This is a genomic window from Gordonia sp. SL306, from assembly GCF_026625785.1.
Lineage (GTDB): Bacteria > Actinomycetota > Actinomycetes > Mycobacteriales > Mycobacteriaceae > Gordonia.
On sequence record NZ_CP113063.1, the window covers coordinates 2810675 to 2926017 of the forward strand.

Genomic DNA, 115343 nt, shown 5'->3' on the forward strand with positions numbered 1-115343 from the left:
GTACGTCTACTCCGCGGCCATGCACCGCAACATCCCGGTCCGCATCGTCGACGGTGGCGGTGGCGGCCCGAAGCCCACGCTGTACGTCCTCGACGGTCTGCGCGCCCCGAACAACACCAGCGGCTGGCTGCAGAACACCGACGTCGACCGTTTCATGGTCGGCAAGGGCACCAACGTCGCGATCCCGTTCGGCGGCGGCGGCAGCTTCTACACCGACTGGGAGCGCACCGATCCCAAGCTGGGCCTCAACCGGTGGGAGACCTTCCTGACCCGCGAGCTGCCCGCATACATGCAGCGTCGCCACAACAGTGACAACCGCCGCAACGGCATCGCCGGTCTGTCGATGTCGGGCACCTCGGCGCTGAACCTCGCGTCGCGCCACCCCGGTTTCTACCGCGCGGTCGCCTCCTACAGTGGCTACCCGACGGTCACCCTGCCGGGCTTCAACCAGGGCATCCAGGCGTCGGTCGCCGAGATGGGCGGCAACCCGATCAACATGTGGGGCATCTGGCCGGCCGGTCAGTGGGCCGCCAACGACCCGTTCCTGAGCGCCAACAACCTCGCAGGCAAGCACGTCTACGTGTCGTCGGGCACCGGGGTCGGCAGCAAGTACGACTCCTCGGTCAATCCGGCCAGCGCCAACTTCAACCCGGTCAAGTTCGCGCAGATGGTGCCGCTCGAGGTCGCCGCGTCGACCAGCAGCCAGCTCTACATCGGCCGTCTGGCCGTGGTCCCCGGCGTCAAGCTGACCACGCACATCACCCCGGACGGCGTCCACTGGTGGGACTACTGGGAGAGCGACTTCAAGCAGTCGTGGGCCAGCACCTTCCGCCCGGCGTTCTTCTGATCGCTGCGGACTGAATTCCGACCGACGCGGCCGGTGACCTGAGGGTCACCGGCCGCGTTTGTTGTCGTGCCGATCGTGCGCACTTTCGTACCGACCGTGCCCAGAACCCCGTCGATCGTGCGCACTTTCTCGTTGACCGTGCGCAATGGGGGTCCACGCCCGGCGAACCGTGCACGATCGGCGGGAATCTGCGCACGCTCGGCGAGGTTTTGCGCACGATCGGCGAGGGGCGAGGGGCGAGGGGCGAGGGGCGAGGGGCGAGGGGCGAGGGCGAGACGGGGCAGAGCGGGGCAGGGCGGGCGACGATGGCGGAGGCGCCTGCCGAACGAACAAGGCTCCCACCACGTGCTCGTAACGAGCGTGTGGTGGGAGCCTTGTGCGGAACTACGGCGGGTTACTCGCCCGGCGGACGACGGAAGTGCTGGGTGTCGTCGTCGTCCGACGGGCCGAACTCGTCGGTGGGCCGGAACGTCTGCGTCGCGGAGTCGTCGTCCGCCGGGGGCGGTGTGAACGTCTGCGTCGCAGTGTCGTCGTCGGGATTCTCGGCAGGCGTGTCCACTCGGGGGATCTGCTCGGTGGGCCGGTCCCATGGGTCGAGGGAACCGGCTGCGCCCGCCCCGGCCGCGGCGGCGCCCGCCGCCGGGACCGTCGGATCGACCTCATGTCGTCCCGCACCGGTGTTAGCCGTGGTGTCGGGTTCGTCCCATGCGGCCGTGTCGTCGGCGGGCGGGGTGTCGTCGCCGTCCCGATCGCGGCGCGCACGCCACATCAGGAAGCCCCACAGGGCCAGCAGCAACACACCGACGATGCCGAGGATCAGCGGCAGCCAGAAGCCGCCGAGGGTCAACAGCCCCTTGTAGTGGTCGGCCTTCTCGGCCTGGTTCTTGACCGTCTGATCGGACCACTTGAATCGCGCCTTGAGCACGTCCATCCGGAAGTCCCGCACCGGCGCCGGGGTGTCGGAGCTCTGGTCGGGCGACCGGAAGTACTGATGCTGATCCTCGAGACCGTCGATGATGGTGCCGGTCTCCGGCTCGACGAACACGTGCCGGGTCGCGGTGGCGTAGCGGTGCATCGTGATCTTGTCGTTCGGCTTCACGCCGCGTCCGCTGATGCCCCACCAGCTCGCGGGCATGGTCAGCATCGTGCCCAGCGCCGCCTCACCCTGTGCGTTGGGCAGGCCCGAGACGTCGGTCTCCGGCACGTCGCCGACGAACTCGTAGGTCGTGACCCCGTTGATGTCCTTCTCGCCCTTGAAGTTGACCGGGATGTCCTGACGGGTGTTCGTGTCGTAGTAGAGATACGCGCGCTTGCCGACGTCGAAGCCGAACTTGTACTGGAAGCCCTTGCGATCGGGGAGGTCGACCGAGACGTCCTTCGGGTTCACCCCTTCGGGAGCGGCCTCGAGTTGCAGCGAGCTGACGGTCCCGTTCGGCACCGACGACTTGCGATTCACCGACACCCGGTCGATGTTCGCGGTGAGCAGGCCGTCGTCGCACTTGCGCTCGCCGTCGGCGGCGGCCATCGACGGATCGGTTTCGTTGCCCGCGGCATCGCGGACCCGGTCGATCTGGACGGTCTGCGCCGACTGCAGGGTCGCCTGGCGCTTGTCCGAGGGGTCGACGATGACCGAGCGGCGCTGCTGGGTGAGATGGGCGTCCAGCACGCGTGCCTTGCGTTCACTCACCGAGCAGCGATCGAAGACCTGGGCGGGGAACCGGTCACCGCTGGATCCGTCCTCGGGCACCGTGGTGGCGACCGACGTGATGTCCAGGTCGAGTGGCACCACGCGCAGCTGCGGTACGAGGAACAGCGGTATGGCTATGGCAGCGGCGATGCATGCGGCGCCGAGGAACGCCGGCAGCGCCAGCCAAAGTCGTCTCATTCTCTCCACTCCTGTACTCCGGACTCAACGTCACAACAGTAGCGGCGCCGTGCCGTCACCCGACGGAGGTCTCGGACATTCCTGGCAACGACCGTGCCATACGCCTCCCCCGAGCCGTCCGACGGTCAGCCCGACTGGCTGCGATCAGCTCGCCTGTCCCGTTCGGCCTCTTTCATGATCCCGGCCATGTATGCGTAGATCTCTTTGTCGGACATGGCTTTCCAGCGGGGTGCGAGCAGTTTCATGTATTTCTCGACGTAAAGGAGCTGTTTGCCGACGAGAACGAGTTCGCGCGGCAGTCGGGCGTCGTGTGCCTTGGCGACCGCGGCCAGCTGACGTCCGAGATCCCCGTACGACATCGACCCGAGATCGGTCGACGAGAGCGGCAACGCGACCCGTTTGATGTCCTCGGCGCCCTTGGCCGTCGACGACGTCGGATTGTGGACGGCTCCCAGCAGGAAGATCGCGCGACCGGCCGATTCGTAGTCGCCGCGCACGATGAGGTCGACGACGAGCTGCCGGAGAATCCGTCTCGTCCGTTTGGTGAACCGTCCGACGATGCCGAAGTCGAGTAGGACAAGCGTGCCGTTCGCGTCGACGAGCACGTTCCCTGCGTGGAGATCGCCGTGGAAGAGCCCACCGTGGAACGCCGATTCGAGGAGGGAGAGCAGCAGATTGCGGCACAGCGCGACACCGTCATGGCCCGCGCCGCGGACGGCCTCGGCGTCGTCGATGCGGATCGCGTAGACCCGTTCCATCGTGAGCACTCGCGAGGTGGTGAACTCGTCGTGGACCTCCGGAACCCGGACGCGGCTGCCGTACGGGCCGTCTCGCAGGCACTCGTACCACTCCCGCATCGTGTCCGCCTCGTTGCGGAAGTCGAGTTCCGCCGACAGTCCGTCGGCGAAGTCCTCGACGACGTGCCGGGCGCTCAGCATCCGGCCGTACTCGGAGATCTCCGCGAGCCCCGCGAATCGCTCGAGCAGGGCGACGTCGGGTGCGAGACGCTCGGTGATTCCCGGGCGCTGGATCTTGACCACGACCTCTTCGCCGCTGTGCAGAGTCGCGGTATGGACCTGGGCGATCGAGGCCGACGCGATCGGCTCGACGTCGAAGGCCGCGAAGACCTCCTCGGGGCCGCGGCCGAACTCCTCGATGAACAGTCGCCGGATGTCCGCGGGGTCGGCGGGACGAACCCGGTCGAGCAGCGATTCGAACTCGGCCGAGAGCGTGTCGCTGAACACCCCGGGGCTCGATGCGATGAGCTGGCCGAGTTTGACGTAGGTGGGGCCGAGATGTTCGAACGTGGTCCGGATCTCATGGGCGACGCGCTGCGCGGTCGGGCGGCGACCGTGGACGGCGTCGCCGAGAGTGTGGAACACGAAGCGCCCGACGCCCGCCGCCGTGTGGGCGGTCGCCGTGCCGAATCGGGTGATCTCGGCGATCGGCGACACCGTGGGCAGCTGTCTGCGTAGGTCGTCGTCTGCGGAGTTCTGCATCGTCACCATCGGCAAGTGTAACGACGGAGCGTGCCCGGCACCGGGGGCGTGGCGCCTCAGGCGGCGGTCATCGACGTCCGGCGGCTGTCGATCCACCTGGTCAGGAGCCCGTTCCGCGGTGCGAAGAAATAGATCAAGGTGAACATCACACCCTGCGTCACCACCACCATTCCGCCCGGGGAGACGTCGGCACCGTAGCTGATGTAGATGCCCACGAGGGTGGCCGCGACGGCGATCGCCGGGGCGATCAGCAGCATGTGACCGAACCTGTCGGTGAGCAGGTGCGCCGAGGCTCCGGGGATGATCAGCATCGCGACGACGAGGATGACGCCGACGATCTGGAGCGCCAGCACACAGGTGAGGGCGAGCAGACCGAGCAGCAGGACGCCGAGCCATCGTCGGGACAGCCCGATCGCGTGTGCGTGGACGGGATCGAAGGCGTAGAGCGTCAGATCCCGCCGCTTGACCACCAGCACCGTCGCGACCACCGCGGCGAGGATCAGCAACTGCCACCGGTCCGCGCCCGAGACGCCGAGGACGTTCCCGAACAGGATGTGGTTCAGATCGGTCTGACTCGGCGTTGCCGAGACGAGTACCAGCCCGAGCGCGAACAGGGTGGTGAACACGATGCCGATCGCGGCGTCCTCCTTCACCCGACTCGTGTCGCGGACGGTCCCGATCAATGCGACCGCGAGGAATCCGAAGATCACCGCGCCGATCGCGAACGGCACCCCGACGATGTACGACAGCACCACGCCGGGCAGCACCGCGTGCGAGACTGCGTCGCCCATGAGCGACCAGCCGATCAGGACGATCCAGCAGCTGATCAGTGCGCACACCGCGGCCGCGACCCCGCTCGCGAGGAATGCGTCGCGCATGAAGGACAGGGTCCAGGGTTCGACCAGGAAGTCGATCATCGTGTCACCCCGGAACCGTCGTGGCTCGGATCACGTTGCGGTGCCGACGACTCGCTGCGATGTTGACCCAGGACGTCGACGCCGAAGGCGAGTGCGAGTTGCTCGGGGCGCAAGGCCTCCTCGGGAGTGTCGTGCACCAGTACACGTTGCATCAGCAGGACGGCTTCGGTGGCGAACGAGGGCAGGGTCGACAGGTCATGGGTGGAGATCAGGATCGTCGCACCGCGAGTGGATTCCGCCACGAGGAGATCCACAATCGTTCGCTCCGAACGTTTGTCGACCCCGGCGAATGGCTCGTCGAGCAGGAGGATGTCCGCACCCTGGGCGATTCCCCGCGCGACGAACGCGCGTTTGCGTTGTCCGCCTGAGAGTTTGCCGATCTGCCGGTCGGCGAGTTCGGTGAGTCCCACGCGTTCGAGCGCGTCGTCGACGGCGGCCCGATCGCGTGCGGAGGCCCGACGGAACAGGTTCTGTCGTCCGTACCGGCCGGTCATCGCGACTTCGCGTACCGAGATGGGGAAGTCCCAGTCGACGTCCTCGGACTGCGGAACATAGGAGACGAGTCCTTGGGCCCGTGCACGATTCGGGGTCCCGCCGGCGATCGTCACGCTTCCCGACGACGGGCGCACGAGCCCCATGATCGACTTGAACAGCGTCGACTTGCCGGAGCCGTTCATCCCGATCAATCCGCAGATCCGGCCTGGTCGAAGTGTCAGCGAGACCTTGTCGAGGGCGAGGACGCTTCCGTACCGGACGGTGAGGTCGGTGAGTTCGATGGCGGGCGGTCGCGACTCGTCCTGTGGTACGCCCTTGCGGGATGCGACGTCCCGAGATGGGCGGTGTTCAGGGAACGACATGATCGGCGTCCTTTCCGGTGAGGCCGGCGATGATGGTCGTCAGGTCGTGCCGGAGCAGATCGAGGTAGGTGGGGACCGGACCGTCGGGCTCGGACAGCGAGTCGACGTAGAGCGTCCCGCCGAGTCGGGCGTCGGTGGACCGCGCAACCTGCTGCATGGGCGCGTTGTTCACGGTCGATTCGCAGAAGACCGCTGGTACGTGGCGGTCCCGGACGAAGTCGACGGTGCGCCGCATCTGTTGTGGGGTGGCCTCCTGTTCGGAGTTCACCGGCCAGATGTAGTGCTCGGTGAGTCCGGTGTCACGCGCGAGGTAGCTGAACGCGCCCTCGCAGGTGACCAGCGCTCTCTCGTTGTCGGGCAGGGCATCGATGGCGGTCACCAGCCGAGCCCGCTCGTCGTCGAGGCGGGCGTCATAGCGTTCGGCGTTGGCACGATAGGCATCGGCGTGCCCGGGATCGATCCGGGCCAGCCCGCGAGCGATGTTGTCGGCGTAGGTCTTTGCCTCGAGCGGGGACATCCAGGCATGCGGGTTGGGTTTACCGGTGGCGGGAGAACCGCCCGGGTCCGCCCTGATCGGCAGTGGCGCGATGCCGTCGGAGGCGACGATCCGCGGCACGTCGATGTCGGAGAGGAATCGCTCGAACCAGTCGTCGAGGTGGAGGCCGTTCACCACCACGAGGGATGCGTCAGAGGCTTTGTGTAGATCACCGGGCGTGGGTTCGTACCCGTGGATCTCGGCGCCGAACTTGGTCAGGGAGCTGACGTCGGCGTGGTCGCCCGCGACGTTGCGCGCGATGTCCGCGAGGACGGTGAACGTGGCCAGGACCTGCGGGCGGTCCGGGACATCACGGGTTTCGCAGGCCGAGCACACGACGGCGACCACGACAAGGGTCGCGACGGTGATCCGGCGGGCCGCTGACATGGACCAACTCTAATTTCGGCTACCCGAACTTGCAAGTTAGTCGAACCTGATAGGGTGCCCGCAATCTGACATACGTGCCGAGTCCCGCCGGTGACCTGGTGGTCTCGCACGAGACGTATGCGCACATGAATATTCCTGAATGTGATCTATTCGCTCGGTATCCCACGGACCGGCGCTTCTCCGGAACACTGGACGGGGTGCGGGGCGACCCGCAGCGGAGTCACGGGCCCAGGAGTCCGATCCGCGAATCCGACGTCGAACCGAGGGAGCTTCCATGCCCACCACCGTCAACGCCTACATCGCGACCGCCGCCGACCAGCCGCTCGGCCCCACCACCATCGAACGCCGTGACCTCGGCGCGAACGATGTCGCGATCGACATCGCCTACGCCGGCATCTGCCACAGCGACATCCACACCGCGCGCAGCGAGTGGGGTCGTACCGCGTTCCCGGTGGTCCCCGGCCACGAGATCGCCGGGACCGTCTCGGCTGTCGGCTCCGACGTCACCCGCCATCGCGTGGGGGACCGCGTCGGGGTCGGCTGTTTCGTGGACTCGTGCCGCGAATGCGAGCCCTGCCGCCGCGGCGAGGAGCAGTACTGCGAACGCGGGATGACCGGCACCTACAACGCCGTCGGCCGCGACGGCGAGCCCACTCACGGTGGCTACAGCACCGGGATCGTTGTCGACGAGAACTATGTGTGCGGCATTCCCGAGGGCATCGACCTCGACGTCGCCGCGCCTCTGCTGTGCGCCGGCATCACGCTCTACTCGCCGTTGCGTCACTGGCAGGCCGGCCCCGGCAAGAAGGTCGCGATCATCGGACTCGGCGGGCTGGGTCACGTCGGCGTCAAGATCGCGCACGCGATGGGCGCCGAGGTCACCGTGCTCTCGCAGTCGCTCAAGAAGATGGAGGACGGCCTGCGCCTCGGTGCCGACCACTACTACGCCACCAGTGACCCGGACACCTTCGAGAATCTGCGCAACGAGTTCGACCTGATCATCAACACCGTGTCGGCCAACCTGGACATCAAGCAGTACCTCGGACTGCTGGCCATCAACGGCACGCTCGTGGAGCTCGGCCTCCCCGAACACCCCATCGAGGTGCCGGCCTTCGCGGTCACGGCCAACCGGCGCAGCTTTGCCGGGTCGATGATCGGCGGCATCGCCGAGACCCAGGAGATGCTGGAGTTCTGCGCCGAGCACGGCATCGGGGCGGAGATCGAGGTGATCGGTGCCGACAAGATCAATGAGGCCTACGAGCGGGTGGTCGCGAGCGATGTGCGCTACCGCTTCGTGATCGACACGGCGACTCTCTGATCCCTGTCCGGCCGTCGCGGACGGCGACCGGACCGATCGAAAAGCGCCCCAGAAATCCGCCCACCGGGCTCCCGTCGTGCACCCATCTGCGACGGAGCTTCTGGTGAGGGCGGTTTCATGGGGCGCTTTTGTGTTGCCGTGCCCCGTGCTCATCAGTTGAACCCTCCTTGACGGATACCCCCCAGGGGTATAAAACGGGCATATGGACCACAACCTCGACCACAGCGCGGTCGGGGTCGCCGAGGGCGACTCCGACCTGCACGCTCATCACATGGATTCCCACGAGAGCCATTCCGGGGGTGGAGCCCATGGCGCGCATGGCGGTCATGGCGACCACGTCGCGATGTTCCGGCGACTCTTCCTGGTCATGACGGTGCTCGCGGTTCCGGTGGTGATCGCGAGTCCGATGTTCGCCGACCTGATCGGCTACGAGTTGCCGTCGTGGGGGTGGCTGAACTGGGTGTCGCCGATCCTCGGCACTATCATGTTCGTCTGGGGCGGACGCCCGTTCCTCACCGGTGCCGTGAGCGAACTACGTTCGCGGACACCGGGAATGATGACTCTGATCGCGCTGGCCATCAGTGTGGCTTTCGTGGCGTCGTGGGGGGCCACACTCGATCTGCTGCACCACGAACTCGATTTCTGGTGGGAACTCGCCTTGCTGATCGTGATCATGCTGCTCGGTCACTGGATCGAGATGCGGTCGATATCGCAGACGACCTCGGCGCTGCAATCCCTCGCCGCCCTGCTGCCCGACGAGGCCGAACGCCTCGACGGCGACGTGGTGCAGACGGTGTCGCCCGCCGAGCTGAGGATCGACGACCTGGTCATCGTGCGGCCCGGCGGGCGCATCCCCGCCGACGGTGAGATCGTCTCGGGCACAGCGGAAGTCGACGAGTCGATGATCACCGGCGAATCGAACCTGGTGAGCCGCACGGTCGGTGATCGGGTGGTTGCGGGCACGGTCAGCGCCGACACCGCCATCCGGGTCCGGGTGGGTGCGGTCGGTGACGACACCGCGTTGGCAGGTATCCAGCGTCTGGTGTCCGATGCGCAGAACTCGTCGAGCCGCGCGCAGCGACTGGCCGATCGCGCCGCCGGCTGGTTGTTCTGGTTCGCGTTGGCGGCGGCCCTGATCACGGCGATCGTGTGGACCGCCGTCGGGCAGTCCGACAACGCGGTGATCCGCACCATCACCGTCCTCGTCATCGCCTGCCCGCACGCGCTCGGGCTCGCCATCCCGCTGGTGGTCGCGATCGCGACCGAGCGCGCGGCCACGATGGGTGTGCTGGTGACCGACCGGATCGCGCTGGAGACCTTGCGGCAGGCCGATGTGGTGCTGTTCGACAAGACCGGCACCCTCACCAAGGGGGAGCCGGCGGTGGTCGACGTCGTCGGCGCGGCAGGCCGGTCGGCCGGCCGCATCCTGGCCGTGGCGGCCGCCGCGGAAGCCGACAGCGAGCACCCGCTGGCGACTGCGATCGTCCGGGCCGCCATCGACCGTGGCGTCACCATCCCTGCGGCACAGGACTTCTCGTCGAGTCCCGCCGTCGGGGTGCGGGCCGAGGTCGACGGGCGTGAGATCGCCGTCGGGGGCCCGCGGCTCCTCGACGAGCGCGGGCTGTCGGCGCCGGACGGCTCGGCGGGACTGGCCGGCCGCGGAAACACCGTGCTCTACGTCGTCGACGACGGAGTCGTCATCGGTGCGGTCGCCCTGGGCGACGCGATCCGCCCGGAATCGGCGGACGCGATCCGCGCCCTCGCCGATCGTGGCGTGACCTCCGTGATGGCCACCGGGGACGCGCACGACGTGGCCACGCGGGTGGCGGCCGAACTCGGTATCGACCGTGTCTACGCGGGCGTCCGTCCCGAGGACAAGGAGTCCATCGTTGCTGACCTGCAGGCCGAGGGGAACACCGTGGTGATGGTCGGTGACGGCGTCAACGATGCTCCGGCCCTCGCGCGTGCAGATGTCGGTGTCGCGATCGGTGACGGCACCGATGTCGCGATCGGGTCGGCCGGGGTGGTGCTGGCCGGCGACGATCCGCGGACCGTGGTCTCGGCGATGGTCCTGTCCGGGCAGGCGTACCGCAAGATGCGGCAGAACCTCTGGTGGGCGGCCGGCTACAACCTGCTCGCCGTCCCGCTCGCGGCCGGTGTGCTGGCGCCGGTCGGCTTCGTGTTGCCGATGGCCGTCGGCGCGATCCTGATGTCGGTCTCGACCGTGGTCGTCGCGCTCAACGCGCAACTGCTCCGTCGGGCGGATCTGTCGGTGCACTGACGGCGGGTCCCCTCGGTGCACGGGGAGGCGTATGGTTTTCGACTGGGAATCGAAAACAGGTCGGCGTGGTTGATCCTCACATCGACGTTCCCCCGCGGGAGGTGCGAGATGGCACAGAACGAGATGAGCCGTGACCAGCGCGACGAGACGCGTGCCGACTTCGTCGTGGTCGGCGCCGGGGTGGCCGGACTGACCGCCGCCCTGCGGGCAGCCGAGGCGGGATTGCGCGTGGTGATTTTGACCAAGGGGCCCGCATGGCATCCCGATCGGGCCGAACAGGCGACCTCGACTTTCTATGCGCAGGGTGGGATCGCCGTCGTCGAGCCCGGTGATCCGACGGACTCGGTCGACCTCCATCTCGCGGACACGCTTGGTGCCGGGGCGGGCCTGACGGATTCGCGGATCGCCCGACCCATCCTCGACGACGGATGGTCTGCGGTGTCCGGTCTGATCAGCTGGGGTGCCGAGTTCGATCGGGGGCCCGGGGGAGACCTGCTGCGAACCCGTGAAGGTGGCCACTCGGTGCGCCGCATCATCCACGCCGGCGGCGACGCGACGGGTGCCCACGTTCAGCGCGCGCTGGTGGGCAGGCTGCGGGCCGCCTCCCGATCCCTGGCCATCAGCAGCCACGACGACGCGGTCGCCACTGCGATCCTGCGTGCCGACGGTCAGACGGTCGGTGTCGCCTACCGGCAGCGGGGGCGCGAACGTGTCGTCCATGCGCCGACCGTCCTGCTCGCCACCGGTGGCAGCGGTCACCTCTATGCCGCCACCACCAATCCGTCCGGCGCGACCGCCGACGGCATCGCTCTCGCGTTGCGGGCCGGGGCCGTCGTCGCGGACATGGAGTTCATCCAGTTCCATCCGACCATGCTGTTCGTCGAGGGTGCGCGTGGTCGGCGCACGCTGATCAGCGAGGCCGTGCGTGGTGAGGGCGGCCGTCTGGTGGACGTCGATGGCGACCCGGTGACCGCCGGGGTGCATCCGATGGGTGATCTCGCGCCGCGCGACGTGGTCGCCGATGCCGTCGAGGCGAGGATCGCCGATTCCGGGCACCCGTGCGTGTACCTCGACGTCCGGTCGATCGCCGACTTCCCGAAGCGATTCCCCACGGTGACCGCGGGCGTCGCCGACGCCGGACTCGACGTGGCCGCGGGGCTGATCCCCGTGGTGCCGGGTGCGCACTATCAGTGCGGCGGCGTGCTCACCGACGTCGACGGCCGGACGGCCGTGCCCGGTCTGCTGGCCGCGGGTGAGGTCGCCCGGACCGGGCTGCACGGCGGAAACCGGCTGGCGTCGAACAGCTTGCTGGAGGGACTGGTCATGGGCCGCCGAGCCGCCGCGGTGGCCGTCGGCCGTCGAGGCAGACGGGTCGGTGAGGGCGCCGACGTGATGCCGGCGATGCACCCGACGATGCCACGGAAAGAGCTGCAGGACAGTATGTCCCGATCCGTCGCGCTGCGCCGGGACGCCGACGGCCTTGCCCGGATCGCCACGGCGCTGAGCCGAATCCCGGACCGCGCCGCGGTCACCGACGCCGACATCGAAGACGCCGCGCTGACGCTGACCGCCAAGGTCGTCGTGGAGGCGGCGCGAGCGCGCACGGAATCGCGCGGCGCGCACACGCGGATCGACCATCCGTACACCGACCCGCAGGCGCGGACACGGTGTTTCGGTTGGCTCGATGGTGAGCTCACCGAGTGCGACGGCAGCGAGACCATCACCGACATCCACGCGTTGGTGCCCTGACCCGTCGGCGCGCCCGGGCGCGGTAACGTCGGCGACCATGACCGCGCCCGGACGAGTCATCGTCGACCTCGGCCACATCCGTCTGCATGCCCTCACCTGGGGTGAGCCCGGCGCGCCGCTCGCCATCTGCCTGCACGGTTTCCCGGATTCCGCGTGGACGTGGCGACACCTCGCTCCCGAGCTCGCAGCGGCCGGCTATCGGGTGGTCGCACCGTTCACCCGCGGGTACTCCCCGTCGGAGATCCCGGCCGACGGCGACTACCACGTGGCGGCCCTCGCCCACGACGTCCTCGCGCTGCACCGCGAGCTCGACGGCGACGATCGGGCGGTCCTGATCGGACACGACTGGGGCGCGCTCACCGCACACGCGATCCTCGCCCGCGACGACCACCCGTTCCGGCGCGTCGTCGCGGTCGTGGTGCCGCCGATCGCCGCCATGCGGCAGGCGGGGACGTCGGTGCGTGCGCGGTTGCGTCTCATCCCACAACAGATGGCGATGAGCTGGTACATCGGTTTCAACCAGATCCCGTTCCTCCCGGAGCGGGTTCTCGGGTGGCTCATCCCGACCCTCTGGCGGCGGTGGGGGCCGTCCCCGGACGTCGACGACATCGACAACGCCCTGGCCACGGTGCCGAACCGCGCACACGGATCCGCGGTCCTCGGGTATTACCGGGCCATGCTGCGACCTCGTGTCGACGCCCGGTATGCCGACCACGCCTCGGATTGGCTGCGGCCACCCCGGACACCGCTGCTCTACCTGCACGGCGCGCTGGACGGGTGCATGCAGGTGGATTTCACCGACGGATTGGCCGAGTTGCTGCCGACGGGCAGTGAGGTCGCCCGGATCGATCACGCGGGCCACTTCGTCCATCTGGATCAGCGCGATCGGGTACATCGCCGCGTCGTCGGCTTCCTCGGTTCGTGAACCGGGGTCGGTGCCCCGGGGCACACCGGTCGTCGGGCCCGGCGCACAATCGACCCCATGTCGCGTCCCGTGGTCCAGCCCGATCCGATCTCGTTCACCGGCGTCGACGGGATCACGCTGCGAGCCGATGAGTGGCAGCCGGCCGACGGTGAGGTCGGCCCGACGATCGTGCTCCTGCACGGTGGCGGGCAGACCAGACACTCGTGGAAGCAGACGGGTCAGTTCCTGGCGGCTGCCGGCACTCATGTGGTGTCGCTAGACACGCGAGGTCACGGCGCCAGCGACTGGTCGCCGAGCGGTAGGTACAGCCTGGAACTGTTCACCGACGACGTCGTCGCGGTGGTCGAGCAGATCGGAACGCCGGTGACGCTCGTCGGTGCCAGCATGGGCGGGCTCAGCAGCATCGGCGCGGCTGCCGAACTCGGCTCCGAGAAAGCACGCGGTCTGGTGCTCGTCGACGTGGTCCCGCGTTTCGACCAGGCCGGGAGCGCCCGGATTCGCGACTTCATGACCGCCAACGTCGGCGGATTCGACACACTCGAGGACGCGGCCGACGCCATCGCCGCATATCTCCCGCACCGGCCCAAGACCTTCCACCCGGAGGGCCTCAAACGCAATCTGCGTGCAGGTGAGGACGGTCGTTGGTACTGGCACTGGGACCCGGCGTTCGTGACGTCGAAACCGGGCGACGACCGATTCGTGCGGGCCGAGCATCTGGAGGAGCAGCTCGCGTCGCTGACGGTCCCGATCCTGCTGATCCGCGGCAAGCTCTCCGACGTCGTCCCCGAGGACGCGGTCGCCGGGTTCCGTGAGGTGGTCCCGGCCGCCGAGGTGATCGAACTCGCGGACGCCGCCCACACCGCCGCCGCCGACGACAACGACGCCTTCACCCAGGTCGTCCTCGACTTCATCGGTGCACACCGTTAAGTGGTGCCCGCCGACCACCGCCACGACCACCGCCACGAGCACCGGCTCGACATCCGGCGCGGCGACATGGGCCGCGTCTATGGCGGGGACGGTCGGTTCCTTCGTAGACTGGCCGCCGGGGAAGCGTCGGGAGCGCACGGACCGTTGGCCGACAGTCGTCTCGTATGCGGCACGGTCACAAGCGGGGGCAGGTTGTCTTGATCGATTGCACATGCGCGTGAAGCGCGAAGGAGAGGCCGGATGAACGGCGAGGGTTGCTGGTCGACGGTCGTATGCACGCCCGCAGAGCGTGCCGCGCTGGGGCTGACGGGGCAGTCGGAGTGGTTGCTGCACTGCCGGCTCGCGGCGGGGCATCAGGGCAATCATGCGACCGACGCGAGCATCCGTCCGCGGGCCGACCGCCGACTGTGGCTCGAATGGAACGACTTCGACGATCACGCGCAGTCGCTCATCGAACGCAACCCGTGTTCGGTGCGGTCGCCGCAGGGTGCCGCGTGTCTGTACTTCGAGAGTCACGGCGGCGCGCATTTCTTCGCGCCGTCCAATGGTCACGCGCCGACCGCGGTTCGCGGACCCCAGCCTGCGACGGGACAGGCCCCGGCGCAGGGCCCCGGGCAGTCCGGCGAGATCCCTCGGCCGATGCCCAGGCCAGGGCCTCCTGCATCGCGTCCACCCGCGCATCCCGGGCAGGTCCCGCAGCAGCCCGACCGCATGCGGATGACGACCGACACCCACATCCCGGTCGTCCGGACGGCGACTCCGGAATCGGCAAACCAGGAATCGGCCGCCCAGGGATCACCGTCGCAGGACGCGGCCCGAACGGGCGGACGTCCGGCCTCGCGGCCCGCTGCCCCGGTGTCCGGCGCCCACGCGAACGCGGGTGGTAGGCACGACGGATATCGGCCGGGACGCCGCTCCACGGATGCCGAGCCGCCTGCCCCCTCGGGACCTCGACCGGGGAGTCGTCACCGGATGCCGGATGCCACCGACTCCGGCACCCCACAACCGCCGCGATCACCTGCCGGTCCGCCGCCTGCCGGTCCGCCGCCCAACCCGACTCCGCCGCCCGCATCGCCACCCCCACATACGCCGAAGCCTGAGCAGAAGACCGAGCAGGAGTCTCAGCCGACCGACTCGTCGGCGACCTCGGACCATGCTGCCGGCATGCGGGCAACGTCATCGACCCCCGCGCCGGGTCGGGGTGACGCCGATCTCGCCGCAGCGCTGAGTGAGGTCGCGGCAGCCCTGGAGAACCTGGCCGCAGCAGTGCGCGCATCGCGGAACGCATAGAACGCGCCGTCCCTGGTGACGGGACGGTGCCGACCGACCCACTGGGTACCCTATGGGGGTACCGGTATGCGTTTCGGACTGGTATACCTGTAGGGGGTATTGGTAACCGGCCGACGTCGAGAGGGATTGCGCCGATGGAGCATGCACAGCACGGGTACATCGGCCGCAAGGACGACTACCTGCGGAGACTTCGCCGCATCGAGGGGCAGGCCCGGGGGTTGCAGCGAATGGTCGACGAGGAGGCCTACTGCATCGACATCCTGACCCAGGTCTCCGCGATGACCAAGGCTCTGCAGGCGGTCGGACTCGGCCTGCTCGAGGAGCACATGAATCACTGTGTCGTGAATGCGGCACAGGAGAGCGACGCCGCCGGCCAGGAGAAGGTCGACGAGGCGATGCAGGCGATCACGCGCCTGGTCCGGTCCTGACCGGGCCGCCACGACGCCGGCCACCACAACCGCGGCCATCACGACCGCAAGGAGGAACTCTTCATGACCACCAGCACCTTTACCGTCAGCGGAATGACCTGCGGACACTGCGTGTCATCCGTTCGCGAGGAGATCGGTGAGATCTCCGGGGTCGACCGTGTCGAGGTGTCCCTCGACACCGGCGCCGTCGAGGTCATCAGCGATCGTGTGCTGGACCGGGGCGAGGTCGCGGCCGCGGTCTCCGAGGCCGGTTATCGACTCACATGACCACCGGAACCCGGATCGTCGGCTTCCTGATCGCGATGGCGGCGGTCTTCGCCGTGGCGTTCGGGGTCGGACGAGTGGCCGATCCGTGGGGTGGTGGCGCCCCCGCGGATCCTCCGGGCGTCCACCAGCAACACACGGAGTAGCGAGATGTCCAGCACCATCGAGCGGATCGATCTCGACATCGACGGCATGACCTGCGCGTCGTGTGCGAATCGCATCGAGCGCAAACTGAACAAACTCGACGGCGTCAGCGCGACGGTCAACTATGCGACCGAGCAGGCGCACGTCGAGTTCCCGTCCACCCTCGACTCCACGGATCTCGTGACGGTTATCCGCGGCGCCGGATACGACGCGACCCCGGTTCCTGCCCTCGGGGATCAGCCGGACGCCACTGACGACGCGCAGCGGGACGGTCCCGAGGACCGCGACCTCCACGGATTGCGGCAGCGGCTCATCGTGTCGGCGGTGCTCACGGTCCCCGTCGTCGTGCTCGCGATGGTGCCGGCGTGGCAGTTCACCTACTGGCAATGGCTCTCGCTCACCCTCGCCGCTCCGGTCGTGGTGTGGGGTGCGTATCCCTTCCACCGTGCGGCATGGATCAATCTGCGCCACGGCACCACCACGATGGACACCCTGGTGTCGATGGGCACGCTGGCGGCGTTCGCATGGTCGGTCTACGCGCTGTTCCTCGGGACCGCCGGGGAGCCGGGGATGCGGCACGGGTTCGACCTCATCGCCTCCCGCGGCGACGGCGCGGGGAACATCTACCTCGAGGCGGCGGCGGGCGTCACCACATTCCTGTTGGCGGGCAGGTACTTCGAGAAGCGGGCCAAGCGTCGCGCCGGGGATGCGCTACGCGCTCTACTCGACCTCGGGGCCAAGGACGTCGCCGTCGTGGTGGGCGGAGTGGAGCGACGAATCCCGTTGTCGGAGTTGTCGGTCGGCGACGAGTTCCTCGTCCGGCCGGGTGAGAAGATCGCCACCGACGGAGTGGTGGTCCAGGGGGCTTCGGCGGTCGATGCGTCGATGATCACGGGTGAATCCGTACCGGTGGAGGTCACCGAGGGCGACGACGTGACCGGCGCCACCGTGAACACCAGCGGCCGACTCTTGGTGCGCGCGAGCCGGATCGGCGCGGACACCGCCCTCGCGCAGATGGCGAGGATGGTGGCCGACGCACAGGCGGGCAAGGCGGACGCGCAGCGTCTGGCCGACCGGATCTCGTCGTTCTTCGTGCCGGCTGTGATCGCGATTGCCGTTGCGACACTGGGATTCTGGCTCGGAGTGGACAGTGTGGCGGGCGGGCCCGGCGGCGTCACGTTCGCGTTCACCGCCGCGGTTGCGGTTCTCATCATCGCTTGTCCGTGCGCACTCGGTCTGGCCACGCCCACGGCTCTGATGGTCGGGACCGGCCGGGGTGCGCAACTCGGGGTGCTGCTCAAGGGGCCCGAAGTACTCGAGACCACCCGACGCGTCGACACCATCGTGCTCGACAAGACCGGCACCGTGACCACGGGCGAGATGACCCTGGAATCCGTCACCGTGGTCGACGGGGATGCCGGCGAACAGCTCGACGAGGATCGGGTGCTGATCACGGCGGCCGCCGTCGAGGCGGGCTCGGAGCATCCGATCGGCGCCGCCATCGTCGCGGGGGCCGCGCAGCGGTCGTCGGCGTCGCTGCCGCCGGTGAGCGGATTCCGGGCGTCCGAGGGTTCCGGTGTCGCCGGACTCGTCGACGGTGTCCGCGTCGAGGTCACGAATCCGCGCCGCCAGGAAGATGCATTGCCCGAACGGCTTTCCCGTGCTGTCGATGGTGCGCACCGGGCGGGTGCCACCGCTGTCGTGGTGTCGTTCGACGGCCGGGCGGTCGGTGTCGTCGTCGTCGGGGACCGGATCAAGCCGTCGTCGGCCGCGGCCATCGCCGAACTCCGGCGGATGGGCCTGACCCCGGTACTCCTCACCGGCGACAATGCGGGTGCTGCCGAGCATGTCGCACGGGCGGTCGGTATCGATCGTGTGATCGCCGAGGTGTCGCCTGCCGATAAGCTGTCGGCGATCAAAGACCTTCAGTCGCAGGGGCATTCGGTCGCGATGGCCGGAGATGGCATCAACGACGCCGGGGCGCTCGCGCAAGCCGACCTCGGACTCGCGATGGGGACCGGAACGGACGTGGCCATTCACGCGAGCGACCTGACCGTCGTCAGTGGCGACCTCTGGGCCGTCGTCGACGCGATCCGTCTTGCCCGGCGCACACTGGCCACCATCAAGGGCAATCTCTTCTGGGCGTTCGCGTACAACGTGGCCGCGATCCCGGTGGCCGCGGCCGGGCTGCTCAATCCGATGCTCGCCGGCGCGGCGATGGCACTGTCGTCCGTGTTCGTGGTGGCGAACAGCCTCCGACTGCGACGCTTCCGTCCGCATCCCCGCTGACCCTCGCCGACGGCAACCGCCTTCCCTTCGACAGCAACCGCCATCCCGTCGACGGCAACCGCCATCCCGCCGACGGCAACCGCCATCCCGTCGATCGGGCGCACATCTGCGCCGATCGTGCACAGAATCCCGCCGAGTGTGCGTTGCCGACCACCCGGCTGGCCTATGTGTGCACGATCGGCGGGATTCTGTGCACGATCGACGGGATTCTGTGCACGATGGGCGGAGAGCTGTGCACGATCGACGGGATGCTGTGCTCGATCGCTGGTTGGGTAGCGCGATCGAGAAACGAAACCCGGGGGAGAACTAGAACAGGTTCTAGTCCATCGTCTACTCTGTGCCCATGGCAGGTTCTGAGATCCCCGACACGATCGCACTGGACTCGGTGGAGTCCTTCTCCGACGACGTCGACGTGCTGGTCATCGGGTGTGGTGTCGCGGGCGGGAGCGCGGCCGTGGAAGCGGCGGCGGCCGGGGCCAAGGTGCTGGTTCTCGAACGTGCGGCGGCGGCCGGCGGTACGAGCTGTATGGCGGGCGGACATTTCTACCTGGGCGGCGGCACTGCTGTGCAGCAGGCCACCGGGCACGACGACAGCCCGGAGGAGATGGAGAAGTACATCACCGCGGTGTCCCGTGAGCCCGAGCCGGACAAGATCCACGCCTACTGCTTCGACAGCGTCGAACACTTCAACTGGCTCGAGGGCCTCGGGTTCAGTTTCGAGCGCAGCTTCTACCCGGAGAAGGCCGTCATCCAGCCGCAGACACAAGGGCTGATGTTCACCGGCAACGAGAAGGTGTGGCCCTTCAAGAACATCGCGACGCCGGCCCCGCGTGGGCACAAGGTGCCCGTACCCGGCGACACCGGCGGTGCGTCGATGGTCGTCGACCTCCTGGTCAAACGTCTCGCCGAGCTCGGCGCCGAGATCCGCTACGAGACCGGCGCACGACAACTGGTGGTCGACGAGTCGGGCAGCGTGGTCGGTGCGACGTGGAAACGTCCCGGCGAGGAGGGTGTGATCCGGGCGCGGTCGGTCGTCATCGCCGCGGGTGGCTTCGTGATGAACGAGGAGATGGTGGCGCGCTACGTGCCGCACGTCGCCGAGAAGCCGTTCACGCTGGGCAGCACCTACGACGACGGGCTGGGCATCCGGCTCGGCGAATCGGTCGGTGCGGCGCTCAAGCACATGGACCAGGCGTTCGTCACCGCGCCGATCTACCCGCCGAGCATCCTGCTCACCGGCATCGTCGTGAACAAGAACGGCGACCGCTTCGTCGCCGAGGACTCTTATCACTCGCGGACCTCGGGATTCGTGATGGATCAACCGGATTCGGCCGCATTCCTGATCGTCGACGAAGCGCACATGAAGCGCCCCGAGGTCCCGCTGATCAACCTCGTCGACGGTTGGGAGACGGTCGCCGAGATGGAATCCGACCTCGGCATCCCGGAGGGCAGACTCCAGAAGACCCTCGCCGACTACAACGCGAACGCGGTGAAGGGCGAGGACCCGGACTTCCACAAGTCGGCGGAATTCCTGGCACCCCAGGACCAGGGGCCGTGGGGGGCCTTCGATCTCAGTCTCGGCAAGGCGATGTACTCGTGCTTCACCATCGGCGGGATGGCGACGTCGGTCGACGCCGAGGTGCTCGACGGCGAGGGCGCGCCGATCGCCGGGCTCTACGCCGCGGGCGCCTGCGCGGCCAATCTCGCTCAGGACGGCAAGGGCTACGCGAGCGGAACGCAGCTGGGGGAGGGCTCGTATTTCGGCCGGCGCGCCGGTCGGCACGCGGCTCGCCGTTCGGAGGTTGTGACCGAAGGATGACGTCCCGGTCCGAGCGGGGCCATTCGTGCGCATCGTGAGGTATCAAGGGGTGTGACCACCACCGCTCGTTCATCCGCCCACTTCTGGGCGGCCGCTCTGGCCGGCATCGTCGCGGTCGGCGCGGGGCTCGGTATCGGCGAACTCTTCGCGGTCATGGTGGCTCCGGGCGCCTCGCCCTATTTCGCCGTCGGTTCCGCGGTCGTCGACCACACGCCGGACGGGATCCGTGAGTGGGCGATCGGTACCTTCGGGACGTCCGACAAGCTCGCGCTCTTCGTCGGCATGGGCGTGATCATCGCCGCGATCGCCGCGGGTTGCGGTGTCGCCGAACGACTCCGACCGCCCGCGGGCACCGTTGTCGTCGCCGTCTTCGGCGTGGTCGGGGTCATCGCCGCGCTGGCCCGTCCGGACTCACGATGGACATTCGCGATCCCGTCGGTCGTCGCAGGGCTCGTGGCGGTGATCGTCCTGCGGATCCTGGTGGGCATGCTGCGCAAGGCCGAGGACGCGGAGGCTCATACGACCGTGGCCGACGTCGGCGAACAATCACCGGGCGGCGTGGGCCGTCGGTTCCTGTTGACCGCCGGCGGGATCGCCGTCCTGGCCGTGGCCGCCGGAGTCGCGGGTAGGCGGGTCCTCGCCGACACCACGCGCACCGTCGTCGACCGCACCAAGGTGCTGCTGCCCGTGCCGCGGTCGGCGGCACCGCCCGTACCCGCCGCGGCCGATCTGGGGATCCCCGGCGCGACCTCCTTCGTCACCACGAACGACGATTTCTACCGGATCGACACGGCCCTTCAGGTTCCCAGTCTCACCACCGGGGATTGGTCGCTACGGATTCACGGCATGGTCGACAACGAGATCCGGATCGGGTGGGATGAGCTGCTGACAATGCCGATGACCGAACGGATCGTCACCCTGACCTGCGTGTCCAACGTCATCGGTGGTGACCTGATCGGCAATGCGCGTTGGCTCGGAGTGCCGATGAAGACCCTTCTCGACCGGGCCGGAGTGCAGCCCGGCGTCGACATGCTGTTGTCGACGAGTGCCGACGGGTGGACCTGCGGTACGCCGGTGTCGGTGGCCACCGACGGACGAGATGCGTTGCTGGCCATCGGGATGAACGGGGCTCCGCTGCCCGTCGAGCACGGATACCCGGTCCGCCAGGTGATCCCCGGCCTCTACGGCTATGTGTCCGCGACCAAATGGGTCGTCGACTGGGAGCTCACCCGATTCTCCGACGCCAAGGCGTACTGGACCACCCGCGGGTGGTCGGCCCTCGGCCCGATCAAACTCGCATCCCGGATCGACCGACCGGACTCCCGGTCGGAACACGCGCGCGGCGAGGTGGTGATCGCCGGAACCGCGTGGGCGCAGCACACCGGAGTCGCATCGGTTGATGTGCGCATCGACGACGGAGCCTGGCAGCCCGCGCAACTCGCCGAGGAATACTCGGTGGACACCTGGCGGCAGTGGCGGTTCACCTGGAACGCGACGCCGGGTGACCACACCGTGACCTGCCGCGCCACCGACAAGAACGGTCGCGCGCAGGTCGAGACGTACGCGTCGCCGGTCCCGGACGGCGCCACCGGACTCGACTCGCGGACCTACACGATCACCTGATCGGACGAGTCCGCCCGGATGAAGAATCCGCGCAATTGCCCGAGTGGACCACATCCGGTCGGTCATGCCCGATACACTCTGCACACTTTGTGTCGTAGCGAGTGGTTCGAGGGCGAGTGGGTGTAGGGCGAGTGCGTCGGGTTCTGTTGTCGCTGACGGTGTTTCTGTCGGTCGGGCTGTTTCTCCAGCCGGGTTTCCAGCCCGGGTCGGCACATGCCCTGGGGATCGGGGGCATCCAGTTCCCCGACATCGATCCGCCGGTCTCCATCGGCGATCAGGATCTGACCCGCACGAAGCCGGATTGGTTGCCGCCCAGCCTCGGGGAGAATGCCTCGGTGATCTTGGTACCCGGGACCACCGACTACGACGGTTCCGATCAGATGGCCCGAACGGACGGCATCGGCTTTTATGATTCGCCCGAGGGCGACCATTACGCGCCGGACATCACCACCGTCGATTACCCGGCGGCGTTCGGCCTCAAGGTCTTCGGTCTCCAGATCGACCTCGCGGGCGTCGGGACGTTCAACGACTCGGTCGACGCCGGGACCGCCACCGGCGTCGCGGATGCCTATGCGGCCTGGCAGAAGCAAGACCGACAGGGCACGGTGATCGTCAACGGCTACTCCCAGAGCGGGCCGGTGGCGATGAACATCGCCTACGAACTGCACAAGGATTACGCCAACGGAGTCGACGGCGCCATCCCGGATCAGAACGTCGTCGTGGTCGTCGGCGCGGACTCGCGTTTCCCCAACACGGGCGTTGAAAACGTCGTCCCGAGCTTCATCGACGGGATGTACACCAACGGCGATCGGGATCCGGCCGACACCGGCGACATCAAGGTCATCTCCTATTGCGTCCAGGGCGATGCCACGTGCGGGGTCGGCAATCCGTTCGCCGATCCGATCGGTACCTTCTTCTACCTGATCCCGGGCTTCTACACGCACGCGTTCCTCGAGAGCCATGTCAACGATTACACCCCTATCAAGAAATGGGACAGCGACGACGGCAACACCACCTACGTGGTGCTCAAGGGCGACGGCGGCGGCAACCCGTGGGGCATGATGCTGCGCGACATCGGCATCCCCGTACCCGAAGAAGTCGACGAGGCACTGAACACCCTTGTCCCCGTCCCGATGCCCGGGGAGCAAGCCGAGATCGGCGGCCATGCGATACCGACGCCGCGGGAACTCCAGGAACAGATCTACCAGCGGCTCGGCTGGACGGTCCCCGCGACCGACCCTGATGTGCTCGACAAGCGGTCGGCCGCCGGGGAATCCACGGACCAGGCCCCGAAAGCCGGCGCGGGCACAGCGGCCGCCGACAAGACCGAGCTCGCCGCCGACAAGACCGCCGCCGACAAGACCGCCGCCGACAAGACCGACGCAGTCACCCCCGCGCCGGCGTCGGGCACAGATGCCGGCCCGAACGTGAGCGTCGACGAGACGGACAGCGGGCCCCAGAAGTCCGCAGGCCAGACGGAGTCATCTGAGTCATCGGAGAGCCCGGACGATGCCCCGGTCACCTCGACCGAAGAGCCGACCGAAGCGCCGACCGAGGAGCCGACCGCGGACGCGACCGAGACGCCCACCGATCGGGCCGAGGACTCGTCGACGGACCAGACCGATTCGCCATCCGACGACTCCGCGGAACAGGACTCCGGCGACGCCTCCTCACAGGTCGAATCGTCCGGCGGGGATACGGATTCGCCATCCGACGACACGTCGGCACCGGGTTCGATGACGGGACAGTCAACCTCCGGAGAGTCCGATTCGGGCGGCGGCGACAGCTGACGCAGATCAGCTTGGCGAACTGCGCTGCAGAGGTGTGGGGCATGGATCGGCGCGGTGACCCAACTGGACAATAGACTGGACAACTGTCCAGTTGTAGTGGAACATGTTCGGTCAAGGAGAAAGTGACCAATCTGACTGCGTCGCCCCCTTCAGGTGAGGCCATGCTATGTTCGTCGCACGTTTTTGTGAGCCGGGTGACAAATGCACTGCTCCCGGTGCATCACGGCCGGCGCGGACGTGATGCAGGCATCGACCGCGGGGTGTCCGGTCTGCCCGGTGTGAACCAGACAGGGTGAGAACTATGAGTGTGGGTGTCGTGCGCGAGTCTGCCGCGGGCGAACGCCGAGTGGCGTTGGTCCCCAAGGTGGTCGGCTCGCTGGTGGGTAAGGGCGTCCCGGTGATCGTCGAATTGGGTGCCGGTCTGGGGGCGTTGATCCCCGACGAACACTATGTCGAGGCGGGTGCCACCATCGGCGATCCGTATTCGGCAGATGTGGTGGTGCGGGTTGCGCCGCCGTCGGATGACGAGATCGGCAGATTGCGCAGCGGGCAGAAGCTGATCGGCTTCCTCGCACCCCGCAATGCCGACAATCAGATCGGCGCGCTCAGATCCGCCGGTGTGGAGGCATATGCGGTCGAGGCGATCCCGCGGATCTCGCGTGCGCAGGTGATGGATGCGCTGAGTTCGCAGGCCAATGTCTCGGGCTACAAGGCGGTCGTCGTGGCGGCCGATCTCTCCACCCGGTACTTCCCGATGATGACGACGGCAGCCGGCACGGTGAAACCGGCCACGGTGCTGGTGCTCGGCGTGGGCGTCGCGGGGCTGCAGGCATTGGCCACGGCCAAGCGCCTCGGCGGCCGCACCACCGGATACGACGTGCGTCCGGAGGTGGCCGAGCAGGTGCGGTCGGTCGGTGCGCAGTGGCTCGATCTCGGTATCGACGCAGCCGGCGAGGGCGGGTATGCCCGTGAGCTCACCGACGACGAACGTGCCGAGCAGCAGCAGGCCCTCGAGGATGCGATCAAGAGTTTCGACGTGGTCATCACGACCGCGTTGGTGCCGGGGCGGCCCGCGCCGCGGCTGGTCACCGCCGCCGCGGTGGAAGGCATGAAAGCCGGCAGTGTGGTGGTCGATCTGGCGGGTGAGACCGGTGGCAACTGCGAGCTGACCGAACCCGGCGAGACCGTGGTCAAGCACGACGTCACCATCACGTCGCCCCTCAATCTGCCTGCGACGATGCCCGAGCACGCGAGTGAGCTCTATTCGAAGAACCTGCTCGCCCTGATCGAGTTGATGCTCGACGACAACGGCGCGTTCGCACCGGATTTCGACGACGAGGTACTCGCCGGGGCCTGTGTCACACGTGAGGAGGCAAAGGCCTGATGTACAACGAACTTCTCGCGAACATCGCGATCCTGGTGCTGGCCGGGTTCGTGGGTTTCGCCGTGATCTCCAAGGTGCCCAACACCTTGCACACCCCGCTCATGTCGGGCACCAACGCCATCCACGGGATCGTCGTGCTCGGTGCACTGGTGGTCTTGGGCTCGTTGCCCGCCGACGCCAACTGGGGTGTGCGCATCATCGCGTTCGTCGCGCTGGTGTTCGGAACGCTCAACGTGGTCGGCGGCTTCGCGGTCACCGACCGCATGCTCGGCATGTTCAAGGGTAAGAAGGAGACCGCCAAGTGAGCACGATCAGCCTTGCTGCTCCGGTCGTGGCTGACATGATCGGCTCCGGTTCCGGACAGGTGTCCGAAGCGCTCGGCTACGGGGTCACCGTCCTCTACATCGTCGCGTTCTCGTTGTTCATCTACGGTCTGATGGGTCTGACCGGACCCAAAACCGCGGTGCGCGGCAACTGGATCGCCGCGACCGGTATGGGTATCGCGATCGTCGCGACCCTGCTGGGTGTCTATAACAACGCCGGTGATGCCGGTGTGCCGACCGTCAACTGGGTGCTCATCGTGGTGGGTCTGGCCGTGGGTGTGGTGCTCGGCATCCCGCCGGCGCTCAAGACGAAAATGACCGCGATGCCTCAGCTGGTCGCGCTGTTCAACGGTGTCGGCGGTGGCACCGTCGCGTTGATCGCGTGGTCGGAGTACATCGAGACCGACGGGTTCACCGCGGTCGGTGAGACCCCGGACGTGCATGTGATCGTCGGGTCGCTGTTCGCGGCGATCATCGGTTCGGTGTCCTTCTGGGGTTCGCTGGTCGCGTTCGCCAAGCTGCAGGAACTGCTGAACAAGAACTTCGAGAAGTCACTCGTCAAGGCGGCCAAGGGCTTCCAGTTCGCCAACATCGTGCTCGCCATCGCGGCGGTCGCGATCGCCGTCTACATCGGCGTCAGCGCGGATTCGACATCGGCGACGCCGTGGTTCTGGATCGTGCTGCTGCTGGTGATCGCCGGGGTGATGGGCCTGTTCGTGGTGTTCCCGATCGGTGGCGCCGACATGCCGGTGGTCATCTCGCTGCTCAACGCGCTGACCGGTCTGTCCGCTGCCGCCGCGGGGCTCGCGCTCAACAACCAGGCGATGATCGTGGCCGGCATGATCGTCGGCGCCTCGGGTTCGATCCTGACCAACCTGATGGCCAAGGCGATGAACCGCTCCATCCCGGCGATCATCTTCGGCTCGTTCGGTGGTGGCGATGCCGGACCGGCCGGGGCCGCAGGAGATGCCGGCGGCACCGTCAAGGCCACCTCGGCCGCGGATGCCGCGATCCAGATGGCGTATGCCAACCAGGTGATCGTGGTGCCCGGATACGGACTCGCGGTCGCGCAGGCCCAGCACGCGGTCAAGGAGATGGCCGCACTGCTCGAGGACAAGGGCGTCGAGGTCAAGTACGCGATCCATCCGGTCGCCGGCCGCATGCCCGGGCACATGAACGTGCTGCTGGCCGAGGCCGACGTCGCGTACGACGCGATGAAGGAGATGGACGACATCAACGGTGAGTTCAACCGCACCGACGTCGCCATCGTCATCGGCGCCAACGACGTCACCAACCCGGCCGCCCGCAACGACCCGAGTTCGCCGATCCACGGCATGCCGATCCTCAACGTCGACGAGGCCCGCTCGGTCATCGTGCTCAAGCGTTCGATGAGTTCCGGCTACGCGGGCATCGAGAACCCGCTGTTCTACGGCGACGGCACGAGCATGCTGTTCGGCGACGCCAAGAAGAGCGTCGACAGCGTCATCGAGGAACTCAAGGCGCTGTAACAAACACGCAGCAGTCACAAACACACGCAATCGGTCAATCCACCTTGGTTCTGAACCAAGGTGGATTGACTGTTTCTGGGTGGCTGGGGGAAACGGCGGTGAGAAACGGCGATGAGTTTTCCGCCGGGGTGGTGTCTATCTCAGCACAACGCCACACCACCACCCGAGGAGCCCGTCATGGTCACCGCAACCGCAACTCCCTCCACCACCCGCGAGATCGCCGGCACCCGCAGCGTGCGACAGATCGTGGGCGTCGTCATCAGTGTCGTGATCGGCGCCTTCCTCGCCTTCGACGTCGTCGGCAAGCTGACGCAACCCGAGGCCGTTGTCGAGGGCACCGCCAAGCTCGGGTTCCCGATCGATCAGGCCTACGTCATGGGTACCGTCCTGCTGATCTGCCTTGTGGTGTACGCGATCCCGCGCACCGCTGTGCTCGGCGCGCTCGGCATCACCGCATACCTCGGCGGTGCCGTGACCGCCAACATGCGCGTCGAGTCGCCGGTGGTCAGCACCACCCTGTTCGCCGTCTACGTCGGGGTGCTGATGTGGGTCGGCCTGGTTCTGCGTCGCCCGGAACTGCTGAAGGTCGTCGGATTGCGCCGCTGAGTCTGGCGCTCACCCATTTCGTTCCCGCTCATCCTCCCGGGTGAGCGGGAACGAAATGCGTGAGCGGGCACTGGACGACGTTATCGATCTGGGATGACACGGGTGCCGTGGCGTTGCCCGGGCACCTTAGTGTTACTCAAGTGACAAATGTGACCAGAGTGACTCGACGTCGGGCTGCTGCGCTGGCGGTGATCGCGTTCGCCGGCGTCGGCGGTGTCGCCGTCGGCACGGTGCCCGTCGTGTCGGAGCGATCGGTCGCGCCCGCGGCCACCACCGTGGACCCGGCCACGCTCTACAACTCGGCTCAGCAGAAGTTCGCCGCCGGAGACGTGCCGGGTGGCCTCGATGCGATCAAGCAGGCGCTTGCCATCATTCCGGTGGACCCGGATGCTCTTGCTCTGCAAGCCATCTGGTCCGATCAGGCGGGCGACGCCACAACGCGTCAGGCCGCGCTCTCCCGACTCCGAGGTGTCAATCCCGCGCTGGCGACCGCGGCTCGCAATATCAACGACGGAGTCGCTGCGGCCGCTCAGATCGTCCCCGACACCACACCCAAGACCGTTGCCGGCCGGGCTGCGATCGTCGTCCTCGGGTTCGGGCTCAATCGCGACGGCAAGATGGCTCCCGAACTGGTCCGGCGGGTGACCGCAGGAAAGTCCCAGGCCGAAACCACTACCACCGCACCGATTGTCGTGACCGGCGGCGTGCCCAAGGCGGGCGTCACCGAAGCCGCGGCGATGAAGAAGTGGTTGGTCGCCAACGGGGTCGACGCGGCCCGCATCACTGAGGAGGGCAAGTCCGGATCCACGGTCGCCAACGCGCAGAACACTGCGGAGATCCTGCGCGGACAGGGCATCAGCACCGTCATCCTGGTCACCTCGCCCAACCACATCCGCCGCGGTGCAGCAGATTTCGCCGCGGCCGGGCTCCGCACCGTGGCGACGGTGACCACTGCGACCGACCTGTCGAAGTATGCGTCACCGCTGACCCGCGATCAGCAGAAGGGGATCCGGCTCGAGGCGACGCGCACGGCCAAGATCCCGGCCACCCGACAACTCGGCCTGCCGCTTCCACAGAACCTCCCCGACACCGGGCCGGGTCTGATCACCGAGTTCGGCGGAAAGCTGCTCGAGACCTTGCTTGGGACGGGATCGTCGGACGCCAACTGAACGATCGGTCCGTGATCGCCGTCGAAAACATAAGCAACAATGCATGATTCAGGATGAGCGGGCGTGACGGTGAACTGAGACACATCCCGGCCATGCGATTGGCCGTTCTCACAGGATTCACAGCGTCCGGGAAAGCTCGGCTTAACATCCCGTCGGTACGGTCGAGTCATGCAGATGTCGGAGATGTCCTCTTTGCGCGACCTTCGCGCCAACCTCAGATACGACCTCCCTGCTTCACTGGTCGTATTCCTCGTCGCCCTACCGCTGTCGTTGGGTATCGCCATCGCGTCCGACGCGCCGGTGATGGCCGGCCTGATCGCCGCCGTGGTCGGCGGTGTGGTGGCGGGTCTGATCGGAGGTAGTCCGCTCCAGGTATCCGGACCGGCGGCCGGCCTGACGGTCGTCGTGGCCGAACTGGTCGCCAACTTCGGCTGGAAGGTCACGTGTTTCATCACGGTGGCAGCGGGCCTCCTACAGATCCTGTTCGGACTCAGCAAGAAGGCAGGCGCAGCGCTGGCGATTGCGCCGGTCGTGGTGCACGCCATGCTCGCCGGCATCGGTATCACCATTGCCCTGCAACAGATCCATGTCCTGCTCGGCGGCGAGTCGGGCAGCACCGCGTGGGACAACGTCACCCAGCTGCCCGCCAACCTGATGAACATCGACTGGCCGAGCGCGGTCATCGGCGGCCTCGTGATCGTCATGATGCTGACCTGGACCATGCTTCCGGTGTCGGTGCGCAAGGTGCCCGGACCCTTGGTCGCGATCGTCGTGGCAACCGCACTGACCGTCATCATGGGACTGAACATCGAACGAATCTCTCTGGACGGCAATCTCTTCGAGGCCATCGCCCTCCCCGAACTGCCGGCCGGAAACTGGGGTGCCGTGGTCATGGGCATCATCACCGTCGCGCTGATCGCCAGCGTCGAGTCCCTGCTGTCTGCGGTCGCCGTCGACAAGATGCATACCGGACCCCGCAGCAACTTCAACCGCGAGATGCTCGGGCAGGGCGGCGCGAACATCACCTCCGGGCTGCTCGGCGGACTGCCGGTCACCGGCGTCATCGTCCGCAGCACCACCAACGTTGCCAGTGGCGCGAAGACCCGTGCATCGGCTGTGCTGCACGGGGTGTGGGTCCTCGTGTTCGCCGTGCTGCTGACCGGCCTCGTTGAACAGATCCCCACCGCGGCGCTGGCCGGGTTGCTGGTGGTGATCGGCATCCAGCTGGTGAAGCTCGCCCACATGAAAACGGCGCTGAAGACGGGCGACCTGTGGGTGTACGCGGTCACGGTGATCTCCGTGGTGTTCCTCAACCTCCTCGAGGGAGTCGCCATCGGTCTCGCACTGGCGATCGCACTGGTGGTGTGGCGTGTGGTCCGGGCGGAGATCACCTCGGAGCCGTTCGGCACCGAGGGCTCGCGTCAGTGGCTCATCCGTGCCCGGGGCTCCCTCAGCTTCCTCTCACTGCCGAAGCTCAACAAGGCGCTCACCGCGGTGCCCGAATCCGCGCACGTCACACTCGAACTCGACGTGGACTTTCTCGACCATGCCGCCACCGAGGCGATCGAGGACTGGAAGTGGGCGCACGAGGCGACCGACGGCTCGGTGCTGATACTGGAACGGGGCAAGGCACGTCTCGATCACGCGCGGGAGGCGCCGCCGCGCCGGCACACCACCGGGATCATCGGACTCACCCCGTGGCGCAGCCGTCGGAACAGCGGTGAGCAGCAGCCGGGCGGAACCCCGGCGTCGCTGCAATCGATCATGGGTGGGGTGTCGGAGTATCACCGTGACCATGCCGACGTCCTGCGGGCGGCCACCTCTGACGTCACCCACAGTCAGGACCCGGACTCGCTCTTCTTGACCTGCTCCGATTCGCGGCTGATGCCGAACATCATCACCGCGAGTGGCCCCGGTGACCTGTTCACCGTCCGCAACGTCGGCAACCTGGTCCCCGGTGACGGGTCCACGGACACGTCGGTGGCCGCCGCACTCGAGTTCGCCATCGGTGAGATCGAGGTGAGTTCGGTTGTGGTCTGCGGTCATTCGTCGTGCGGCGCGATGAAGGCGATGCTCGCCGGCGCCGACGCGGGCAACGGCAAGATCGGTTCCTGGCTCGGCCACGCCATCCCCAGCCTGGCGGCCTACCGCCTGGGCCACCCGGCCGGCCGCGCCGCCGCCGAGGCCGGGTTCCCCGAGGTCGACCAGCTCGCCGTGGTCAACGTGGCCAAGCAGGTGGAGAACCTGATGCGCGACCCCGTCGTCGGTCGTGCGGCCGCCGAGGGGCGGTTGCGCGTCGTCGGGCTGTTCTTCGACATCCCGACCGCGCAGGTCTTCGAGGTCACCGGCACCGAGATCCGGCTCGCGGGCACCGATGCGCGTGCGGAGACGTTGCTGCCCTGATCGTCCTGCGCGTTCCGCGGAACGCGCGCCACCTCGACTCGGTGACATCACAATTGTTCGGAACGAAGGTGAATTCATCGAGTCGGGGTGCGTGACTCGGACTGTCGGTCGCCGGACCGCTCAGAACATCACCGAACGGAAGTGCGTGATCAGTCGCCAGTCGGCGGGCGGGCCGCCGAGGCCGTCGAGGAAGTGGAATGCGATACCCGGCGGCTGACCGCGATTGACGATCTCGGTGCCCTCGAACGGAAGGTTGAGGGTGGAGGCCGCTCCGGGCGCGATCGCCAGCGGTCGTCCGGCGAAGGTCGTCACCGACGGGGTGTGGGCGTGGCCGCAGAGGAAGGCGACGATGTTGGGGTGCTGCTCGACCATCGCTGCCAGCCGCGCCTCGCCGGTCTGTCGGATGGAGTCCATGAACGGCATGCCCAACGTGGTGGGTGGATGGTGGAAGGCGATCAGCACGGGCGTCGTCGGGCCGGCGGCCGCGATCTCGGTGGACATCCACGCAAGTGTGTCGTCGGTGAGGTGGCCGTCGTTGCGGTCGGGGATGGAACTGTCGCAGACCACGAACAGCACACCGCCGATCAGTGCCGCCTGATTGACCGGTTCATCGGTCGTCCGGCCTTTCAGATGGGCGTTGAAGGCCTCCCGCTTGTCGTGATTGCCTGCGGTGATGAGCATCGGCAGGGGGCTGTAGAGCACACCGTAGGCCTCGCGGTATTCGGACTCGCTGCCCTCGTCGGTGATGTCGCCGGTCACCAGGAGCGCGTCGATGCCGTCGGCGCGGGCGTTGATGTAGCCAAGCGTCGATTCGATGCGGCTGCGGTTGTACCGCGTGCCGTTGAAATGCAGGTCGCTGATGTGGGCGACGACGAACACACGCGCTCCTCGATGACGGACTCACCTGAGGCTAGTCACATCGGCCGCCGACGGCGCGGCAAGGCCCCCCGAATCCTCTGCGCGCCCCGCCCCGTCGACCGCGCGGCGGGTGTTGACAGTTGTCGTCGGAGATATGAAAGTCGGCGGATGAGACGACGAGGTGGCGGGGTCCGGGACACGACTCGATATGCGGGTGTGACCGCGGTGGTGACCGGCGGCGGGTCCGGGATCGGGGCGGCACTCACCAGAGCGCTCGTCGCCGCCGGCGCCGACGTGGTGTGTACCGATCGCGATGTCGACGCGGCACGACGGGTCGTCGAGGGCCTGAGTGCGGCGCCCGGCTCGGCCCGCGCCGCGCACCTCGACGTCACCGACGGCGACGCGGTCCGTGACCTGGTGGACGAGGTGGTGGCGTCGACGGGGCGCATCGACCTCATGTTCAACAACGCGGGCATGGCTCTCGGCGGCAACACCGAACTCCTCACCGCGGACCAATGGGACGCGATCATCGATGTGAACATCCGCGGCGTGGTCCACGGTGTGGCGGCCGCCTATCCGCACATGATCCGTCAGCAGTCCGGCCACATCGTGAACACCGCGTCGATGGCCGGTCTCACTGCTGCCGGGCTGCTCACCAGCTACGTGATGACCAAACACGCGGTCGTCGGCCTGTCCCTGGCGCTGCGGTCGGAAGCCGCGGTGCACGGCGTCGGCGTGCTGGCATTGTGCCCGGCCGCGGTGGAGACGCCGCTGCTCGATGCCCCCGGCGTCGGCGGGTTCACCGGCCGGACCTTCTACCTGTCCGGGCAGGGTGTCCGGACCGCATACGACGCCGACCGGCTCGCGACCGAGGCCCTCGACGCCGTCGAGCGCAACCGGCCGCTGCTGGTGGTGCCCGCGCAGGCCCGGATGGCGTGGCGCTTCTCGCGGCTCGCACCCGGACTTATGCAGAAGCTGTCGACGAAGTTCGTCGCTCAGCAGCGTGAGCGGCAACACCTGTAGTACTGCGCACGCTCGGCGGGATTCGGTGCACGCTCGGCGTGAGCGTGTGCGGTCAGTGGAGAGTGCGCCCGAACAGCTTCTGCAGTTCCGCGAAGTGCTTCTCGGTGGCCTCGTGGTGGTAGATCGCGGTGTCGGCCATCGTGTAGCCGTGGTGGGCCCCCGGGTACACCGTCGCCGAATGCGTGACGCCGCATGAGGTGAGGGCGTGCTCGAACGCGGCGACGGCCTCCGGTGGCAGCGACTGATCCTCGTCGGCATGGATGGCCAGCACGTCGGCGCGGACGTCGGGCAGGCGACGATGCGGACTGCTGTCGTCGTCGGTGACGAGGCCGCCGGTGTGGAACATGCCGATCGCGCCCACCACGTCGGGACGGGTGGCCGCGGCCAGCAGCGCGAGGCGTCCGCCCATGCAGTAGCCGGTGATCCCCACGTCGCCGTCGGAGACGCCCTCGAGCCCACGCAGGGTGTCGAGGTAGGCGGACAGATCCGGTGCCGAGAGGTCGTCGGTGAGCGCCCGCACCCGCGGCATCACCTCCTTGAAGAAGTCCGCCCGGCTCGTCGGATCCGTGAGGTCGGCCGAGGGTTCGAGATCGGTGGCGGTACCGGAGCGATAGAAGACATTGGGCGCCAACACCACGTATCCCCAGGACGCGATCCGATCGGCCATCTGCTTGGTCTGCGGGCGCAGCCCGATGGCGTCGATGGCGAACAGCACACCCGGCAGCGGGCCGGCAGCGTCGTCGGGACGCGTCACATAGGCGTCGGCCACGCCATCCGGCGTGGAGATCGTGATCATCTCGCTCGGCACAGGGTTGTCCTTTTCCACGGTGGACGGATCTCAGAGGTCTCCGGGCAGTTTGTCACGACGGATGCCGCGCCAACTCGGGTGGCGCAGGTGACCGGTGGTGGTCCAGTCCATGAACCGGACCTCACCGACGATCTTCGGCAACACCCACACCGCGCTCGACGCGACCGGCCGGTCCAACTTGTCGACGAATGGACAGGTCTTGATCTGCAACGGCTCGAGTTCTTCGGCGAGGGAACGGAGTTGGGCGTCGGTGAAGCCGGTGCCGACCCGCCCGACGTATCGCAGCCCGGTCTCCTCAGGCAGTCCGAGCAGCAGCGACCCGATGGTGTCCGACCGGTTGCCCCGACCGGGTCGGTATCCGCCGATCACGACCTCGATGTCGCTCCAGTTCTTGTGTTTGCGCCATTGGGTGGTGCGCCTGCCCTGCTGATACGTGGAGGTCCGTCGCTTCGCGACGACACCTTCGTATCCCTGCTCGCGGCTGTGCTCCACCGCGGCACGCCCCGGCCCGTCGAGCAATGGCGGGACCTGGGCATAGGGCGAGTGCGCGAAGGCCGGGGCGAGCTCCTCCAGTAGTTCCCGCCTCTGCGACCACGGCCGACGCAGCAGCGACGTGCCGTTCAGGTAGAGCACGTCGAAGATGTAGAGCTTGACGGCGAGGTCCTCGTCGGTGGTGTTGCGTGCGGCGAGCAGCGTGAAGTTGGTCCGACCACTCGCATCGAGGGCCACCACCTCGCCGTCGAGGACGACGTCGATGAGCCCGAGATCGTCGGCGATGGAGCGCAGTCGGGGGAAGTCGGCGGTCATGTCGATGCCCGAACGCGATGTCAGTCGGAAGTCGCCGTCGATGTAGCGCAAGAGGATTCGGTAGCCGTCCCACTTCCCCTCGAACGCCCAGTCGCGTCCGTCGAGGTTGTCGATCGACTCGTCGGTGGCCAGCATGGGCCGTGGGTCCTTGAGACTGTCCGGCAGGATCGGCCGCGGCTCGTCGCTCATCAGGTGGGCGAGCCAGTTCTTGTCGCCCGTCTTGATGAGCGCGTAGCGGCCCTGCACCCGTTCGCCGTGCAGCCGGACGATCACCTCGTTCTCGCGCCACTTCTCGGTCTCGTAGGTGCCGCGGTCCCAGATCTCCACGTGCCCGCCACCGTATTCGCCGTGCGGGATGTCGCCCTCGAAATCGGCGTAATCCATCGGGTGGTCCTCGGTGTGCACCGCGAGCCGGTTCTGACCCGGGTCGTCGGGCAGGTTCTTCGGAACCGCCCACGAGACCAGCACGCCGTCCCGCTCGAGCCGGAAGTCGTAGTGCAGGCGGCGAGCATGATGCTCTTGGATGACGAAGATCGGATCGGCAGATGTCTCCTCCTCGCCACGGTCACGGTGCGCCTCGTCGCCGAACGGCTCGGGTGTCTTGTCCGCATCACGCTTGCGGCGGTACTCGCCAAGACTGACAACAGGATTCGACACCGGGGGAGCTGTGGCGGCCGCCGCGGCGTCGGTGTCGGTGTCGAGTTCGGAGGAATCGGAGTCGTGTGGGTCGTCGAGGTCGAGGAGCAGATCGCCGTCGGTGGCAACTCTTTCGAGGACCTCGTGAAACAACAACTGGCCGATGTCGGGGTCGCCGAGCTCGTCCCAGGAGCGGGGCGCGGCCACCCATGGCTGTTCACGACCGCGCATCGAGTACGGCGCCAACGTCGTCTTCGAGCCGCTGTTCTGGCTCCAGTCGATGAAGACCTTGCCGGCCCTGATCGATTTGGTCATCGTCGCGGTGATCGAGTCGGGATGCGCGGCGGCCAGGCTGGTGGCGATCTGCTTGGCGACCGTCCGGGCCGCGTCCGGCGCGACGGGGCGGTCGAACCGTGCGTACAGGTGCAACCCCTTGCCGCCGCTCGTCACCGGGAACGCCGTCAGCCCGGCCGCCGACAGCATGTCGCGGATCATCAGCGCCACCTCGGCACACTGGGAGAGCGGGACGTCGGGCCCGGGGTCGAGATCGAGGACGAGACGGTCGGCTTTCGGCGCGGTCCCGTCGGAGGCCGGCACACGCCACTGCGGTGTGTGCAACTCCAGCGCGGCCATCTGGCCGAACCACACCAGGTCGGCCTGCGAGGACGCGAGGGGGTAGGTGATCACCCGTTTGCTGTGCTGTTCGCCGAATCGCTCGAGCCAATCCGGCGCCGACACGGGGAGATCCTTCTCGAAGAACGGCATCGATTCCACGCCGTTCGGCCAGCGTTTGCGGGTGATCGGGCGTCCGGCGAGGTGCGGGAGCATGACGTCGGCGATCCGCGAGTAATAGTCGATGACCTCGAACTTCCGGGTACCGCTCTCCGGATACAGCACCTTCTCGAGGTTGGTGATGGGGATGCGACGACCGTCGACCTCGAGACTGTCACCGCCCGCCATGATGACCATTGTCCACGTTCCGGGCCGAGGATTCGGTGAACCGGTGGCACAATGAACCCCATGCGCTCGATCTGGAAGGGCGATCTGAGCTTTGGCCTGGTGAACGTTCCGGTCAAGGTGTATTCGGCCACGGAAAGTCACGACCGGAAGTCGTATCAGGTCGACTCCAAGGACGGCACACGGATCCGGTATCGCCGAGTCCGGGAGGGGACCGACTCCGAGGTCGATTACTCCGACATCGCGAACGCGTACGAGACCGACTCCGGGGAGACTGTGATCCTCACCAAAGAGGACCTGGGAATGCTGCCGGTGCAGAAGAGTCCCGAGATCTCCATCCTCGAGTTCGTCCCGACCGACCAGGTCGATCCGATCTACTTCGACAAGCCCTACTACCTCGAGCCCGCGTCGAAGTCGCCGAAGGCCTACGCGCTGCTTGCCCAGGCGCTGCAGAAGACGGACCGTCTCGCCATCGCCAACTTCACGTTGCGCAACCGGACCAGGCTCGCGGCCCTGCGCGTGGTCGACGGCGTCATGACCCTGCAGACCTTGCTCTGGCCGGATGAGGTCCGTGCAGCCGATTTCGACTTTCTCGGCGACGAACCCGAGATCCGCCCACAGGAACTCGAGATGGCCGCGTCGCTCATCGAGACGATGGCCAAGGACTTCGATCCCACCGAGTTCGAGGACACCTATCAGGTCGAGCTGTCCAAACTCGTCGAGGCGAAATCCGAAGGCGCCGAGGCATTCCCGGAGAGCGAGGAAGAATCCTCGGCGGACGAGGACTCCGAGGTGGCCGACCTGCTGGCGGCGCTGCGCGCGTCGGTGAAGGACAAGGGCGCCTCCGAGAGCTCGTCGTCGGACGAGGACGAGAAGAAGTCGGCCCCGGCCAAGAAGGCGGCGGCGAAGAAGGCTCCGGCCAAGAAGGCTCCGACCAAGAAGGCGGCGGCCAAGAAAACCGCGGCCAAGAAGACGGCGGCGAAGAAGTCGGCCTAGTGCAGTCGTCGCGACGGGCGGATGGAGTGATGGTGTGGTGACCGGGGAATCCGAACAGCTCGACGTGCTGATCGTCGGCGCGGGTCTGTCGGGCATCGACGCCGCCTTCCGGATCACCGAACGCAATCCGGATCTGCGTTACCGGATCGTCGAGCGGCGCAGCCGGATCGGTGGGACATGGGACATCTTCCGCTATCCCGGCGTCCGGTCGGATTCCGACATCTTCAGCCTGAGCTTTCCGTTCCGCCCGTGGCCCGAGGACCGAACCATCGCCGAGGGCGACGAGATCCGCGACTACCTCGAGGACACCGCACGCGAGTTCGGGATCGACCGACACATCGACTTCGAGGTGTCGGTCACCGCAGCCGATTTCGACAGCGACACGGATCTCTGGACGGTGACCACCGAGGTCGCCGGGACCCGTCGGACCTACGTCGCACGATTCCTGTACATGTGCACCGGGTATTACCGCTACGACGAGGGATACCTGCCGGACTTCCCCGGCATGGCCGACTTCTCCGGCACCATCGTCCACCCGCAGTTCTGGCCGGAGGACCTCGATTACGCGGGGAAGAAAGTGGTGGTGATCGGCAGCGGTGCCACCGCGGTCACCCTGATCCCTGCCATGGCGGAATCTGCGGGCGAGGTGACGATGCTGCAGCGGTCGCCCACCTTCATGTTGCCGCTCCCGCGGCAGGATCCGATGACCAGAGTGCTGCGGCGGGCACTCCCGAAGAAGTGGTCGCATCACCTCATCCGGTGGCGAAATGCACTGGGCACCTTGGCCTTCTACCTCTACTGCCGCGCCTTCCCGAAGCTCTCGCGCCGTACCCTCCGTCAGATCGCGATCCGTTCGCTGCCGAAGGGCTACGACGTCGACACCCACTTCCGGCCCCGCTACGAGCCCTGGGACGAGCGGTTGTGCATCATCCCTGACGGCGACTTCTACCGCACCATCCGACGCGGCGACGCCGACGTGGTGACCGACCAGATCGATCGATTCGTCTCGGGCGGCATCCGACTGGTCTCCGGCCGTGAACTCGACGCCGACATCGTCGTCACCGCCACCGGACTCGCACTGATCGCCTTCGGCGGCGCGACGTTGAGCATCGACGGTCATGAGTTCAAGCCGCACGACAAGTTCGCCTATCGGGGATACATGCTCAACGACGTCCCGAACATGGCGTGGTCGGTCGGCTACACCAATGCGTCGTGGACCCTTCGGGTCGATCTGACCAGCCAGGCCTTCGCGGACCTGATCGCGCACATGGCCGAGCACGGGTACACGCACGCATATCCGACGGTCGGGTCGGCGGTGCTCCCGGAGGAACTGCTGCTGGCCCTCGACTCGGGATACGTACGACGAGCCGCGACGCTGTTGCCCAAGGCGTCGTCGGAGCGGCCGTGGCGCGTCCGGCACAATCTGGTCCTCGACGCCATCGACGCGCGACGGTACGACGTGACCGAGGCGATGGTGTTCGGGACGGTCGAACCTCGGGTAGGCGTGCGTCCGGCCTGAATAATCGCTGGCCGGACGCGGTCACCATCCGGCAAGCTCGATATGTGAGCACCGGTTCCGATCGGCATTTGGCCGACCATCGACTGCCCGCAGCGCTGAGACCGTTCGCGCTGCGGCAGTACCGGCTGCTCGTTCTCGGCCTGGTACTGGCGATGTTCGCCGACGGCGTGTGGACCGTCGGGGTGGTGTGGCAGGTCATCGACATGGGCGGCGGGCCGGGACAGCTCTCGGCCGTCACGGGCGTGGCGGCCCTCGGCATGGTGGTGTCGACTCTCGCAGGCGGAGTTCTCGCCGACCGGGTCTCCCAGCGCCTCATCATGATCGCGCTGGAGACCGTGAAGTTGCTGGCGTTCGCGGTCGTGGGCGTCGCCGCCATGCTCGGTGTTCTGAACCAGCCTTTCCTGATCACCGCCGCTTTTGTCGGTGGCGTCACCATGGGCATGTACTACCCTGCGTACTCGGCGTTGCTCCCGAGCATCGTGGAGGCGGAACAGCTGCAGGCCGCCAACGGGATCGAGGGTTTCCTGCGCCCGGTCGTCTTCCAGGCGCTCGGCCCGATGGTGGCCGGTGGTGCGATCTCCATCGCCTCTCCGGCGGTGGCGATCGTGCTGGCAGGCGTCGCGAGCGCGGTGTCGTCGCTGTTCTATGTCGCGATGGACCCGGTCCGGGTGCGGCGCGAGCCCAGCGCGATCACGGTGCATCCATTCCGGTCGGTGGTCACCGACATCGCCGAGGGCTTCGCGTACATGTGGCGCACGCCGTGGTTGTGGGCGACGCTGTTCTTCGCCTGCATCCTGGTGCTCGCCACCATGGGGCCGATCGAGGTCCTGGTGCCGTTCGCCCTGCGGGAGCGTGTGCACGGCGGTGCCGGTGATCACTCGTTGGTGCTTGCGGCGTTCGGCGTCGGTGCAGCACTGTCGTCGCTGGTGTTCGCCTCGATCCCGATGCCGCGACGATATCTGACGGTGATGTTCTCGATCTGGGGTTTCTCGAGCGTGCCGCTGGTGATCATGGGCTTCGCCGACCGGACATGGATGTTCGTGGCGGCCGGGCTCCTGATGGGTATCCTGTTCGACGGCCCGATGGTCTTGTGGGGCACGCTGTTACAGCGCAGGGTCCCGCCGGCGCTCCTCGGGCGGGTCGCGAGCCTGGACTTCTTCGTCTCGGTCGCGTTGATGCCCGTGTCGATGGCGATCGCCGCGCCGGTCAGTCACGCGATCGGGTTGACCGCCACCTTTGTGCTGGCGGGTCTGGTGCCGGTGCCGGTCGCGGCGTGCTTCTACCTCGCGGCGCGCCTGTGGCGTGACGAGATCGACCATCCGTTGCGGATTCAGGTGACCGACAATCCCAAGGTCCTCACCTGAGCCGACCCGGTGGTGCGACGAGGTGCTCGGCGGCCGCGGCGACGGTGAGTTCGGTCAGGGCGTCGAGGATCGGCGAGCTGAGTTTCCAGTATTGCCAGAACAGCGGGACGTCGACATGGTGGTCGACGATGGGGATCACCCGGCCCGCGTCGAGCGCATCGGCGATCTGGGCCTCCGGCACCGCACCCCACCCGACACCGAGTTGCACGGCGAGGTGGAACTCGGTGGAGGCCGGGATGTAGCTGATCGGTGGCGAGACCGGCTGCGCGGCAAGAGTTGTCAGCACGTCCCGCTGGATGTAGTCATTGCGGTCGAACAGCACCATCGGGGCGCGCGACAGCGCCGCGGCAGTCGGGCCGTCGGGGAGCCAACGGGCCACGAAATCCGGTGTGGCGACGGGCAGGTAGCGCATCGACCCGAGTGCCCGGGTGGTGCAGCCGCGGATGCCGAGTGGGTCGGAGGTGATGGCGGCGAGTACTTCTCCCGACCGGAGGAACCGGGTGTTCTGGCTCTCGTCGTCGCGCACCACCTCGATGGCGACCGGGTGCGCGTGATGCATTTGCGCGAGAACCGGGAGGAACCACGTGGCCAACGAGTCCGCGTTCGCCGCGATCGGGAGGTGGATGCGGGCGGAGTCCTCGTCGGCCGTGCCACTGCCGATCAGTTCGGCGCGGGTCTCCTCGAGTAGCAGCTCCCATTGTTTGGCGAGGCGGACGAGCACCTCACCGTCGGGCGTGGCCGTGGCCGGTTTTGTCCGGCGGAGGACGACTCGTCCGACCGAGGTCTCGAGGGCCTTGATCCGCTGGCTGACCGCGGACGGAGTGATGTGCAGCGATGTCGCCGCGGCGTCGAAGGTGCCCTCACGGAGAACCGCGGCGAGGGTCTGCAGGCCTTCCTGGCTGATCTCCATCCGCCGATCTTAAGTTGCTTTGATGATTCATGAAAAACATTCGCTGGATTGTTGTGCCTGGCGTCTTTACCGTCGTTGCCATGAGTACGTATGTCCTTGCCGCCATCGCCGGGTTGCTGACCGGCGCGGGGCTGATCATCGCCATCGGTCCCCAGAACGTCTTCGTCATCCGGCAGGGTGTGGCCCGCGCGCACGTGATCCCGGTCGTCGCGGTGTGCGCGATCTCCGACGTCGTCCTGATCCTCGCGGGTGTCGCCGGGCTCGGCGCACTTGTCGCCGCTCATCCGGCAGTCGTGACGATCGCGAAGATCGTCGGCGGCGGCTATGTCATCGTGCTCGGGCTGATGGCGGCGCGCCGGTGCCTGCGGAGCAGCGAGGCCATCGTGACCAATGCAGGCGAGGCGAACACGGTGAGCCGGTGGGCGGCGGTTGGGATGACGCTGGCCCTCACGTGGCTCAACCCGCACGTCTATCTGGACACGGTGCTCACCATGGGCGCCATCGCGAACAGCCATGGAAATGCCAAGTGGGCGTTCGCCATCGGCGCCTGCCTCGCGAGCCTCCTGTGGTTCGCATCGCTCGGCGGAGGTGCGACGAGACTTGCCCGCCACTTCGCGTCACCGAGGTCGTGGCGGATGCTCGACGCGGTCGTCGCGGTCGTGATGCTCGCGATGGGGGCGATGCTGATCGCGTCGGTGTGAGGCCGCAGGCTCGCTCCTCAGGGATCGGGTGATTCGCTCGCAGGCTCGCTCCTGAGGGATCCGGTGGCGTTCGCGGCGAGGCGGGCCGTCACACCTTCGCCGGCTCGGGCTCCCAGAGATCCGGATCCACCTGGGTCTCGATCGGGATCTCGCGGATGGCGGAGCCCTCGACGTCGACGTTGGGCACGATGCGGTCGAGCCAGCGGGGGAGCTTCCACGCGGTGTCGCCGAGCAGCGTGATGACCGCGGGCACCACGGCCATCCGGATGATGAACGCGTCGAAGAACACCGCGGCGGCGAGTGCGAAGCCCATCATCTTCGCGATCGTGTCCGGTGCCAGCATGAACGCCGCGAACACGGAGATCATGATCACCGCCGCGGACGCGACCACCCGGGCACCGTGCTGATAGCCGACGATGACGGACTCCTTGGCCGAGACGCCGTGCACGTATTCCTCACGCATTCGGGTCACCAGGAACACCTGGTAATCCATCGCCAGGCCGAACACCACGCCCACCAGGAAGATCGGCAGGAACGAGATGATCGGTTTGGTGTGGTCGATCAGGCCGAAGTCGCCCTCCTGGAAGATCGCCACGGTCGCGCCGAACGTCGCGCACACCGAGAACAGGAAACCGATGGTCGCGATGAGCGGGACCAGCAGCGACCGGAACACGATCGTCAGGATGATGAAGGCCAACCCGACCACGACGATCAGGAACGGGATCAACGCCGAACTGAGCTTCGACGAGATGTCCGACATGATCGCGGTCTGTCCGCCGACGTTGACGGTGGCGCCGTCGGGCGACGTCGCGCCGTAGTCGCGGATCTGTTCCATCAGGTCGTGGGTCTGCGGACCGCTCGGCGACTGCTGCGGGGTGACCGAGATGAGTGCGGCGTTCGCGCCCGCCTGCGGGTTCGCCGGGTCGGTGCCGTTGCCGATCCAGGTGATCTGGGCCGGATTGGCGACGTTGTCGAGGGTCTTGACCTTGTCGACGACGGCGGTCGCCGCTGGTGCCACGTCGCCGCCGTCTGCATCGCTGACCACCACCAGGAGCGGACCGTTCACGCCCTCGCCGAAGCCGCGATTGAGCAGCTGGGTGGCGGCGTATTCGCTGTCGGTGGTCGACTCCATCCCGAGTTCCATCTTGGTCATCGGGATGGCGGCGACGGCCAGGAGGATGAGACCGATGATGGCCACCGGTAGCGGGTAGCGGGTGACGAACCGCGCGAACCGCAATCCGTTCGACGGCTGCGAGTCGGGTTCGTCGCCGTGCCGGATGCCCGGGATGCGGGGTTTGAACGCGAATCGGCCGAAGGCGCCGAGAAGCGCCGGGATCAGGGTGATCGCGCCCAGCACCGCGACGAGGACGGCCACGGCCGCGGCGACACCCATCTGGGTGATGAACGGGATCCCGACCACGGCGAGCGCGGCGACCGCGATCATCACCGTCAGGCCCGCGAACACGACGGCCGAACCCGCGGTCCCGACCGCCCGTCCGACCGCGGCCTCCCGACTGCCGCCGAGATTCAGCTCGGATCGATACCGGGACACGATGAACAGCGCGTAGTCGATCGACACGGCGATGCCGAGCATCGTGATGATCGTGGTCGCACTCTGCTGGACGTCGATGATCTTGGCGCTCAACGTGACCAACAGGATGGTGATCCCCACGCCCAGGATGCCGGTGACGATCGGGATGAAAGCGGCGATCAGCGCGCCGAACGCGACGATCATGATCACGAAGGCGACCGCGAAGCCGAGCAGTTCGGACACACCACCCTGCTCGAACACCTGCATCAGCGAACCGGTGCCCTCGACTTCGAGGCCGCCGCCGCGGAAATCGGCCAGCAGGTCCTCGAACTGTTGCATGTCCGCACCGGTCAGGTCCTGAACCGGGATGTCCTGACGGATCTGGATCAGGCCGACCTTGCCGTTGTCGCCGAGGACGGCCGACGCCATTGCGGGGTTCTCCTGCGCCGCGGTCACCGGATTGACGACGGTCTGCGGCTCCAGGACCTTGGGCAGGGTCCGGGCCTTCTCGACCAGCGCGTCGATCTGCTGGGTGTGGTTGGCGAGCCCGTCGTCGGCGGCCACCAGGATGCTGGTCGACGCCTTGAGCTGCTGGTCGTTGATCGCCGAGAAGTCGGACTTCATCACCGACATCGCACGGTCCGAGTCGGTGCCGGGCAGTTCGAAGTCGGTGGAGAACTTGGGTGCGACCGCGCTGACGATCGCGCCGAGGGCGATGATCACGGCGAGCCAGACTCCGACGAACCACCACTTGTGCCGGAACGTGAAACGCCCGAGCCGGTACAACCACAACGCCACGGCGACCTCCCAATCGATGTGACAGCCAGCGTATCGGGCTCCGCCCCGGAGACCTGTGTGACAGCGGCCACTCGGGATGGGCGATCCCGTTCAGGTACCCATCATCGCCCCGATGAGCGTGGAGTGCCGACCGTGATCGGGATGTGTTGCTGCGGGTGTGCGAGGTCTCGATACGACTCCTCGCTGCGCTCGTCGTCTACTCGACCGGCGAGGGGGAGCCCCTGCTGTGCTCGTCGTCTACTCGACCGCCGAAAGGGCGGGGTATGCCTTGCTGGTCGAGTAGCTTCCGAGCGGAGCGAGGCAGCGTATCGAGACCCGGGTTCCGCGACCAGGGAAGCTCAGACCAGCGGTCGCTTGGTCCGGATCCGGAAGCGGACATCCCACAGCAACAGGTTGAACGGGAACTCGCGCATGGGTTTCGGAAGCCGGTTACAAATGGCGCGGGCGACCCTGTTGTGCGTGTCGAACACGACGCGCTGCCAGGGCTTGAACTCGAGGCCCATCTTGTCGCGGAAGTTCTCCGGCAGGAAGCCGATGGTCAGCAGCTCGAACCACCAGCCGACCAGCACGCTGAACCAGCGCGGCATGAACTCCGCACGAGTGATGCTCATCAGGTGCTCGCGGATGACCGGATCGATCTCGAAGCTCTCGACGGTCTCGTTCCAGTAGGTCTCGAAATCGGCCCGGGTCGCCGGCCACATCTCGCGCGGCACCTGCAGCGTGGTGCCGAGGACCGCGCCGTTCTGATAGGCCTCTTCGGTGATGTCGGCGGGATCGCCGTAGATCCGCTGCATGTCCTCCCAGCCCTTGTAGAGGCAGGCGGCCACCCACAGCTGCAGCCGGGGGTCGAAGGCGTTGTACTTCACCGGACTGTCCGCGCTCGACCGCACCTTCGCGTGCGCCTTGCCCACCGCCTTGCGGTAGGCCTTGCGATCGGCCGGACTGCCCATGACCGCGACGGCGAGGTAGCTCAGCGTGGTGCGGGTGCGCTTGATCGGGTGCTTGAACAGGTTGCCGCTGTCGACCCGGCTCTCGTACACGCCGTATCCGACCGCGGGCATGGCGAGCTGCATGATCACGTTGGCCGGCCCGGCGAGCGCGGAGATGCCCTTCATCTCGTTCATCCGGGTCGGCAGGGCATCGAGTTCGCCGCGGGTCATCCGGGCCGCCGGAGGCAGGTACTCGGTGTCCGGTGCGGTCGCCGAGTACGCAGCCGGCACCTCGACCTCGACGTCGACGATCGGATCAGTGCTCACCAGGTCTCCCATGTTTGCTCGGACAGTTCATGACCATCACGCATTCTGACAACGTGCGTATTCTCTTTCATTCAACGATGTCATCGTCATCGGTGTCAAGATGGACGTGTGGCGAGCACCTCCGAGGCCAGGTCGACCGGCTCATCGAGTACCGGCGGCAGATTGCGTGCCTACGGCGGTGAGGACGGCGGCAGCCGCGTCGCCCGCCGTCGGGCCACACTGGTCGACGCCGCACTCGAACTGCTCGGCGCATCGGACGGCGGGTCGGTCACGGTTCGCGGTGTGTGCCGGGAGGCGGGTCTCACCACGCGCTACTTCTACGAGAGTTTCGACTCGATCGAGGCGCTGGTGAGTGCCACGTTCGACGAGGTGATCGCCGAGATCTCCGAGGATGCGCTCGCCGCGTTCGGCGCAGGCGACGGGGTCGAGGGCAAGGTGGCCGGTGCGATCGCCACCATCGTGCGCATCATCGACGAGGATCGCCGCAAGGGGCGTCTGCTGTTCTCCCAGTCATTGCTGAGCCCGACCATCGCGGCCAAGCGGATGGAGTCCACCGCCCTGTTCGCCGGACTGACGTTGCAGTCGGCGTCGGGAGTGCTGGAGGTCAGGTCGCATCCGAAGGCGCTGGCCGCCGCCCATTTCCAGGTCGGTGGTCTTGCCCACCTGCTGGCCGCGTGGCTCGACGGCCACCTGGACCTCGAGCGCGACGGCGTCGTCGAGGTCAGCGTCGGGTTGATGATGGCCATCGCCGACGGCGTGGAACGGTTCGGCGCGTAGGGATCGATACATGTGTCGCCGCTGCACCGCCATACCCATGAGGACGCTATGTTGGATGCCATGAGTAGTGGAGCCGGCGAGGCGGAGGTGCGGCCACACTCCATCGGCGAATGGCGAGACTACGGTGAGCCGGAGCTCCCGGTGCCGTTGGCCGCGGCGCTGGCCGCGTTCGCCGAGCAGGGTTATCACGGAACGTCGGTGCGAGAGATCGCCTCCCGCGCGAATCTTTCTGTACCAGGGCTCTATCACCACTATCCGTCGAAACAGTCGTTGCTCCAGGGTTTGCTGGAACGGACCATGACCGACCTGTTGAGTCGGTCCGAACGTGCCATCTCCGAGGCGGGTGACCGTCCGATCGACCAGTTCGACGCCGTCGTCGAGTCGCTCCTGAGGTTCCACATGTACCGGCGCGAACAGGCGTTCGTGGGGTCCACCGAGATCCGCAGTCTCGACGACAGCTACCGGCAGACCTACATCGGGCATCGAGACCGGCAACAGCACATGGTCGACGAAGTCGTGTTCGCCGGGGTGGAGGCCGGGGTGTTCTCCACCCGGTATCCCAAGGACGCGAGTCGGGCCGTCGCCACGATGTGTGTCGGGGTGTCGACATGGTTCAAACTCGACGGTGAACTCGGCGCCGACGAACTCATCTCCCGCAACCTGCAGCTCGCGCGGGCTCTTGTCGGCTACCGCACCGACGCCGGTTCGGACTGAATCGGCCGCTGGTGACCTCGGCCTGACTTGACCGGCGCCGTTCCGGCTGGCATCGTGACGGGCGCCGAACGATCGCTCGGTCGGCGAACCATGAGGAGATCCGATGCCCGTTGACCTGAGCTACGCCCCGGACGTCTCGGAGATCGTCGACAAGACGAGCCGATTCGTGCGCGACCACGTCCTGCCGATCGAGAACGCCCACGGCGGAGACATCACCGCGGCCGGTGGTGACGAACTGCGTCGGGAACTCAACGCCAAGGCGAAGGCGGAGGGCATCTTCGCGCCGCACGCGCCGGTGGAGTTCGGCGGGCTCGGTCTGAACATGTCCGACCGCGCACCGGTCTTCGCGGCTGCCGGATACTCGACCTTCGGGCCGGTGGCATTGCACATCGGCGCGCCGGACGAGGGCAATGTCCACATGCTCGCGCACGTGGCGAGCGACGAGCAGAAGCACAAGTACCTCGCCCCGCTCGCGACCGGTGACGTCCGGTCGGCGTTCGCGATGACGGAGCCCTCCCCGGGGGCGGGTTCGGATCCCAATGCGTTGCGCACCAGTGCCGTCAAGGTTGACGGCGGCTGGAAGATCAACGGCGAGAAGCGTTTCATCACCGGCGCCGAGGGGGCCGGTTTCTTCATCATCATGGCTCGGACCGCAGGTGCACCCGGCGACCGCGGCGGTGCCACGATGTTCCTCGCCCCGGCCGAGACCGCCGGGATCTCCGTGGACCGCCACATCGTGACGACGGACCGCTCGATGATCGGCGGGCACTGCGAGGTCAGCTTCACCGACGTCTTCGTCCCGGACGAGGACATCCTCGGCGAGGTCGACGAGGGCTACCGCTACGCGCAGGTGCGATTGGGCCCGGCGCGGATGACCCACGTGATGCGGTGGTTTGGCTCGGCGCAGCGTTGTCACGATGTCGCCGTCGACTACGTGTCACGACGAGAAGGGTTCGGCGGCAAGCTCGGCGACCTCGGCATGATCCAGCAGATGGTCGCCGACAACGAGATCGATCTGGCTGCGAGTACCGCACTGCTGGTCAAGGCCTGCCACGAACTCGACCTGGGTAACCACGCGTCGAACGAGACGTCGATCGCCAAGACCTTTGCCGCGGAGGCATACACGCGGATCGCCGATCGCAGTATCCAGATGTGTGGCGGAATGGGCGTCTCCGACGACCTGCCGCTGGCGCGGCTGCAGCGTGAACTGCGCCCGTTCCGGATCTACGACGGTCCGTCGGAGGTACACCGTTGGGCGATCGCGCGCCGTACGATCGGCCGGGCACGCAAGGCGGCCCGGTCGGCAGACACCGCCGCGTCGGAGTCGAGCCGGTGAGCGAACATCCGGCGCTCAATTCGGTTCTGCTGCGTGACTTCCTGGTCGGTCGGGGAGTCGACGTGGTCGGCGACCTCCGCGTGGATCTCATCAGCGGCGGCAAATCCAATCTGACGTTCAGTGTGCGCGATGACCGGACTCACTGGGTGGTGCGGCGCCCGCCGACGAGTGGGCTCACCCCGTCGGCGCACGACATGAATCGCGAATGGGCCGTGACGAGCGCCCTCCAGCAGACCGACGTCCCGGTGGCGCGGACCGTGGCGATCGACTCCGACGGGGAGGTCTTCGGCGCTCCGTTCACGGTGGTCGAGTTCGTGGACGGGCCGGTCATCCGGACGGCCGATGATCTGAAGGCGTTGTCGGACAGTGATGTCGAACGCAACCTCGACGGTCTCGTGGAGACGCTGGCCCGGCTGCACGACGTCGACTACCAGGCTGTCGGGCTCGGCGAGTTCGGTCGGCCGGATGGCTTCGTCGCACGCCAGGTGAAGCTGTGGGCCCGTCAGTGGGGGCACGTGAAGAGCCGCGAGCTCGACGATGTCGACAGGCTCGTCGCCGCTCTGGCCGAGCGCGTGCCGACCGAGGCGCGCAATACCATCGTGCACGGCGATTACCGGGTGGACAACACCATCACATCGGCCGACGACCCGGGAGTTGTCCGGGCGGTGGTGGATTGGGAGTTGTCGACGCTCGGCGACCCGCTCACCGACATCGCGCTCATGTGTGTGTACCGCCGTCCCGGTTTCGACCAGGTGGTCGGCTTCGAAGCGGCCTGGACCAGCGACCGTTATCCGTCGGCCGACGACATCGCGCAGCGCTACGCCACGCGGACCGGACGTGATCTGGGGGACTGGGACTTCTACCTGGCCCTGGCGAATCTGAAGCTCGGAGTGGTCGCGGAGGGCATTGCGCATCGGGCGCGTGCCGGCGCATCGTCAGACGGCGCCGAGAGCGCGGGCGAGGCGACCGCGGAATTCGTTGCCGCGGGTCTCGAACAGCTGAGGGGGACACGGAATGTCGGATGACAAGGTCGCGTTGGTGACCGGCGCCTCGCGGGGGATCGGTGCGGCGATCGCCGAGCGGTTCGCCGCGGACGGGTGGGGTCTGACGATCAGTTCGCGTGGTCGAGAAGCGTTGGAGCAGAGGGCCGGTGAGCTCTCGGAGCTCGGGGCGAGCCGGGTCGAGGTGATCCCGGCGGACATGACCGACGCCGATGCCGTCGCTGCTCTGGCGGCGGGCCATGCCGAGGCATTCGGCAGGTGCGATGCCCTGGTGATCAACGCCGGGATGGGGCAGAAGGGTGCCATCGCGGAACTGCCGGTTCGTCGATTCGACCGCCTCTATCAGGTGAATGTCCGTGCGCCGTACATTCTCTTGCAGTCACTGCTGCCGACGCTGCGTGCCACAGCGGAGACGAACGGCGTGGCGAAGGTGATCGCCGTCGCGTCGATCACCGGCGTCTACCCCGAGCCGGAGCTGTCGGCATACGGGTCGACGAAGGCGGCGCTGATCTCGCTGTGCGAGACGTTCAACCTCGAGGAGTCGTTGAACGGGGTGAGTGCGACGGCCATCGCACCCGGATATGTCGACACGGACATGTCCGACTGGCTGAAGGAGCAGGTCCCGGGCGAGGAGATGATCACCGTCGGTGATGTCGCGACCATCGCACACTCGGTCACTGCGCTGTCGCGATATGCCGTGTTGCCCAACGTGATCCTCACCAGGCCGGGGACGAACCTGCATCGGGCGTGACAGTGGCCCTTCGAGACGCTTGCAAGCTCGCTCCTCAGGGGACGGGATGATTTCACTGCTCCCTGAGGAGCGTCGCGACCGTCAGCGGAACGTCGCGACCCCACCGTCCCGATCCGCGAGATGGGCGTGTTCGTTGAAGGACACGACCGAGACGCCGCTGCGTCCGACGATCAACTTCGACACCGAGGCATTCACCATCGTGCGGGACAGCAGCGGCCAGGTCTGTGCGGGGATGTCCCACAGTTGGCCGAGCCATCGGGTGATGGAGCCGGCGGAGGAGACCACCACAACGGTCTGCCCTGATCCGGCCAGGGCCACGGCTCGGTCGGCGGCGGCGGATATCCGAGCGTCGAAGTCCCGGTAGGTCTCGCCGCCGGCCTCGTGGTGTTCGGCAGTATCGGCGATCCATTCGGCCAGACCGGCGTCGAGACGTTGCTGGTAGCTGCGGCCGTCGCGATACTCCTCGGCGCTGGCCGAGCCGACCAAAGCGGGCAACGCATATTCGTTCCAGTCCGGATCGACCTCAGGTGTCGGCGCCGCGTCGAAGGCCGTGAGTACCCCGGCCAGGGTCTGCGACTGCCGGGGGAGATCGCCGCTCACCGCAGCGGTGACCTTGTCGGTCAGACTGGCGAGCAGTGCCCCGGTCAGTCGGGCCTGCATCACGCCCGTGTCGGTGAGTCCCCCCGGCCCGTTGGGCGCCGGATCGTCGGTGCCGTGGATGCCGTACGCATTCGGGTCGGCCTGTCCATGCCGGACCAGATAGATCACGCCCATGCGTCACACCTTATGGCCTCGGGTCGGCGTGCGATGAGTTCGGGCTGCCCGGCCGGTCAATACATCGTGGGATCACCACGCGATCGAGGAGTGTCCGAATTGTCGACGATGTTGTTCGTCAACCTTCCCGTGGCCGATGTGGCGCGTTCGCGGGAGTTCTTCACGTGCCTGGGCTTCCGGTTCGACGCGATGTTCTGCGATCAGGGCACCGTCTGCATGGAGATCAACGACAGCAGCAGGGTGGTGCTCCACGCGGAGCAGCGGTTCGCGGGATATGCAGCCGGTGCGGTGGCCGACCCGCACGTCGGACGTGAGTCGTTGGTGGCGCTGTCGGCCGGCTCGCGGGCAGAGGTCGATCGGTGCGCGGATGCGGCGCTGACGCATGGCGGATCCGCACTGCGTGACCCCGAGGACCTCGGGTTCATGTACTGCCGCAGCTTCTGCGATCTCGACGGCCACGCATGGGAGGTCGTCTGGATGGACCCCTCGCAGATCCCGGCGGACGACTCCTCGACATAGCCGCCCGGGCCCGGAACACACGGCTCGGCAGCGGAAAGGCTCGTGATCCGCCTCAGTAGAACGGACTCAGTGGAAAGGGCTGGGCGCGGTGCGCTGTGGTGCCTCGTACGGTGTGGCGGGCAGCCCGAACCGTGCGAAATCCTCTTCCAGGGTGTCACTGAAGAAGGCCACGACATAGGAGACCTTGCCGTCGGCGTCGAGGTCGAGCACTTGGAGCTGGAACGGCCGGTGGACGCCGTCTGGCTCGCGCATGTACAGGCCGAACGCCGGCTGCCCGTTCGCGGTGGTCGGCAGGAGGATCTGATCGCCGTCTTTCTCGGCGGGACAGTTGTGGCGGATGAGCGTACCGATGGCGCCGGCGCCCTGATACCAGCCGGTGAACGGCGGCGGCATCTCCCAGATGGCCTTGTCGGTGAACAGGTCGACGATCGCATCGACGTCGTACCGTTCGAAGGCCGACACGTACTTGGCGAGCAGTTCACGTTTCGCGGCATCGTCGAGCGTGCTCGGCGAATCCTTCTCGGGCGCAGTGTTTTTCAACTGCTCTCGGGCCCGTTGTAGGAGACTGTTCACGGTTGCGGTGGTGACCCCGATGGTGTCGGCGACCTCTGCGGCCCGCCACTGCAGGACGTCACGGAGGATCAGGACTGCGCGCTGACGTTCCGGCAGATGCTGTAGGGCGGCGATGAAGGCGAGGCGGATCGACTCCCGGGCACCCACCACATAGGCGGGATCGGCGTCGTCGCCCGGCGCGATCTCGTCGACGGTGCCGGCGAACGGCTCGAGCCAGGGGACCTCGTGGTCTTGCAGGAGGTCGTCGGTCGGGTCGAAGGCGTCACCCCCGAGTCCGGACGGCAGCGGCCGCCGCTGTCGGCTCCCCAGTGCGGTGAGGCAGGTGTTGGTGGCGATCTTGTGCAACCACGTGCGCACCGACGCGCGCCGATCGAATCCCCCGTAGCCACGCCATGCGCGCAGATAGGTCTCCTGCGTGAGGTCCTCGGCGTCGTGATGAGACCCCATCATCCGATAGCAATGTGCCAGGATCTCGCGCCGGAACGGTTCGGTGACCTCGAGAAACTCGGCGTCGGACGCGTTGGGCGCAGTCGTGGTGGACATGTGTCCCAGATTACGGGAAGGGTCCGACAAGATCAGCCCCTCGAGTCGAGCGTTCGACGGAACCGAAACCGGGCCCGCTGCGTCAGATGTAGATCCGGTGCGCAGGCGCCGGATGAGCCGTGCCGGCCCGGCGGTCGTGAGGGGGATCGCCGGGCCTGCCGGGGTCGATCGGGAGCGCTCGGGTGCGTCCGGAGCGGGTTTGAATCAGGCTGCGCGCAACCGACGCCAGGACGTCGTCGCAGTCCTATCATCGCCGGTGAACGCCTATATTTGCGTGCCGCCGACGAACGGGGTGGCGGGCCGTCCGAGGTTGCCAGCAGCCCTCGCGCGTTGCTAGCTTGATGCACATGACGAGCCGCCAGCCCTACGTCCCAGAGGTCACCTATGTGACAACCGCTCTGGGCTGTCGGCTGCCGTTTGCTCGTGTTCTGTGTTGTTGCCGAATGCGCTGATCTCAGCATTCACCCCGGGCCAAAGGCGGCCCACTCACTTTCCGCTCATCCGAGTGACTCGGTCGCGCCACGGCGCCGACCCGGCTCGGATGTGGCACATTCGATGAGGACACACAGATGACCGCAACGCTCGACCGCCGCAGCACCGCCACCACCAACCCGGAACCCGCCCGACCGCAGGCGCCCCGACCCCAGGGACACCGGCCCGCCGCCCGCGTTCCCCGCCCACTTGCCTACGGGTCACCGCGGAAGGGAGCGTCCGCCATTCACATCGCCACGCCGCAGCTGCAGCTGTCGTCGAAGCCTGCCGCACTGGTACTGCGCACCGCGCGTCTGTCCGGGCCGGTGTTCCGCGACGACGCCGCCGAGCACACCGGGCTGAGCATCTCGACCGTGAACCGGCAGGTGGGTGCCCTGCTCAAGGCCGGTCTGATCCGCGAACGCGCCGATCTCGCCCCCGCAGGCGCCATCGGACGCCCGCGACTGCCCTTCGAACTCAACGTCGCCGACTTCCTCACGCTGGGTATCCACATCGGCTACAAGGTCACCTCGATCACCACCCACGACCTCCTGCATCGGGTGGTCGGTGCCATCCAGATCCCCACGCCGGCCGCGGACAGCCCGGAGGAGACCCTCGAGGCGATCGGGGTCAGTGCTCGGCGTTTCGTCGGCCGCTGGGCAGGTCGTCGCGTGCTGTGGGCCGGTGTGGCCCTCGGCGGGCGGGTCGCTTCGGGCGGATTGGTGGATCACCCACGCCTCGGCTGGTCGGCTGCGCCGGTCGGCCGGATCATCGCCGAGACCGTCGGTCTGCCGGTTTCGGTCGCCTCGCATGTCGAGGCGATGGCCGCCGCAGAACTCGTCGTCAACCCCGATCAGAAGAAGTCCAGCTTCCTGTACTTCTATGCCCGCGAGATGGTGGGTACCGCCTTCTGCGTCGACGGCACCGTGCACACTCCGACCGCGGGCCCGCCGGTCATCGGACATTTCCCCACCGGACCCACCACACTTCTCGATCCGGAGAAGACCGGGCGCCTCGAGCCGACCGCCAGCGACACCGGCGTGGTGGATGCCGCGCAGGCGCTCGGACTCTCGGTCGACGACATCGAGGGCGTGCACGACCTCGCCCGTGGCGGCGACGCCACCGCACGCGCCCTGCTCGAGGAGCGGGCCGAGGTCCTCGGCCGGACAGTCGCGCTGATCGCCGACATCTTCAACCCCGATCACATCGTGCTCGGTGGTCAGGCGTTCACCGATTTCCCGGCCACGCTGCCGACCGTCGCGAAGGCCGTCAAGACGACGTCTGTGGTGGCCAACCGCGATGTGCGCGTGTCACATTCGGGAACCACCGTGCAGCAGCAGGCGGCCGGTGCGGTCTCCCTCGACGCGATCTACACCGATCCGCTGGAAGCCCTCGCCGCCACCGCCTGAACCCTCCCGCACCCCCACCCTCCCCGGGTACCCCTACCCCAGCCGCGACGGTTCCCGTCAACCGCGCCCCCGAAAAGGCGTCGCGGATGACGGGAACCGTCGCGGCTGCGGAGGAGGGTCAGGGGGAGGGGAGAGTGGGGGGTCAGTCGGAGGTGCGCTTGTTGTAGGCGCGCAATGCGAACGGAGCGAACACCAACGTCAGCACGACCGCCCAGATCAGGGTCGCGACCACCGGGTGCTGCAGCGGCCACGGGGAATCCGGCCCGGCGGCCGGCCCGTTGCCCCACAGCACGCGCATCGCCTGGACGAGCGCCGAGATGGGATTCCACTCCGCGATGGTCCGCAGCCACGTCGGCATCGGTGCGGTCGGGACGAATGCGTTGGACAGGAACGTGAGCGGGAACAGCGTGGTGAACATGAAACCGTTCACGGCCTCCACCGAACTCAGCCATGACCCGATGAGGATGCCGAACCAGATCATCCCGAAGCCGAACAGCAGGACGAGGGCGAAGGCGAGGACCGCCTCGCCGAACGTGCCGTGGATGCGCCAGCCGATCGCGAGGCCGGTGATGGCCATGACCACGATGCCGATCGACGAGTGCAGCAGGCTCGCGATGCTCCGGCCGACCAGCACCGACGATCGGCGGATCGGCAGCGAGCGGAATCGGTCGATGATCCCCTTCTCCAGGTCGGCGGTGATGCCGGTGGCCACGATGAATGCGGTGAACACGATGGTCTGGCCCATGATGCCCGGGAGCAGGAACTCCTTGTAGGACACGCCACCCGTGTTGGTGATCGACGCGCCGAAGACGTACGCGAACAGCAGCACGAACATGATCGGCTGGATGGTCACGTCGGAGAGCATCTCCGGCATCCGTTTGGTGTGGATCATGTTGCGTTTCACCATGATCCATGACTGCTGCCAGATGGTTGTCTGATGGATCTCGGGTCGCTGGGCGACCAGCGGATCGGAGGTGACGGTGGTGGTCATGCGGTCTGCTCCTCCTCGGAGGCCGAGTCGTCCTCGGCGCGGTGGCCGGTGAGCGACAGGAAGACGTCATCGAGGCTGGGTCGGGCCAGCCCCAGGTCATCGACGGCGATGCCGCTCTCGTCGAACCATGCGACGACGCGGGTGAGATCGCCGAGTCCGTCGGCGGGGGCGGTCAGTCGTCGGGCGCCGTGATCGATGAAGACCTCGGTGCCGGTCTTGCGCAACAGCGCCTCCGCCTCGGGGATGTCGTCGGGGTCGGAGACGGTGAGAACCAGGCTCGCCGCCCCGGCCTGCTGCTTGAGCTGCAACGAAGTGCCGTGCGCGATGATCTTGCCCTTGTCGATCACGACGATGTCATCGGCGAGCTGGTCGGCCTCCTCGAGGTACTGCGTGGTCAGCAACAGCGTCGTGCCGTCGGCGACGAGGTTGCGCAGCACGTCCCAGAGTTCCTGTCGGCTCCGGGGATCGAGGCCGGTGGTCGGCTCGTCGAGGAACAGCACCGGCGGCGCGGCCAACAGGCTGACCGCGAGGTCGAGACGCCGTCGCATGCCGCCCGAGTAGGACTTGACCTGTTTGTTGCCGGCCTCGGACAGCGAGAACTGCTCGAGGAGCCGATCGGCTCGACGGTTCAGTTCCTTGCGACCGATGCCGTACAGGCCCCCGATCATTCGGATGTTCTCGCGTCCGGTGAGGATCTCGTCGACCGTGGCGGCCTGACCCGTCAATCCCATACTGCGGCGGACCATCTCGGGTTGGGTGGCAACGTCGTAACCGGCGATGGTGGCCGAGCCGCTCGTCGGCGGCGACAACGTGGTCATCATGCGGACGATGGTGGTCTTGCCTGCTCCGTTGGGGCCGAGCAGGCCGAGTACCGAGCCTTGCGGCACGGTGAAGCTGACGCCGTCGACTGCGGTGAAATCACCGAATCTCTTGACCAGGTCGACGGCCTCGATGGCGACATCCTGCGTCGCCTCTCGATCTCGTGACGCTACGGCGGGGGCGGTGGGTGAGCTCATGTTTCTCCACACTACGGTGCAATTCGGACATCCAGCGACCTAATTTTTCGGCCCTCGGGACGTTGCCGGGGAGGGCATCAGTGCAGACCAGGGAGACGTCCAGAACTCATCGGTACGTCGTCGATGGCCACTGCTAACGCTAGGAGTTCATGTGGACATGAAGTCAATGGTCCGGCAGCCGTCACCGCGTATGCGGATATCGGTGGCAATCTCGGGCGCAATTGCGGATAAAGTGAGCTAATGGCTGTCATTCGAGTACGTGACGCGGCTCGTCTGCTCGGCGTCAGCGATGACACCGTGCGCCGCTGGATCGCCGCAGGTGAGCTGACCGTGTCCACCGGTGACGGGGAGGTCACCGCGGTCGACGGCGCGGAGTTGGCGGCACTCGCCCGTCAGCGTGCCGCGGCGCCGCCGGACGACGACGGGGTGCTGAGGTCGGCGCGCAACCGATTCGCCGGTCTCGTCACTGCGGTGTCGATCGACGGGGTGATGGCACAGGTGACGATGCAGTGCGGTCCGTTCGAGGTGACCTCGTTGATGAGTGCCGACGCGGCACGCGAGTTGCATCTGGCGCCGGGGTCGGTCGCCACCGCGGTGGTGAAGGCCACCACCGTGATCGTCGAGACGAAACGGGATGGACAGTGAAGAAGGTTCTGGCAGTCGGCGCAGTTGTTGCGTCGGTGGTGCTGACCGCATCGGGGTGCTCGTCATCGGAGGACACCTCGTCCCCGTCGTCGTCCACGACAACACCGACGACACTCAACGTGTCCGCTGCTGCGTCACTGAAGAAGACGTTCACCGCGATCGCGGACGAGTTCCAGAAGCAGCACCCGGGAACAATGGTGTCGCTGTCGTTCGACGGCTCGTCGACCCTCGTGAACCAGATCAAGCAGGGCGCCCCCGCCGACGTCTTCGCCAGTGCGGACGAGAAGAACATGGCCAAGCTCGGCGAGTCGGCCGTCGACCCGAAGATCTTCGCGACCAACACCCTGGTGATCGTCACCGCACCGGGTAATCCGAAGGGCATCAAGTCCTTTGCCGACCTGAACAAGCCCGACGTGACCACCGTCGTGTGCCAGTCGGCACAGCCGTGTGGCAACGCGACCGACACCGTGGAACGCAACACCGGGATCACCGTCGATGCGGCGTCGGAGGAACAGTCGGTCACCGCGGTGCTCACCAAGGTGACGTCGGGGCAGGCCGACGCCGGTCTGGTGTACGTGACCGATGCCAAGGGAGCGGGAGACAAGGTCGCGACGGTGGTGGACCCGGCTTTCGCGGCAGTGGTCAACTCCTATCCGATCACCACGGTTCGCGACGCCGCGAACGAGGCGGTGGGCAAGGAGTTCATCGACGCGGTGCTGAGCCCGTCCGGTCAGCAGATCCTGCAGGACGCGGGCTTCGGAAAGCCTTGATCCGCCGACCGTCGATCCCCGCCGGGCTGCCCGTCTGGCTCTATCTCCCGGCAGCGCTGGGCATCACGTTGATCGTGCTGCCGCCCATCGCGCTGCTCGCACAGACGCCGTGGGGAACCTTCATCGACCAGGTCGGCTCCGAATCGTCGCGGCAGGCACTGGCGCTGTCGCTGCAGACGGCGGCGATCAGCACGGTGCTGTGCGTCCTGCTCGGGGTGCCGATGGCGGTGGTCTTCGCCCGGCACGACGGCGTCGTCACCCGGGTCCTGAGGTCGCTGGTCCTCTTGCCGCTCGTGTTGCCGCCGGTGGTGGGCGGTATCGCCCTTCTGTACACGTTCGGCAGGTTCGGGCTGGTCGGCGAACATCTGCGCGCCGTCGGCATCGACATCGCATTCACGTCGACCGCCGTGGTCCTGGCGCAGACCTTTGTGGCGCTGCCGTTCCTGGTCATCAGTGTCGAGGGTGCGCTGCGTGTCGCCGGGACGCGATACGAGGAGGTGGCCGCGACCCTCGGGGCCGGCCCCTCGCGAACGCTCTGGCGGGTCACCCTGCCGCTGATCGTCCCGTCGCTCCTGGCCGGCGTCGTGCTCGCATTCGCCAGGGCCATGGGCGAATTCGGGGCGACGATCACCTTCGCCGGCAACGCGCCGGGCATCACACAGACCGCACCTCTCGCGATCTACGTCGCGGAGATCGACGACCCGCAGGCGGCCATCCCGTTGTCGCTGGTGCTGGTGGTCGTATCGCTGATCGTCGTCGTCGCGGTCCACGCGCGGCGCGGTGTCGGGGGTCGTGTCGTCGGGCGGGGTGCGCTGTGACCGGCGCGGCGTCCGGCTCCGGGTTGCACACGGACATCGACAATGTCCTCCCGCCCTTGCAGGTCACCCATGATTTCGCCTCGGGCAGCACCACGGCCGTCGTCGGCCCCAATGGTGCGGGTAAGACCACTCTGCTGCGGGTGATCGCCGGGTTGGTCACCGGTGGCCGTTCGACGATATCCCTGGATGGCGAAATACTGTGCGACGAACATACATCCGTACCGGCCCATCGCCGTGGAGTCGCGCTGCTGTCTCAGGATGCGCGGCTGTTCCCGCACCTCACCGTGCGGTCGAATGTCGCCTTCGCGCCATCCGCGCAACGGCTTTCACGTGCCGAGGTCGCCGCCCGGGTGGATCGATGGATGGCAGCTGCCGAAGTGGCCGAACTCGCCGACCGCAAGCCCGACGAGCTGTCGGGTGGGCAGGCGCAACGGGTCGCGATCGCACGTGCGCTCGCCGCGCAGCCCCGAATACTTCTGTTGGACGAGCCGTTTCGTGCTCTTGATGTCGACGTGGCCGGACGGCTCCGGGCCCTGCTGCGAGATCTGCTCGACGACCGTTCGCGTACGACGATCATGGTCACCCACGACGTGGTCGACGTGGTGACGCTGGCCGAGGAGATGGTGGTCGTCGATGACGGGCATGCAGTGGACAGCGGGCCTTCGGCCGCGGTTCTCGCCAACCCGGTCAACTCCTTCGTCGCGCGGCTGGCCGGTCTCAACCTCGTGTCCGGCCAGTGGGACGGGATCTGTGTGGTCACCGACGGGATCGCCATCGCCGGCACGGTCGCCGAGCCCGTCCACACCGGTCGTCATGCGACGGCGGTCTTCTCGCCCGATGCCGTCGCGGTGTTCACCTCACCCCCGTCGGATGCGAGCTTCCGCAACGTATTCGCCGCGTCGGTCGCCCAGGTGATCCCGCACGGTGATCGTATGGTGGTGCGGGGTGATGTCGGTGGACATGTGATCGGTGCGGAGGTCACCGGCGCCGCGGTGGCAGCGTTGTCGCTGGTGGTGGGTGCTAGCGTCTACTTCGCGGTCAAGGCGAGTGCGGTGCGGGTGTACTGAGGGCGCCCACGCGTTGCGTCGAGAGGCTCACGATTCGTCGAAATGCTTGTTCAACTCGAGGGCACGCGCCCTCAGTCGCTTGTAGCCGCGAACGCTCAAGGTGGGCACCGACTTCAGATAGAACCGGTCGTCGTCGGTGAGACTGTCGCCCAGCGCCTCGTCGACGAGGGTCGTGCCGGGGCGAGCGGATCCGGCGAGCCGTGCCGCGATGTTGACGGGCTCACCGAACACGTCGCCGAGGCGACTCAGCACGCGGCCTCGCGCCATACCGGCGCGCAGCGGTGGAATCCGTTCTCCCGTGGACAGTTCGTGCAACGCGATCGCAATGGCTGCGGCGGATGCCGGGTCATGGCAGGTGAACATGACCGCATCACCAAGGGTTTTCACGACATGCCCGCCGTTGGCCGCGACGATCTCGAAGGTGTCCTCTTCGAAGGATTCGAGGAGTTCCTCGAGTTCCTCGAGGGCGATGCGGCGCGACAGACTGGTGTAGCCGACGATGTCGGCGAATCCCACCACCAGATCGAGACGTTCGTCGGTATCGCGTTCGACGTCGCGTTCGAGGGCGAGGGCGAGATGTCGTCGCCAGATCAGTTGCTGGATCTGCCCGAGCGCCGCGGTCATCTGGCTGATCGACCACGGGACTTCGGGGTTGCGGTCGAGTTCACGCAGCTGATCGGCCTGCCAGTCCGCGAGGCGCGACATGGTCTGACCGATCGCGCGGGCGGTGGCGACCTGCGCTTCCTGCGGCATGGTCGACTCGGAGTCGGCGAAGAGGCGCAGCGCGGCGACGTCGGCGTCGCTGAAGATCTTGTCCGGCGTCGATCGTCGTGCGAAACCGAAAGCGTTCCAGACCTTTTCCGCATACTCGGGGGAGAGGCCCAGCTCGGCGATCAGTTCGTCGCGGGTGTAGCGGGCAGGTGTCTCGCCGTCGGGTCCGGTCACGGGATTCAGCATAGAGAACGGTGGAGGCGTGTGGTCTCGATACGGCGCCTCGCTGCGCTCGGTGCCTACTCGACCGGCGGAGGGTGGGCCGGCTGCGCTCGGTGCCTACCCGACCGGCGGAGGGCGCTGAGGGCTCCGGCGTGGGAAGCGTGGAACCGCTGGTCGAGTAGCCGGTGAGCGTAGCGAGGCGGCGTATCGAGACCGCGCCTCAGATCGACAGCACGCCCTTCATCAGATACGCCATCTGCGCACCGAATTCGGACCGTCGCGTGCCGCGGCGCATCCGGATCGCGTCGTTGACGATGCTCAGCGCTGCGTGGACGTCGACAGCGGCGCGCTCGCGCGTCAGGTCGGGATGGATCTGCAGCAGCAGATCCGTCCAGCGCGCGACGTATCGGCGCTGCACGTCGACGAGATCGGATGCCGTCGGCTGCCCCGACAGAGCGAACGAGTTGTTGAACGCCACGGAGAGATCCGGAGTGGAGGTGATCACGTTGACGTACGAATCCACCAGCAACGCAAGTAACTTCGCCGGGTCGGCGGTGGTCGCCCAGGCGGCCATCACGCCGGCCTCCAAGCGGGTGGCGCTGCGCTGGCCGATGCCGAGCAGGATCGACAACTTGGAACTGAAGTGCTTGTACACACTCGGTCCGGTGATCCCGACCGCCGCACCGATGTCGTCGACCCCGACACCGGCGTATCCGCGCACCGCGAACAGTGCGGCGGCGGCGTCCAGGATCTCGTCGCGCCGGGTGGGTGGTCCCGCGCCGGGCGGCGGCATCGTCGGCAGCGGCGGGGCCCCGGCCGGGTGCAAGGCGATCGCCCTGCGGACCAGGGCGTCGAGCTCGTCGAGAGCCCGGCCGGCCGGCATCCGGATGTTGTGCACCGAGAGACTCCCGGCGACGCTGAGGACCGCCCACGCGAGGGTGACTGCCTCGCGATCGGTGAGGTCGGTGCCCTCGGACAGCGCGGCCGCCCACCGGTGCAGGATCTCGCGGGTGCGCAGGACGACCTCTCGGTTCTGGTCGTCGGTCAGGTGCTGGCTGGCCCACCGCCACAGCGACGTCGCCTCCGGACGCCGGACGCCCAGGGTGCACACCGCGGCGATGAGCCGGTCCACTCCCGGCGTCGGCGTGGCACTCAAGGCGCGGTCGGTGCAGGCCTCGAGATCGTCCACGCCGGCCAGTACGGCGGCAGCGAGGAGCGACTGTTTGTCGGCGAAATGCCGGTACACCGACGGCGCGGTAACGCCTGCGGCACGCGCGATGTCGGCGACCGACACCTGCGGGTAGCCGCGCTCGAGGAACAGCGTCGCCGCGTGGTCGACGAGCTGTCCTTTGCGGTCGGCCGGCCGCGTGCGCCTGCCGGGTTTCGGGGTAGACATGGTGAATCGACCATAGCGCATGTTTCGCTCGGTGAGTGGGCACCTGACCACCCGGTATGGCCAAACAAGTTATTCCGCGTTAGCCTGGTTGAGTAACCACACATGGTTCATGCGAAAGGAACACTCAACGTGGCTGATCAAGCATTCATCTACGAGGCGATCCGTACGCCCCGTGGCAAGCAGCGCGGCGGCTCGCTGCACAGCATCAAGCCGGTCGATCTGGTCTCCGGGCTGATCAACGAGGTCCTGTCCCGTCACGGCGGCCTCGATCCCGCCCAGGTCAACGACGTCGTTCTCGGCGTCGTCTCACCGGTCGGAGAGCAGGGCGCGGTCATCTCTCGTACCGCGGCACTGAACAGCGGTCTGCCCGAGAGTGTCCCCGGCACCCAGATCAACCGCTTCTGCGCCTCGGGCCTGGAAGCCACCAACCTGGCCGCGGCCAAGGTCGCATCGGGCTTCGACGACCTGGTGCTCGCCGGCGGTGTCGAGTCGATGTCGCGCGTCCCGATGGGATCCGACGGTGGCGCACTGTTCACCGACCCGGCCACCGCGTACGACAACTACATCGTCCCGCAGGGCATCGGCGCCGACCTCATCGCCACCATCGAGGGATTCAGCCGCGAGGACGTCGACGCGTTCGCCGCCGAGTCGCAGGCGCGTGCCGAGAAGGCCTGGACCTCCGGCTATTTCGCGAAGTCCGTGGTCCCGGTGCGTGACATCAATGGTGTCATCGTGCTCGATCAGGACGAGCACCGTCGTCCCGGCAGCACCGTCGAGAGCCTCGGCAAGCTCAAGCCCGCCTTCCAGGCGCTCGCGGACATGGCCGGCTTCGACGACGTAGCGCTGCAGAAGTACCACTCGGTCGAGAAGATCAACCACGTCCACACCGGTGGCAACAGCTCCGGCATCGTCGACGGTTCCGGTCTGGTGCTCCTCGGCAGCGAAGAAGCGGGCAAGCGCAACGGGCTCACCCCGCGCGGCCGCATCGTCACCTTCGCCGAGATCGGCAGCGAGCCGACCATCATGCTCACCGGCCCGACCCCGGCCACCGAGCTGGCACTGAAGAAGGCCGGACTGACCGTCGACGACATCGACGTCTTCGAGCTCAACGAGGCGTTCGCGTCGGTCGTCATGAAGTGGATGAAGGATCTGAAGATCCCGCACGAGAAGGTCAACGTCAACGGTGGCGCGATTGCCATGGGTCACCCGCTCGGCGCGACCGGCGCGATGATCTTCGGCACCTGCCTCGACGAGCTCGAGCGCACCGGCGGCCGCTACGGCCTCGTCACCCTGTGCATCGGCGGCGGCATGGGCGTCGCGACCATCATCGAGCGTCTCTGATCCTGCGGGACAGTCACCTTCGACCCTGCGTGACGCATCGCTCGTTCCTCGTGATGCTCCTCAGGGATCGAGGGATTGGCCTCACATTCACAGAAAGAATCTTCGAAACACATGAGTGACAACATGTTCAACTGGGAGAAGGACGCCGATGGCGTCGTCATCCTGACCATGGACGACCCCAACCAGGGCGCCAACACCATGAACGAACTGTTCATGACCTCCCTGCCCGGGATCGTCGATCGGCTCGAGGCAGAGAAGGACGACATCACCGGTGTCGTGCTCACCTCGGCGAAGAAGACCTTCTTCGCCGGTGGCGACCTCAAGGACATGACCGCTGAGCGGACCCAGTCCAAGGAGGAGATCGCCACCGCGATCACCGAGCGCACGAACAAGATGAAGAAGGTGATGCGCCGCCTGGAGACCCTCGGCAAGCCGGTCGTCGCCGCGATCAACGGCGCCGCTCTCGGCGGTGGCCTCGAGATCGCCCTGCACACCCACTACCGCGTTGCTGCTGACGTCAAGGGTGTCCAGATCGGTCTGCCCGAGGCGACTCTCGGTCTGCTGCCCGGTGGTGGCGGCGTGGTCCGCACCGTCCGTCTGCTCGGCATCCAGAACGCCCTGATGGGTGTCCTGTTGCAGGGCACGCGTTTCAACCCGACCAAGGCCAAGGAGACCGGCCTGGTCGACGAGGTCGTCGGTTCGATCGAGGAGCTGGTCCCGGCCGCCAAGGCGTGGATCGCCGCGAATCCCGAGGCGCAGCAGCCGTGGGACAAGAAGGGCTACAAGATCCCGGGTGGTGCTCCCACCAACCCGGCCTTCGCCGCCAACCTGCCTGCTCTGCCGGCATTGCTGCGCAAGCAGATCAAGGGCGCCAACATGCCTGCGCCGCGGGCCATCCTGGCCGCCGCGGTCGAGGGTGCCTACGTCGACGTCGACACCGCCGACATCATCGAGACCCGCTACTTCGTCTCGCTGGTCACCGGCCAGGTCGCGCAGAACATGATCAAGGCGTTCTTCTTCGACCTGCAGCACATCAACAACGGTGGGTCGCGTCCCGAGGGCTACCCGAAGTACCAGGCCCGCAAGGTCGGTGTGATCGGTGCCGGCATGATGGGCGCGGCCATCGCGTACGTCTCGGCCAAGGCCGGTATCGAGGTGGTACTCAAGGACATCGACCTCGACGCCGCCAAGAAGGGCAAGGCGTACTCCGAGAAGCTCGAGGAGAAGGCGCTCGCCAAGGGCAAGACCACGCAAGAGAAGAGCGACGCTCTGCTCGCGCGGATCACGCCCACCGTCGACGCCGCCGACTTCAAGGGTGTCGACCTCGTCATCGAGGCTGCGTTCGAGTCGGTCGAGGTGAAGCACAAGGTCTTCCAGGAGATCGAGGACATCGTCGAGCCGAACGCGATCCTGGGTTCGAACACCTCGACCCTGCCGATCACCAGCCTTGCGCAGGGTGTGAAGCGCCAGGAAGACTTCATCGGCATCCACTTCTTCTCCCCCGTCGACAAGATGCCGCTCGTGGAGATCATCCGCGGTGAGAAGACCTCGGATGAGGTGCTGGCCAAGGTCATCGACTACACGATGGCGATCCGCAAGACCCCGATCGTGGTCAACGACAGCCGCGGCTTCTTCACCAGCCGTGTGATCGGCACCTTCATCAACGAGGCCGTCGCGGCCGTCGGCGAAGGTGTGGAGCCGGCGTTCATCGAGCATGCGGGCACCCAGGCCGGTTACCCGGCCGCGCCGCTGCAGCTGATGGACGAGCTGACCCTGACGCTGCCGCAGAAGATCCGCAAGGAGACCGAGGCGGCGCTCAAGGCCGAGGGCAAGTCGATCCCGGAGCACGGCAGCAACGCCGTCGTCGACTGGATGGTCGAGAACGGCCGGACCGCCAAGAAGGACGGCAAGGGCTTCTACGACTACGACGAGAACGGCAAGCGCACCGGTCTGTGGACCGGTGGGCGCGACCACTTCAAGTCGGGCACCACGGAGATCCCGTTCGAGGACATGCAGGAGCGCATGCTCTTCGCCGAGGCTCTCGAGACCGTCAAGTGCTTCGACGAGGGTGTGCTCACCTCCGTCGAGGACGCAAACATCGGCTCGATCTTCGGCATCGGCTTCCCGGCGTGGACCGGCGGTGTCATCCAGTACATCAACCAGTACGAGGGTGGTCTGCAGGGCTTCGTCGACCGGTCGCGCGACCTGGCGAGCAAGTACGGCAAGCACTTCGAGCCGCCGCAGTCGCTGGTCGACAAGGCAGCCAAGGGCGAGAAGTTCTGAGCTGAGCTGAGTTGAACCGAGGGGCCCCGGCCGAAAGGTCGGGGCCCCTTCGTCGTTCCCGCTCACCCATCTCGTTCCCGCGCATCTTGCATGGTGAGCGGGAACGGATTGGGTGAGCGAAATCCGACCGGGAACCGACCCGGCCCGCGTTGCGTCTGAGTTTCATGACCGCATACCCCAAAGACCGATTCGGGATCATCCGACGCGAGGCCGCGCTGGCCCGCGACATCGGTGACGATCACCTGGCCGCTGCCGTCCGGAAGAACGACCTCCGCCGGCTGACCCGGGGAGCGTTCGTCGAGAACAGCGACTCCTTCACCGGGCCGGCCGGCGCCGCCGAGTTGTACCGCCTACGCTCGATCGCCACTGCCACGTCCGGTCTCGTCGGCGAGATTCCACATCCACTCAGCCACGAATCATCTGCGGCGGTACACGAACTCCCGTTGCTCAAACCCGATCGCGAACGCGTTCACGTCACCAACGGAAAGCGCTCGGGTGGGTCGATGCGAGCGCAACGACACATCCACGCCGCACTACTTCGTCCCGACGAGGTCACCGAGGTCGACGGCATCCGCGTCACCAGTCTCGAGCGGACCGCGGTCGACATCGCCTGTGGAGGGGATTTCGCGCAGGCGCTCACCGTGTTCGACGGCGCGAAACGGCTTGGCGCGGACGACGAACTGATGACGAACATTCTCGGTACCCGGCGTCGTCGAGGGATCAATGCGGCTCGTCGCGCGCTTCCGCTGTCGGACGCGCTGTCGGAGAGTGTCGGCGAGTCCTGGAGTCGCGCACAGATGATCGACGCCGGCCTGCCCACTCCGCGGCTGCAACACACCTTCCAGTGTGGGCGTAAGGAGCATCGGGCCGACTTCGACTGGGAGGCAAGCGCGGACGGTTCGCAGGGTGTCATCGGCGAGTTCGACGGCCTGGAGAAGTACAGCCGGTTTCGGCGTCCCGGCGAGACCGTGGCGGATGCCGTCGTTCGCGAGAAGATCCGGGAAGACGAGCTGCGGGCTCTGGGTTTCGTCGTGGTCCGATGGATCTGGGCGGTGCTCGAACAGCATGGTGTTGCCACCCTGCTGCGGCCGTGGCTCGTGCGTGGCGGCTTGATCGCTGCATGATTCCCGCTCACCCAATCTGTTCCCGCTCACCCGGCAGGATGAGCGGGAACGATGTGGGTGAGCGGGAACCTTCGAGACATAATCCGCAGTCGAGTTCTGCGCGTTGAATTCTCGTCCCACTCCTAGGTAACGGATCTGGCATCCAACGAGGTTCGACTCCTCGACAGTGGACGCCGTCCCCGAGATCGCGGAGGTGATCGGTCCAGCGGTCGTCGTCGAACGATGGCGGATGGCCCCACCGGACTCCTCCGCTCGCGGGCGGCGTCCCGCCGCCGACAACCGAATACCGAACCAGTGACATGTCGTGCGACGCAACGAAAGGAGGCCCGTCATGTCGATCTTCCAGAAGGTGACGGTCGAACCCGGCCGAGCCGTACTCGAGTACCGCGACGGGAAGCTCGCGCGGGTGCTCCGCCCCGGTGTGTACACGGCACGGTCCGACGCCGGCTATGTCGTCGTCGACCTGCGTGAGCGTCTGATTCCCGTTGCGCTGCAGGAGGTCCTGACGTCCGACGCGATGGCGATCCGCGCCTCGATGAGCATGCGTCTGTCCGTCGTCGACCCGGTGGCGTTCACCGAGCGGGCCGCTGACCCGATTGCCATGATCTACCTGACGGCGCAGATCGCGCTCCGCCGGGTGTGTGCGTCGCTCGGCTCCGACGAGCTGATCCGTCGCGGCGACGCCGTCGACACCGCGACGATCCGGACGGCGACGGCCGATGCCGCGACCGATCTGGGCGTCGAGGTGCGTGAGGTCGTGGTGAAGGACGTGATCGTGCCGGCCGAGGTGCGGGCGGCGGCGCTCGAACTGGTCACCGCGAAGTCGCGCGGTCTGGCGAAGCTGGAGGCGGCGCGTGCGGAGACCGCGGCACTGCGGGCGCTCGCGAACGCCGGCCGGCTGCTCGACGCGCACCCGGCGCTGGCTCACCTGCGGCTGGTCCAGGAGGCGCCGCCCGGTGCGCGGGTGGTGCTGGCGGTCGGCGGCTCAGACGTACGGGCCCCCGACGCCTGAGCATGCTCCCGCTTCACCATTTCGTTCCCGCTCACTCGACCGAGTGAGCGGGAACGAAATGGGTGAGCGACGACGGCTCAGCGCAGCAGGAACGCGCGCACGGCCGACTCGAAGGCCTCCTTGGCCTCGATCATCACCCAGTGGCCGCACTTCGGGAAGATGTGCAATTCGGCGTCGGGGATCAGGCGCATCGGCACCATCGACATGTCCGGCGGGCTCACCCGGTCGTCGCGGCCCCAGGTGAGCAGCGTCGGGCAGCCGACCTTGTGCATCATCGCCCAGTAGGGCGGGGTGTCGGAGGCGGCCATGAACTGCTGCTGCATCTCGAACGCCGCCGAGCCGTACATCATCTGCGCGGTCTTCTGGGCGTCGGGATGGATCGCCGCTTCCCAGCGCTCCTCGATGAGTTCCTCGGTGACGAGTTTCCGGTCGTAGACCATCGCGGTCAGCCAGCGGACGAGCTTGTCCTTGTCGGGGTTGTCGGTGAACTCCTGCAGCAACCGCAGGCCCTCGCTCGGGCTGGAACTGAACACGTTGGGCCCGACGCCGCCGATGGTCACCAGCTTCTCGACGCGGTCGGGCTTCTTGATCGCCAGGTTCACGCCGACGACGCCGCCCATCGAATTGCCGATCATCGGAGCCGACGGGATGTCGAGGGCGTCCATGAAGCGGATCACCGACGACCCGGCCGTGAGCACCGGATGGCCCTCCACGGCATCGCTCACGCCGAAGCCCGGGAACTCGACCACGTAGCAGTGGTGGGTCTGGGCGAAGAAGTCCAGGTTGCCCCGGTAGTTGCGCCAGCCGGTGACGCCGGGGCCGGAACCGTGCAGCAGGATCAACGGGGGCGCGGAGGCGTCGCCTGCCTCGTGATAGCGCAGTACGCCCTGGTCGGTGGTCAGTTCGCGTTTGGTCGCGTCGAAGGAGACATCCACGCCCACCAGAGTAGAACGTGTTCTAGTTTGTTGTCACGGGTGGTTGCGGGGTTCGGGGGCGCGGGGGGTTTCGATACGCCGACTCGCTGCCGCTCGCCGGCTACTCAACCAGCGGTAGGAGGGGCGCCGGCTACTCAACCAGCTGGACGGGAGGGCAGCTCACCGGCCGAGGGAGCTCAGGTCCTCTTCGCCGAACTGTTCCTCCAGGGTCTCCGGTGAGTAGTCGAGATCGATCTCGGCCACCGGCCGACCGCGGGCCGACTCGATCGCGCTCAGTCGGCGCTGTCCGCGATCGGCGGCATAGGCGATGAACTCGCTGTTGTCGAGGCCGAACGGCTGTACCTCGAACTGTTCGTTGACCCAGTTGATCATCCCGAGGGCCAGGGGCATCAGCTCCTCCATCCGCGCGGTGACCACATCCCAGAGCGAGTCGTCGGCGGCCACGTGGCGTCGGCAGGTGAAGGTGCCCCACGCCATGTGCCGTCGCTCGTCGTTGCCGATGAACCGGATGAGCTTCTGCATTCCGGGGAAGATGTCATGCCGCGTGCACACCGTCTGCCAGGCGTGATAGCCCGTCAGGGCGAGGCTGCCCTCGATAACGTGGTTGTAGGTGACACTGGCCCGGACCTGATTGCGCGGCGACGGGTCGTTGTCGAGGAGTTGCAGCGACGACGGGAGCTCTTCGTAGAACAGCTGCCGGTAAAACGGATTGTCGGCGACGAACGACTGCAGGTCGCCGGTCAGCCCGACGGCATCCATCCACATCCGGAAGACCTGGGTGTGCTTGGCCTCCTCGAAGCAGAATTGCGACAGATACATCTCGTCGCCGAACCGGCCCTCCGCCGCCATCGCGTTCATGAACGGCTGGATGTCCTGGGTGACCGCTTCCTCGCCGGCGATGAACTGACTCACGAGGAAGGTGGTGCTGCGTCGTTGCTCGTCGGTGATCTCGGTCCAGTCCTGGCTGTCGCGGCGGAAGTCGATCGCGACGGGATCCCAGAACCGGGCATTGCCTTTGATGAAGAGCCGCAACGGAAACGAGTCCCAGTTGAGGCCGCCGCTGCGGAGCGACGCGAAGTCTTCGCGCCCGCGCGACTTGTGTTCGGCCAGAGTCATGGTGATCACCCGCTAACGATCATTTGGGAGAGATAAACCGACGCTAGTCCGCGCGGCGCCCAAACGTGTTTATTTCACCGAACTCTCAGGATCGCGATTTGGTGTCGATCATGCAGACGGTTCGGAATCGATAGTCGCTGATACTCGAAAAGATCAGCGGGACAGCCGACTTGGCCACCACACCCGTTTGCCGATGTCGAGGGTCAGGGCGGGCACGAGCAGCGACCGGACGATCAGCGTGTCGATGAGGACGCCGAAGGCGACGAGGAAGGCGATCTGCACGAGGAACAGCAGCGGAATCACGGCAAGTGCGGCAAATGTGGCGGCGAGGACCACGCCCGCGGACGTGATGACACCGCCGGTGGCGGTGAGCCCGCGGATCATGCCCGACCGGGTGCCGTGGGTGCGCGACTCCTCTCGTACCCGCGTCATCAGGAAGATGTTGTAGTCGATGCCGAGGGCGACGAGGAAGACGAATGCGAACAGGGGTACCACCGGGTCGGCGCCTGCGAAGCCGAACGGTCCGTTGAACAGGAGTGCCGCCACGCCGAGAGTGGTGGCGAACGAGAGCACCGTCGTCGCCAGCAGCAGCACTGGCGCGACGACGCTCCGCAACAGCAACATCAGGATCACCAGAACCACCAGCAGCACGATGGGGATGATCAGGTTGCGGTCGTGGATGGCCGTGGTCCGGGTGTCGAGGTCGGTGGCGGTACTACCGCCCACCAGCGCATTCGCGTCGTCGACGGCATGGACGCTATCGCGGATGTGGGTGACGGTGTCCTGCGCGGCCAGGGACTCGGCATTGTCGGTCAGCGTCGCCTGCACGGCGACACGGCCGTCGACGACCAGCGAAGAGCCGGACCGTTCGACCAGTTCTGCCGTCGCGACGCCGTCCACGTCGCGGACCGCGCCGAGCACGTCGTCTGCGGCGGCCTCGTCGGCGATCACCCAGGTCGGTGAGCCGCTCCCGGCGTCGAAGTGTCGGGCCTGGATGTCGGCGCCCTCGACGGACTCCACCGAACCGATGAAGAAGTCCGTCTGCGCGATGCCGTCCGCCTTGAAGGTGGGTGCGAAGGCGGCGCCGACGAGGAGGACCACGAGCGTGACGATCCAGATCGTGCGGGGGCGTGCGGCGACGCGGTCGGCGATCCGCGCCCAGAGGCGATGGGCGCTGCCGGGTTCGGAGTCGTCGGTGTGTGCGGGCCGTAACGGCCAGAAGGCCGTGCGTCCGAGGAGGGCGAGTGCCGCGGGCAGGAACGTCATCGACGCGAGGAACGACGCCGCGATGCCGAGCGCGGCCACCGGGCCCAGGCTGCGATTCGAGTTGAGATCGGAGAAGAGCAGGCAGAGCACGCCCAGGACGACGGTGCCCGCAGACGCGGCCACGGGCTCGATGGTGGCCCGCCAGGCGCCGCGCACCGCGGCGTATTTGTCATCGGTGCGGGTGAGTTCCTCGCGGAACCGGGACACCAGGAGCAGCGCGTAGTCGGTCGCGGCGCCGAACACGAGGATGAACAGGATGCCCTGACTCTGCCCGTTGAGTTCGAGCACGTTCGACTTGGCGAGCAGGTAGACCAGCCCGGAGGCCAGGCCGAGGGCGAACACCGCGGAGACGATGACCACGAACGGCAGGATCGGACTGCGGTAGACGACGATCAGGATTCCGATCACGACGGACCCGGCCACCAGTAGCAGGATGCCGTCGATGCCGCTGAACGCGTCGCTGAGGTCGGCGGCTTGGCCGGCCGGGCCGGTCACCTTCACGACGAGCCCGTCCGGTGCCCCGTCCAGGGCGTCTCGCAACTGTTCGACGGCGTCCTCGGGTTCGCCGTCGGTCGCGACCGGGACGAACATCTGGGCGGCCTGGCGGTCGGCCGACGGGATCGGCGGCGAGAACTCCGGACCGAATCCCGCCGTCCCCTGCAGCGGCCGGGTCGCGGTGGCGAGGAACTCCAGATCCTGCGGGGTGATGCCGGAGGTGCGTTCGGCGATCACGATGGCAGGCAGGGTGTCGGTGTCCGAGAAATCGCCGAGGAGGCTGTTCACCTCGGTCGATTCCGCCGATGCAGGCAGGAACGTGGTGTTGTCGTTGCTGGAGACCGACGCCAGCTTGCCCGCGTAGGGGCCGGTGACGCCACCGATGACGATCCAGAGGAGCAACAGGAGCGCGGGGATCAGCCAGCGAAGCCGGGGCCTTGTCGCCATGGCGCCATCCTGTCATGACCGGTGACACACACCATGAACCCGGTGCCGGAAATGTCGCGAACGCGGCACGAGACGCCGCCGGTGCCGTCGCGTCCACGGAAGCTCCCGAACGTGCGATCGGTCTGCTCAAAACCTCACCGCCGCAACGTGACCAGCCATTTCGTATGCGCGTCGGTGCATACGGGACAACGATGTGGACAAGGTCTCATATCGCTGTCCGAGAGAAAGGTGCGTACGAGATGAAAACCAAGGGGGCAATCCTCCGGAACCCGGGCGAGAAGTGGCAGATCGAAGAGTTCGAGCTCGATGATCCGGTGGCCGGTGAAGTACAGGTCAAACTGGTCAGCTCGGGTCTGTGCCACTCCGATCACCATCTGCGCACCGGGGACAGTCCGGCTCCGATGCCGGTCCTCGGCGGGCATGAAGGTGCCGGTGTGATCACGAAGGTCGGGCCGGGCGTGACGAGGCTGAAGGAGGGCGACCACGTGGTCACCGCCTTCATCCCGGCCTGTGGTGTGTGCGAGCCCTGTTCGCGGGGGGATCAGAACTTCTGCGACGAAGGTGCGCGTCTGCTCAGCGGGCTCGCGATCTCCGACGACACGCACCGCGCCCATACCAGCGACGGTGCCGGGCTCACCCAGATGTGCCTGCTCGGCACCTTCGCGCCGTACATCACGGTGAACGAGGCGTCACTGGTGAAGATCGAGGACGACATCCCCTTGAAGGAGGCTGCGCTGCTGGGCTGCGGTGTGGCGACCGGCTGGGGTTCGGCGGTCGAGATCGGTGCGACACACGCCGGCGACGTGGTCGTGGTGGTCGGCATCGGCGGCGTCGGGATCAATGCGATCCAGGGTGCGGCATCGGCCGGTGCGCGGATCGTGGCCGCAGTCGACCCGGTGCCATTCAAGCTGCAGATGGCCGAGAAGCTGGGGGCGACCCACACGTTCTCCTCGATGGAGGAGGCGCTCCCGGTGATCGGTGAGATCTCCTGGGGAAAGATGGCCAACACCACCATCCTGACCGTCGGCGAGATCGACGGCTCGATGATCCAGCCTGCGCTGAGCCTCACCGGCAAGGGTGGGCAGGTGATCGTGACCGGTATGGGCAACTTCGCCGACAGCGATGCCCAGATGAACCTCTTCGAGCTGACCCTGCTCCAGAAGCGGGTGCAGGGCGCCATCTTCGGCGGGGCGAGCCCGCGTACCCAGGTTCCGACCTTGCTCCACGAGTACCGCGCCGGAAAGCTCAACCTGAGTGACCTGGTCACCCAGACCTATCGTCTGGATCAGATCAACGAGGCCTACGACGACATGCTGGCGGGCAACAACATCCGCGGGATGATCGTCTACGGCGACGACGACTACTGATCGCGGTGCGGTTCGGCGTGCGGGTATTGCCCCGCGCGCCGGCCGCGCTCGGTCCCGGCGGGCTGCTGTCCGTGCATGGCGGCCAGCCGGGCGTTGTACGCAGCCAGCACAGCATCGTCGTCGTCCACGTCCGCGGAGTCGGTGCCCAGCGCATCGCGTCGGGCCGACTCGAGGAACGACGGCCGGACCTTGCCCAGATGCCGGGACGCCGAGTCCTGTCGCCCGCGGCCGAGGCCCTCGGCCCGGATCCACTCCCAGGCGAGGAACACCAGCAGGCACATCATGAGTCCGTCGCCCGCCCACCACATGATGGCTCCGGCGGCACTCTGGTCGGTCATCGCCGATGGGTTGAGGATGGATTCCGCGCCCCAGCCGGCCCGTGAGGCCGAGAAATCGGGTGCGATCTCGTAGCTGGTCAGCATCAGGATCACCCCGACGAAGGTGTCGGCGCCCATCGCCACCAGCAACGTCACGAACCGCGCGGCGTAGCTGTAGTCATGGCCGGTCAGCTCGTCGCCGATCAGCGGCAACAGCAAGAGGTAGCCGCTCACCAGGTAGAGCACGAGCTCGCTGTGGTGGATCCACATGTGCTCGGCCATCTGCTGCTGGAAACCGGTCAGGTGGGTCAGCACCAGCACGGCCGTGTACAGCGGCACAGTGAACATCGGCGCGGTGATGAAGCGGATCGCGGTGCTGGTCATGATGCGTTCGACCGTCTCGCCGCCGCGGGGGCCGAGCGCCAGCGCTGACAACCGGATGGGCTGGGCGAGCACGAGGAACAGCGGGATCACGGTGATCATCAGCAGGTGCAGGACCATGTGCATCCAGAACAGGTGGTGAGCGAACATCGCCACGCCCGAATTGAGCGAGACGACGAGCAACACCATGCTCAGCAGCCAGGACGCGGTCCGTGACACCGGCCAGTGACCGACGCGGATCGCCCCGACGACGTAGGCCAGGGATGCGACGGCCATGAGCGCCCAGACGATCGGTGTCGCGGTCCAGGAAGCCCAGAAATCGGGCACCATTCCGTCGTTCATCGTCACGGTGCCCAGACTAGGCCTGTGCCCGGCGGGGCAACCAGACGGCCGTCAGCGCCGGACGCGTGCCGTCACCAGCACGTTGAGGAACCGCAGGCCCAACCCGAGCAGGATCAGGGTGCTGGCCATCTGGATGGACACCGCGACTCGAGCCGCCTGGGAGTCCGCGGCGATGTCGCCGAACCCGGTCGTGGTGAACACGGTGAGGCAGAAGTAGAGCGCGTCGATCCGCGTCAGGTGGGTGTTGAAGCTGCCGGCCGAGTACTCGGAGAACAGGAAGTAGGTCGTCGCGAACGCCACGATGTACAGCGCGGCGATCGCGACGAGCATCTCGACCGCCGTGGCGACCGGATATTCCGAATGTACGAAATGCCGGATCTCCCACGCGCAGAAGGCGATGAGCAGCACTGCACCGAACGCGAGCCCGAAGAAATTCGCCGAGCTCTCCTTCGCGATCGGCAGCAGGAAGTAGCCCGTCAGCAGGACGGTCGCGGCGACGATCGGGCGGACGATCGCCAGGGTGACCTGTCTCCGCCCGATCCGCTGCGTCAGTGCTCGGCGCTCACCCGCACTGCTCGCACCCGGGCCGTTCTCGCCCACACCGTTCTCACCCGCACCGATCGGATTGTCGCTCAACGGGGTTCACCAGATCCGTACGCGCTCCGACTCGTCGAGGTAGAGCTTGTCCCCCGACGAGACGTCGAAGGCTTCGTAGAAGGCGTCGATGTTGCGGATCACGCCGTTGCACCGGAACTCGGGCGGGGAATGCGGGTCGATGGACAGACGCCTGATCGCCTCGGCGTCGCGGGTCTTGGTGCGCCAGATCTGGGCCCAGCTGTAGAAGACCCGCTGCACTCCGGAGAGTCCGTCGATCTCCGGGGGAGTGATGCCCGCCGTCGCGAGTCGGTACGCGACGAGTGCGATTGACAGGCCTCCGAGGTCGCCGATGTTCTCGCCGATGGTGAACTCGCCGTTGACCTTGTACTCCTCGTCGAGGCCGTCCGGTGTGAACTCGCTGTACTGCTCGATGAGTTTGCGTGTGCGCGCGGAGAATTCGGTCCGGTCGTCGTCGGTCCACCAATCGACGAGATTGCCGTCACCGTCGTATTTCGCACCCTGGTCGTCGAATCCGTGCCCGATCTCGTGGCCGATGACGGCCCCGATCCCGCCGTAGTTGGCTGCGGCGTCGGCATCGGGGTCGAAGAACGGCGGCTGGAGGATCGCGGCCGGGAACACGATCTCGTTCATCCCCGGGTTGTAGTACGCGTTCACGGTCTGCGGCGTCATGAACCACTCGTCGTGATCCACCGGTTGGCCGATCTTGGCGAACTCGCGATCCTGCTCGAATGAGGAAGCGCGGGCGATATTTCCGATCAGGTCGCCGCGGTCGACAGCGAGTGCGCCGTAGTCGCGCCAGTGGGCGGGGAAGCCGATCTTGGGGGTGAACTTGCCCAGCTTGGCGAGCGCCTTCTCCCGGGTCGCGGGCGTCATCCACTCCAGATCGGAGATGTTGCGGCGGTAGGCCGCCACCAGATTGTCGATGAGCTCGTCCATCTGGGCCTTGGCTTCGGGGCCGAAGTGCTTGTCGACGTACAGCTTTCCGACGGCGAAGCCCATCGCGTCCTCGACGAAGCCGACTCCGCGCTTCCACCGGTCGCGGATCGACTCGGCGCCGGTGAGGGTGCGGCCGTAGAAGTCGAAGTTCTCGTCGACGAACTCCGAGGACAGGTAGCCCGCGGCGGACCTCAGCAGGCGCCACGTCAACCAGGTCTTCCAGTCTTCGAGCGGCCGCGACGCGATCAACTCCGCTGCGCCGGTGATGAAGGACGGCTGCCCGACGACGACCTCGCCGAACGTTGCGTCGCCGGTCGTGCCCAGCCCGCCGAGCCACGAGTCGACATCGAATGCACCTGCGGCGCCGGTGAAATCGGCCAGGGTCATCAGGTTGTAGGTGAGGTCGGCGTCGCGGCGACGGACCACGTCCCAGTGCTCGGCCGCCACGGCGGTCTCGAGGTCGAGAATGGTCTGCGCTCGGGCGTCGGCATCGTCGTAACCGGCGAGCGCGAACATCCGGCCGACGTGCGCCACGTAGGCGTCCCGGGTCTCGGCGTGCTTGTCCTCGCGGTAATAGGACTCGTCGGGCAGTCCGAGACCGGACTGGACGATGTGCACGAGGTAGCGGTCGGATTGTTTGGCGTCGGTGTCGACGTAGAAGCCGAAGAGTCCGCCGACGCCATGCCGCTGGAGACGGCCGATACGGGTGCTCAACTCGTCGGTCGAACTGATCGCGGCGATCTTCTCGAGCTCGCCGCGGATCGGACCGATCCCGAGGGCGTCGATGTGGTCGGTGTCCATGAACGACGCGTAGAGATCACCGATCTTCTGGGCGTCGGTGCCGCTCTCGGGGTCGGAACCGGCACAAGCGGTGATGATGTCGCGCACGTTCTCCTCGGCGCGATCGCGCAGGACGTGGAAGGCGCCGTCCACCGAGCGGTCGTCGGGGATCACGTGGCTCTGCAGCCATTGGCCGTTGACGTGGGTGAACAGGTCGTCCTGCACGCGGACGTCGGTGTCGACCCAGCTGAGATCGATACCGGAAACGGGCGTGGTGTCTGTCTGTGAAGCGGTCACCCGTCCATCCTGGCATTGCATCCGCGATTCGTCAGCCGGCTCTGCTCGTGGCGCAATCGCTCTACCGTGGGTGTCATGACCGGAACAGCGGACGTGAGCACATATGACGTCGTCGTGATCGGCGGCGGACCGGTGGGCGAGAATGCCGCCGAGTATGCGATCAAGGGCAGCTCCCGAACGGCGGCGATCATCGAGCACGAGCTCGTCGGCGGTGAGTGTTCGTATTGGGCGTGCATGCCGAGCAAGGGGCTGCTGGGTCCGGGCGCCGCGTTGGCCGCAGCGTCCGGGCTGCCGGGTGCGCGCGAGCAGTTGACCCAACCCGCTCCCGACGTGGATGCCGTTCTGCGCTGGCGCGACACCATCACTCATCAGCGCGACGACAGCTCGCAGGTCGACTGGGCATCCGGCGCGGGCATCGACGTGATCCGCGGGCACGGTCGGATCGTCGGCGAGCGGGAGGTCGCTGTGGGTAACCGGGGCGAGCGAAGCGACGGGGAACGTAACCTGCGGGTCGTCGCACGGGAGGCGGTGGTCATCGCGACGGGGAGCACGGCGTCGGTGCCGCCGATCCCGGGATTGCGTGAGGCGCGGCCGTGGACGTCGCGGGACGCGACCAATCTGGTCGACGTCCCGCAACGGATGGTGGTACTCGGTGGCGGGGTGGTCGCGTGCGAGGCCGTCACCTGGCTGCTCGACCTCGGGGTCCGGGACCTGACGATGGTGATCCGCGGCGACCGTGTGCTGCCCAAGGCGGAACCGTTCGTCGGTGAGCAGGTGGCGGCGGGACTCGTTCGGCGCGGCGTCGACGTCCGGTTCGGTGCACAGATCTCGGCCGTCGAACGGCCCGACGTCGCGGACACCGGTTACGGGCACATCCACGGCGGCCCGGCGCGGGTGACGGTGGACGAGGGCGGCGGCAGCTCGGTGCTCGAGGTCGACGAGATCCTGGTGGCCGCCGGAAGGGCCCCGGCGACAGGCGATCTGGGTCTCGATGTGCTGGGCCTCCAGGATTCCGCGCAAGCGAAGCGACCGGAGTTCAGCGGCCCGCTGCGGGTCGACGACCACATGACCGTTCCCGGCCACCTGTGGCTCTACGCGGTCGGCGACGTCAACGGGCGGGTCGCGTTGACGCACATGGGCAAATACCAGGGCCGGGTGGCCGGCGACGTGATCGTCGCGCGGGCGCAGGGACGGCCGCTCGACGGCTCACGGTTCTCCGCCTCGGCCGACCGCGACGCCATCCCGCAGGTGGTGTTCACCCGGCCCGAGATGGCATCGGTCGGCAGGACCGAGGCACAGGCCCGTGAGGACGGCGTCGACGTGGCGATCGCGGAGGCGGACATCGCGGTCGCCGGTTCCTACCTCGTCTCGCCCGACTATGCCGGTCACGCGAAGTTCGTCATCGATCGGTCGCGCGACGTCCTGGTCGGTGCCACGTTCGTCGGCGCGGACACCGCCGAACTCGTCCATTCGGCGACCGTCGCGGTGGTCGGCGAGGTGACCATCGACCGGCTGTGGCATGCGGTGCCGTCGTATCCGACCGTCAGCGAGGTGTGGCTCCGCCTGCTCGAACAACTGCACTGATCACCCAGGACAGGGCGACTGGTCTGACCACTTGACCACTTGACCGCAGGCTCGTACCGTGAGGCGCATGCCGTTCGAGCCGATCGCACCGCGCAGCGTGCCCGAGGATGTGTACGAGCAGATCGTCGAGGGCGTGCTGTCGGGAGACCTCCGGGCAGGCGAGACGCTGCCCAGTGAACGAGAACTCGCCAAGGTGCTCGGGGTGTCGAGGCCCGCGGTCCGGGAAGCACTGCGCCGGGTCGCGGGCGCCGGACTCGTGTCGATCAGGCAGGGGCAGGGCACCCGTGTGCTCGATCCGGTTGCGGCCGGCGGACTCGATCTGCTGCCGCGACTTCTGGTGCGGAACGGGCAGTTGGTCCCCGGGGTGGTGCGGTCGATCGTCGAGGCTCGGGCCCTGATCGGGCCGAAGGTGGCCGAACTCGCCGCGCAGCGGGCCGGCGACGACGAGGTCGAGGCCCTCCGGGCCTGCGTCGAGGAGCTCGCGGCCGAGTCCGACCCGGTGGCCCAACAGGTTGTCGCGCTGGAGTTCTGGAGCCGCGTCATCGACGCGTCGGATTCGATCACGTTCCGCCTGATGTACAACTCGCTACGAGCCGCCTACGAGCCGGCGCTGCCCGCACTCGCGGCGGTGCTCGAACCCGAGGTCGGCAACGTCACGGGCTATCGAGCCGTGGTCGACGCGATCGCCGGGCGCCGGTCGTCGGACGCCGACGTCGCGGCCCGCGCGTTGCTCGCGCCGGCGACCGCGGCGCTCCTCGAACTGTGCGAGGCGCTTGTCGAGTCGTCGGGCACCTCGGACACGCAGCCATGAATCCATCGGGAAGTACAGGGAAACCGCAGATGTCGGATTCGGTCGAGGAGACCGCTGCCGTCGGGGTGCGGGCGCGTCGCCGCGTCGATGCCGACGAGAAACGGTTACGGACGAGTCGCCGGAACGTCACATTACGGTCGGCCTTCGGTGAATTCGTGCGGCATCCGTCGCCGTGGATGATCGCCGGACTACTCGTCGGCGCGGTGGTCGCCCGGGTGTGGGTCGGCGGGTGGGGGCCGGCGGACCTGCTGGTGCCGGTCGTGATGCTCGCGGTGTTCCCGGTGGCCGAGTGGCTGATCCACGTCTTCATCCTGCACTGGCGTCCCAGACGGCTCGGGCCCGTGACGCTCGACACCCTGCTGGCGCGCAAACACCGTGAGCACCACAATGATCCGCGCGACATCCCGCTGATCTTCATTCCCTGGCGGGCCCTGATCCCGGTGCTGATCGCGGCGCTCGCGGTCGCGTTCCTCGGATTCCGTGGCGTCGAGCGGGGACTGACCTTCCTCGTCGTCCTCGGGGCGCTCGGCATCGTCTACGAATGGACGCATTATCTGATCCACACGGACTACCGGCCGCGCTCGCGTCTGTACCGGGCCACGTGGCGCAATCACCGCTTCCATCACTACCGCAACGAGCACTACTGGTTCACCGTCACGACCTCCGGTACGGCCGATCGCCTGCTGCGCACCTATCCGGACCCGGAGTCGGTGCCGAAATCGCCGACCGCAAAGAATCTGCACGGACGTGACACCGTGCCGTAGGGCAGGCTCGGTTGCTCTCGACGGAAATGCTGTTGCCGTCGGTGGGAATTCGGTTGCTGTCGGCGGGTCAGGACATCAGGTCGCGCAGGTCGCGATCCATCGACCAGATGAGGACTTCGGCGTCGGTGCGCGCTGTCAGCGGCTCACCACCGAGGTCGCCTGCGCGGACCGCGTCGCCTTCATCGAGGCGGGTGCCTGCGAGGTCGAGGGTGCCGCGGGTGACGAAGAGGTGGGTGTGCCGTGCTGCGGGCAGGTCGACCGACGACCCGGCCGCGAAACGGGCGGCGTAGAGGGTGGCCGACCGGTTGGCGATCCGGATGGCCGAATCGCGGGCGGGGTCGCCCGATGCGATCGCCACCAGACGGCCCGGCGTGAGCTCGTCGTCGACGTCACGCTGGTCGTAGGAGGGAGCGAGACCCGGCTCGTCGGGCATCACCCACATCTGCACGTAACGGACGGGCGCCACACCGGCCTGCGCGCGGTGTGCCCAACGGTCGTTGCGTTCGGAGTGCTCGATCCCGGTTCCGGCGCTCATCCGTTGTGCCAGTCCGGGATAGACGATTCCGGAGTGGCCCTGCGAGTCCTGGTGAACCAGTGAACCGGACGTGACCCACGTGACGATTTCAGACTCGCGGTGCGGGTGTGTAACGAAGCCTTCACCCGGGGCGACGATTTCATCGTTATTCACCAACAGGACACCGAAATGGGTGTTGGATGGGTCGTAGTGATCGCCGAAGGAGAAAGCATGGCGGGACGTGAGCCACTCGGTCGTCGTTACCGCACGGTCTCCGGCCGGAATCACTCGAAAGTCCATGCCACATTATGGGCCGACTCCGCTCCGGCGACGCCGTCGTCTATGGCCCCCGTCACGTCGTCAGAACTCCGAGACCCGATCGTGACCGCTCGGATCCCCGAATGGAAGCTGGCGGCATCGAAATCCAGTGTGACAAGAGTGAAAATTGAGACTATGAAGATCTGGGCGAAGCGTGCGCCGAAGATGGCCTGCGCAGCGGCAACCTGCAGCGTCGCCGTCGTCGTGCTCAGCGCATGTGGCATCGGCGGCGGGGACGACGACGGTGTGGCCGGTGCGGCCAGACAGTTCGCGGCCGCGATGGAACGGCAGGACGCCGGTGGCGCTGCCGGGTTCACCACTGCGCCGGGACAGGCAGGGGAGGCGCTGACACAGACGCTGCAGGCGATGAACGCCGAGCACGTCGACGTGAACGTGGTGAAACCCGTGGAGTACAGCGACGGGACCGCGTCCTTCTCCTTGAAGACGACGTGGCGATGGGCCAAGGACCGCACCTTCGTGACGACCAGCTCGGGCACTGCGCGGCACCTGTCCACCGGGTGGAAACTCACCTGGGAACCGTCGATCATCTATCCCGGGCTGCCCTATGGCGGTCAGCTGCGCGAGATCCGCACCGATGCGACTCCGGCCCCGACGGTCCGCAGCCAGTCGGGCAAGACCTTCATGTACCTCCAGCCGGTCAACGAGATCATTCTCGATCCGAACCGGACCAAGGACGTCAACCAGTCCGCGCGTGCGTTGGCCCGGACCCTCGCGCCCATCGCGCCGCTGGTGACGACCCAGGTGATCTCGGAGAAGCTCGCCCAGTCCCAGGGCAAACCGGTCACCGCGGTCACGCTGCGTGACCCCGACATGCAGGTCATGACCTCCGACCCCGCCAACGTTGCGGGCGTGACCGTCCGCAAGGCCGGCAAACTGGTGATGGCCGACCGTCGGCTGTCGTCGCCGCTGGAGCCCGGTCTCGCCAATTACTGGCAGGCGATCCGCGACGCCACCGCCGGGTGGCAGGTCCAGATGGTCGGTCCGGGCATCAAGCCCCGCAAGCTGGCAGGCGAACAGGGCCCGGCGGGACCGAGCGTGGACACCACCATCGACCAGAACCTGCAGCTCACCCTGGGTGATGCGGCCGTAGAGGTCGGGCAGCCCGCCACCATCATGGCCCTCGACGCCGGCAGCGGGGCGATCCTCGGTATGGCCCAGAACAGCTACGCCGTCGAACGGGGCATCAACGCCGATTCGGTCCATCCGGTGGGGAGCACGCTGAATCCCGTGCTTGGCGAGGTCGATCGGACGGCAACGGCCAACCAGGAATCCAACGACGCCATCATGGATCGGCTGGGTCTCGGTGTGCAGTTCACCGTCCCCGGTGCCAGCGCGCCGACGGCCGATCAGCCGGGTGTGACCACGGTGGACTTCCGCCCGGGTGACCTGAACGCCTCGATCATGAACATGGGCGCACTGGGCGTCGCGCTGGCGCGCAGCTCGATGGGCCAGATGAGCTCGGTGCCGCCGTTTGTGATCAAGGGTGCACCGACCAACATCGTCGGCGGCAAACTCGGCGAACTCGACGCCGCGACGACGGCACCGATCCTGCAGGCGATGGCGACCACCGCCAAGACCGGCGACGCCAGCGACCTGACCGGGGCGCCCGGTCTGCGGGCACTCGTGGGCACCAATGGCCCGCAGGGGCCGGGCTGGTTCCTCGGACTGCAGGGCGGCAAGGTTCTCGTGATCTACTGCGAGGGCGACAAGTCGGGTACGGCTGCGCTGCAGGTCGCGCAGAAGTACTTCCGGATCAGGTAGTCCGGCGCCGGGCGACGAACCCGGCGGCCGCACGCCATCCGATGAGGAAGACGCCGAGCGAGATGGTGGCGACGATGATGAAGCTGACCGCGACTCCCTGGTGGAGCAGGTAGCGCAGGATCATGCCGACCACGACGGTGCAGAACCAGATGACCACGCCCGCGGGGACGATCTGCTCGGGTCGGAAGTCGTGGCCGAACCAGTCGCTCGACCGGACGTGGGAGAACACGTAGGCGATCGACCAGCCGGCGGCCGCGCCGACCGCGAACGGCCACAGCGTCTGGAGAATCCCGACGACCGCGAGACCTTCCTCGTGGCTGGACCGCCCGATGAGAACGAACACGGTCACCGCGACGAGGTCGATCACTGCGGTCGCCGGCATGGGCAGCGACCGGTGCGACGTCGGGGCGGTGTCCGCGGCGACAGGCGTGGACCTCGACATGGTTGTCACGGTAGCGGGTCGTCGGGTCTGCGGGAACTCTCCCCGCCCGCGTCGGGCTCTGTCGTCTGATCCGGCATACCGTCGTCGATGTCGCGTTCCAGCTCCTCCTCGAGCGTCTCGCCCTTGCGGAAGCTGTTGCGGAACATCACCAGCACCACGACCCAGCCGATCGCCGCGACCAGTACGTAGCTGATCAGCCGGTAGACCAGGACCGCGGTGATGGCGTCGGCGGCCGGCATCCCCGCGCTGGTCAGGGCAGGCACCAGGACGGCGTCGACCACGCCGATCCCGCCGGGCAGGAGTGGTATCGCGGTGCCCACAGCCTTACCGGCCGCGTAGGCGACCATCAGTCCTGCGATGCCCGGATGGGCACCGACCGCCCAACAGGCGAACGCCAGACAGGCGACGTCGGCGACCCAGTTGAACATGCTCCAGGCAAACGAGATCGTCAGATCGCGCCGGGACAGCTGGACGGCGCGCAGCTGCTCGAGGACTTCGACGACCCGCTCGTGTCCGTGGTGCTTCGGCTTGTTGCGGATCTGGTTCAGCCAGTCGAGGATGCGCAGGAGCGTGCTCTGCAGCGACTCGGGGTGGCTGGCGAGGTACTGGAACACCACGACCACCGCGATGAACCCGACGACGGAGAAGAACACGGAGAACGGACTGGTCTTGGCACCGGCGAGGAGTGCACCGCCGAAGCCGAGCACCGCGAGCCCGACACCGGCCAGCAGACCCGACATCACGACCTGCCAGGACGCGACCACGGGGGAGGCACCCCATTTGCGGGTCTCCCGGTACACGAACGCGGGTGACAGCACGGGCCCGCCCGGCATGGTCTGGCTCACCGAATTGGAGGCCAGGACCACCGACAGAGACTGCCACTGGGTGACCCGGACACCCGCGGATCGCAGCAGCGCGCGCTGTACCTGGGCGAAGCTGTCCATCGAGAGGAGCGCGGCGACGATACTCGCCAGGATCCACACCCAGTCGAGGTCGCCGATCCGGTGCCACGCCTCTTCCAGGCTGGGCGAGATCAGTACCACCTCGACGGCCAGGACAGCCACCACGACGGCCAGCAACACCCACCGCAGCCACCAGAAACGCCGACGGGGCGCGACGCGCCCCGCTTCTGGTCTGTCGGTCGACATAGCCCACACCATATCCACAGCTAGGCTGGCAGCTGTGAGCGATGCCGACACCGCCGGCCGCGCGCGGGATGATGATGCCCGCGACCGAGGCGCCCAGGTCCGTGCCGACGGTGATGGTGAAAGCCGCCCCGGGAGCCCCCTGAACGTGGCCCTCGTCGATCGCGAGAAGGTCCATCCGCTGGTTCGGGCCGGTGCCGAATGGGGCTGGCGACTGCTGGTGATCGCGGCCGTGGTCTACGTGCTGCTGATGGCCTTCCAGGAGTTCGAGGAAGTGCTGGTGCCGGTGGCCCTGGCGATTCTCGGCGCGGCCATGCTGGTGCCGGTGGTGGACTGGCTCGATCGTCACCGCGTGCCCCGGTCACTCGCGGTGCTGATCACGATCGTCGTGGCGCTGGGTCTGCTCAGCCTGGTGATGACATTCGTGGTGCAGGAGTTCATCCGCGGCTTTCCCGAACTGACCAAGCAGATCACCGTCACCATCGACCGCTCGCGCGACTGGCTGGTCGACGGCCCGCTGAAGGTCGACGACGACCAGGTCAGCAACATCGGCAACGACATCACCGATTTCCTGCAGCACAACCAGGACAAGGTCACCAGCGGTGCCCTCGCGACCGCCACCACGGCCACCGAGATCGTCACCGGCGCGTTGCTCACGGTGTTCCTGCTGATCTTCTTCCTCTACGGCGGCGGACAGATCTGGACGTTCGTCACCAAGCTCGTGCCGCACGGGACCCGTGGTCGGGTGCGCGCCGCGGGCACCGCCGGGTTCGGCACGCTCGTCGGTTATGTGCGCGCGACGGTGGCGGTGGCGTTCGTCGACGCCCTGGGCATCGGCGTCGGCCTGGCGATTCTCGGTGTCCCGCTGGCGCTTCCGCTGGCGTCGCTGGTCTTCCTCGGGGCCTTCATCCCGATCGTCGGCGCGCTGGTGACCGGCACTCTGGCGGTGGTGGTCGCCCTGGTCACCCAGGGCTGGATCGCGGCGGTCATCTCCCTGGCCATCGTGGTCGGGGTGATGCAGGTGGAGAGTCATGTGCTGCAGCCGTTCCTGCTCGGCCGGTCGGTGCGGCTTCATCCGGTTGCCGTGGTGCTCGCCATCGCGGCCGGGATCGTCTCCGCGGGCATCGTGGGAGGTCTGCTCGCGGTGCCGCTGATCGCGTTCGGCAACACCGCGGTCCGGCATCTGGCCGGCAGCGCGGCGCGGGCACGCGAGCACGACGATGGCGCCACCGGCCGGCTCTACACCGCCGAGCCCGACGAGCCGAAGTGGGATCGCCGGGCCGCCGTCGACGAGGCGGAGTCGGGGGAGGATGACCGGCAGGATCCGTCAGGGCGGTCGGACACGACCGACGAGGTGCCGTCCACGGAGCAGACGCCCCGCGACGACGAGTGAGACGCAGGTGATCTCCCGTCGCGTGACCGAACCGCGTGACCCCGGCCGGGCGCGCCGGCTCGCCATGGAGGCCGACACCGACCCGGTTGGCCCGTTGTGGCGCGCCGCGCAGCTGTTCCGGTTCCTCTCTTACCTCTACGCCCTCGGATTCCAGATCGCCGTCAACGACGACCTCCTCCACGACGATGTGGCATGGGCGCTGTTCGGTGTGCTCTCGGCCTGGACGCTCGTCGTCGGCATCGCCTATTACGCGGGCTTCGGCCGCACTCCGTACTGGGTGGGGGCCGAGGTCGCGGTGGCCTGCGGTCTGATGCTCACCACGTCGTACGTGGCCGAGACGTCGTGGGCGCTGAACAATCAGACCTGGCCGACCACGCTGTGGGCGGTCAACGCGGTCATCTCGGTTGCGCTGCTCGCCGGGCCGATCTGGGGCATGGTGTCGGGTCTGCTGGTCGGCGGCACCAGTGCATTCGTGAAGGGCGCATTCGACCTGAACCTCGGTCGCAACGCGACGATCATCATCATCGTGGCCACCGGTATGGCGGTCGGGCTCGCAGCCGTGATCGCGCGGCGCGCCCACGCCGTCCTGGTCCGGGCGGCCGGGATCGCCGCGGCCACCGAAGAGCGCGAGCGGCTGTCGCGCGAAGTGCACGACGGGGTGCTGCAGGTACTCGCGCTGATCGCGAAACGCGGCCGGGAGATCGGCGGTCCCACCACCGAACTCGCCGAGCTGGCGGGTGAGCAGGAGCGGGCGTTGCGGACATTGGTCTCCGACGCCGGACGGATCGGCATCTCAGACACCGGTGTCTCACGCACCGGCACCGACCGCGCGGTGGCCGACCTCGGGGTGATCCTGCGTGGGTTGGCTGCCGAGCGGGTGTCGGTCAGCGCGCCCGCGACACCGGTGGTGATCGATACCGTTGTCGCCGAGGAGATCCGGGCTGCGGTACGGAACATGCTCGACAATGTCAGCCATCATGCCGGCGCGGGCGCGCAGGCCTTCGTGCTGCTCGAGGATCTCGGTGATCGCGTGGTGGTGAGTGTGCGCGACGACGGGGTCGGGATTCCGGCCGGCCGCGTCGAGGAGGCGAAAAGTCAGGGTCGCATGGGTATCTCGACGTCGATCATCGGCCGCGTGGAGGCGCTCGGCGGGACGGCGATACTCGATTCCGGACCCGGCGCCGGCACAGAATGGGAACTGACGATTCCGGTCGAGCGGGAGGCCTGATGGCGAGCACGGACAGTACGGCCGACGACGCACGGACCGTTGCGTCGGACGCAGGGGCCGCCCGCACGGTCCGGGTGATGGTGGTCGACGACCATCCGATCTGGCGCGACGGCGTGGCCCGGGACCTCGCCGACGAGGGCTTCGAGGTGGTCGCGACCGCCGACGGCGTCGGCAGCGCCCGGCGTCGGGCCGGCGCCGTGACGCCCGACGTCGTACTGATGGACATGCAGTTGCCGGACGGGACCGGCGCGGATGCGACGACGGCCGTGCTCGAGGTGTCGCCGTCGTCACGGGTGCTGGTGCTGTCGGCCTCCGATGAGCGCGACGACGTCCTGGAGGCCGTCAAGGCCGGGGCGAGTGGATATCTCGTGAAGTCGTCGTCGAAGGCGGAGTTGGTCGCCGCGGTGCGCGCGATCGCCGACGGTCAGGCGGTGTTCACGCCGGGACTCGCGGGCCTGATCCTGGGTGAGTACCGGAGGATGTCGGCCGAACCGGATCCCGGTCACCTCCGGCCGTCACTCACCGATCGGGAGACCGAGGTGCTGCGTCATGTCGCAAAAGGATTGAGCGCCAAGCAGATCGCCACGAGGCTGTCGCTGAGCCACCGCACCGTCGAGAACCACGTGCAGGCCACGCTGCGCAAGCTGCAACTCGGCAACCGGGTGGAGCTCACGAGGTACGCGATCGAGCACGGGTTGGACGAGTGAGGGGTCGGCTGCGCCCCGACGGTCAGGTCTCCGGGTGACTCCGGACGATCATCACCGGGCAGGGCGCGACGTGTAGGACGGCTCGGCTGGTGGAGCCCAGCAGCAACCCGCGGAACCCGCCGCGGCCACGGCTGCCGAGCACCACGAGTTGTGCGTCACCAGCGGCCTCGAGGATGCGCTGTGCGGCCGGCTCGGCGGCGACGACGGTTTCGACCTCGACGTCGGGATGGTCTTCGCGATGGCCGGCCAACTGTTCGCCCACCAACTCGGTGGCTTCCTCGTGCAGTTGCCGCAGCAGTTGTTCGGCCTGGCCGTAGAACATCTGGCTGGTGAACCCGGGGTAGCTGTGTACGGCGACGACGGAGGTGTTCAACAACGACGCCTGCTCGAGCGCGTGCACGATCGCTGCCTTCGACACCGGCGAACCGTCGACGCCGACCACCACCGGTCCGGTGGCCGGTGAATCTCCGCTGATCACCACGACCGGGCAGTCGGCATGGGCGGTCACGTTGGTGCTGACCGAGCCGAGCAGCAGGCCCCGCACCCCACCGAGGCCGCGGCTGCCCATCGCGAGAAGGTGTGCGTGGCCCGAGACCTCCCGCAGCACGAGTGCGGGTTTGCCGTCGACGACGCGGCCCGTGGTGATGACGTCCGGTGCCAGTTCCTCGGCGAGGGTGGTGGCGTCCTGGACGACTTTCTCCGCGTCGGCGCGCAGAGCGTCGACGACACCCTGTTTGAACACCACGCCGCGGGCGATCTCGGCGGTGGGTTTCTCGAGTGCCTGCACGATGTTCAGCGGCCGCTTCTCCCGGTTGGCCGCCGCGGCCGCCCAGCGCAGCGCTCCGAGTGACGTTTCCGAACCGTCCACCGCTGCGACGATCGGTACATCCAACGCGGACATGTGAGTGCCTCCTCGCTTGCAGGTCGGGCCGTCAGGTCCCCCCGCTCCGTCGTCGACTTCTGACGACGGTCATGCGATTCGTGCGGGGGCCGCGACCCACCCGGTGTACGACCCCTCGAGCCAAACGTAACCCGATCGGCGGTCGCGCCGCGCGTGATTGACGACTCCGGGGAGCTCAGCTGTCCGAACGACTGCGCCGCAACAGGTCCTGCACGCTGATCTGCGAACCGTCCCCGTCGGCGTCCGACCGGGCGTGCCGGTCCGTTCCTCGGCGCCGACCGTCCTGGGACGGACGTTCGTCGCCGTCGGCGGACGGATGCGAGTCGCTCAGGCCGCGTTCCATCGGCGACCCGCCGGAGCGCGTCGTCGGCGACGGCGAAGCGGAGCGGTGCCCCTCGGGCGACAACGACGCGGCCAGCGGACGCTTGCCGGTGGTGTCGAGCGCGGGACGCCGACCGAGCGGTGAATCGTCGCGGCCCGGGTTCGCCTGCGGCGGTACCGGTCCGGGACCGGGACGCGATGTCGGGACGCCGGGTGGCGTCCGCGGCTGCTGCGGTGGCTGCGGCGGCGGTCCGGACGGACGGACGGTGGCCGGCTGCGACGCCGACGGGCGGGCCGGCTCGTCGGAGGCCAGGCGGATACCGCCGGCGCCGAGACGCCAGCTACCGGTGTCCGGTCCCGACGAACGATCGCGCGCGGTCCGCCCGAGGCGCGGGGCAGGCGGCGCTGCCGGGGCCGGGGGTGCGGTGGCGGGCCGTCCCTGCGGGCCCGAGGGCGGCGCGGACGGGCCGACGCGCGCCCCGCTCGCTGCGGCTGCGGGTGCGCTCGGTTGTGGTTCGGCAGCCATGTCGGGGCGGGGTGCAGGCGGGCGGCCGGGAGCGGGGGCCCCGCGATCCGGTGCCCGACGGTTCGACCTCGCCTGAGCCGGTTGAGCTGATTGAGCAGGCTGGGCAACGGTCCGGGCGGGCTGTGCCGCCGCCCGGTTCGGTTCCGGGCGCGTCGTCGCACGTGCGGCGGTCTCCGGACGCGCAACCGCTCGGGGTGCGGCCGACATCGCCGAGGTGGGGGCCTCGGCAGCCAACGTGCCAACCGACCGCGAACGGGCGGAAGCGACACCGTCACGGAGTTCGTCGGGCTCGTCGTCGAGGACGGTCTCGCCCAGGCCGATCTTCTGCTGGAGCACACGCATCCAGCGGGGCGCCCACCAGCAGTCGTCGCCGAGGAGTTTCATCACCGACGGCACCAGGAGCATGCGGATGATCGTGGCGTCGAGGATGAGCGCTGCGATCATGCCGTACGCGATGTACTTCATCATCACGATCTCGGAGAGGCCGAACGCCCCGGTGACCACCACGAGGATCGCCGCGGCGGCCGTGATGATGCGACCGGTGTGTGCGGTACCGACGCGTACCGCCTCGGTGGTGGACGCGCCCTTCTGTCTGGCCTCCACCATTCGGGACAACAGGAATATCTCGTAGTCGGTGGACAGGCCGAACACGATCGCGATGATCAGCACCAGGACCGCGGCGAACAGCGGGCCGGGCGTGAAGTTCGCGATCCCGGCACCGTGCCCGTCGACGAAGATCCAGGTGAGGATGCCCAGCGTGGCACCGAGGCCGAGCGCGGACATCAGCGCCGCCTTGATCGGGAGCACCACCGACCCGAATGCCAGGAACATGAGGAATCCGGTGACCAGCACCAACAACACGGCCATCAGCGGTAGCCGCGACATCAGCGCGTCGATCGAGTCCTGGGTGAGTGCCGGGGTACCGGCCACCCACATCTTCAGGCCGTGCGTGTCGATGCCGCGCAGTTCCTTGATGGCCTCGGCCGCGGTGTCACGGTTCACCAGACCGGCCGACATCTGGATGACCGGCGGCCCGTTGTCGCCGTACTGGCCGGTCAGCGCGCCGCTGTCGGCGGACGGACTGAACTGTTTGGTGAAGCCCGGGATCTTGTTGGCCTCGTCGGCGATGTCGTTGATCTTGTCGCCGCTGTCGTTGTCGTTCGGGTCATACGCGACGACCAGCTTGATCTCTTCGGTGCGTTCGGTTGGGAAGTACTTGTCGAAGTTCTCCTGGGCGACCCGGTTCGGGTTGTCGGGCGGCAGGTAGGCCTCGCTGATGCCGCCGAATTTGATGCCGCCGAACGGGATGGTCAGCACGAGCAGGATCAGCACTGTCGGGACCGCGGTGGCGATCGGGTGGCGCATCACCCAGCCGGACAGGCGGCCCCAGAAGCCGTCCTCGACCTCCTGGCGGGTCTTGGTGCGGCGCAAGAAGGGCAGACCCAGCGCGTCGATCCGCTTGCCCAGGATGCTCAGGATCGCGGGCAACACCGTGAGGGACAGGATGGCGGCGAGCGAGACCGAGGCGATCGCGCCGTAGGCGACCGACTTCAGGAAGCCCTGCGGCATGATCAGCAGACACGCCAGCGCGGCGACGATGATGGTCGCCGAGAACACCACGGTCTGTCCCGCGGTCATCACGGTTCTTCGTACCGCGGCCTTGGTGGAGTATCCCTCCGCGAGTTCCTCTCGGAAACGACTGACGATGAACAGGCCGTAGTCGATCGCGATGCCCAGCCCGATCAGGGTGACCACCGACTGGGCGAAGATGTTGAGCTCAGTGATCTGGGCGAGCACCTTCATGATGCCCAGCGAGCCCGCGATGGTGAGACCGCCGATGAGGACGGGGAGACACGCGGCGACCACACCGCCGAAGATGAAGAAGAGCATGATCGCCACCAAGGGCAGCGCGATCACCTCGGCTCGGTGGATGTCCTTGTCCATGCCGTCGGCCATGCTGCCTGCCACCGGCTGTAGGCCCGCGAGCTCGAAATTCGTCCCCTCGAGGTTGAATCTCTCCGGGATGTTGTCGAAGGACGGCTGAATCGTCTTGTAGTTCTGCAGGACCGTCGTGTCGTCGTCGCCCTTGACGCCGATACTGATGAACGCATGTGTCTTGTCCGGACTGAATGTCCGGTCTCGGATGGTGTCCTGGGCCGCCTTCGACGTTGCGCTCTGGTCACGCAGGTAGAACGGGTCGATGAGGCCCGGATCCTCGCGATTGACCACGTCGCCGTGCTGGGAGATCAGGTCGTCGACGAAGTTCTCCACCTTCGCGCCGAACTCCGGATCGTCGACCGTGGTGCCCGCGGGCGGGGTGATGAGCAGGATGACGTCCGAGCGGTGATCTCGGCCGAGCGCGGTGTCGGCGACGACCGAACCCTGCGACGACTCCGACGTCGGATCGAACCAGCCGCTCTGGCTGAGATGCTTCGACAGGTCGAGGCCGTAGAGTCCGAGCCCCGCCATGAGGGCGATGAGTACGCCGATGACGGCAAAGCGCATTCGATAGACGAAAGTGCCGATGGCTCCGAACACGCCGTGGTTCCTTCCTCGTCGCGGGATCTGGTTCGTCGGGTCGGGGTCGTTGGTACGGGTTCGTCGATCGTTGTCGCATCGACGGATGACCGTTGATTCTGTCAGGCCGTCCTGAGTTGTCCCTGAGTCGACACGTCGTGTCGGTGATCAGTGCAGGAGTGCCTGCAGCGGTCGGAACGGTGTGAGCCACGCCCCGTCGTCGGGCAGGGAGTCGAGCCCGATGCGCGGGAGCGGCTCACGGAACACGGCCGGGATGTCCTCGAGGTCGACGAACTCCAACTCTTCGGTGGTCAATGCCCAGCTGGCGTGTTCGCGGAACCCGATCACGGTGACCGGTATGCCGTCCGACACGACGTCGAGCAGGGGCTCCCGGAATGCTTGTCCGTCGGCCGAGGCGACGATCAGGCCAGCTAGTCCCACAGTGTGCCTGCGAAGTTCGATGTGGTCGAGCATGTCGGCGTCCACATCGCTGTCGTCGGACAGCTTCGGCTTCGCGAAAACCGCATATCCGACATTACGCAGTGCGTCGACCCAGGGCCGCACCACGTCGGCGCTGCCCGGCACGATGTTCGTGAACACCGTCGCCTCGGGCTCCACCCTTCGAGACGCTTCGCTCCTCGGGGGGCCGGGAGGCGCTTGGCTGCTCGAGGGGGCGGCGGTGTGTTGGGAGATCTCCGCGGTTCGTTGCAACAGCCAGCGGCCGAGAGCGTCGAAGCGCGGACGATAGGCCGCGGTCGGGCGTCCGCCGAGGATGGCCCCGAGTCCCATGTCCATGTTGGGGGCGTCCCAGACGAGGAGGACTCGCGACGCGGCGCTCTGGCCGGCGATGGTCTCCGAGAATCCCTTTCCGGTGGCCGGAACCGGTGGGGGAGTGATGATCTCCGGTGTCATAGAGTCGTCGCTCATGCGTCGCCGCCTTCGGTGGCTGGAGGTGTGGGGAGATCCGGACGGACGTAGACGAACTCGTTGACCCCGCGTCCCTCGCGTTCGGCGCGGCCCTCGAACTTGGTGGTCGGCCGGTCCAGCAGGATCGGTGCGTCCCGGGTCAGCTGGATCACGTGTGGCCGATCGGGGCGCTGGGTGGCGAGATGCTCGGCGATCCACTCCGCATAGCCGGCGTGGTCGGTGGCGATGTGGAGCACGCCGCCCGGCTTGAGGCGGTCGGCCATCAGCTCCAGGGTGCCGCTCTGCACCAGCCTGCGCTTGTGGTGCCGTGATTTCGGCCACGGATCCGGGAAGAACACCCGGATCCCGGTCAGACTCTGCGGCCGCAACAGTTCGGTGAGCACCACGACGGCGTCGCCGCGGACCATCCGGATGTTGGTCAGTCCGCCACGGTCGACGAGTCCGAGCAGCTGGGCGAGTCCGGGTTTGTAGACCTCAACCGCCAGCACGTCGACGTCGGGTTCGGCCTCGGCCATCGCGGCGGTCGAGACGCCGGTACCGCTGCCGATCTCCAGGACGACGGGGGCGTCGCGGCCGAACAACTCGGGAAGGTCGACGGCGTCTTCCGGAACCCGGTCGACCCCGATGGCCAGGTCGCGGCCCAATCGGGGCCAGAGGGTTTCCCAATTCCGCTGCTGACCCGACGTCAAAGAGCCGCGACGGAACCGGAAACTGGTGACCCGCGGATAGCGACGTGACTGATCGAGACTCTCGCTCACCGGTCCATCGTTGCGCATCGGTGCCCGCCGAGAACAGCCGACACGGATTCTGCGCCGGTCAGCGGCACGGCGCGAGCGCCAGGACGCTAGATTGCGAGGCATGTCGCACGCCCCGATGACCCCATCGACGAACGCGTTGGAGCGGGTCGTCGAGTCGGGTCGTCTGGTGGCGCTCGTCGACCCGTCGTCGCCGGCTCGTGCCGAGCTCGACGTGGCGGTTCGTCGCTACGGCCGGCCCCTGCAGGTCCAGGTCGGCGGCCGGCCCGGGACCGGGCGCGACATGTTCGCCCGTGTGCTGCGGGAGCGGTTGTCGGTGACGGCGATCGGCCCGGGCGAGGCCGATGGGGATGCCCACTCCGCCGATCCGTGGACCGCCGATCTGTGGATGTACGTGTTGTCGGGACCGCCGCGAGCTGCGGATCGGACGGCGCTCGCGCAGATGCCTGCGGATCGCACGGTGGTGGTGCTCGGCAAGGCGGACACCCACGGATCCCCGGAGGCCGCCGCCGACGTCGCCGCCGAGTGCGCCGAACACCTCGGCGTGCCCGTGCTCGTGGTGTCGCAGTTGCTGGCCTGCGCGGATCTGACCGACGACGAGTTCGACCTCCTGCGCCGCCTGGTCGCTGCCGGTGAGACGATGCCGTCGATGTCGGGGCAGTTCCTCACCCCGACCCTGACCGGGCAACCGGCGCCGGATGGCGCCGGCCCGTTCCACGGCGACGAGCGGGTCCTGCGCGCCGGTCTGCTGCGCCGCGTCGATCGGCGTGGCATCGAGGTCGCGCTGGACCTTCTGGCCGCCGACGACCAGGCCGACGTCGCGGCGCTCAACACGGCCCTGCAGGGACAGAGCGGTATCGACCGGCTCGTCACATCGATCCGGGAGCGGGTCGACCTGGTCCGGTATTGGCGGCTGACGGAGTTGCGGTCTCGACTGGAGATCGTCGCCGCCCGCGGATGGGACCGTGACGTGATCGAACAGCTGCTGCGGGACGGGGAGGTGGCGTGAGCACCGCGCCGTCCGTGCCGGACGCCGTCTCCCATGTCCACGGCCTGACCGGATTCGATGCCGCGGCCCTGGCAGGCAACGGAACCGGAGTCGCGGTGTACGGGATCGGTGGGACCGGGGTGACCAGCCTGATCGAGGCGTGCCGGGTGGTGGATCCGATGTCGCCCGCGGTCGAGGGACGCTGGGGCCGCCGCGTCGACGACGTGTCGGTCGGCATCGCGTTGATGGTGGTCGACCCGTCGTCGTCGGTCGGTGACGAGGAGAAGCAGGCGGTCGACGAACTGCGGTCGCGGTTCGGGATCGTCGCGCTGGTCGGGTCCAAGATCGACGCCTTCTGGGACTGGCCCCGCATCCTGCGCGCGCACCGCGCCCTGCTCGACCCGTTCGAGCAGCTCCCGGTGTTCGCGGTCTCGTCGGCGGCCGCGTTGTCGGGGGCGGCGGACGAGTCCGGGGTGCCTGCCCTGATGGAGTGGATCACCGAGTGTCTCGCGGCGCCGTCGGACGCCCGGCGCGAACGGGTGCGGGTCGCCGCGGCGCTCGGGGCCGTCGAACGAACTCTGGACGGACTCACGCGGGCCATCGATCCCGATGTGGCGTCGGAGACGCTCGATCGGCTGGCCGATCGTCGGCGGGCTTTGCTGGAATCCCGAGACCGGGGTCGCGCGGACCGGCTCGCCGCGGCGCGCGCCGGGCTCGCGAGGGCACGCAGCGAGTCGCTCGCGGACGTCGCCGCGGGCACCCGCGGTCTCGCCGCCGCGGCGACGGCGCGGTCGGCGACCCTCAAGCGCGCCGCCGTCGACGGTTATGTCCGCTGGCTCACCGACGAGGTGGCAGCGTTGCGTGACCGGGTGGATCACGCGACCGACGAGCGCATCGACGAGGTGCGGGCGGCGACGCTCGTCGGCATCGAGGCCCAGGTCGACGCCGAACCCCGCACCGATCCGGATGATCGGGCGCCCGATCCACCGTTCGGGCGGGCGGTGCCGTCCGGCCGGCGGGGCGGCGAGGACGCCCTCCTGGTCCTGATCGGCGCGTCGACCGGGCTCGGCGTGGGACGCCTGATCGTCGCGCCGATGGCGTCGGTGCAGACTCTGCAGTGGGTCAGCATGCCGCTCACACTGTTGCTCGGGGTCGTTGTCGCCGCACTGGTGATCCGGGTGCGCCGGACCACGGCATTGCGCGCCGACCTGCGTGGCTGGAGCAGCGACGCGCTGAACGAGACGCGCGGGCGGCTCGAACACCGGGTGGGGCTGCGGCTGGCCGCGGCCGAACCTCATCTGGCCAGCCAGGTGACCCGTTTCCACGAACGACGCTCGCGACAGGTGTCCGCGGAGGTCGCGGAGATCGACGTGAGACTGCGCGACCTGCGGTCGGGATCGGCGACGCGGGATCGGCGCGACCAGCTCGGCCGGCTGCGCGGCACGCATCGCGAACTCGTGTCCCTCGCACAGGCGCTGGGCGGCGACGACGCGGACGTCTGAGCACGATCGGAACCGATCGGGTGCGCGCTGCGTCCTACCATCACGGTGGTGTGCGGCGGGGCGGACCGAATGACTCAGGACCGAATGACTCAGGATCGAATGACTCAGGATCGAAACCAGCAGGACCGAACGAGACCGGATCGAGGCAGCGCAGATGGACATGTCATTTCTCGGTGGCGACCCGTTCGGTGGGGACGGGTTCGGCGGCAATGAATCGGGCGATCCCGATCGCGTGACGGTCGACCACGACGGTTCGTTCGCGGCGCGGCACGTCGTGTACCTCACGCCCACCGACCTCACGCCCACCGACGACCTCGGCGACACCACGTCACCCGAGGACCATCTGTGGATGCATTCCGACGGGCGGGTCTGGGATCTCGGACCGGCCGATGTCGACACCGACGACGACGGCGTGCGGGACTCACTCACCCGCAGCGGTGCCGGTGGGATGACCGTCTACACCGACTCCGACCACGACGGACAGGTCGACAAGATCACCGAGATCGACGCGCAGGGCATGTTCTCCTCGCGCACTCTGGACCCCCAGAGCGGCGCCTGGGTGCCGACCGACACCGGGCGACTGGGCTGAGGCTCCCTCACGTTCGAGGAATCGGCGGCTGCGAGCTCTTGCGATACATGCGACTGTGGGATATCACCCATCTGTCGGCCCCGGTACCTAGCGCCCGCTCGGTGAACGTATCCTGAGTTGACGACGACATCGCCGACGGCTATGCATCGGGCCGTCACCTCGGAGGAGACCCAATCATGACCTCAGCCACAATTCCCGGACTGGACCCGAAAACCGCCCCGACGAAACACGCCGGACTGCTGGCGTGGGTCGCCGAGGTCGCCGAGCTGACACAGCCCGACCGGGTGGTCTGGTCCGACGGCAGCGACGAGGAATGGGACCGGCTCACCACCCATCTCGTCGACGCAGGCACGCTGGTCAAGCTCAACGAGGACAAGAAGCCCAATTCGTTCCTGGCCCAGTCCGACCCCGCCGATGTCGCCCGCGTGGAGTCGCGCACATTCATCTGTGCGAAGACCCAGGAGGATGCCGGCCCCACCAACAACTGGGTCGATCCGGCGGAGATGCGCGCCACGATGAACGACCTCTACCGCGGATGCATGCGCGGTCGCACGATGTTCGTCATCCCGTTCTGCATGGGGCCCCTCGGCTCCGACGACCCGAAGCTGGGCGTCGAGATCACCGACTCCGAATATGTCGTGCTGTCCATGAAGATCATGACCCGCGTCGGCCCGAAGGTGCTCGAACTGCTCGGCGACGACGGCTTCTTCGTCAAGGCCCTGCACTCCGTCGGCGCACCGCTCGAGCCCGGTCAGGCCGATGTCCCCTGGCCGTGCAACTCCGAGAAGTACATCTCCCACTTCCCCGAGGACCGGGAGATCTGGTCGTTCGGTTCCGGATACGGCGGCAACGCCCTGCTCGGCAAGAAGTGCTACGCGCTGCGCATCGCCTCGGTGCTGGCCCACGACGAGGGCTGGCTGGCCGAGCACATGCTGATCCTCAAGCTCACCAGCCCGCAGAAGAAGGTCTACTACGTCGCCGCCGCGTTCCCGAGTGCGTGCGGCAAGACCAACCTCGCCATGATCCAGCCCACCATCCCGGGCTGGACCGCCGAGACCGTCGGCGACGACATCGCCTGGATGCGCTTCGGCGACGACGGCCGCCTGTACGCGACCAACCCGGAGTTCGGGTTCTTCGGTGTCGCACCGGGCACGAGCAACGACTCCAACCCGAACGCCATGAAGACCGTCGAGGCAGGCAACACGCTCTACACCAACGTCGCCCTCACCGACGACGGCGACATCTGGTGGGAGGGCATCGGCGGCGAGAAGCCTGCGCACCTCACCGACTGGCTGGGCAACGACTGGACGCCGGATTCCGAGGGGAAGGCCGCGCACCCGAACTCCCGTTACTGCACCCCGTTGGACCAGTGCCCGTCGCTGGCCGACGAGTGGGACGACCCGAAGGGTGTGCCGCTGTCGGCGATCCTGTTCGGCGGCCGCCGCAAGACCACCGTCCCGCTGGTCACCGAGGCCCGCGACTGGCAGCACGGTGTGTTCATGGGTGCCACCGTGGGCTCGGAGCAGACCGCCGCGGCCGAGGGCAAGGTCGGTACCGTCCGTCGCGACCCGATGGCCATGCTGCCGTTCCTCGGCTACCACATCGGTGACTACTTCGCGCACTGGATCGACCTCGGCAAGAACGCCGATGCCGCCAAACTGCCGAAGATCTTCTACGTCAACTGGTTCCGTCGCGGCGACGACGGCCGCTTCCTGTGGCCGGGATTCGGCGAGAACAGCCGCGTGCTCGAGTGGATCGTCGGCCGGATCGAGGGCGAGAACGAGGGCATCTCCACGCCGATCGGCATCGTCGCGAAGCCCGAGGAGATCGACGTCGACGGTCTGGGTGACCTCCCGGCCGAGGACATCGAGGCGGCGCTCGCGGTGAACGCCGACGAGTGGCGCCAGGAGATCCCGCTGATCGAGGAGCTCTTCGAGTTCGTCGGCGACAAGCTGCCGACCCCGCTGCGCGACGAGCTGGATCAGCTCAAGCAGCGACTGGGCTGAGCCAGATCGACGTTCTCTCGTCGTTCTCTCGACGCCGCGGCATCGGGTAAGGTCTCCCCCTATGAGGTTTCGCTTGTGGGGGGCGGCACTCGTGTCCGCTTGTGCTGTAGGACTTTCCGTTGTGTCGGTCGGTGGGGTCAGCGCGGCCCCGGCGAGCCCTTCGTCGGGCGTGACGTCGTTCTATCGGGATTCGACGACGATCTCCGGGCTGCCGACCTTCGGCGGGATCTCGGGCATCGACCGCACCGGTAACGGCACCTTTGCGCTGATCTCCACCGATGTCGGCCGGTTTGGCCCGGCGCGGTACTACAACGCGACGATCCCGTTCAGCTCGACGACCGGTGTGGCGAGCGAGGGCCGGATCACCGGCGGCGGCACCGTCCTCGGCCCCGGCAATCTGCCGATCCTGCCCGGGGGCGCGCAGTTCGAGGGCCTCCGTCGCCTCGGTGGCGGTTACGTGGTCGTCGGCGGCGGCAACCAGCAATTCGTCCGGGTGGTCGGCGGGCTGGGTAATCACCTGCGTGATCTCCCGCTCCCGGCCGCCTACCGCAGCACCGCCAAGAGCGGTCTGAACGGGCAGCGCGGACTGACCGGTGTCGCGGTGGCGCCCGGTGATCGGGTCAGCGCCATCACCGCGGGCGGGCTGAAACAGGATCCGCGGACTTCTGCCCGCCTGCTCACCTGGGCCGGCCGCGGCACGTCCGAGCACGTCTACCGCACCGACGGCGACAAGGTCGCGGCAGATGTGCTGGCGGTCAACAACACCGACTATCTGGTGCTCGAACGGGGCAAGGGTCGCACGTCCCGCATCTACTGGACCACCACCCGCGGTGCGCAGTCGGTGACCGGGAAGCAGAAGCTCTCCGGCCGCGAGGCGGCGATGCCGAAGAAGTCCATCTTCTCGACCGAGCCGCTCACCGGTCTGGTCGCCGGGAACATGTCCGGACTGGCCTGGGGCAACTGGTTCCCCGACCATCCGTGGATGACCTATCGGGCGCGGGCGCTCTACATCGTGACCAACGACGCCTTCTCGGGCCCGACGCGCGTACACGTCCTCGAGGTCCGGCTGCCCAAACGCTGATCCGTCGGGTGTTCGACCGACCCTGGGACATCGGGGTGGTCACTCAGGGATATTCCCGATAGCCAACGGACCGGAGATTTGGCACCGTTGAGGCCATGACATCGGCCCGTACGGACAGCCCACACGTCGCAGCACACCCGATCGCCGCCGGCGCGGCCGATCTGACCAAGGTCTACGGCACGGGTGACACCGTCGTCGAGGCCCTGCGGGGGGTCACCATCGAGTTCGCCGCCGGCCAGTTCACCGCGATCATGGGTCCATCGGGGTCCGGCAAGTCCACCCTGATGCACTGCCTCGCCGGCCTCGACGTGGCCACCGACGGCAAGGTGCACATCGGTGACGTCGATCTCACCGGACTCTCCGACAAGGCGATGACCATGTTGCGGCGCGACCGGATCGGGTTCGTCTTCCAGTCCTTCAACCTGGTCCCCACCCTGACCGCGGCCGAGAACATCACGCTGCCCGTGGACATCGCGGGCCGGGAGGTGGACAAGGACTGGTTCGATGCCGTGGTCGATCGCCTCGGCATCACCGACCGGCTGACCCATCTGCCCAGCGAGCTGTCGGGCGGTCAGCAGCAGCGCGTGGCCTGTGCGCGTGCGCTGGTCGGCAAGCCGGACATCATCTTCGGCGACGAGCCGACCGGCAACCTCGACTCGCGCTCGTCGGGTGAGGTCCTCGCCATCCTGCGAGCGGCGACCGACGAGTTCGGCCAGACCGTGGTGATCGTGACGCACGATCCGCGCGCCGCCTCCTACGCCGACCGGGTGGTGTTCCTCGCCGACGGGCTGATCGTGCGCGAGTTGGCGCGCCCGTCGGCCGACGACGTCTTCGAGGTCATGAAGAACCTCGACGAGCCGGCGGCGTCTGAGCCGCATGAGCCCAAGCATGCCGCCGATGCGGCGGCCGACGAGAACACCTCCGAGGTGCGCTGACACCATGGCATCGTCATCGGTGATGCGCCGGGTCTCGTTGCGAAACCTGCGCGCACACAAGCTCCGTCTGTTCCTGACGGTCTTCTCCATCGTGCTCGGCACCTCGTTCGTGGCCGGGTCCATCGTGTTCACCTCGACCGTCTCCAAGGCGTTCAACGACATCTTCGATTCCGTCGCCCCCGGGGTCTCGGTGCAGATCACCCCGGAGAACAATCAGTCGCCGGGCGTTCCGCAAACGGCCATCGACGATCTCGACGCCCGGAAATCGGAGCTCGGGATCGACCGTATCGTCGCCAACTATTCGGGTCTGGTGACGATCGCCAATTCCGAGGGCAAGGCCCTGCAGACCGGCGGTGCCCCGAGCGTGGGTACCGCGTACCTGCCGCCCGACCTCGCGCTCTCGCCGGACACCAGCAAACTCGAGCCCGGCGGTCGTGGACCCACCGACCCGAGTGAAGTCGCGCTGAACGCCTCGGCGGCGGAGAAAGCAGGTCTGAAGGTCGGTTCGAAGACCAAGGTCGTCCTGGGACAGGGCTCCGCCCAGCCCCGCGAGGTGACCGTGGTGGGACTGCTCGACCTGCCCGGTTCCACCGGCGGTTTCGTCAACGTCCAGTTCGATCAGGCCACCGCGAAGACGCTGTTCTCCGACGGGCAGCACGTGGCCCAGGTGGACATGTCCGCGGTCGCCGGGGTGACACCAGCCCAGTTGCAGGAGCGGGTCGAGAAGGCCCTGCCCCCGGATCTGTACAAGGTGCGGACCGGAGATCAGGTCCGGCAGGACGAGAAGGACAACGTCAATCAGTTCCTGAGCATCTTCACCGGAATCCTGTTGGCATTCGCGGCGATCGGGCTCATCGTCGGAACCTTCATCATCTACAACACCTTCTCGATGATCGTGGCGCAGCGCAACCGTGAGCTGGCGTTGCTGCGCGCGGTCGGCGCGAGCCAGAAGCAGGTGTCGCGCTCGGTCCTGTTCGAGGCGTTCATCGTCGGCGTGATCGGTGGTGTCGTCGGCCTGGGGATCGGTATCGGGCTCGCCGCCCTGCTGAAGGCGTTGACGAGTTCGGCGTCCGGATTGCCCCAGGCGCCCTTGCAGATCAGCGCGGGGGCGGTGCTGGCCGCACTCTTCGTCGGCGTGGTCGTGACCATGGTCAGTGCGTGGGTGCCCGCGCTGCGCGCGTCGAAGGTGCCGCCGGTGGAGGCGATGCGATCCGGCATGGCCGAGGGCTCGGCGCCGTTGCGCACCCGCACCATCGCGGGGGCCGTCCTGGGCATCGCAGGCCTCGCGGCCATCATCATCGGTGCCATGGGCGTGGGTCTCGGACCGGCGATCGCGGTCGGATGCGGCTCGGCGGCGGCCATCGCCGCGGTCGTCCTGGCCGGGCCCGCGCTGTCGCGCCCGATCGTCGGGGGACTGGGCACGGTCATCGGCGCACCCTTCGGCAAGATCGGCAGGCTCGCCCGGACGAACGCGGTGCGCAACCCGCGCCGCACCGCGGCGACGGCCTTCGCGCTCACCCTGGGACTGATGCTGGTCGCGGTGATCGGCACCCTCGGCACCTCGTTCAAGGGCACTATCGACACCGCCGTCGACACGGGTCTGCGCGCCGAGTTCATCGTCGCGGGCGCCAATCAGCTGCCGATCCCGGGCTCGGTCGCCACCGCCGTCGAGGGCGTGGACGGCGTCGGGTCGTCGGTCAGCTTCGGCGTCGTCCGCGCCGAGGTGGACGACAAGACGGTGGCCGGATACGGGGCGCTCGGCGGCCAACCGGACGACGTCGCCATCATGGACATGAAAGACGGTGCCTCCCCGAACCTTCCGGCCGACGGCATGTTGGTCAGCGAACGCACCCGGAACACGCAGGGCTGGGATCGCGGAGACGTCGTCACCTTCACCGGTCCCACCGGGGAGCGGATCCCGGTGACAGTGTCCGGCGTGTACGCCGACAACGAGGCGCTGCAACCGTGGATGGTGGGACCGACGGTCTACGACAAACTCGTGCCGCCGTCGGCACGGGTGAGCGCCACCATCTTCGTCGCGCCCGCACCCGGCGTGCAGGCCGACGTGCTGCGCAAGAATCTGGAGAACGCCACCGACTCGTATCTGACCGTCCAGGTCCAGGACCGTGACGAGTTCAAGAGCTCGGTCTCCAGTCAGATCGACCAGATGCTGGCGACGCTCTACGCGATGCTCGGCCTGGCGTTGCTGATCGCCGTGCTCGGCATCGTGAACACCCTGGCGCTGTCGGTGGTGGAGCGGACGCGGGAGATCGGCATGCTTCGGGCTGTCGGCATGCTGCGATCCCAGGTGCGGCGCTCCATCTACCTGGAGTCGGTCCTCATCGCGATCTTCGGCGCGATCCTGGGGGTGATCCTCGGCAGCGTCATCGGCTGGGCCCTGGTGCGAACCCTGGCGAAGTGGGGGTTGGGGACCCCGGTGCTGCCGTGGGGTCTCATCGTGATCACCCTGATCGCATCGGCGGTGGTCGGCGTCCTCGCCGCGCTGTGGCCCGCGGTTCGTGCGGCACGCACTCGACCGCTGGAGGCGATCGCCGAGGCCTGATCGTGCCAGCCTGATCGTGCCAGCCTGATCGTGCCCCGAGCCGGGTCAGCGCGCGGCCGGCTCGCGCTCGGGTTCGGTGGCAGGCTCGTCGGCGGCCGGCGTCATCGCGTCGGGACTCAAGAATGCCAGGATGGCGGCGCCGACGAGGATCACGACGCCCATCACGATGCAGGCGGTGTTCAGCGGCGCGACGAAGGCGTGCCGTGCCTGCTCGGCCACCTGCCCCAGTGCGCCTGCCTGCGCGGGGTACTGGGTGACCAGGGCGTCGAGGGCGTGTAGTGCCTCGGCGAGGGAGCGCGAGATGTGGTCGCCGAGTTCGGTCGACCCGGTGGTCGCGGTCACCTTGTCGGCGATCGGGGCGATGTTGCGGGTGTACCCGGCGGCCACGATGCTCCCCGCCAGGGCGATGCCGATGGCGGCGCCGACCTCGCGGAAGGTGTCGTTCACGGCCGATCCGACGCCCTGGTTCGCCGACGGCGTGTTGGCCATGATGGCCGTGGTGGGCGGTGCCGTGGCGAAGCCCTGCCCGGCCGACCCGAGGAGCAGCAACGGGAGCAAGCTGAGGTAGCTCGAGTAGTCGAGTACGCCCATCAGGATCAGCGCGACGCCGGTGAGCCCGACCCCCAGGACGAGGATGGTGCGCAGCGAGTAGCGGACCGCGAGCCAGCCGCCGATCGGGGACAGGACCATGATGACCGCGATCAGGGGCAGCATCGCGGTGGCGGCCATCAGCGGTGACATCCCGAAGTCGAGCTGCAGGCGTTGCAGCACCACGAAGAAGAGCCCCAGCGACGCAAAGAACTGCACCAGGATGGTGAACGCGCCTGCGGAGAACGCCCGGTTCGAGAACAGGCGAACATCGAGAAGTGGTGCATCACGCCGATATTCGACGAATGCGAACACCACCGCCAGTGCCAGGCCCGCCGCCAGCGCCCCGATGACGAGAGCGTCGTCCCATCCGCGGCTCGGTGATTCGAGCAGCCCGAGGACGAACAGGAACACGGCCGAGGTGGACAGCAGGGCGCCGGGGAAGTCGAAGCGTCTGGGCTCGTCGTCGCGGGAGGTCGCGATCGTGCACGACGCCACGGCCAGCAGCGCCGTGACGGCGGCGAACGTGACGAAGATCGACCGCCAGGTGAACCACTCGAGGAGGAATCCGCTCACGAAGAAGCCGCCGATACTGCCTGCTCCGGCGACCCCGGCCCAGATGGCGACGGCCAGGGGACGTCGGGACTCGGGGAGTTCGGAGGTCAGCAACGACAACGTCGCCGGCATGATCATCGCGGCGGCGACCCCGGCCAGTGCTCGGCTGGCGATGACGATCAGGGGATCGTCGATCCACAGCGGCGGCAGCGACGCGATGGCGAACACCGCCAGTCCGACGACGAGCAGTCCGCGCCTGCCGTATCGGTCGCCGAGTGCCCCGCACGGCAGGAGCAAGGCGGCCAAGGCGACGGTATAGGCGTCGACGAGCCAGGTCATCTGCGTCGAGCTCGCGCCGATGGACGGGCCGATCTCGGGCAGCGCGACGTTGAGAGCCGTCATCGCACCCGCCACCACCGAGAGGGCTCCGCAGGCGACGCACATCAGCCAGATGCCGCGCGCCCCGATCCGGTCCGTCGTCGTTTCCGTGTCCTCGCTCTGCCGATCCGCTCGTTGCTGATCCGAGATCATCGTCTGACCATACATGTGTACGTCGGTGTATGTTCAGTGCTGCGATTAGGGTTACGGCATGGCACGACGCACGGGTTGGGGTGGCGAACTCCCGATCGACGACGCGGAGGCCGTCGCGCGCATCCGGTCGGCGACGCGGCGGGTGATCGAATCCGAGGGCGCCGCGGTCAGCGTCACCCTGGTGGCGCAGGAACTCCAGGTGACGCGGCAGACCGTCTACCGGTATTTCGGCAGTGTGCAGGAGCTGCTGCAGGCGGTGGCCCTCGACTCGGGACGGACGGCCGCGCCGACCATCATCGATCGCGTCCGGGCGATCACCGATCCGGCCGCGGTCGTCGTGGAACTCGTGGCGTCGGCGATCGAGATCCTCACCACCGACCGGGTGCTGGTCTTCCTGCTCGGACCGGGGGCCAGTACCGGCCTGCTCGGCGGATCGATGACGGGGCCCGCCGCGCGAGAGCAGGCCAGGGTGATCCTCGACGAGCTCGAGTTCGACTGGCACAAGCTCGGATTCGACGACGAGACATTCGACCAGCTCGTCGAGTGGTGCCTGTTGGTGATCGGCGCCTACATCCATCGCCCCGACGACGAGATCCCGGCACCGGCCGAATTGCGGGCGTATCTCTCGGTCTGGATGCGGCCGTCGATCGATGCGGCTCACCACGGAGCTCGCGGCGCGCGAGCGCGGCCGCAGCCGGAGACAATGACACAATCGGTCCCATGACCCAGCCACCCGACGATCGTTGGGACCCGAATCGCGAGCATCCCGACACGCGACGATTCGACCCCGCCGACGAGACGGCCGCCTACCGCCCCGACGACCGCGGTCCCGCGGATCAGCCGCCGGAGGCCACCGGCCGACCGGGTCCGTACGGCCCACCTCAGGCCTACACCGAGGCCGCCGCCTACGGCCCGCCGTACGGGGAGCCCGGCCCGGGCGAGCCGCCCCCGCCACCACCCAAGAACACCGGACGCACGGTCGGACTGGTGATCGCGGTGATCGCGGCCGTGGTGGTGCTGGCACTGGTCGGCATCCTGATCGCGCGCGGCTCCGGCAGCAACGACGAGCAGACCGCGGGCGCGAGCGCGTCGTCGGCCACCACGACCACCTCCGAGGCGGCGACGACCACCACCACGACGACCGAGGAGACGACCACCACCACACCCACGCCGACGGTGGCACCGGGCGCGGTGGTCTATCAGTTGACCGGCAACGGCGACGTCATCGGGATCCGGTACATCAACGGCACCAGGTCCACGGTGGTCGCCGCGGCCGGCGCCCCCTGGTCACAGGCCGCGACCGTCACCGGCGCCACCGCCGAACTCAACGCGATCGTCGTGCGTGGCCCGGTCACGTGCAACATCCTGCACGGCCGGGACCTGCTGGCCTCGTCGACGAGCAACGGCGGACCCCTGACCTGCTCGGCGCCGATACCCGCGAGTTGATCACGTCGCGTGACGCGTGCGACGACGCTACGTCCGGTCCTCGTCGCGCCACGTGACGAGCTCGCGCCGCAGCAGTTTGCCGGTGGGGTTGCGCGGCAGTTCGTCGAGGAAGATGACGTCGCGCGGCACCTTGTAGCGGGCGAGGTGGGCCCGCACGTGGTCGCGGATGTCCTGCGCCTCGGGATGTGCGCCCGGCGTGGGAACGACGAATGCCCGTAGGCGGGTACCGAATTCGTCGTCGTCGACCCCGATGACCGCGACGTCGTCGATGTCGGCGTGCTCGGCCAGCAGGTTCTCCACCTCACCGGGGTAGACGTTCTCGCCGCCGGACAGGATCATGTCGTCGTCGCGACCGTCGATGTGCAGAAGTCCGTGCTCGTCGAAATGTGCCATGTCGCCGGTCGACATGTAGCCGTCGATGATCTGCTTGTGTCGTCCGTCGGTATAGCCCTCGAACGGCGCGGAGCTCCGCACGAACAGCCTGCCGCTCTGATGGTTGTCGGTGAGCTGCCGGTCGTTCTCGTCGTAGAGACGCAGCCGCCCCGCGACCGTCGACCGCCCGACCGTGCCCGGTGCGAGCCGAAGTTCCGGCGGCTGGGCGACCGACGCGACGGCGACCTCCGTGGAGCCGTACATGTTGTAGAGGACGTCGCCGAACGCATCCTGGACGGCCTCGCTCAGCGCGGGGGTCAGCGGTGACCCGGCGATGACGATGGCCTGCAACGCACTCAGGTCGTATTCGGCGATCTTCTCCGGACCGAGGGCGAGCATCCGGTGCAGCATGGTCGGGACCGCGACCAGCATCTCGGCCCGGTGCTCGGCGAGCGCGGCCAGCGTCTTCTCGGCGTCGAACCGGCGCAGCAGGACCGCCTTGTTGGCCTTCGCGTTGGACACGCCCCACATGCCGAACCCGGTGGAGTGGAAGATCGGGGACACGATGACGACGCTGCCCCGTTCCGGGAACGGGATGCGGTCGACGAACATCGCCGACGAGAAAGGATTCATCTTTCCGCGCGGCGCACCCTTGGGCAGTCCGGTGGTGCCGCTCGTGAGGATGATGAATCCGCCGGGTGTCTTCGGCAGCGGGGGTAGCGATGTGTCGCCGGATGCGACGATGTCCTCGATCAGTGGGGCCTCGTAGTCACCGTGGTCTCTGTCGGACCACGTCAGGTAACGCGGGATGTCGGCCGGGAGCGCGCTGAGCAGGTCGATGAACTCGCTGTCGTGCAGCACCGCGCGCAGGTTCTCGCGTTTGGCCACCTCGGCGAACTGGGGTTTGGCGAAGCCCGTGTTCATCAGCGCGAGTTTGTAACCGGCCCGCCCGGCGGCGGTGATCGACAGCAGCAGGCCGCGGTGATCGCGGGCCAGCACGCCGACCACCGATCCGGTTTCGATGCCCGCGTCGAGCATCGCATTCGCGAGGGCGTTGGCCTGATCGCTCAGCTCGCGGTAGGTCAGTTCCCCGCGCTCGTCGGCGAGTGCCGGCGCGTCGGGATACTCCTCGGCATTGCGGAGGATCAGCGACGCCTGTGCACCCATGGTGTTGGCCCACTTGATCCCGCGGAGCATCGCCTTGGGGTCGGTGAAGTCGAGGATGCCGGTCTGTTGCAGCACCACCGCACTCTTGATGTTGCGGACGATGTCGTCGAATCGGTCTTTCACTGCGTCGAGCGCACCTGACATGCGGCCCATCCCTTCCCCGGCGTGCGGGGGACCAGCGGCTGTGTCCCCCCGTCACAACATTCTGGCGCGCGCAGCGGCTCGTGGGGTCGAACTCAGCGTTTCCGCAGCACCAGAACGAGATTCGTCCCGAGCACCTCACGGAGGCCCGGCACGCGCATGACCCACCACAACCAGTGCGGCAGGTACCGCGGGAATGCGGCGACGCGGAACGCCCGCGGGTCGGCGTCGGCCGCCCATCGCAGCCCCTGCGCCGCGGTCACCGGGAACAGCGAGGTCCCGAAGAGGTTCTTCGGCGGATGTCCGTGCCTGCGGGTGTACCAGCGGGCCGCGCGGTGCCCGCCCGCGTAGTGCGTGAGGCCCATCTCGTGTCCGCCGAAGGGGCCCCACCAGAGGGTGTAGCTGATGATCACCGTCCCGCCGGGCCGGGTCACGCGCAGCATCTCCTCGGCCATCGCCCAGGGCGCCGAGGTGTGTTCGACGACGTTCGACGACACGGTGACGTCCATCGACGCGTCGGCGAACGGGAGATGCCTGCCGTCGCCCCGGACCGATGCGCGATGGTCCAGACCGCCGGCGTGCATCTCGGACGGATCCGGTTCGACCGAGATGTAGTGCGCGCCGCGATCGTCGAACGCGTCGGCGAAATAGCCGGGGCCACCCCCGACATCGAGGATCACCGCACCGTCGAGTGGAGTCGGATGCCAGTCGGCGACCATCTGTGCCGTGTCGTCGGCGATCGCACCGTAGAAGCGGGCCGGGTCGCTCTGTTCGAAGCGGAAATCGTTGAGCAGGCGGGCCGCCCTGGACAACGTCGCGTGCCGGGCGAACCCGCTGGTGGAGCGGGCCATCGGTGGTCTCAGCCCTCCTCGTCGGCGTCCGGACCGCCGGCCGACTGCGCGACGAGTTGTCGCAGGCCGGCCACGAATGTCCGCAGCGCGAAGACGAACTCGGCGCGCAGATCCTCGGGCAGGGCAGGCAGGACGGTGGTCACGGACGGGAATCGGGTGGCGTCGAGCCTGCGGTAGTACTCGGTGATCGTCGCACGCCTCGGTGCGGCGTCGTGGGACTCCTGCAGGGCATAACCGACGATGAGCCTGGCCAGAGCGTGGTCGGCGGCCGCCGCCCTGGTGGGGGACAGTCCCGCACCGAGCAGCAGGCGAAGCGATTCCTCGTACCGCAGCAGACCCATGGGACCGAAGTGGACCTGTCCGGCGAACAATGCGGCCGAGTGCGGGTTCCGGCACAGCGCGTCGAAGGCGATGACGGCGGAGCCCTCGATCACCGAACTCCACTCGTCACCCAGGTCGGCCGCGGCGATCTCGGACACCGCCTCGTGCATCACGCGTTCGGCGAGCCTCGTGCACAGCTCCTCCCGACCACCCGGGAGCTGGCGGTACAGAGTGGAGGTCGACGACCCGAGTCGCCGCGCCAGGGCCCGCATGCCGAGGCCGTCGATCCCGCCTGCGGCGAGCAATGCGAGGGCCTCGGTCAGGATCTCGTCGACCGGAAACGGAGGTCGGCCACCGGCAGCGCGGTGTGCGTCGGCCGGCTCCGAAGGTTGTTCGTGCCACCAGTCTGGTGACCCGAATTCGGGTGAATCGGTGGTTTCGGGCATGGGGTGGCCTGGTGGTCCTAGCTGTTGGTGTAGGCGGCGAAATCACCTATGGAGCGACGGGTCCGACTCAACTACAGTTGTAGACGCGCGTCGGGGTTTCGGCTACAGTGTAGCCGCAATGGCAATGCAGCCTGCATCTGGATGAGGTCCCCAGGGTTCGGACGCGATGTGGAGGGGACGCCACGTACGGGCCCTGGGAACCTTTCCGATGAGCTGATCCCGATCGGTACGCTTGTTCTGCGATGACCGATCCCACCCATGTCCTGCTTCTGTGCTGGCGCGACACCGCCCACCCGCAAGGTGGCGGCAGTGAGCGCTATCTGGAACGCGTCGGCGCCGAGCTGGTGGCCAGGGGTATGCGGGTCACCCTCCTCACGGCCGCCTACGTCGGCGCTTCGGCCGAAGATGTTCGTGACGGTGTCCGCATCCTGCGGGCCGGCGGCCGCCTGACGGTCTATCCGCGAGCCCTCGCGACGATCGTGGCCGGCAGGTTCGGTCGCGGTCGGCTGGGCCGGATTGCACCCGACGTCGTGGTGGACACCCAGAACGGCATCCCGTTCTTCTCCGCGCTCGTCTCGCGTTCGCCGACCATCGTCCTGGTGCACCACTGCCATCGCGAGCAGTGGCCGGTGGCCGGCCGGCTTCTCGGTCGGCTCGGCTGGTTCCTCGAGTCGTGGGTCTCACCGCGAGTGCATCGCCGGAACCGGTACGTCACGGTCTCCGGTCCGTCGGCCGCCGAGCTCGCCTCCCTCGGTGTCGACGAGAGCCGGATCACCGTGATCCGCAACGGAATCGACCCACTGTCCGGACCGGCCGCAGATGCCTCCCACGCCGCCGAGACGGCCGCCCGGCTGTGTGTGCTGTCGCGTCTCGTGCCGCACAAGCAGGTCGAGGATGCCCTGGCCGTGGTCGGCGAGTTGGCCCACTCGCGACCGGAGGTCCACCTCGACGTGATCGGCGGCGGGTGGTGGTGGGATCAATTGCGCAGACGTGCAACCGAACTGGGCGTCGACGAGCACGTGACGTTCCACGGTCACGTCGACGAGGCCCGCAAACACCGACTTCTGGCCCAGGCGAACGTGCACCTGATGCCCTCCCGCAAGGAAGGGTGGGGGCTCGCCGTGATCGAGGCCGCGCAGCACCGGGTCCCGACCATCGGCTACCGGAGTTCGGTCGGGTTGGTCGAGTCGGTGGAGCACGGTGAGACCGGACTTCTGGTGGACGGAGTCGACGAACTCGTCAGTGCCACCAGGAAACTCATCGACAACCCGGACGAGGCGGCCCGGCTCGGCGACAACGCCCAGCGCAAGGCGGATGGCTACTCGTGGTCGGCGACCGCGGACGGTTTCATCGAGGTGTTCGACGACGTGCTGCCCACATCGCGGCGCCCGCGCCGAGCAGCACCGTCGCCGACCAGAGCAGATGTGCACTGATCACCACCGCGCGTGACGCCGCCGATGCGTCCGCCCCGGCGACCGGATCGCCGATGCGATAGAGCGTCAGGTCCGAGCCGGAGAAGACCGCGGTCGCCCGGCCGGCGAGTGCAGTCGGTGGGGCGTCGTTCTCCACCACCACCCAGCCGACGCCCAGTGCGGCCAGCGACGACGGTGACCCGCCGTGGTGGAGAACCGCATCCACGTCGGCACCACGCCCGGATGCCGGGTCCACCACGACCCCGTCGACGGTGAGCAATCCCGAATCGGTGACCGGCGCGCGCACCATCCGCGGCAGCGGGTCGAGCGATGGGACGTCGGTGAACGCGTATCGACGTACCGCACCGGTCGGCCACACCGCGACGGCGCCGCGGTCGGCCGGGACGATGCGCGCCACGGTGGCCCAGTCCGCCGGATAGGTGATGGTACGGACCTGCCCGCCGACCCCCCAGGCGAGATCCGGGAGCGGTGCGACGATCAGCAACGCCGTCACCGCCAGTGCGAAACCCGCAGGCACCCAACGTCGGACGGCGATCACCGCGGCCGCCGCGGCCACCGCGAAGAACGGCACCATCAGGGCCAGATACTTCTGGGTGTCCCGGAACAGCCCGACGCCGGGGACGTCGGCGGCCAGCCGCGACAGTCCGTCGGCCACCGGGCCGAGGGCGGCGATCGTCACGGCGAGTACGGTCACCCCGGCGAGCACGGCGAGCGCGCCGATCAGCCGGTCGTGCCGATCCCGATGAGCCCAGAGCCACCGCGCCCCGACGGCGACCACCGTCAGTAACAACAGGGTCGCCACCGCCGCCCACCAGATGGTCCGGCTCGCCGGCACCGCGTCGGCATTCCAGATGCCACCGAGTCCGAGCACCGTGCCGAGTGTGCCCAGCCCCGACTCGGCGCGCGCACCGAACACGGTGAAGCCGTCGGAGCCGGTGGTCGCCGGAGCGGTCCCGACGAGGGTCGCGGTGAGCCACGGGAGGGCACCCAGAAACCATATCCCGCAGAGGGTTCCGATCTGGCGCCATCGCCGTTCGCGGACCAGCGGGATCATCAGGACCACGAGGAGCAGGACGGCCGCGAGGATCGAGCCGGTTGGTGTGAAACCGGCGCATGCCGTGGCGGCGGCGAGTTGCGCCCACCCGGGCCACCCCTGCCTGCGCATGACCTCGACCGCCCCGACCACGATCCAGCCGAGCGCCGCATACGACACCATCAGACTCCAGTGCCCCTGCAGAAGGCGTTCGGCCACATACGGATTCCAGATCGCGACGAGGGCAGCGGCCACCGCGCCGCTGAGGCCGGCGGATGGTACGAGCCGGATCGCCATCCGGCCGTAGCCGACCCCTGCGAGGGTCAGCGCCGCGAAGGTGATCGCGGTGACCACCGCGCCGCCGTCGACGAGGCGGCTGAGCATCGCGACCACCCAGTCCTGTGGCACCGCGCGCGCGGCCACGTCGCCGAGGCCGAGGGCGGGATCGGTGACGAAGGAGCGGGGCGTGGAGACCGCGTCGCGGTAGAGCAGATGACCGGAGCGCAGGACAGGGCCCAGGACGAGCGCCGACAGCGCGGCGGAGACGAGACAGAGAGTGGGCAGCAGATGCCGTGGGGAGGTCATCTCGTCTCGGCGTGGCTTGCTCAGTAGTGGTAGGTGTCCGACGGCGCCGGCACGTGATCCGGATCGTCCGCGTAGACGGTGGTCGACCCGATCCCGTACGCGCGGGCCAGATCGAGGATCTTGGTGGCACGTGCGATGCGGGGGAGGTCGGAGCCGTTGCGGATCTCGCCGCCGTCGCGCTCGAACTCCGCGAAGAACTCCTTCGCCCAACTGATCTCGTCGTGTGACGGGGACAGGCCCTCGTTCACCGGATGACACTGGTCCGGGGTCAGGCAGATCTTGCCGGTCATCCCGAACTCGGCGCTGACCGCGGTCGCCTCGGACAGTTTCAGGGCGCTCGAGCCCACGGTCGGCCCGTCGATCGCGCTCGGCAGGTGAGCGGCCTTGGCGGCGATGGTGAACCGTGACCGGGCGTAGGCGAGGGTGGCCGGGTTGTCGCCGAATCCGGTGTCGCGCCGGAAGTCGCCGATGCCGAAGGCGAGTCGGAAGGTGCCCTTGGCGGAGGCGATCTCGCTGATCCGCTCGAGGCCGCGGGCGGTCTCGACCAGAGCCACGATCGGGACGCCGGGGAGCCGCTTGGCCGTCTCGCTGACATGGTCGACCGACTCCACCATCGCGAGCATCACGCCGCCGACCGACGTCGTCGCCAGTGCCGCCAGATCATCGGCCCACCAGGGTGTCCCGAAGCCGTTGACGCGAACCCAGTCGGACCGGCCGTCGGCCATCCACCGGATCACGTTGTCGCGCGCGGCGATCTTGTCCTTCGGTGCGACGGCGTCCTCGATGTCGAGCACCACGATGTCGGCCCGGGAGTGCACGGCGGGCTCGAATCGGCTGTCGTGCGACCCGTTGACCAGCAGCCAGCTGCGCGCGAGTACCGGATCGATGCGGAATCCGGCCGGCCCGTCGGCTGCGTCGTCGGTCGTGTTCTGGTCGTACATCGGGGCTTTCTCGCGTTCGGATGGACTCACTGTCCTCACCATCGTTGCCTATCGGCGTCGTCGGGTGCAAAGCGCCCCTTTCGGCTCCGCGACGCATCCGACATGCACACTTGACCGCATGGTGGAGCGAACCGACCGCGGCGCGCTGGCCGGTGCCCTCGGCTGGGTGGCCGCAGGATCGATGGTCGCGAACGTCTGTGCCTACCTGATCCACCTCACCGCGAGCCGGTGGTGGCTGAGCACCGCCGAGTACGGGGAGTTCGCGGTCGGGCTCTCGGCGATGCTGGTGCTCGGGGTGGCGGCCCTGGCCTTGCAGGCCGTGGTCGCCCGGGCCGTCGTGCAGCACGCCGATCCGGCCCGGATCCGCCGCGTCTCCCTGATGACCGTCGGTGTGGTGATCGTGCTGGTCGGTGCGGCCGCCCCGCTGATGGCCTGGTTCGCCTCGATGGGGGTGGATGCGGCGCTGGCCGCCCTTTCCGCGGCGCCGATGCTGGCCGTGATCGGGGCAGCCCAGGGAGTGCTACAGGGGCGGGGACAGTTCCGGCTGCTCGGCTGGGTGCTCGCCGCGGTCGGGGTCCTGCGCACGGTGCCGGTGATCGCGGTGCTCGCCGCCGGTGCCGGACCGACCGGTGCGCTGGCGGCCGGTGCGCTCGGCGCCGCGGTCGGTGCCGTCCTGGTGGCCTGGGCGGTGCGGTCGACGGGCCAGGTGCGACCGACGGTGAGTCCGTCGGTCCCGGGCGGGCTCGATCTGCTCGACGTGGTCCGGGCCTCGGGGGTGCAACTGGTACTGATCGTCGCGGCGTCGGTCGATCTGCTCCTCTCCCGCACGGTGTTGTCGGCCGACGACGCGGGGATCTATGCCCTGGGAGCGATCGCCACCAAGGTGGCGTTCTGGCTGCCACAGGCCGTCGGCGTCGTCTTCTATCCGCGGCTGGCCGATCCCGCGATCTCCCGACGATCACTGGCCCACGCGGTGATGGTGGTGGCGGGGATCGGCGTGGTCCTCACCGCCGGGGCAGCGGTCGCCGGCCCGTTGGTCCCCGTCGTCGTCCGGCCCGAATATCAGCCGCTGGTCGGCGTGCTGTGGCTGTTCGCCTACACGGGCTCGATGCTCGCCGTGCTCCAGGTCGCGTTGTTGTCGGCGATCGCCCGGCAGGCCACCGCGATCTCGCTGGTGACCTGGGTGTCGGTGGGGGCAGAGGTCGTGGTGATCCTGACCGTCGTGCACGGCATCGTGGCGCTGGCGGTGACCGCGGCAGTCACCGCGACGGTCGCGGCGGTCACGACGACACTGGTGGGTCTGCGTCCGGGGCAGCACTCGGGCGCCATCGGCGCGGCCGCCATGCGGGATTGATGACGGCCAGACCGGCGATGATCGTCGCGACACCGACGACCGCGGCGAACAGCGGGACGACCCGGCCCCAGACGGTGATCGGTGCGGCGAGTGCGGTGGCGTGCTCGGTGAGCCTGCGTTGGGTCCGGTCGTCGTAGGCGAAGGTCGCGGACATGTTGGTGAGCCGCCGGTCGGGCAGTGCGGTGTCGATGAACCGGTAGCTCTCGTCGACGGCGATGTGCGCGTCGACGATGGTGCCCGTGGTGGTGTCGACCGCGAGCTCCCAGCGGCCGCTGTGGTGCAGGGTCGCACTCACGCTGCGGGCGGGATCGACGCCCGGGACGCCGAACCACCCGGCCGGGCGCGTGATGATGGTCGGCGGGGTGCTCCGGGCGTCCCCGTTCTCGAT

The 115343-nt window shown here is 67.8% G+C and carries 96 protein-coding genes (2 of these 96 running past the window's edge); 59 read left to right on the forward strand and 37 right to left on the reverse strand.

Annotated features, from left to right (window positions below; translation table 11 throughout):
* Positions 1–847 carry the 3' portion of an alpha/beta hydrolase gene (locus tag OVA31_RS12875; protein WP_267627052.1) on the forward strand. Its footprint begins 110 nt before the window's first position, so only the last 847 of its 957 coding nucleotides appear in the window; the start codon falls outside the window, past its left edge; it ends in the stop codon at positions 845–847.
* Positions 848–1241: 394 nt separating this feature from the next.
* On the opposite strand, the gene OVA31_RS12880 is transcribed toward OVA31_RS12875, so the two are convergent.
* From OVA31_RS12880 to OVA31_RS12900, 5 genes are all read right to left on the reverse strand, one after another.
* On the reverse strand, positions 1242–2732 hold the full coding sequence (locus OVA31_RS12880) for a DUF3068 domain-containing protein (protein WP_267627053.1): 1491 nt from the start codon (positions 2730–2732) through the stop codon (positions 1242–1244).
* A gap of 125 nt (positions 2733–2857) precedes the next feature.
* Positions 2858–4231, reverse strand: coding sequence for an ABC1 kinase family protein (locus OVA31_RS12885; RefSeq protein ID WP_420714020.1), 1374 nt, complete (start codon positions 4229–4231; stop codon positions 2858–2860).
* A gap of 56 nt (positions 4232–4287) precedes the next feature.
* A complete protein-coding gene (locus tag OVA31_RS12890; RefSeq protein ID WP_267627054.1) occupies positions 4288–5148 on the reverse strand; it encodes a metal ABC transporter permease in 861 nt (286 codons plus the stop codon).
* A complete protein-coding gene (locus OVA31_RS12895) occupies positions 5145–6005 on the reverse strand; it encodes a metal ABC transporter ATP-binding protein (RefSeq protein ID WP_267627055.1) in 861 nt (286 codons plus the stop codon). Before OVA31_RS12895 ends, OVA31_RS12890 begins: the two co-directional genes overlap by 4 nt.
* Positions 5992–6927 carry a metal ABC transporter substrate-binding protein gene (locus tag OVA31_RS12900; protein WP_267627056.1) on the reverse strand — a complete coding sequence of 312 codons (936 nt, stop codon included), beginning with the start codon at positions 6925–6927 and terminating at the stop codon, positions 5992–5994. The genes OVA31_RS12895 and OVA31_RS12900 overlap by 14 nt, the downstream gene beginning before the upstream one ends.
* Positions 6928–7201: 274 nt before the next feature.
* Between OVA31_RS12900 and OVA31_RS12905 the strand changes: the two genes are divergently transcribed.
* The 19 genes from OVA31_RS12905 (at position 7202) to OVA31_RS12995 (ending at position 31167) form a co-directional block, all read left to right on the forward strand.
* A complete protein-coding gene (locus OVA31_RS12905) occupies positions 7202–8245 on the forward strand; it encodes an NAD(P)-dependent alcohol dehydrogenase (protein WP_267627057.1) in 1044 nt (347 codons plus the stop codon).
* Between the two features lie 202 nt (positions 8246–8447).
* Entirely contained in the window at positions 8448–10526 is a 2079-nt protein-coding gene (locus OVA31_RS12910; RefSeq protein WP_420714022.1) for a copper-translocating P-type ATPase, read from the forward strand.
* A gap of 108 nt (positions 10527–10634) precedes the next feature.
* Positions 10635–12275, forward strand: coding sequence for an L-aspartate oxidase (nadB, locus tag OVA31_RS12915; RefSeq protein WP_267627058.1), 1641 nt, complete (start codon positions 10635–10637; stop codon positions 12273–12275).
* Positions 12276–12312: 37 nt separating this feature from the next.
* The gene (locus OVA31_RS12920; RefSeq protein ID WP_267627059.1) at positions 12313–13200 is read left to right on the forward strand and encodes an alpha/beta fold hydrolase; all 888 of its coding nucleotides are present in this window, start codon (positions 12313–12315) and stop codon (positions 13198–13200) included.
* 57 nt (positions 13201–13257) lie between these two features.
* Positions 13258–14127, forward strand: coding sequence for an alpha/beta fold hydrolase (locus OVA31_RS12925; protein ID WP_267627060.1), 870 nt, complete (start codon positions 13258–13260; stop codon positions 14125–14127).
* Between the two features lie 240 nt (positions 14128–14367).
* Positions 14368–15417 carry a hypothetical protein gene (locus OVA31_RS12930; RefSeq protein WP_267627061.1) on the forward strand — a complete coding sequence of 350 codons (1050 nt, stop codon included), beginning with the start codon at positions 14368–14370 and terminating at the stop codon, positions 15415–15417.
* 134 nt (positions 15418–15551) lie between these two features.
* Complete coding sequence (locus tag OVA31_RS12935; RefSeq protein WP_161060733.1) at positions 15552–15845, forward strand: metal-sensitive transcriptional regulator; 294 nt, start codon at positions 15552–15554, stop codon at positions 15843–15845.
* A 63-nt stretch (positions 15846–15908) separates the two neighbouring features.
* Positions 15909–16112, forward strand: coding sequence for a heavy-metal-associated domain-containing protein (locus OVA31_RS12940; protein WP_267627062.1), 204 nt, complete (start codon positions 15909–15911; stop codon positions 16110–16112).
* Positions 16109–16255 (forward strand): hypothetical protein, encoded by a 147-nt coding sequence (locus OVA31_RS12945; RefSeq protein WP_267627063.1) that lies wholly within the window; start codon positions 16109–16111, stop codon positions 16253–16255. The genes OVA31_RS12940 and OVA31_RS12945 overlap by 4 nt, the downstream gene beginning before the upstream one ends.
* A 4-nt stretch (positions 16256–16259) precedes the next feature.
* Positions 16260–18542: a heavy metal translocating P-type ATPase gene (locus tag OVA31_RS12950; RefSeq protein WP_267627064.1), complete on the forward strand. Its 2283-nt coding sequence runs from the start codon at positions 16260–16262 to the stop codon at positions 18540–18542.
* A 343-nt stretch (positions 18543–18885) separates the two neighbouring features.
* The gene (locus tag OVA31_RS12955; protein ID WP_267627065.1) at positions 18886–20361 is read left to right on the forward strand and encodes an FAD-binding protein; all 1476 of its coding nucleotides are present in this window, start codon (positions 18886–18888) and stop codon (positions 20359–20361) included.
* Between the two features lie 51 nt (positions 20362–20412).
* Positions 20413–21984 carry a molybdopterin-dependent oxidoreductase gene (locus tag OVA31_RS12960; RefSeq protein WP_267627066.1) on the forward strand — a complete coding sequence of 524 codons (1572 nt, stop codon included), beginning with the start codon at positions 20413–20415 and terminating at the stop codon, positions 21982–21984.
* Positions 21985–22115: 131 nt separating this feature from the next.
* Positions 22116–23774, forward strand: coding sequence for a PE-PPE domain-containing protein (locus OVA31_RS12965; protein ID WP_267627067.1), 1659 nt, complete (start codon positions 22116–22118; stop codon positions 23772–23774).
* A 301-nt stretch (positions 23775–24075) separates the two neighbouring features.
* Positions 24076–25158, forward strand: coding sequence for a Re/Si-specific NAD(P)(+) transhydrogenase subunit alpha (locus tag OVA31_RS12970; protein ID WP_267627068.1), 1083 nt, complete (start codon positions 24076–24078; stop codon positions 25156–25158).
* A complete protein-coding gene (locus tag OVA31_RS12975; RefSeq protein ID WP_124708935.1) occupies positions 25158–25463 on the forward strand; it encodes an NAD(P) transhydrogenase subunit alpha in 306 nt (101 codons plus the stop codon). The genes OVA31_RS12970 and OVA31_RS12975 overlap by 1 nt, the downstream gene beginning before the upstream one ends.
* Positions 25464–25498: 35 nt before the next feature.
* A complete protein-coding gene (locus OVA31_RS12980; RefSeq protein ID WP_267631508.1) occupies positions 25499–26989 on the forward strand; it encodes an NAD(P)(+) transhydrogenase (Re/Si-specific) subunit beta in 1491 nt (496 codons plus the stop codon).
* Between the two features lie 177 nt (positions 26990–27166).
* Positions 27167–27595 carry a DoxX family protein gene (locus OVA31_RS12985; RefSeq protein WP_267627069.1) on the forward strand — a complete coding sequence of 143 codons (429 nt, stop codon included), beginning with the start codon at positions 27167–27169 and terminating at the stop codon, positions 27593–27595.
* A gap of 149 nt (positions 27596–27744) precedes the next feature.
* Positions 27745–28764: a YdcF family protein gene (locus OVA31_RS12990; protein ID WP_420714023.1), complete on the forward strand. Its 1020-nt coding sequence runs from the start codon at positions 27745–27747 to the stop codon at positions 28762–28764.
* A 168-nt stretch (positions 28765–28932) separates the two neighbouring features.
* Positions 28933–31167, forward strand: coding sequence for a bifunctional SulP family inorganic anion transporter/carbonic anhydrase (locus tag OVA31_RS12995; RefSeq protein ID WP_267627071.1), 2235 nt, complete (start codon positions 28933–28935; stop codon positions 31165–31167).
* Between the two features lie 120 nt (positions 31168–31287).
* Here the strand turns inward: OVA31_RS12995 and OVA31_RS13000 are convergent, their stop codons facing one another.
* A complete protein-coding gene (locus tag OVA31_RS13000; protein WP_267627072.1) occupies positions 31288–32046 on the reverse strand; it encodes a metallophosphoesterase in 759 nt (252 codons plus the stop codon).
* A 147-nt stretch (positions 32047–32193) separates the two neighbouring features.
* On the opposite strand from OVA31_RS13000, the gene OVA31_RS13005 reads away from it, so the two are divergent.
* Positions 32194–33048, forward strand: a complete 855-nt coding sequence (locus OVA31_RS13005; protein ID WP_267627073.1) for an SDR family NAD(P)-dependent oxidoreductase — start codon at positions 32194–32196, stop codon at positions 33046–33048.
* A 52-nt stretch (positions 33049–33100) separates the two neighbouring features.
* On the opposite strand, the gene OVA31_RS13010 is transcribed toward OVA31_RS13005, so the two are convergent.
* Together OVA31_RS13010 and OVA31_RS13015 are read right to left on the reverse strand one after the other, a co-directional pair.
* Entirely contained in the window at positions 33101–33856 is a 756-nt protein-coding gene (locus tag OVA31_RS13010) for a dienelactone hydrolase family protein (protein ID WP_420714024.1), read from the reverse strand.
* Positions 33857–33886: 30 nt separating this feature from the next.
* Positions 33887–36259: an ATP-dependent DNA ligase gene (locus OVA31_RS13015; protein WP_267627074.1), complete on the reverse strand. Its 2373-nt coding sequence runs from the start codon at positions 36257–36259 to the stop codon at positions 33887–33889.
* Positions 36260–36319: 60 nt separating this feature from the next.
* Here OVA31_RS13015 and OVA31_RS13020 point away from each other — a divergent pair, with 60 nt between their 5' ends.
* Genes OVA31_RS13020 through OVA31_RS13030 form a run of 3 tightly spaced genes read left to right on the forward strand, consistent with a single transcriptional unit; the run spans position 36320 to position 40135 of the window.
* A complete protein-coding gene (locus OVA31_RS13020) occupies positions 36320–37252 on the forward strand; it encodes a Ku protein (protein WP_267627075.1) in 933 nt (310 codons plus the stop codon).
* Positions 37253–37286: 34 nt separating this feature from the next.
* Positions 37287–38771, forward strand: coding sequence for a flavin-containing monooxygenase (locus tag OVA31_RS13025; RefSeq protein ID WP_267627076.1), 1485 nt, complete (start codon positions 37287–37289; stop codon positions 38769–38771).
* 44 nt (positions 38772–38815) lie between these two features.
* Positions 38816–40135: an MFS transporter gene (locus tag OVA31_RS13030; RefSeq protein ID WP_267627077.1), complete on the forward strand. Its 1320-nt coding sequence runs from the start codon at positions 38816–38818 to the stop codon at positions 40133–40135.
* Here the strand turns inward: OVA31_RS13030 and OVA31_RS13035 are convergent.
* On the reverse strand, positions 40128–41045 hold the full coding sequence (locus OVA31_RS13035; RefSeq protein ID WP_267627078.1) for a LysR family transcriptional regulator ArgP: 918 nt from the start codon (positions 41043–41045) through the stop codon (positions 40128–40130). The genes OVA31_RS13030 and OVA31_RS13035 overlap by 8 nt on opposite strands.
* Positions 41046–41125: 80 nt before the next feature.
* On the opposite strand from OVA31_RS13035, the gene OVA31_RS13040 reads away from it, so the two are divergent.
* Entirely contained in the window at positions 41126–41746 is a 621-nt protein-coding gene (locus tag OVA31_RS13040) for a LysE/ArgO family amino acid transporter (protein ID WP_267627079.1), read from the forward strand.
* An 88-nt stretch (positions 41747–41834) separates the two neighbouring features.
* Here OVA31_RS13040 and OVA31_RS13045 read toward each other — a convergent pair whose 3' ends face one another.
* Both OVA31_RS13045 and OVA31_RS13050 read right to left on the reverse strand, forming a co-directional pair.
* A complete protein-coding gene (locus OVA31_RS13045) occupies positions 41835–44075 on the reverse strand; it encodes an MMPL family transporter (RefSeq protein WP_267627080.1) in 2241 nt (746 codons plus the stop codon).
* A gap of 338 nt (positions 44076–44413) precedes the next feature.
* On the reverse strand, positions 44414–45331 hold the full coding sequence (locus OVA31_RS13050; protein ID WP_420714025.1) for an oxygenase MpaB family protein: 918 nt from the start codon (positions 45329–45331) through the stop codon (positions 44414–44416).
* Positions 45332–45439: 108 nt separating this feature from the next.
* Here OVA31_RS13050 and OVA31_RS13055 point away from each other — a divergent pair, with 108 nt between their 5' ends.
* From OVA31_RS13055 to OVA31_RS13075, 5 genes are all read left to right on the forward strand, one after another.
* Complete coding sequence (locus OVA31_RS13055) at positions 45440–46108, forward strand: TetR/AcrR family transcriptional regulator (protein WP_267627081.1); 669 nt, start codon at positions 45440–45442, stop codon at positions 46106–46108.
* Between the two features lie 48 nt (positions 46109–46156).
* Complete coding sequence (locus tag OVA31_RS13060; protein ID WP_267627082.1) at positions 46157–46822, forward strand: TetR/AcrR family transcriptional regulator; 666 nt, start codon at positions 46157–46159, stop codon at positions 46820–46822.
* Positions 46823–46925: 103 nt separating this feature from the next.
* Positions 46926–48158, forward strand: a complete 1233-nt coding sequence (locus OVA31_RS13065; protein WP_267627083.1) for an acyl-CoA dehydrogenase family protein — start codon at positions 46926–46928, stop codon at positions 48156–48158.
* Entirely contained in the window at positions 48155–49183 is a 1029-nt protein-coding gene (locus OVA31_RS13070) for a phosphotransferase family protein (protein WP_267627084.1), read from the forward strand. Before OVA31_RS13065 ends, OVA31_RS13070 begins: the two co-directional genes overlap by 4 nt.
* Complete coding sequence (locus OVA31_RS13075) at positions 49173–49910, forward strand: SDR family NAD(P)-dependent oxidoreductase (RefSeq protein WP_267627085.1); 738 nt, start codon at positions 49173–49175, stop codon at positions 49908–49910. Before OVA31_RS13070 ends, OVA31_RS13075 begins: the two co-directional genes overlap by 11 nt.
* 81 nt (positions 49911–49991) lie before the next feature.
* On the opposite strand, the gene OVA31_RS13080 is transcribed toward OVA31_RS13075, so the two are convergent.
* The gene (locus OVA31_RS13080) at positions 49992–50684 is read right to left on the reverse strand and encodes a histidine phosphatase family protein (RefSeq protein ID WP_267627086.1); all 693 of its coding nucleotides are present in this window, start codon (positions 50682–50684) and stop codon (positions 49992–49994) included.
* A gap of 99 nt (positions 50685–50783) precedes the next feature.
* Here OVA31_RS13080 and OVA31_RS13085 point away from each other — a divergent pair, with 99 nt between their 5' ends.
* Positions 50784–51203, forward strand: a complete 420-nt coding sequence (locus tag OVA31_RS13085; RefSeq protein ID WP_267627087.1) for a VOC family protein — start codon at positions 50784–50786, stop codon at positions 51201–51203.
* A 66-nt stretch (positions 51204–51269) separates the two neighbouring features.
* On the opposite strand, the gene OVA31_RS13090 is transcribed toward OVA31_RS13085, so the two are convergent.
* Complete coding sequence (locus tag OVA31_RS13090) at positions 51270–52319, reverse strand: sigma-70 family RNA polymerase sigma factor (RefSeq protein WP_267627088.1); 1050 nt, start codon at positions 52317–52319, stop codon at positions 51270–51272.
* 569 nt (positions 52320–52888) lie between these two features.
* Here OVA31_RS13090 and OVA31_RS13095 point away from each other — a divergent pair.
* The gene (locus tag OVA31_RS13095; protein WP_267627089.1) at positions 52889–54199 is read left to right on the forward strand and encodes an ROK family transcriptional regulator; all 1311 of its coding nucleotides are present in this window, start codon (positions 52889–52891) and stop codon (positions 54197–54199) included.
* A 142-nt stretch (positions 54200–54341) separates the two neighbouring features.
* Here OVA31_RS13095 and OVA31_RS13100 read toward each other — a convergent pair whose 3' ends face one another.
* Positions 54342–55190 carry an ABC transporter permease gene (locus OVA31_RS13100; protein WP_267627090.1) on the reverse strand — a complete coding sequence of 283 codons (849 nt, stop codon included), beginning with the start codon at positions 55188–55190 and terminating at the stop codon, positions 54342–54344.
* Positions 55187–56206, reverse strand: a complete 1020-nt coding sequence (locus tag OVA31_RS13105; protein ID WP_267627091.1) for an ATP-binding cassette domain-containing protein — start codon at positions 56204–56206, stop codon at positions 55187–55189. The genes OVA31_RS13100 and OVA31_RS13105 overlap by 4 nt, the downstream gene beginning before the upstream one ends.
* Positions 56207–56446: 240 nt before the next feature.
* Between OVA31_RS13105 and OVA31_RS13110 the strand changes: the two genes are divergently transcribed.
* From OVA31_RS13110 to OVA31_RS13125, 4 genes are read left to right on the forward strand one after another with little or no spacing between them, the layout of a single operon-like run.
* The gene (locus tag OVA31_RS13110) at positions 56447–56851 is read left to right on the forward strand and encodes a TOBE domain-containing protein (protein ID WP_267627092.1); all 405 of its coding nucleotides are present in this window, start codon (positions 56447–56449) and stop codon (positions 56849–56851) included.
* Complete coding sequence (gene modA, locus OVA31_RS13115; RefSeq protein WP_267627093.1) at positions 56848–57621, forward strand: molybdate ABC transporter substrate-binding protein; 774 nt, start codon at positions 56848–56850, stop codon at positions 57619–57621. Before OVA31_RS13110 ends, modA begins: the two co-directional genes overlap by 4 nt.
* Positions 57618–58439: an ABC transporter permease gene (locus OVA31_RS13120; protein WP_267627094.1), complete on the forward strand. Its 822-nt coding sequence runs from the start codon at positions 57618–57620 to the stop codon at positions 58437–58439. The genes modA and OVA31_RS13120 overlap by 4 nt, the downstream gene beginning before the upstream one ends.
* Complete coding sequence (locus OVA31_RS13125; RefSeq protein WP_267627095.1) at positions 58436–59506, forward strand: sulfate/molybdate ABC transporter ATP-binding protein; 1071 nt, start codon at positions 58436–58438, stop codon at positions 59504–59506. Before OVA31_RS13120 ends, OVA31_RS13125 begins: the two co-directional genes overlap by 4 nt.
* 27 nt (positions 59507–59533) lie before the next feature.
* On the opposite strand, the gene OVA31_RS13130 is transcribed toward OVA31_RS13125, so the two are convergent.
* Both OVA31_RS13130 and OVA31_RS13135 read right to left on the reverse strand, forming a co-directional pair.
* A complete protein-coding gene (locus tag OVA31_RS13130) occupies positions 59534–60451 on the reverse strand; it encodes an adenylate/guanylate cyclase domain-containing protein (protein ID WP_420714026.1) in 918 nt (305 codons plus the stop codon).
* A gap of 208 nt (positions 60452–60659) precedes the next feature.
* Positions 60660–61835 (reverse strand): TetR/AcrR family transcriptional regulator, encoded by a 1176-nt coding sequence (locus OVA31_RS13135; protein WP_267627097.1) that lies wholly within the window; start codon positions 61833–61835, stop codon positions 60660–60662.
* Positions 61836–61964: 129 nt separating this feature from the next.
* On the opposite strand from OVA31_RS13135, the gene OVA31_RS13140 reads away from it, so the two are divergent.
* From OVA31_RS13140 to OVA31_RS13155, 4 genes are all read left to right on the forward strand, one after another.
* Complete coding sequence (locus OVA31_RS13140; RefSeq protein WP_164308168.1) at positions 61965–63176, forward strand: acetyl-CoA C-acetyltransferase; 1212 nt, start codon at positions 61965–61967, stop codon at positions 63174–63176.
* Positions 63177–63287: 111 nt separating this feature from the next.
* On the forward strand, positions 63288–65459 hold the full coding sequence (locus OVA31_RS13145) for a 3-hydroxyacyl-CoA dehydrogenase NAD-binding domain-containing protein (RefSeq protein ID WP_267627098.1): 2172 nt from the start codon (positions 63288–63290) through the stop codon (positions 65457–65459).
* A 164-nt stretch (positions 65460–65623) separates the two neighbouring features.
* Positions 65624–66583: a hypothetical protein gene (locus OVA31_RS13150; protein ID WP_267627099.1), complete on the forward strand. Its 960-nt coding sequence runs from the start codon at positions 65624–65626 to the stop codon at positions 66581–66583.
* 331 nt (positions 66584–66914) lie between these two features.
* The gene (locus OVA31_RS13155) at positions 66915–67595 is read left to right on the forward strand and encodes a slipin family protein (RefSeq protein ID WP_267627100.1); all 681 of its coding nucleotides are present in this window, start codon (positions 66915–66917) and stop codon (positions 67593–67595) included.
* 77 nt (positions 67596–67672) lie between these two features.
* On the opposite strand, the gene OVA31_RS13160 is transcribed toward OVA31_RS13155, so the two are convergent.
* The 3 genes from OVA31_RS13160 to OVA31_RS13170 all read right to left on the reverse strand — a co-directional run bounded on the left by OVA31_RS13160 (position 67673) and on the right by OVA31_RS13170 (position 71854).
* A complete protein-coding gene (locus tag OVA31_RS13160; protein WP_267627101.1) occupies positions 67673–68530 on the reverse strand; it encodes an alpha/beta fold hydrolase in 858 nt (285 codons plus the stop codon).
* A 159-nt stretch (positions 68531–68689) separates the two neighbouring features.
* Entirely contained in the window at positions 68690–69646 is a 957-nt protein-coding gene (locus tag OVA31_RS13165; RefSeq protein WP_267631511.1) for a R2-like ligand-binding oxidase, read from the reverse strand.
* 153 nt (positions 69647–69799) lie between these two features.
* Complete coding sequence (locus tag OVA31_RS13170) at positions 69800–71854, reverse strand: MMPL family transporter (RefSeq protein ID WP_267627102.1); 2055 nt, start codon at positions 71852–71854, stop codon at positions 69800–69802.
* Positions 71855–72093: 239 nt separating this feature from the next.
* Here OVA31_RS13170 and OVA31_RS13175 point away from each other — a divergent pair, with 239 nt between their 5' ends.
* On the forward strand, positions 72094–73221 hold the full coding sequence (locus OVA31_RS13175) for an NDMA-dependent alcohol dehydrogenase (protein ID WP_267627103.1): 1128 nt from the start codon (positions 72094–72096) through the stop codon (positions 73219–73221).
* Here the strand turns inward: OVA31_RS13175 and OVA31_RS13180 are convergent.
* The 3 genes from OVA31_RS13180 to OVA31_RS13190 form a co-directional block, all read right to left on the reverse strand.
* On the reverse strand, positions 73215–74261 hold the full coding sequence (locus tag OVA31_RS13180; RefSeq protein WP_267631512.1) for a cytochrome c oxidase assembly protein: 1047 nt from the start codon (positions 74259–74261) through the stop codon (positions 73215–73217). The genes OVA31_RS13175 and OVA31_RS13180 overlap by 7 nt on opposite strands.
* A gap of 51 nt (positions 74262–74312) precedes the next feature.
* The gene (locus tag OVA31_RS13185) at positions 74313–74813 is read right to left on the reverse strand and encodes an ion channel (RefSeq protein ID WP_420714211.1); all 501 of its coding nucleotides are present in this window, start codon (positions 74811–74813) and stop codon (positions 74313–74315) included.
* 90 nt (positions 74814–74903) lie between these two features.
* Complete coding sequence (locus OVA31_RS13190; RefSeq protein ID WP_324290093.1) at positions 74904–76892, reverse strand: M13 family metallopeptidase; 1989 nt, start codon at positions 76890–76892, stop codon at positions 74904–74906.
* Between the two features lie 75 nt (positions 76893–76967).
* On the opposite strand from OVA31_RS13190, the gene OVA31_RS13195 reads away from it, so the two are divergent.
* The 3 genes from OVA31_RS13195 (at position 76968) to OVA31_RS13205 (ending at position 80051) form a co-directional block, all read left to right on the forward strand.
* The gene (locus tag OVA31_RS13195) at positions 76968–78476 is read left to right on the forward strand and encodes a dihydrolipoyl dehydrogenase family protein (RefSeq protein WP_267627105.1); all 1509 of its coding nucleotides are present in this window, start codon (positions 76968–76970) and stop codon (positions 78474–78476) included.
* Between the two features lie 67 nt (positions 78477–78543).
* Entirely contained in the window at positions 78544–79287 is a 744-nt protein-coding gene (locus tag OVA31_RS13200) for a FadR/GntR family transcriptional regulator (RefSeq protein ID WP_267627106.1), read from the forward strand.
* A 29-nt stretch (positions 79288–79316) separates the two neighbouring features.
* Complete coding sequence (locus tag OVA31_RS13205) at positions 79317–80051, forward strand: sterol desaturase family protein (protein WP_267627107.1); 735 nt, start codon at positions 79317–79319, stop codon at positions 80049–80051.
* Positions 80052–80118: 67 nt separating this feature from the next.
* Here the strand turns inward: OVA31_RS13205 and OVA31_RS13210 are convergent, their stop codons facing one another.
* Positions 80119–80865 (reverse strand): pirin family protein, encoded by a 747-nt coding sequence (locus tag OVA31_RS13210; RefSeq protein ID WP_267627108.1) that lies wholly within the window; start codon positions 80863–80865, stop codon positions 80119–80121.
* 153 nt (positions 80866–81018) lie between these two features.
* On the opposite strand from OVA31_RS13210, the gene OVA31_RS13215 reads away from it, so the two are divergent.
* Positions 81019–82665, forward strand: coding sequence for an NTF2-like N-terminal transpeptidase domain-containing protein (locus OVA31_RS13215; protein WP_267627109.1), 1647 nt, complete (start codon positions 81019–81021; stop codon positions 82663–82665).
* Here the strand turns inward: OVA31_RS13215 and OVA31_RS13220 are convergent.
* Positions 82658–83107 (reverse strand): DUF3054 domain-containing protein, encoded by a 450-nt coding sequence (locus OVA31_RS13220; protein ID WP_267627110.1) that lies wholly within the window; start codon positions 83105–83107, stop codon positions 82658–82660. The genes OVA31_RS13215 and OVA31_RS13220 overlap by 8 nt on opposite strands.
* A 5-nt stretch (positions 83108–83112) precedes the next feature.
* Positions 83113–84255: a lysylphosphatidylglycerol synthase transmembrane domain-containing protein gene (locus tag OVA31_RS13225; protein WP_267627111.1), complete on the reverse strand. Its 1143-nt coding sequence runs from the start codon at positions 84253–84255 to the stop codon at positions 83113–83115.
* A gap of 139 nt (positions 84256–84394) precedes the next feature.
* On the opposite strand from OVA31_RS13225, the gene OVA31_RS13230 reads away from it, so the two are divergent.
* The 3 genes from OVA31_RS13230 (at position 84395) to OVA31_RS13240 (ending at position 87580) form a co-directional block, all read left to right on the forward strand.
* Entirely contained in the window at positions 84395–85645 is a 1251-nt protein-coding gene (locus OVA31_RS13230; protein WP_267631514.1) for an AI-2E family transporter, read from the forward strand.
* Positions 85646–85709: 64 nt separating this feature from the next.
* Positions 85710–86873: a MacS family sensor histidine kinase gene (gene macS / locus OVA31_RS13235; RefSeq protein ID WP_267631515.1), complete on the forward strand. Its 1164-nt coding sequence runs from the start codon at positions 85710–85712 to the stop codon at positions 86871–86873.
* Positions 86874–86950: 77 nt separating this feature from the next.
* Positions 86951–87580, forward strand: coding sequence for a response regulator (locus OVA31_RS13240; protein ID WP_267631516.1), 630 nt, complete (start codon positions 86951–86953; stop codon positions 87578–87580).
* Positions 87581–87602: 22 nt separating this feature from the next.
* Here OVA31_RS13240 and OVA31_RS13245 read toward each other — a convergent pair whose 3' ends face one another.
* The 4 genes from OVA31_RS13245 to trmB form a co-directional block, all read right to left on the reverse strand.
* Positions 87603–88481, reverse strand: a complete 879-nt coding sequence (locus tag OVA31_RS13245; RefSeq protein ID WP_267627112.1) for a universal stress protein — start codon at positions 88479–88481, stop codon at positions 87603–87605.
* A 175-nt stretch (positions 88482–88656) separates the two neighbouring features.
* Positions 88657–91866 carry an MMPL family transporter gene (locus OVA31_RS13250; RefSeq protein WP_267627113.1) on the reverse strand — a complete coding sequence of 1070 codons (3210 nt, stop codon included), beginning with the start codon at positions 91864–91866 and terminating at the stop codon, positions 88657–88659.
* 147 nt (positions 91867–92013) lie between these two features.
* Positions 92014–92757: an NYN domain-containing protein gene (locus OVA31_RS13255; RefSeq protein WP_267631517.1), complete on the reverse strand. Its 744-nt coding sequence runs from the start codon at positions 92755–92757 to the stop codon at positions 92014–92016.
* Positions 92758–92768: 11 nt separating this feature from the next.
* Complete coding sequence (gene trmB, locus OVA31_RS13260; protein ID WP_267627114.1) at positions 92769–93548, reverse strand: tRNA (guanosine(46)-N7)-methyltransferase TrmB; 780 nt, start codon at positions 93546–93548, stop codon at positions 92769–92771.
* A gap of 82 nt (positions 93549–93630) precedes the next feature.
* On the opposite strand from trmB, the gene OVA31_RS13265 reads away from it, so the two are divergent.
* From OVA31_RS13265 to OVA31_RS13295, 7 genes are all read left to right on the forward strand, one after another.
* Positions 93631–94536: a hypothetical protein gene (locus OVA31_RS13265; RefSeq protein ID WP_267627115.1), complete on the forward strand. Its 906-nt coding sequence runs from the start codon at positions 93631–93633 to the stop codon at positions 94534–94536.
* Complete coding sequence (locus OVA31_RS13270; RefSeq protein ID WP_267627116.1) at positions 94533–96017, forward strand: hypothetical protein; 1485 nt, start codon at positions 94533–94535, stop codon at positions 96015–96017. The genes OVA31_RS13265 and OVA31_RS13270 overlap by 4 nt, the downstream gene beginning before the upstream one ends.
* A 154-nt stretch (positions 96018–96171) precedes the next feature.
* Positions 96172–96606 carry a DUF6802 family protein gene (locus OVA31_RS13275; RefSeq protein WP_324290094.1) on the forward strand — a complete coding sequence of 145 codons (435 nt, stop codon included), beginning with the start codon at positions 96172–96174 and terminating at the stop codon, positions 96604–96606.
* Positions 96607–96782: 176 nt separating this feature from the next.
* Positions 96783–98612 carry a phosphoenolpyruvate carboxykinase (GTP) gene (locus tag OVA31_RS13280; RefSeq protein ID WP_267627117.1) on the forward strand — a complete coding sequence of 610 codons (1830 nt, stop codon included), beginning with the start codon at positions 96783–96785 and terminating at the stop codon, positions 98610–98612.
* A gap of 61 nt (positions 98613–98673) precedes the next feature.
* Complete coding sequence (locus OVA31_RS13285) at positions 98674–99693, forward strand: esterase-like activity of phytase family protein (protein ID WP_267627118.1); 1020 nt, start codon at positions 98674–98676, stop codon at positions 99691–99693.
* Positions 99694–99788: 95 nt separating this feature from the next.
* Positions 99789–100628 carry an ABC transporter ATP-binding protein gene (locus tag OVA31_RS13290; RefSeq protein WP_267627119.1) on the forward strand — a complete coding sequence of 280 codons (840 nt, stop codon included), beginning with the start codon at positions 99789–99791 and terminating at the stop codon, positions 100626–100628.
* A gap of 4 nt (positions 100629–100632) precedes the next feature.
* Positions 100633–103191 carry an ABC transporter permease gene (locus OVA31_RS13295; RefSeq protein WP_267627120.1) on the forward strand — a complete coding sequence of 853 codons (2559 nt, stop codon included), beginning with the start codon at positions 100633–100635 and terminating at the stop codon, positions 103189–103191.
* 45 nt (positions 103192–103236) lie between these two features.
* On the opposite strand, the gene OVA31_RS13300 is transcribed toward OVA31_RS13295, so the two are convergent.
* Positions 103237–104865: an MFS transporter gene (locus OVA31_RS13300; RefSeq protein WP_267627121.1), complete on the reverse strand. Its 1629-nt coding sequence runs from the start codon at positions 104863–104865 to the stop codon at positions 103237–103239.
* Between the two features lie 58 nt (positions 104866–104923).
* Between OVA31_RS13300 and OVA31_RS13305 the strand changes: the two genes are divergently transcribed.
* Both OVA31_RS13305 and OVA31_RS13310 read left to right on the forward strand, forming a co-directional pair.
* Positions 104924–105589 (forward strand): TetR/AcrR family transcriptional regulator, encoded by a 666-nt coding sequence (locus OVA31_RS13305; RefSeq protein ID WP_267627122.1) that lies wholly within the window; start codon positions 104924–104926, stop codon positions 105587–105589.
* The gene (locus OVA31_RS13310; RefSeq protein ID WP_267627123.1) at positions 105586–106311 is read left to right on the forward strand and encodes a hypothetical protein; all 726 of its coding nucleotides are present in this window, start codon (positions 105586–105588) and stop codon (positions 106309–106311) included. The genes OVA31_RS13305 and OVA31_RS13310 overlap by 4 nt, the downstream gene beginning before the upstream one ends.
* Before the next feature lie 27 nt (positions 106312–106338).
* Here OVA31_RS13310 and OVA31_RS13315 read toward each other — a convergent pair whose 3' ends face one another.
* From OVA31_RS13315 to OVA31_RS13325, 3 genes are all read right to left on the reverse strand, one after another.
* On the reverse strand, positions 106339–108003 hold the full coding sequence (locus tag OVA31_RS13315) for an acyl-CoA synthetase (RefSeq protein ID WP_420714027.1): 1665 nt from the start codon (positions 108001–108003) through the stop codon (positions 106339–106341).
* Positions 108004–108086: 83 nt separating this feature from the next.
* Positions 108087–108842, reverse strand: a complete 756-nt coding sequence (locus OVA31_RS13320; protein ID WP_267627125.1) for a class I SAM-dependent methyltransferase — start codon at positions 108840–108842, stop codon at positions 108087–108089.
* 8 nt (positions 108843–108850) lie between these two features.
* Positions 108851–109609: a TetR/AcrR family transcriptional regulator gene (locus OVA31_RS13325; RefSeq protein ID WP_267627126.1), complete on the reverse strand. Its 759-nt coding sequence runs from the start codon at positions 109607–109609 to the stop codon at positions 108851–108853.
* 242 nt (positions 109610–109851) lie between these two features.
* On the opposite strand from OVA31_RS13325, the gene OVA31_RS13330 reads away from it, so the two are divergent.
* Positions 109852–111042: a glycosyltransferase family 4 protein gene (locus OVA31_RS13330; RefSeq protein ID WP_267627127.1), complete on the forward strand. Its 1191-nt coding sequence runs from the start codon at positions 109852–109854 to the stop codon at positions 111040–111042.
* On the opposite strand, the gene OVA31_RS13335 is transcribed toward OVA31_RS13330, so the two are convergent.
* Complete coding sequence (locus OVA31_RS13335; protein ID WP_267627128.1) at positions 110957–112660, reverse strand: hypothetical protein; 1704 nt, start codon at positions 112658–112660, stop codon at positions 110957–110959. The genes OVA31_RS13330 and OVA31_RS13335 overlap by 86 nt on opposite strands.
* A gap of 20 nt (positions 112661–112680) precedes the next feature.
* On the reverse strand, positions 112681–113601 hold the full coding sequence (locus OVA31_RS13340; RefSeq protein WP_267631519.1) for an HpcH/HpaI aldolase/citrate lyase family protein: 921 nt from the start codon (positions 113599–113601) through the stop codon (positions 112681–112683).
* Positions 113602–113719: 118 nt separating this feature from the next.
* Between OVA31_RS13340 and OVA31_RS13345 the strand changes: the two genes are divergently transcribed.
* A complete protein-coding gene (locus tag OVA31_RS13345) occupies positions 113720–114955 on the forward strand; it encodes a polysaccharide biosynthesis protein (RefSeq protein ID WP_267627129.1) in 1236 nt (411 codons plus the stop codon).
* Here the strand turns inward: OVA31_RS13345 and OVA31_RS13350 are convergent.
* Positions 114882–115343, reverse strand: partial view of a DUF3068 domain-containing protein gene (locus tag OVA31_RS13350; protein WP_267627130.1) — the 3' end only. It continues 684 nt past the right edge of the window; 462 of the gene's 1146 nt are visible here — the last part of the coding sequence; the start codon falls outside the window, past its right edge — the gene reads right to left on this strand; it ends in the stop codon at positions 114882–114884. The two genes, OVA31_RS13345 and OVA31_RS13350, sit on opposite strands and share 74 nt — an antisense overlap.

Bases quoted from the DNA above. Each gene is read 5' to 3' on its own strand.
- OVA31_RS13180 (WP_267631512.1), bottom strand. From the start codon at position 74,261: ATGAACGACGGAATGGTGCCCGATTTCTGGGCTTCCTGGACCGCGACA.
- OVA31_RS13075 (WP_267627085.1), top strand. From the start codon at position 49,173: ATGTCGGATGACAAGGTCGCGTTGGTGACCGGCGCCTCGCGGGGGATC.
- OVA31_RS12975 (WP_124708935.1), top strand. From the start codon at position 25,158: ATGTACAACGAACTTCTCGCGAACATCGCGATCCTGGTGCTGGCCGGG.
- OVA31_RS12980 (WP_267631508.1), top strand. From the start codon at position 25,499: ATGATCGGCTCCGGTTCCGGACAGGTGTCCGAAGCGCTCGGCTACGGG.
- OVA31_RS12935 (WP_161060733.1), top strand. From the start codon at position 15,552: ATGGAGCATGCACAGCACGGGTACATCGGCCGCAAGGACGACTACCTG.
- OVA31_RS12905 (WP_267627057.1), top strand. From the start codon at position 7,202: ATGCCCACCACCGTCAACGCCTACATCGCGACCGCCGCCGACCAGCCG.
- OVA31_RS13335 (WP_267627128.1), bottom strand. From the start codon at position 112,660: ATGACCTCCCCACGGCATCTGCTGCCCACTCTCTGTCTCGTCTCCGCC.
- OVA31_RS13015 (WP_267627074.1), bottom strand. From the start codon at position 36,259: ATGGCGGGCGGTGACAGTCTCGAGGTCGACGGTCGTCGCATCCCCATC.
- OVA31_RS13255 (WP_267631517.1), bottom strand. From the start codon at position 92,757: ATGACACCGGAGATCATCACTCCCCCACCGGTTCCGGCCACCGGAAAG.
- OVA31_RS12890 (WP_267627054.1), bottom strand. From the start codon at position 5,148: ATGATCGACTTCCTGGTCGAACCCTGGACCCTGTCCTTCATGCGCGAC.
- OVA31_RS13200 (WP_267627106.1), top strand. From the start codon at position 78,544: ATGCCGTTCGAGCCGATCGCACCGCGCAGCGTGCCCGAGGATGTGTAC.
- OVA31_RS13240 (WP_267631516.1), top strand. From the start codon at position 86,951: ATGGTGGTCGACGACCATCCGATCTGGCGCGACGGCGTGGCCCGGGAC.
- OVA31_RS13035 (WP_267627078.1), bottom strand. From the start codon at position 41,045: ATGGAGATCAGCCAGGAAGGCCTGCAGACCCTCGCCGCGGTTCTCCGT.
- OVA31_RS12895 (WP_267627055.1), bottom strand. From the start codon at position 6,005: ATGTCGTTCCCTGAACACCGCCCATCTCGGGACGTCGCATCCCGCAAG.
- nadB (WP_267627058.1), top strand. From the start codon at position 10,635: ATGGCACAGAACGAGATGAGCCGTGACCAGCGCGACGAGACGCGTGCC.
- OVA31_RS12995 (WP_267627071.1), top strand. From the start codon at position 28,933: ATGCAGATGTCGGAGATGTCCTCTTTGCGCGACCTTCGCGCCAACCTC.
- OVA31_RS13285 (WP_267627118.1), top strand. From the start codon at position 98,674: ATGAGGTTTCGCTTGTGGGGGGCGGCACTCGTGTCCGCTTGTGCTGTA.
- OVA31_RS13220 (WP_267627110.1), bottom strand. From the start codon at position 83,107: ATGTCGAGGTCCACGCCTGTCGCCGCGGACACCGCCCCGACGTCGCAC.
- OVA31_RS12925 (WP_267627060.1), top strand. From the start codon at position 13,258: ATGTCGCGTCCCGTGGTCCAGCCCGATCCGATCTCGTTCACCGGCGTC.
- OVA31_RS12920 (WP_267627059.1), top strand. From the start codon at position 12,313: ATGACCGCGCCCGGACGAGTCATCGTCGACCTCGGCCACATCCGTCTG.
- OVA31_RS13110 (WP_267627092.1), top strand. From the start codon at position 56,447: ATGGCTGTCATTCGAGTACGTGACGCGGCTCGTCTGCTCGGCGTCAGC.
- OVA31_RS13170 (WP_267627102.1), bottom strand. From the start codon at position 71,854: ATGGCGACAAGGCCCCGGCTTCGCTGGCTGATCCCCGCGCTCCTGTTG.
- OVA31_RS13195 (WP_267627105.1), top strand. From the start codon at position 76,968: ATGACCGGAACAGCGGACGTGAGCACATATGACGTCGTCGTGATCGGC.
- OVA31_RS13310 (WP_267627123.1), top strand. From the start codon at position 105,586: ATGACCCAGCCACCCGACGATCGTTGGGACCCGAATCGCGAGCATCCC.
- OVA31_RS13005 (WP_267627073.1), top strand. From the start codon at position 32,194: ATGAGACGACGAGGTGGCGGGGTCCGGGACACGACTCGATATGCGGGT.
- OVA31_RS13290 (WP_267627119.1), top strand. From the start codon at position 99,789: ATGACATCGGCCCGTACGGACAGCCCACACGTCGCAGCACACCCGATC.
- OVA31_RS13080 (WP_267627086.1), bottom strand. From the start codon at position 50,684: ATGGGCGTGATCTATCTGGTCCGGCATGGACAGGCCGACCCGAATGCG.
- OVA31_RS12900 (WP_267627056.1), bottom strand. From the start codon at position 6,927: ATGTCAGCGGCCCGCCGGATCACCGTCGCGACCCTTGTCGTGGTCGCC.
- OVA31_RS13305 (WP_267627122.1), top strand. From the start codon at position 104,924: ATGGCACGACGCACGGGTTGGGGTGGCGAACTCCCGATCGACGACGCG.
- OVA31_RS13265 (WP_267627115.1), top strand. From the start codon at position 93,631: ATGTCGCACGCCCCGATGACCCCATCGACGAACGCGTTGGAGCGGGTC.
- OVA31_RS13345 (WP_267627129.1), top strand. From the start codon at position 113,720: ATGGTGGAGCGAACCGACCGCGGCGCGCTGGCCGGTGCCCTCGGCTGG.
- OVA31_RS13325 (WP_267627126.1), bottom strand. From the start codon at position 109,609: ATGCCCGAAACCACCGATTCACCCGAATTCGGGTCACCAGACTGGTGG.
- OVA31_RS13135 (WP_267627097.1), bottom strand. From the start codon at position 61,835: ATGTCTACCCCGAAACCCGGCAGGCGCACGCGGCCGGCCGACCGCAAA.
- OVA31_RS13300 (WP_267627121.1), bottom strand. From the start codon at position 104,865: ATGATCTCGGATCAGCAACGAGCGGATCGGCAGAGCGAGGACACGGAA.
- OVA31_RS12880 (WP_267627053.1), bottom strand. From the start codon at position 2,732: ATGAGACGACTTTGGCTGGCGCTGCCGGCGTTCCTCGGCGCCGCATGC.
- OVA31_RS13225 (WP_267627111.1), bottom strand. From the start codon at position 84,255: ATGTCGACCGACAGACCAGAAGCGGGGCGCGTCGCGCCCCGTCGGCGT.
- OVA31_RS13090 (WP_267627088.1), bottom strand. From the start codon at position 52,319: ATGTCCACCACGACTGCGCCCAACGCGTCCGACGCCGAGTTTCTCGAG.
- OVA31_RS12885 (WP_420714020.1), bottom strand. From the start codon at position 4,231: ATGCAGAACTCCGCAGACGACGACCTACGCAGACAGCTGCCCACGGTG.
- OVA31_RS13100 (WP_267627090.1), bottom strand. From the start codon at position 55,190: ATGACCACCACCGTCACCTCCGATCCGCTGGTCGCCCAGCGACCCGAG.
- OVA31_RS13215 (WP_267627109.1), top strand. From the start codon at position 81,019: ATGAAGATCTGGGCGAAGCGTGCGCCGAAGATGGCCTGCGCAGCGGCA.
- OVA31_RS13155 (WP_267627100.1), top strand. From the start codon at position 66,915: ATGTCGATCTTCCAGAAGGTGACGGTCGAACCCGGCCGAGCCGTACTC.
- OVA31_RS13340 (WP_267631519.1), bottom strand. From the start codon at position 113,601: ATGTACGACCAGAACACGACCGACGACGCAGCCGACGGGCCGGCCGGA.
- OVA31_RS12945 (WP_267627063.1), top strand. From the start codon at position 16,109: ATGACCACCGGAACCCGGATCGTCGGCTTCCTGATCGCGATGGCGGCG.
- OVA31_RS13295 (WP_267627120.1), top strand. From the start codon at position 100,633: ATGGCATCGTCATCGGTGATGCGCCGGGTCTCGTTGCGAAACCTGCGC.
- OVA31_RS13065 (WP_267627083.1), top strand. From the start codon at position 46,926: ATGCCCGTTGACCTGAGCTACGCCCCGGACGTCTCGGAGATCGTCGAC.
- OVA31_RS13320 (WP_267627125.1), bottom strand. From the start codon at position 108,842: ATGGCCCGCTCCACCAGCGGGTTCGCCCGGCACGCGACGTTGTCCAGG.
- OVA31_RS13060 (WP_267627082.1), top strand. From the start codon at position 46,157: ATGTTGGATGCCATGAGTAGTGGAGCCGGCGAGGCGGAGGTGCGGCCA.
- OVA31_RS13205 (WP_267627107.1), top strand. From the start codon at position 79,317: ATGTCGGATTCGGTCGAGGAGACCGCTGCCGTCGGGGTGCGGGCGCGT.
- OVA31_RS13150 (WP_267627099.1), top strand. From the start codon at position 65,624: ATGACCGCATACCCCAAAGACCGATTCGGGATCATCCGACGCGAGGCC.
- OVA31_RS12950 (WP_267627064.1), top strand. From the start codon at position 16,260: ATGTCCAGCACCATCGAGCGGATCGATCTCGACATCGACGGCATGACC.
- OVA31_RS13330 (WP_267627127.1), top strand. From the start codon at position 109,852: ATGACCGATCCCACCCATGTCCTGCTTCTGTGCTGGCGCGACACCGCC.
- OVA31_RS12940 (WP_267627062.1), top strand. From the start codon at position 15,909: ATGACCACCAGCACCTTTACCGTCAGCGGAATGACCTGCGGACACTGC.
- trmB (WP_267627114.1), bottom strand. From the start codon at position 93,548: ATGCGCAACGATGGACCGGTGAGCGAGAGTCTCGATCAGTCACGTCGC.
- OVA31_RS13145 (WP_267627098.1), top strand. From the start codon at position 63,288: ATGAGTGACAACATGTTCAACTGGGAGAAGGACGCCGATGGCGTCGTC.
- OVA31_RS12910 (WP_420714022.1), top strand. From the start codon at position 8,448: ATGGACCACAACCTCGACCACAGCGCGGTCGGGGTCGCCGAGGGCGAC.
- OVA31_RS13175 (WP_267627103.1), top strand. From the start codon at position 72,094: ATGAAAACCAAGGGGGCAATCCTCCGGAACCCGGGCGAGAAGTGGCAG.
- OVA31_RS12970 (WP_267627068.1), top strand. From the start codon at position 24,076: ATGAGTGTGGGTGTCGTGCGCGAGTCTGCCGCGGGCGAACGCCGAGTG.
- OVA31_RS13275 (WP_324290094.1), top strand. From the start codon at position 96,172: ATGGACATGTCATTTCTCGGTGGCGACCCGTTCGGTGGGGACGGGTTC.
- OVA31_RS13020 (WP_267627075.1), top strand. From the start codon at position 36,320: ATGCGCTCGATCTGGAAGGGCGATCTGAGCTTTGGCCTGGTGAACGTT.
- OVA31_RS12955 (WP_267627065.1), top strand. From the start codon at position 18,886: ATGGCAGGTTCTGAGATCCCCGACACGATCGCACTGGACTCGGTGGAG.
- OVA31_RS12985 (WP_267627069.1), top strand. From the start codon at position 27,167: ATGGTCACCGCAACCGCAACTCCCTCCACCACCCGCGAGATCGCCGGC.
- OVA31_RS13315 (WP_420714027.1), bottom strand. From the start codon at position 108,003: ATGGGCCGCATGTCAGGTGCGCTCGACGCAGTGAAAGACCGATTCGAC.
- OVA31_RS13210 (WP_267627108.1), bottom strand. From the start codon at position 80,865: ATGGACTTTCGAGTGATTCCGGCCGGAGACCGTGCGGTAACGACGACC.
- macS (WP_267631515.1), top strand. From the start codon at position 85,710: ATGGAGGCCGACACCGACCCGGTTGGCCCGTTGTGGCGCGCCGCGCAG.
- OVA31_RS13245 (WP_267627112.1), bottom strand. From the start codon at position 88,481: ATGTCCGCGTTGGATGTACCGATCGTCGCAGCGGTGGACGGTTCGGAA.
- OVA31_RS13095 (WP_267627089.1), top strand. From the start codon at position 52,889: ATGACCGCAACGCTCGACCGCCGCAGCACCGCCACCACCAACCCGGAA.
- OVA31_RS12930 (WP_267627061.1), top strand. From the start codon at position 14,368: ATGAACGGCGAGGGTTGCTGGTCGACGGTCGTATGCACGCCCGCAGAG.
- OVA31_RS13105 (WP_267627091.1), bottom strand. From the start codon at position 56,206: ATGAGCTCACCCACCGCCCCCGCCGTAGCGTCACGAGATCGAGAGGCG.
- OVA31_RS13165 (WP_267631511.1), bottom strand. From the start codon at position 69,646: ATGACTCTGGCCGAACACAAGTCGCGCGGGCGCGAAGACTTCGCGTCG.
- OVA31_RS13280 (WP_267627117.1), top strand. From the start codon at position 96,783: ATGACCTCAGCCACAATTCCCGGACTGGACCCGAAAACCGCCCCGACG.
- OVA31_RS13040 (WP_267627079.1), top strand. From the start codon at position 41,126: ATGAGTACGTATGTCCTTGCCGCCATCGCCGGGTTGCTGACCGGCGCG.